Source organism: Pseudomonas sp. D2002, from assembly GCF_013385735.1.
Taxonomy (GTDB): domain Bacteria; phylum Pseudomonadota; class Gammaproteobacteria; order Pseudomonadales; family Pseudomonadaceae; genus Aquipseudomonas.
Window position 1 is genome coordinate 333,257 of sequence record NZ_JACAPL010000009.1, and the last position, 93,546, is coordinate 426,802.

General features: G+C 60.3%; 79 protein-coding genes, 1 tRNA gene and 2 pseudogenes (1 of these 82 running past the window's edge). 39 read left to right on the forward strand and 43 right to left on the reverse strand.

The features are described from left to right. Positions 1-724, reverse strand: partial view of a TOBE domain-containing protein gene (locus HX783_RS19280; RefSeq protein WP_177017930.1) — the 5' portion only. 41 nt of this gene lie to the left of the window's left edge; only the first 724 of its 765 coding nucleotides appear in the window; it begins with the start codon at positions 722-724; the stop codon falls past the left edge of the window. Between the two features lie 57 nt (positions 725-781). After that, positions 782-1,519 (reverse strand): annotated as a pseudogene (locus tag HX783_RS19285) (ComF family protein). A 92-nt stretch (positions 1,520-1,611) separates the two neighbouring features. Here HX783_RS19285 and bioB point away from each other — a divergent pair. From bioB to HX783_RS19335, 10 genes are all read left to right on the forward strand, one after another. Further along, complete coding sequence (gene bioB / locus HX783_RS19290) at positions 1,612-2,667, forward strand: biotin synthase BioB (RefSeq protein WP_145157491.1); 1,056 nt, start codon at positions 1,612-1,614, stop codon at positions 2,665-2,667. Positions 2,668-2,810: 143 nt separating this feature from the next. Continuing rightward, a complete protein-coding gene (gene bioF / locus HX783_RS19295) occupies positions 2,811-3,992 on the forward strand; it encodes an 8-amino-7-oxononanoate synthase (protein WP_177017931.1) in 1,182 nt (393 codons plus the stop codon). Beyond that, positions 3,985-4,716, forward strand: coding sequence for an alpha/beta fold hydrolase (locus tag HX783_RS19300; RefSeq protein WP_159960409.1), 732 nt, complete (start codon positions 3,985-3,987; stop codon positions 4,714-4,716). Before bioF ends, HX783_RS19300 begins: the two co-directional genes overlap by 8 nt. After that, entirely contained in the window at positions 4,709-5,521 is an 813-nt protein-coding gene (gene bioC, locus HX783_RS19305) for a malonyl-ACP O-methyltransferase BioC (RefSeq protein WP_177017932.1), read from the forward strand. The genes HX783_RS19300 and bioC overlap by 8 nt, the downstream gene beginning before the upstream one ends. Further along, entirely contained in the window at positions 5,518-6,198 is a 681-nt protein-coding gene (bioD, locus tag HX783_RS19310) for a dethiobiotin synthase (RefSeq protein WP_159960407.1), read from the forward strand. The genes bioC and bioD overlap by 4 nt, the downstream gene beginning before the upstream one ends. A 106-nt stretch (positions 6,199-6,304) precedes the next feature. Beyond that, a complete protein-coding gene (locus HX783_RS19315) occupies positions 6,305-6,586 on the forward strand; it encodes a hypothetical protein (protein WP_025857014.1) in 282 nt (93 codons plus the stop codon). Positions 6,587-6,925: 339 nt separating this feature from the next. Beyond that, entirely contained in the window at positions 6,926-8,731 is a 1,806-nt protein-coding gene (locus HX783_RS19320; protein ID WP_177017933.1) for a phenylacyl-CoA dehydrogenase, read from the forward strand. Between the two features lie 206 nt (positions 8,732-8,937). After that, positions 8,938-10,227, forward strand: a complete 1,290-nt coding sequence (locus HX783_RS19325) for a diguanylate cyclase (protein WP_177017934.1) — start codon at positions 8,938-8,940, stop codon at positions 10,225-10,227. A 90-nt stretch (positions 10,228-10,317) separates the two neighbouring features. Then, positions 10,318-12,087, forward strand: coding sequence for an acyl-CoA dehydrogenase C-terminal domain-containing protein (locus HX783_RS19330; protein WP_177017935.1), 1,770 nt, complete (start codon positions 10,318-10,320; stop codon positions 12,085-12,087). Positions 12,088-12,214: 127 nt separating this feature from the next. Continuing rightward, positions 12,215-13,993, forward strand: a complete 1,779-nt coding sequence (locus HX783_RS19335) for an acyl-CoA dehydrogenase C-terminal domain-containing protein (RefSeq protein WP_159960402.1) — start codon at positions 12,215-12,217, stop codon at positions 13,991-13,993. Between the two features lie 238 nt (positions 13,994-14,231). Here the strand turns inward: HX783_RS19335 and HX783_RS19340 are convergent, their stop codons facing one another. Continuing rightward, the gene (locus tag HX783_RS19340) at positions 14,232-15,119 is read right to left on the reverse strand and encodes a LysR family transcriptional regulator (RefSeq protein WP_159960400.1); all 888 of its coding nucleotides are present in this window, start codon (positions 15,117-15,119) and stop codon (positions 14,232-14,234) included. 209 nt (positions 15,120-15,328) lie between these two features. Between HX783_RS19340 and HX783_RS19345 the strand changes: the two genes are divergently transcribed. The 4 genes from HX783_RS19345 (at position 15,329) to HX783_RS19360 (ending at position 17,746) form a co-directional block, all read left to right on the forward strand. Further along, a complete protein-coding gene (locus HX783_RS19345; RefSeq protein WP_177017936.1) occupies positions 15,329-16,588 on the forward strand; it encodes an aminotransferase class III-fold pyridoxal phosphate-dependent enzyme in 1,260 nt (419 codons plus the stop codon). Positions 16,589-16,823: 235 nt separating this feature from the next. After that, complete coding sequence (locus HX783_RS19350; RefSeq protein WP_177017937.1) at positions 16,824-17,189, forward strand: type II toxin-antitoxin system RelE/ParE family toxin; 366 nt, start codon at positions 16,824-16,826, stop codon at positions 17,187-17,189. Then, positions 17,173-17,493: a DNA-binding transcriptional regulator gene (locus HX783_RS19355; protein ID WP_177017938.1), complete on the forward strand. Its 321-nt coding sequence runs from the start codon at positions 17,173-17,175 to the stop codon at positions 17,491-17,493. Before HX783_RS19350 ends, HX783_RS19355 begins: the two co-directional genes overlap by 17 nt. A 94-nt stretch (positions 17,494-17,587) precedes the next feature. Continuing rightward, complete coding sequence (locus HX783_RS19360; protein WP_010207008.1) at positions 17,588-17,746, forward strand: YqaE/Pmp3 family membrane protein; 159 nt, start codon at positions 17,588-17,590, stop codon at positions 17,744-17,746. Between the two features lie 5 nt (positions 17,747-17,751). Here the strand turns inward: HX783_RS19360 and pqqE are convergent, their stop codons facing one another. The 10 genes and pseudogenes from pqqE to HX783_RS19410 all read right to left on the reverse strand — a co-directional run bounded on the left by pqqE (position 17,752) and on the right by HX783_RS19410 (position 27,238). Then, positions 17,752-18,903: a pyrroloquinoline quinone biosynthesis protein PqqE gene (gene pqqE / locus HX783_RS19365; RefSeq protein ID WP_106575539.1), complete on the reverse strand. Its 1,152-nt coding sequence runs from the start codon at positions 18,901-18,903 to the stop codon at positions 17,752-17,754. Continuing rightward, the gene (gene pqqD, locus HX783_RS19370) at positions 18,875-19,150 is read right to left on the reverse strand and encodes a pyrroloquinoline quinone biosynthesis peptide chaperone PqqD (protein ID WP_177017939.1); all 276 of its coding nucleotides are present in this window, start codon (positions 19,148-19,150) and stop codon (positions 18,875-18,877) included. The genes pqqE and pqqD overlap by 29 nt, the downstream gene beginning before the upstream one ends. After that, positions 19,147-19,899 (reverse strand): pyrroloquinoline-quinone synthase PqqC, encoded by a 753-nt coding sequence (pqqC, locus tag HX783_RS19375; RefSeq protein WP_017138042.1) that lies wholly within the window; start codon positions 19,897-19,899, stop codon positions 19,147-19,149. The genes pqqD and pqqC overlap by 4 nt, the downstream gene beginning before the upstream one ends. A gap of 11 nt (positions 19,900-19,910) precedes the next feature. Then, positions 19,911-20,822: a pyrroloquinoline quinone biosynthesis protein PqqB gene (pqqB, locus tag HX783_RS19380; protein ID WP_177017940.1), complete on the reverse strand. Its 912-nt coding sequence runs from the start codon at positions 20,820-20,822 to the stop codon at positions 19,911-19,913. Between the two features lie 70 nt (positions 20,823-20,892). Beyond that, complete coding sequence (gene pqqA / locus HX783_RS19385) at positions 20,893-20,967, reverse strand: pyrroloquinoline quinone precursor peptide PqqA (protein ID WP_003194766.1); 75 nt, start codon at positions 20,965-20,967, stop codon at positions 20,893-20,895. 158 nt (positions 20,968-21,125) lie between these two features. After that, the gene (gene pqqF / locus HX783_RS19390) at positions 21,126-23,501 is read right to left on the reverse strand and encodes a pyrroloquinoline quinone biosynthesis protein PqqF (protein WP_177017975.1); all 2,376 of its coding nucleotides are present in this window, start codon (positions 23,499-23,501) and stop codon (positions 21,126-21,128) included. Positions 23,502-23,549: 48 nt separating this feature from the next. Beyond that, positions 23,550-24,344 carry a carbon-nitrogen hydrolase family protein gene (locus tag HX783_RS19395; RefSeq protein ID WP_177017941.1) on the reverse strand — a complete coding sequence of 265 codons (795 nt, stop codon included), beginning with the start codon at positions 24,342-24,344 and terminating at the stop codon, positions 23,550-23,552. A gap of 10 nt (positions 24,345-24,354) precedes the next feature. Continuing rightward, the gene (locus HX783_RS19400; RefSeq protein WP_159961651.1) at positions 24,355-26,037 is read right to left on the reverse strand and encodes an NAD(P)/FAD-dependent oxidoreductase; all 1,683 of its coding nucleotides are present in this window, start codon (positions 26,035-26,037) and stop codon (positions 24,355-24,357) included. A gap of 167 nt (positions 26,038-26,204) precedes the next feature. Then, positions 26,205-26,651, reverse strand: a complete 447-nt coding sequence (locus HX783_RS19405) for an Lrp/AsnC family transcriptional regulator (RefSeq protein WP_078734923.1) — start codon at positions 26,649-26,651, stop codon at positions 26,205-26,207. 71 nt (positions 26,652-26,722) lie between these two features. Next, positions 26,723-27,238 (reverse strand): annotated as a pseudogene (locus tag HX783_RS19410) (hypothetical protein). Positions 27,239-27,755: 517 nt separating this feature from the next. Here HX783_RS19410 and HX783_RS19415 point away from each other — a divergent pair. Beyond that, positions 27,756-33,128: an NACHT domain-containing protein gene (locus HX783_RS19415; RefSeq protein ID WP_177017942.1), complete on the forward strand. Its 5,373-nt coding sequence runs from the start codon at positions 27,756-27,758 to the stop codon at positions 33,126-33,128. Between the two features lie 349 nt (positions 33,129-33,477). Here the strand turns inward: HX783_RS19415 and HX783_RS19420 are convergent, their stop codons facing one another. The 7 genes from HX783_RS19420 to rpsU all read right to left on the reverse strand — a co-directional run bounded on the left by HX783_RS19420 (position 33,478) and on the right by rpsU (position 43,059). Further along, complete coding sequence (locus HX783_RS19420) at positions 33,478-34,068, reverse strand: GNAT family N-acetyltransferase (RefSeq protein ID WP_177017943.1); 591 nt, start codon at positions 34,066-34,068, stop codon at positions 33,478-33,480. 165 nt (positions 34,069-34,233) lie between these two features. Continuing rightward, entirely contained in the window at positions 34,234-34,365 is a 132-nt protein-coding gene (locus HX783_RS30025) for a hypothetical protein (protein ID WP_256347214.1), read from the reverse strand. Between the two features lie 175 nt (positions 34,366-34,540). Next, positions 34,541-34,617 (reverse strand) — tRNA-Ile (locus HX783_RS19425). A gap of 15 nt (positions 34,618-34,632) precedes the next feature. Further along, entirely contained in the window at positions 34,633-38,376 is a 3,744-nt protein-coding gene (locus tag HX783_RS19430) for an EAL domain-containing protein (RefSeq protein ID WP_177017944.1), read from the reverse strand. A 135-nt stretch (positions 38,377-38,511) separates the two neighbouring features. Next, on the reverse strand, positions 38,512-40,362 hold the full coding sequence (gene rpoD / locus HX783_RS19435) for an RNA polymerase sigma factor RpoD (protein ID WP_159960380.1): 1,851 nt from the start codon (positions 40,360-40,362) through the stop codon (positions 38,512-38,514). A 67-nt stretch (positions 40,363-40,429) separates the two neighbouring features. After that, positions 40,430-42,400, reverse strand: coding sequence for a DNA primase (dnaG, locus tag HX783_RS19440; RefSeq protein ID WP_159960378.1), 1,971 nt, complete (start codon positions 42,398-42,400; stop codon positions 40,430-40,432). 443 nt (positions 42,401-42,843) lie between these two features. Beyond that, positions 42,844-43,059 (reverse strand): 30S ribosomal protein S21, encoded by a 216-nt coding sequence (rpsU, locus tag HX783_RS19445; protein WP_002551877.1) that lies wholly within the window; start codon positions 43,057-43,059, stop codon positions 42,844-42,846. A gap of 203 nt (positions 43,060-43,262) precedes the next feature. Between rpsU and tsaD the strand changes: the two genes are divergently transcribed. Further along, positions 43,263-44,288: a tRNA (adenosine(37)-N6)-threonylcarbamoyltransferase complex transferase subunit TsaD gene (tsaD, locus tag HX783_RS19450; protein ID WP_159960376.1), complete on the forward strand. Its 1,026-nt coding sequence runs from the start codon at positions 43,263-43,265 to the stop codon at positions 44,286-44,288. 33 nt (positions 44,289-44,321) lie between these two features. Here tsaD and plsY read toward each other — a convergent pair whose 3' ends face one another. Further along, positions 44,322-44,891 (reverse strand): glycerol-3-phosphate 1-O-acyltransferase PlsY, encoded by a 570-nt coding sequence (plsY, locus tag HX783_RS19455; RefSeq protein ID WP_159960375.1) that lies wholly within the window; start codon positions 44,889-44,891, stop codon positions 44,322-44,324. A gap of 72 nt (positions 44,892-44,963) precedes the next feature. Between plsY and folB the strand changes: the two genes are divergently transcribed. Together folB and folK are read left to right on the forward strand one after the other, a co-directional pair. Then, positions 44,964-45,317, forward strand: a complete 354-nt coding sequence (gene folB / locus HX783_RS19460) for a dihydroneopterin aldolase (RefSeq protein WP_177017945.1) — start codon at positions 44,964-44,966, stop codon at positions 45,315-45,317. Further along, the gene (gene folK, locus HX783_RS19465) at positions 45,308-45,826 is read left to right on the forward strand and encodes a 2-amino-4-hydroxy-6-hydroxymethyldihydropteridine diphosphokinase (protein ID WP_159960371.1); all 519 of its coding nucleotides are present in this window, start codon (positions 45,308-45,310) and stop codon (positions 45,824-45,826) included. The genes folB and folK overlap by 10 nt, the downstream gene beginning before the upstream one ends. Positions 45,827-45,974: 148 nt before the next feature. On the opposite strand, the gene HX783_RS19470 is transcribed toward folK, so the two are convergent. The 11 genes from HX783_RS19470 to HX783_RS19520 form a co-directional block, all read right to left on the reverse strand. Next, positions 45,975-47,204: a multifunctional CCA addition/repair protein gene (locus tag HX783_RS19470; protein WP_177017946.1), complete on the reverse strand. Its 1,230-nt coding sequence runs from the start codon at positions 47,202-47,204 to the stop codon at positions 45,975-45,977. Between the two features lie 63 nt (positions 47,205-47,267). Further along, positions 47,268-48,833 (reverse strand): SpoVR family protein, encoded by a 1,566-nt coding sequence (locus tag HX783_RS19475; protein ID WP_159960367.1) that lies wholly within the window; start codon positions 48,831-48,833, stop codon positions 47,268-47,270. Then, positions 48,830-50,101, reverse strand: coding sequence for a YeaH/YhbH family protein (locus HX783_RS19480; RefSeq protein ID WP_003194735.1), 1,272 nt, complete (start codon positions 50,099-50,101; stop codon positions 48,830-48,832). The genes HX783_RS19475 and HX783_RS19480 overlap by 4 nt, the downstream gene beginning before the upstream one ends. Before the next feature lie 113 nt (positions 50,102-50,214). Further along, on the reverse strand, positions 50,215-52,137 hold the full coding sequence (locus tag HX783_RS19485) for a PrkA family serine protein kinase (RefSeq protein ID WP_003194732.1): 1,923 nt from the start codon (positions 52,135-52,137) through the stop codon (positions 50,215-50,217). A 285-nt stretch (positions 52,138-52,422) separates the two neighbouring features. Further along, positions 52,423-52,752 carry a thiosulfate sulfurtransferase GlpE gene (gene glpE, locus HX783_RS19490; protein WP_177017947.1) on the reverse strand — a complete coding sequence of 110 codons (330 nt, stop codon included), beginning with the start codon at positions 52,750-52,752 and terminating at the stop codon, positions 52,423-52,425. 9 nt (positions 52,753-52,761) lie between these two features. Then, complete coding sequence (locus HX783_RS19495) at positions 52,762-53,610, reverse strand: symmetrical bis(5'-nucleosyl)-tetraphosphatase (RefSeq protein WP_177017948.1); 849 nt, start codon at positions 53,608-53,610, stop codon at positions 52,762-52,764. Then, positions 53,610-53,990 (reverse strand): Co2+/Mg2+ efflux protein ApaG, encoded by a 381-nt coding sequence (apaG, locus tag HX783_RS19500; RefSeq protein WP_069551974.1) that lies wholly within the window; start codon positions 53,988-53,990, stop codon positions 53,610-53,612. Before apaG ends, HX783_RS19495 begins: the two co-directional genes overlap by 1 nt. Positions 53,991-54,252: 262 nt before the next feature. Next, positions 54,253-55,065, reverse strand: coding sequence for a 16S rRNA (adenine(1518)-N(6)/adenine(1519)-N(6))-dimethyltransferase RsmA (rsmA, locus tag HX783_RS19505; protein WP_122736002.1), 813 nt, complete (start codon positions 55,063-55,065; stop codon positions 54,253-54,255). Continuing rightward, positions 55,062-56,051, reverse strand: a complete 990-nt coding sequence (gene pdxA, locus HX783_RS19510) for a 4-hydroxythreonine-4-phosphate dehydrogenase PdxA (protein ID WP_159960359.1) — start codon at positions 56,049-56,051, stop codon at positions 55,062-55,064. Before pdxA ends, rsmA begins: the two co-directional genes overlap by 4 nt. Then, the gene (locus HX783_RS19515; RefSeq protein ID WP_177017949.1) at positions 56,048-57,382 is read right to left on the reverse strand and encodes a peptidylprolyl isomerase; all 1,335 of its coding nucleotides are present in this window, start codon (positions 57,380-57,382) and stop codon (positions 56,048-56,050) included. Before HX783_RS19515 ends, pdxA begins: the two co-directional genes overlap by 4 nt. Continuing rightward, positions 57,363-60,203, reverse strand: coding sequence for an LPS-assembly protein LptD (locus HX783_RS19520; RefSeq protein WP_177017950.1), 2,841 nt, complete (start codon positions 60,201-60,203; stop codon positions 57,363-57,365). The genes HX783_RS19515 and HX783_RS19520 overlap by 20 nt, the downstream gene beginning before the upstream one ends. Positions 60,204-60,333: 130 nt before the next feature. On the opposite strand from HX783_RS19520, the gene HX783_RS19525 reads away from it, so the two are divergent. From HX783_RS19525 to HX783_RS19535, 3 genes are read left to right on the forward strand one after another with little or no spacing between them, the layout of a single operon-like run. Next, a complete protein-coding gene (locus tag HX783_RS19525) occupies positions 60,334-61,359 on the forward strand; it encodes an aminoglycoside phosphotransferase family protein (protein WP_159960354.1) in 1,026 nt (341 codons plus the stop codon). Next, positions 61,356-62,030, forward strand: coding sequence for an N-acetylmuramate alpha-1-phosphate uridylyltransferase MurU (murU, locus tag HX783_RS19530; protein ID WP_159960353.1), 675 nt, complete (start codon positions 61,356-61,358; stop codon positions 62,028-62,030). Before HX783_RS19525 ends, murU begins: the two co-directional genes overlap by 4 nt. Before the next feature lies 1 nt (position 62,031). Further along, positions 62,032-62,799: a TerB family tellurite resistance protein gene (locus HX783_RS19535; protein ID WP_177017951.1), complete on the forward strand. Its 768-nt coding sequence runs from the start codon at positions 62,032-62,034 to the stop codon at positions 62,797-62,799. 152 nt (positions 62,800-62,951) lie between these two features. On the opposite strand, the gene HX783_RS19540 is transcribed toward HX783_RS19535, so the two are convergent. Beyond that, positions 62,952-63,926, reverse strand: a complete 975-nt coding sequence (locus HX783_RS19540) for an alpha/beta hydrolase family protein (protein ID WP_177017952.1) — start codon at positions 63,924-63,926, stop codon at positions 62,952-62,954. 77 nt (positions 63,927-64,003) lie between these two features. Between HX783_RS19540 and HX783_RS19545 the strand changes: the two genes are divergently transcribed. From HX783_RS19545 to trpE, 10 genes are all read left to right on the forward strand, one after another. Then, positions 64,004-65,998, forward strand: a complete 1,995-nt coding sequence (locus HX783_RS19545; protein WP_177017953.1) for a histidine kinase — start codon at positions 64,004-64,006, stop codon at positions 65,996-65,998. Between the two features lie 18 nt (positions 65,999-66,016). Further along, a complete protein-coding gene (locus HX783_RS19550) occupies positions 66,017-66,646 on the forward strand; it encodes a response regulator transcription factor (protein ID WP_049711271.1) in 630 nt (209 codons plus the stop codon). 332 nt (positions 66,647-66,978) lie between these two features. Further along, on the forward strand, positions 66,979-68,091 hold the full coding sequence (locus HX783_RS19555) for an ABC transporter ATP-binding protein (protein ID WP_159960346.1): 1,113 nt from the start codon (positions 66,979-66,981) through the stop codon (positions 68,089-68,091). A 43-nt stretch (positions 68,092-68,134) separates the two neighbouring features. Then, positions 68,135-69,175, forward strand: a complete 1,041-nt coding sequence (locus HX783_RS19560) for an ABC transporter substrate-binding protein (protein ID WP_159960344.1) — start codon at positions 68,135-68,137, stop codon at positions 69,173-69,175. A 197-nt stretch (positions 69,176-69,372) separates the two neighbouring features. Beyond that, positions 69,373-70,605 carry an ABC transporter permease gene (locus HX783_RS19565; RefSeq protein ID WP_159960342.1) on the forward strand — a complete coding sequence of 411 codons (1,233 nt, stop codon included), beginning with the start codon at positions 69,373-69,375 and terminating at the stop codon, positions 70,603-70,605. 12 nt (positions 70,606-70,617) lie between these two features. Next, positions 70,618-71,442 carry an ABC transporter permease gene (locus tag HX783_RS19570; RefSeq protein ID WP_028618151.1) on the forward strand — a complete coding sequence of 275 codons (825 nt, stop codon included), beginning with the start codon at positions 70,618-70,620 and terminating at the stop codon, positions 71,440-71,442. Between the two features lie 215 nt (positions 71,443-71,657). Then, positions 71,658-72,806, forward strand: coding sequence for an iron-containing alcohol dehydrogenase (locus HX783_RS19575; protein ID WP_177017954.1), 1,149 nt, complete (start codon positions 71,658-71,660; stop codon positions 72,804-72,806). An 84-nt stretch (positions 72,807-72,890) separates the two neighbouring features. Then, a complete protein-coding gene (gene rpe, locus HX783_RS19580) occupies positions 72,891-73,565 on the forward strand; it encodes a ribulose-phosphate 3-epimerase (RefSeq protein WP_003194703.1) in 675 nt (224 codons plus the stop codon). Beyond that, positions 73,562-74,380: a phosphoglycolate phosphatase gene (locus HX783_RS19585; RefSeq protein WP_177017955.1), complete on the forward strand. Its 819-nt coding sequence runs from the start codon at positions 73,562-73,564 to the stop codon at positions 74,378-74,380. The genes rpe and HX783_RS19585 overlap by 4 nt, the downstream gene beginning before the upstream one ends. A gap of 68 nt (positions 74,381-74,448) precedes the next feature. Continuing rightward, the gene (gene trpE, locus HX783_RS19590; protein ID WP_177017956.1) at positions 74,449-75,930 is read left to right on the forward strand and encodes an anthranilate synthase component I; all 1,482 of its coding nucleotides are present in this window, start codon (positions 74,449-74,451) and stop codon (positions 75,928-75,930) included. Positions 75,931-76,067: 137 nt separating this feature from the next. Here trpE and estP read toward each other — a convergent pair whose 3' ends face one another. After that, the gene (estP, locus tag HX783_RS19595; RefSeq protein ID WP_177017957.1) at positions 76,068-77,990 is read right to left on the reverse strand and encodes an esterase EstP; all 1,923 of its coding nucleotides are present in this window, start codon (positions 77,988-77,990) and stop codon (positions 76,068-76,070) included. Positions 77,991-78,411: 421 nt separating this feature from the next. Here estP and HX783_RS19600 point away from each other — a divergent pair, with 421 nt between their 5' ends. The 4 genes from HX783_RS19600 to HX783_RS19615 all read left to right on the forward strand — a co-directional run bounded on the left by HX783_RS19600 (position 78,412) and on the right by HX783_RS19615 (position 81,736). Continuing rightward, positions 78,412-79,005 (forward strand): aminodeoxychorismate/anthranilate synthase component II, encoded by a 594-nt coding sequence (locus HX783_RS19600; RefSeq protein ID WP_094951420.1) that lies wholly within the window; start codon positions 78,412-78,414, stop codon positions 79,003-79,005. 9 nt (positions 79,006-79,014) lie between these two features. Beyond that, positions 79,015-80,064 (forward strand): anthranilate phosphoribosyltransferase, encoded by a 1,050-nt coding sequence (trpD, locus tag HX783_RS19605; RefSeq protein WP_177017958.1) that lies wholly within the window; start codon positions 79,015-79,017, stop codon positions 80,062-80,064. Then, complete coding sequence (gene trpC / locus HX783_RS19610; protein WP_159960330.1) at positions 80,061-80,897, forward strand: indole-3-glycerol phosphate synthase TrpC; 837 nt, start codon at positions 80,061-80,063, stop codon at positions 80,895-80,897. Before trpD ends, trpC begins: the two co-directional genes overlap by 4 nt. Positions 80,898-81,040: 143 nt before the next feature. Continuing rightward, positions 81,041-81,736 (forward strand): lipoate--protein ligase family protein, encoded by a 696-nt coding sequence (locus HX783_RS19615; RefSeq protein WP_177017959.1) that lies wholly within the window; start codon positions 81,041-81,043, stop codon positions 81,734-81,736. Here the strand turns inward: HX783_RS19615 and crp are convergent. Beyond that, positions 81,733-82,377 (reverse strand): cAMP-activated global transcriptional regulator CRP, encoded by a 645-nt coding sequence (crp, locus tag HX783_RS19620; protein WP_059396577.1) that lies wholly within the window; start codon positions 82,375-82,377, stop codon positions 81,733-81,735. The two genes, HX783_RS19615 and crp, sit on opposite strands and share 4 nt — an antisense overlap. A 250-nt stretch (positions 82,378-82,627) precedes the next feature. Here crp and HX783_RS19625 point away from each other — a divergent pair, with 250 nt between their 5' ends. Further along, complete coding sequence (locus HX783_RS19625) at positions 82,628-83,050, forward strand: OsmC family protein (protein ID WP_005792019.1); 423 nt, start codon at positions 82,628-82,630, stop codon at positions 83,048-83,050. Between the two features lie 66 nt (positions 83,051-83,116). Here the strand turns inward: HX783_RS19625 and coq7 are convergent, their stop codons facing one another. The 6 genes from coq7 to hemJ all read right to left on the reverse strand — a co-directional run bounded on the left by coq7 (position 83,117) and on the right by hemJ (position 87,588). Continuing rightward, entirely contained in the window at positions 83,117-83,764 is a 648-nt protein-coding gene (coq7, locus tag HX783_RS19630; protein WP_159960326.1) for a 2-polyprenyl-3-methyl-6-methoxy-1,4-benzoquinone monooxygenase, read from the reverse strand. A gap of 137 nt (positions 83,765-83,901) precedes the next feature. Further along, positions 83,902-84,240, reverse strand: coding sequence for a histidine triad nucleotide-binding protein (locus HX783_RS19635; RefSeq protein ID WP_177017960.1), 339 nt, complete (start codon positions 84,238-84,240; stop codon positions 83,902-83,904). A gap of 45 nt (positions 84,241-84,285) precedes the next feature. Beyond that, positions 84,286-85,074, reverse strand: a complete 789-nt coding sequence (locus tag HX783_RS19640; protein ID WP_159960322.1) for an SDR family oxidoreductase — start codon at positions 85,072-85,074, stop codon at positions 84,286-84,288. A gap of 63 nt (positions 85,075-85,137) precedes the next feature. Continuing rightward, complete coding sequence (locus tag HX783_RS19645; protein WP_177017961.1) at positions 85,138-86,103, reverse strand: DUF805 domain-containing protein; 966 nt, start codon at positions 86,101-86,103, stop codon at positions 85,138-85,140. A gap of 69 nt (positions 86,104-86,172) precedes the next feature. After that, the gene (locus HX783_RS19650; RefSeq protein ID WP_177017962.1) at positions 86,173-87,135 is read right to left on the reverse strand and encodes a nitronate monooxygenase family protein; all 963 of its coding nucleotides are present in this window, start codon (positions 87,133-87,135) and stop codon (positions 86,173-86,175) included. A gap of 24 nt (positions 87,136-87,159) precedes the next feature. Further along, entirely contained in the window at positions 87,160-87,588 is a 429-nt protein-coding gene (hemJ, locus tag HX783_RS19655) for a protoporphyrinogen oxidase HemJ (RefSeq protein WP_159960316.1), read from the reverse strand. A 136-nt stretch (positions 87,589-87,724) separates the two neighbouring features. Between hemJ and argC the strand changes: the two genes are divergently transcribed. Next, positions 87,725-88,759 (forward strand): N-acetyl-gamma-glutamyl-phosphate reductase, encoded by a 1,035-nt coding sequence (gene argC, locus HX783_RS19660; RefSeq protein ID WP_177017963.1) that lies wholly within the window; start codon positions 87,725-87,727, stop codon positions 88,757-88,759. Positions 88,760-88,924: 165 nt separating this feature from the next. Further along, on the forward strand, positions 88,925-89,275 hold the full coding sequence (erpA, locus tag HX783_RS19665) for an iron-sulfur cluster insertion protein ErpA (protein ID WP_003176443.1): 351 nt from the start codon (positions 88,925-88,927) through the stop codon (positions 89,273-89,275). A 76-nt stretch (positions 89,276-89,351) separates the two neighbouring features. On the opposite strand, the gene HX783_RS19670 is transcribed toward erpA, so the two are convergent. Together HX783_RS19670 and HX783_RS19675 are read right to left on the reverse strand one after the other, a co-directional pair. After that, positions 89,352-90,443: an anhydro-N-acetylmuramic acid kinase gene (locus tag HX783_RS19670; RefSeq protein ID WP_177017964.1), complete on the reverse strand. Its 1,092-nt coding sequence runs from the start codon at positions 90,441-90,443 to the stop codon at positions 89,352-89,354. A gap of 3 nt (positions 90,444-90,446) precedes the next feature. Beyond that, the gene (locus HX783_RS19675) at positions 90,447-91,859 is read right to left on the reverse strand and encodes a peptidoglycan DD-metalloendopeptidase family protein (RefSeq protein ID WP_159960312.1); all 1,413 of its coding nucleotides are present in this window, start codon (positions 91,857-91,859) and stop codon (positions 90,447-90,449) included. Between the two features lie 209 nt (positions 91,860-92,068). On the opposite strand from HX783_RS19675, the gene tyrS reads away from it, so the two are divergent. Beyond that, the gene (gene tyrS, locus HX783_RS19680; protein WP_005791998.1) at positions 92,069-93,268 is read left to right on the forward strand and encodes a tyrosine--tRNA ligase; all 1,200 of its coding nucleotides are present in this window, start codon (positions 92,069-92,071) and stop codon (positions 93,266-93,268) included. Positions 93,269-93,546: the final 278 nt, after the last annotated feature.

Consider the following 93,546-nt stretch of genomic DNA (forward strand, 5'->3'; position numbering starts at 1 on the left):
GCACCTGGATCGGCTGGCCCTCGGTGGCCTTCAACGCCTTGAGCGCGGCGGGCTGCGCCAGGGCGCATAAAACCTGGCCGTTGGGCAGGGTGATGCGCACCTCGCTGGGGCCGTCTTCGGCGTCGAAAATCGTCTCGATAACGCCGCTCATGCAATTGTGTCCAGGTGTTGCGGCTTGCCCGATAGCCAGCAATTCCAGCCAGCCGGCCTTGATCAAGGCCACCACTTCCACGCCGGTCTCGAGTTCGAGGCGCTGGGTGCTGTCATGGGTAATTTGCGCACTCAGGCTCAAGGCGCCCGACAACTGCAGGCGGATCAGGTCATTGCGGCCATGGCTTTCAATCGCGATGACCCGGCCGTGCAACTGGTTGCGCGCACTGGTGCGCAGCATTAAGCGGCCGAGCAGGTTGAAGTCACTGGCATCTTCATCCGAACCGAGTATTTCGGCCTGCAACACTTGCAGGCGCTGATAGAGGCGCAACACGCGCTCACCTTCGGCCGTCAGCTTGGCACCGCCGCCGCCCTTGCCGCCGACACTGCGCTCGACCAGCGGTTTTTGTGCCAGGTTGTTCAGTTCATCGATGGCGTCCCAGGCCGCCTTGTAACTCAAACCGGCGCTTTTGGCCGCGCGGGTGATCGAGCCCTGCTCGGCGATGTGCGCGAGCAACGCAATACGCTGGGGGCGGCGGATGATGTGTTGGCTGAGGGAGGTCGGCAGAGACATGTGGATACGCTTCTATAAGGTCAGCGGACGTTGCAGGCGTGGCGCACGGGAGTCAAGTCATGTGCCGGGTTTTGGCGTGCGGGCCAGGCAGTAGACGTCGACCTGGCGCGCCCCGGCCTCCATCAACAGGCGGGCCAGGCTGTGGGCGGTGGCGCCGGTGGTGAGTACATCGTCCACCAGCGCCAGGTGACGGCCTTGCACCTGGGCGTCGGGTGCCAGCGCGAATGCGCTGAGCAGGTTGCGTTTGCGGGTCTTGGCGTCGAGGGCTTGTTGCGCGACGGTTTCATGCGGGCGTAACAACAGGTGTTCATCGTGCGGGATACCCAGGCGTGCACTGAGCCAGCGAGCCAGCATCAGCGCCTGGTTGAAGCCACGTTCACGCAAGCGTTTAGCTGCCATGGGCACCGGCAGCAGGCAGTCGGGGCGCGTAAGGTCGGTGTTGTCGAAGCGGTGTTGCAGGTGCTGCCCCTACAGGCGCGCGAGCAGGTGGCCGAGGGGCCAGCGCGATTGATGCTTGAAGCGGCTGATCAAGGTGTCGACCGGAAAGCTGTAGGACCACGGCGCAATCACCTGTTTAAACGCGGGTGGGTGTTTCTGACATTGGCCGCAGATCAGTCCGTCCATGGGCAACGGCAGGGCGCATACCTCGCATTGCGCCATTAGCCACGGCAGCTCGATTTCGCAGACGTTGCACACACAATCGACCGATTCGGTGGCTTCATCGCACACCAGGCAGGTCTGGTTGTTTTTTAGCCAGATGTAAACTTCGTGTTTGTATCCAGGTTGACAGTGCATGAATCTTCCTTAAATATGCCGAGCATCCGTGTCGTGACTGTGGGTATTGCCCTTCCCACAGCGAAAGCCAAAGCATAATCAAGGAATCGCCCATGAGCGCCAGCACCACTGCCACCCTGCGTCACGATTGGTCTTTGGCCGAAGTCAAAGCGCTGTTTGTACAGCCCTTCAATGACCTGTTGTTCCAGGCGCAGACCGTGCACCGCGCGCATTTCGACGCCAACCGTGTGCAGGTGTCGACCTTGCTGTCGATCAAAACCGGCGCTTGCCCGGAAGATTGCAAATATTGTCCGCAGTCGGGCCACTACAACACGGGCCTGGAAAAAGAAAAGCTGATGGAAGTGCAGAAGGTCCTCGAAGAGGCCGCCCGCGCCAAGGCCATCGGCTCGACGCGTTTCTGCATGGGCGCGGCGTGGAAACACCCGTCGGCCAAAGACATGCCGTATGTGCTTGAAATGGTCAAAGGCGTGAAGGCCATGGGCCTGGAAACCTGCATGACCCTTGGCCGCCTTGACCAGGACCAGACCGAAGCGCTGGCCCAGGCCGGCCTCGACTACTACAACCACAACCTCGACACCTCGCCGGAGTTCTACGGTTCGATCATCACCACCCGCACCTACAGCGAGCGCCTGCAAACCCTGGCCTATGTGCGTGATTCGGGCATGAAGATCTGCTCGGGCGGCATCCTCGGCATGGGCGAGTCCCTGGACGACCGCGCCAACCTGCTGATCCAGCTGGCCAACCTGCCGGAGCATCCGGAGTCGGTGCCGATCAACATGCTGGTAAAGGTGGCCGGTACGCCGCTGGAGAACGCCGATGACATCGACCCGTTCGACTTCATCCGCATGCTCGCCGTGGCGCGCATCCTGATGCCGCAATCCCATGTGCGCCTGTCGGCCGGCCGTGAAGCGATGAACGAGCAGATGCAAGCCCTGGCGTTCTTCGCCGGCGCCAACTCGATTTTCTACGGCGACAAACTGCTGACCACCGCCAACCCGCAGGCAGACAAGGACATGCAACTGTTCGCACGCCTGGGCATCCTGCCGGAAGCCCGCGAAGAGCACGCCGATGAAGTGCATCAGGCGGCGATCGAGCAGGCGTTGGTGGAGCAAAAGAGCAGCGAGCAGTTCTATAACGCTGTTGTTTGATTGAAATGCAATCCAAATGTGGGAGCGGGCTTGCTCGCGAATGCGGTGTATCAGCACCAGATGTACTGGCTGACCCACCGCATTCGCGAGCAAGCCCGCTCCCACATTTTTAATCGAGTTCAGCCTGTTTAACCGAGGCCTGCATGTCTTTCGATCTCGCCGCGCGCCTCGCTGCCCGCCGTGCCGAACACCTTTATCGCCAACGCCCGCTGCTGGACAGCCCCCAAGGCCCGCAAGTGGTGGTGGACGGCCAGGCGCTGTTGGCATTTTGCAACAATGATTACCTCGGCCTGGCCAATCACCCGCACGTCATCGAAGCCTGGCGCGCCGGTGCGTCGCGCTGGGGCGTGGGCGGCGGCGCTTCGCACTTGGTGGTCGGGCATGCCACGCCGCACCATGAACTGGAAGAAGCCCTGGCCGACCTGACCGGTCGCCCGCGCGCGCTGTTGTTCACCACCGGTTATATGGCCAACCTCGGCGCCGTCACCGCATTGGTGGGGCAGGGCGACACCGTGCTGGAAGACCGCCTCAACCATGCCTCGCTGCTGGATGCCGGGTTGCTCTCCGGCGCACGTTTCAGCCGCTACTTGCATAACGACGCCAGCAGCCTGGCCAAGCGCTTGGAGAAGGCCACCGGCAATACGCTGGTGGTCACCGATGGCGTGTTCAGCATGGACGGCGATCTGGCCGACCTGCCCGCGCTGGCCCGCGAAGCCAAGGCCAAAGGCGCGTGGCTGATGGTGGATGATGCCCATGGCTTCGGCCCGCTGGGCGCCAATGGCGGCGGAATTGTCGAGCATTTCGGCATGAGCCAGGAGGAGGTGCCGGTGCTGGTCGGCACCCTGGGCAAAGCGTTCGGCACCGCCGGGGCATTTGTGGCGGGCAGTGAAGAACTGATCGAAAGCCTGATCCAGTTCGCCCGGCCCTACATCTACACCACCAGCCAACCACCGGCCCTGGCCTGCGCGACGTTGAAGAGCCTGGAACTGCTGCGCACCGAGCATTGGCGGCGCGAGCACCTCAACGGCCTGATCCGCCAGTTCCGCCAGGGCGCCGAGCAGCTTGGCCTGGACTTGATGCACAGCTTTACGCCGATCCAGCCGATCCTGATTGGTGACAGTGCCAAGGCCGTGCGCCTGTCGCAGATGCTGCGCGAGCGCGGCCTGATGGTCACCGCGATCCGCCCGCCCACCGTGCCTGCCGGCAGCGCGCGTTTGCGCGTGACATTGACGGCGGCGCACAGCGAGGCGCAGGTGCAGCTATTGTTAAACGGATTGGAAGCGTGTTTCCGCTTGTTAGGCGCCACGGAGCCCGACCATGCGTGATCGACTGATATTGCTGCCCGGCTGGGGCCTCGGTGTGTCGCCGCTGGAACCGTTGGCGGCCGCTTTGCGTGGCCTCGACGAGCACCTGCAGGTGCACATCGAACCATTGCCGGCGTTGGATTCCAGTGATGTGAATGAATGGCTCGACGAACTCGACGCCACACTGCCGGACAATGCCTGGCTGGGCGGTTGGTCCCTGGGCGGCATGCTCGCCTCGGAGCTGGCGGCGCGGCGCGGCGAGCGGTGTTGTGGGCTGCTGACGCTGGCGAGTAACCCGTGCTTTGTCGCGCATGCCGGCTGGCCCAGCGCGATGCCGGCCGAAACCTTTGATGCGTTTCTTGCCGGTTGCCATGCCGATTCCCAAGTCACCCTCAAGCGCTTTGGCCTGCTGTGTGCCAAAGGTGCGCAAGACCCGCGCGGGCTATCGCGTTTGCTGGTCAGCGGTGCGCCGACTGCGCCGTCCAGCGTGTTGATGCCAGGGCTCGAATTGCTTGCCCAGCTCGATACGCGTGCGGCGCTGCAGGCCTATCGCGGTCCCCAGCTGCACCTGTTCGCCGGTCTGGATGAACTGGTGCCTGCCGAAGCCGCCAGTGATTTGCTGGCGTTGCTGCCCGATGTAGAAATCGGCCTGATTGAACAGGCCGGTCACGCTTTTCTTCTGGAGGACCCTCACGGCGTTGCGGGGGCCATCCAGGCTTTTTTGCATGAGTGCGTTGATGACTGATTTATCCCACCCATCGCTGCCCGGCGCCTTGCCGGACAAACGCCAGGTAGCGGCATCGTTTTCCCGCGCGGCCGCCAGCTACGACAGCGTGGCCGAGTTGCAGCGCGCGGTGGGCGCTGAACTGTTGGCGCGGCTGCCCGCTGACACGGCGCCCCAGCGCTGGCTGGACCTGGGCTGTGGCACTGGGTTTTTCAGCCGCGTGCTGGGCGAGCGGTTGCCGGCCAGCCACGGCGTGGCGCTGGATATTGCCGAGGGCATGCTTAACCACGCGCGGCCTTTGGGCGGCGCCGAGCATTTCATCGCCGGTGACGCTGAACGCTTGCCGTTGCAGGGCGATAGTTGCGGGCTGATCTTCTCCAGCCTGGCGGTGCAATGGTGCGCGAATTTCGAGGCAGTGCTCAGCGAGGCCTACCGCGTACTGCAGCCCGGTGGCGTGCTGGCGTTCGCCAGCCTGTGCGTGGGCACCTTGGCTGAGCTGCGCGAAAGCTGGCGCGCGGCGGATGGCCTGGTGCACGTCAACCGCTTCCGCACCTTCGAGGCTTATCAACAGCTGTGCGCGGCCAGCGGCTTGCGCGTGGTCAGCCTGGCGCGCCAGCCCCATGTGCTGCATTACCCGGATGTGCGCAGCCTGACCCACGAACTCAAAGCATTGGGCGCGCATAACCTCAACCCGGGTCGCCCGGGAGGGTTGACGGGACGCGCGCGGATTGTTGCACTGGTGGACGCTTACGAGCAGTTCCGTCAGGCCCAGGGCCTGCCCGCCACGTATCAAGTGGTGTATGCCGTACTGGAGAAACCTCTATGAGCGCCGCTTATTTCATCACCGGCACCGACACTGATGTCGGCAAGACCACCATCGCCGCCGGCCTGCTGCACGCCGCACGGCTCGCGGGCAGAAGTACCGCCGCGGGAAAACCGGTGGCCTCGGGTTGCCAGGTCACACCAAAAGGTTTGCGCAATAGCGACGCGCTGGCATTGCTGGCCGAGTGTTCGTTGCCGTTGACGTATGCCGAGGTCAACCCGGTGGCGTTCGAGCCTGCCATCGCGCCACACCTGGCGGCGCGGGAGGCGGGCGTGGCGTTGACGGTGCAATCGCTGCTCAAACCGATGCAGCAGATTCTGGCGCGGCAGGCGGATTTCACCTTGATCGAAGGCGCGGGCGGCTGGCGGGTGCCGTTGGCCGATCAGGACAACCTCTCCGATTTGGCTATGGCGCTCCAACTGCCGGTGATCCTGGTGGTGGGTGTGCGCCTGGGCTGTATCAGTCACGCCTTGCTCACCGCTGAAGCCATCGCGCGGGACGGTTTGCCGTTGGCGGGCTGGGTGGCGAACATCATCGACCCCAAGACCTCCCGTCTGGAAGAAAACCTCGCCACCCTGGCTGAGCGGCTGCCGGCGCCCTGCCTGGGCCGCGTGCCGAAACTCAAGCAGGCCAGCGCTGAAGCGGTGGCCGAGTACCTGGAATTGGACTTGCTTGACTGATTTTGGCTATCGCTAAGGCATTATGCCATTAGTGTTTTTGACGGGCGTTTTGTCTGGATCTCTGCTTCAATTCAGGTTCACGATTCTCTAAAGGCAGGTTTACGCCATGGAAATCTCTGGAAGCAGCGCGTTTTATTCGGGGCTGAGCACGATTCAGGCCGGGCAAAACCGTGTCGACCAGGCCGCCGGCAAGATTGCCAGCGCCGCGACGACCCAGCCATCGGACGCACAAAGCGATCGTCTGCAAGCCAACGACCGGGCTCAGCCGTCCAACTCGGCGAGCAATATGGTCGAAATGGCCCAAGGCAAGTTTCAAGTGGAGCTGGGCGCCAAAGTCGCCAAGGCTTCGGATGAAATGCTTGGCACCTTGATCGACACCTACGCTTAATCTCGTTCTCTGTCTGCACCGGCCCTCCTGTGGGAGCGGGCTTGCTCGCGAAGGCGATTCTTCAGCCAACACTTCAGTTGGCTGATCCACCGCCTTCGCGAGCAAGCCCGCTCCCACATTTGTTTTGCGCCATTCTGTCGGACTTCTACTCTCCATTAATCATGTGGCAACCCGCCGCAGGCCTTGCCGTGCGCGCCGTTGATCCGCGTCATGACAAATGGCGTCTGGACGATGCTTGACAACCCCAGGTCGTAAACGTATGTTTCAAACACCTGTTTGACCGCCAGCACACATCCACGCGGTTGTTCATCCCAGATACATCAGCAGAGGTTTATCGCTATGCCTGACTACAAGGCCCCCTTGCGTGATATTCGCTTCGTTCGTGACGAACTGCTCGGTTATGAAGCGCACTATCAGAGCCTGCCGGCTTGCCAGGACGCTACCCCGGACATGGTTGACGCCATCCTTGAGGAAGGCGCCAAGTTCTGTGAGCAAGTGCTGGCACCGTTGAACCGCGTGGGTGACATCGAAGGGTGCACCTGGAGTGAGTCAGGCGTTAAGACCCCAACTGGTTTCAAAGAAGCCTACAAACAGTTCGTCGAAGGCGGCTGGCCAAGCCTGGCCCACGACGTGGAGCACGGCGGCCAAGGCCTGCCGGAATCCCTGGGCCTGGCGGTAAGCGAAATGGTCGGCGAAGCCAACTGGTCGTGGGGCATGTACCCAGGCCTGTCCCACGGTGCGATGAACACCATCTCCGAGCACGGCACCCCTGAGCAGCAAGACGCCTACCTGACCAAGCTGGTCTCGGGCGAATGGACTGGCACCATGTGCCTGACCGAGCCGCACTGCGGCACTGACCTGGGCATGCTGCGCACCAAGGCCGAGCCTCAGGCTGATGGCTCCTACAAGGTTTCCGGCACCAAGATCTTCATCTCGGCCGGTGAACACGACATGGCCGACAACATCGTCCACATCGTACTGGCCCGCCTGCCGGACGCACCGGCCGGCACCAAAGGTATCTCGCTGTTTATCGTGCCTAAATTCCTGCCGAACGCCGACGGCTCGATCGGTGCGCGCAACGCAGTGACCTGTGGTTCCCTGGAACACAAGATGGGCATTCACGGTAACGCCACCTGCGTGATGAACTTCGACGCGGCCACCGGTTTCCTGATCGGCCCGGCGAACAAAGGCCTGAACTGCATGTTCACCTTTATGAACACCGCTCGCCTGGGTACCGCGCTGCAAGGCCTGGCCCACGCTGAAATCGGCTTCCAGGGCGGCCTGAAATACGCCCGCGATCGCCTGCAAATGCGCTCGTTGACCGGCCCGAAAGCACCGGACAAAGCCGCTGACCCGATCATCGTGCACCCTGACGTGCGCCGCATGCTGCTGACCATGAAAGCCTTCGCCGAAGGTAACCGTGCGATGGTGTACTTCACCGCCAAGCAAGTGGACATCGTCAAATACGGCACCGACGACGAAGCGAAGAAGCAGGCCGATGCCCTGCTGGCCTTCATGACCCCAATCGCCAAGGCGTTCATGACCGAAGTTGGTTTTGAGTCCGCCAACCACGGCGTGCAGATCTACGGCGGCCACGGCTTTATCGCCGAGTGGGGCATGGAGCAGAACGTTCGCGACAGCCGCATTTCGATGCTGTACGAAGGCACCACCGGCATTCAGGCACTCGACCTGCTCGGCCGTAAAGTGCTGATGACGCAAGGCGAAGCGCTCAAGGGCTTCACCAAGATCGTGCACAAGTTCTGCCAGGCCAACGAAGGCAACGAAGCGGTCAAAGAGTTCGTTGCACCACTGGCGGCACTGAACAAAGAGTGGGGCGAGTTGACCATGAAGGTTGGCATGGCCGCGATGAAAGACCGCGAAGAAGTCGGTGCCGCGTCGGTGGATTACCTGATGTACTCCGGTTACGCCTGCCTGGCTTACTTCTGGGCCGACATGGCACGCCTGGCTGCCGAGAAACTGGCTGCCGGCACCAGCGAAGAGGCGTTCTACACCGCCAAGCTGCAGACCGCGCGCTTCTACTTCCAGCGCATCCTGCCGCGTACTCGTACGCACGTTGCGACCATGCTGTCGGGTGCCAGCAACCTGATGGACATGAAAGAAGAAGACTTCGGCCTGGCTTACTAAGCCTTACCGGGTTCTCTTGAAAACCGCCGCTGCCTTTGGGAGCGGCGGTTTTTTATTGGCTTATAAAAAACACAGTACAGCACTCAGGGATTGCGCTTGGCTGCCGTTAAAGTGATGGCAATGTGATACAGGTCACATTGAATGTGCTTAACTGTGCGCAGTGAAGGCACTGTGCCATCTTTCTTGAGTGGGTCGGAGCTTTACCCTTGTCGCGCGCGTCCGCTGTACGTTTCAGTCATTTTCTTCCCTCTCTGCTGCTATTGCTGGCCGGGCTCTCGGCTGCGTATGTCAAAGATCTCAACGTCTTCTTCACCTCGCTGTTCAACGTACTGCCGACCTTGGTGTTGCTGCTCGGCGGTTCTTACTGCGCGGTGTATCGGCGCCAGCGTGAACTGTTTTTGATGGTCACGGTGTATGTCGTTTACTTCCTGTTGGACACCCAGACCGATTACTACCGTGACAACGGGCGCGTGCGCGAAGATGCGGCGGTGGTGTTTCATCTGTGTTGCCTGTTGTTGCCGCTGCTGTTCAGCATTTATGCGCTGTGGCAGGAAAAAACCCACCTGTTCCGCGACTTCGTGGCGCGCTGCGCCGTGCTGTTCGCCGTCGGCAGCGTGGCACTGGCGCTTGAGCAGAGTTTTCCGCAGGCCTTGTTGAGCTGGTTGGCGGAGATCCGCTGGCCGGCCTTGCATGGCCGATGGATGAGCTTGATCCAGCTGTCGTACCCGATGTTCCTGATTGGTTTTGTCACCCTGGCGGCGCAGTACTGGTATCAGCCGCGCCCTTTGCACGCCGCGCAATTGGTGGGGCTGTTGGGGCTGTTCTGGATGTTGCCGCAAACCTTCATCCTGCCGTTTACGCTGAACATCATGTGCAGCCAGGTCATGCTGATGATCGCCGCCGGCGTGGCGCATGAGGCGTATCAAATGGCCTTCCGCGATGAGCTGACCGGCTTGCCCGGCCGCCGCGCCCTCAACGAGCGCATGCAGCGGCTGGGGCGCAACTATGTGCTGGCGATGAGTGACGTCGACCACTTCAAACGCTTTAACGACACCCACGGCCATGACGTCGGCGACCAGGTATTGCGCCTGGTGGCCAGCAAGCTGTCCAAGGTCAATGGCGGCGGGCGCGCCTACCGTTATGGCGGTGAGGAGTTTGCCGTGGTGTTCGCCGGCAAGACCTTGGACGAATGCATGCCGCACCTGGAAGAGATTCGCGAGATCATCGCCAACTACGACATCAAGCTGCGCAACCCGGACCGCCCACACGACGATCAGCAGGGCCGCCAACGCCGCGCAGGCAGCGGCGCGTCGAGTGTGTCGGTGACCGTCAGCATCGGCGTGGCCGAGCGTCAGGCCGAGCAACGCACGCCGGAAGAAGTACTCAAATCCGCCGACCAGGCGCTGTACGCCGCCAAAGGCGCGGGGCGTAACTGTGTGGTTGCGGCCGGGCAAACCCGGCGTGGCGCGGTGCGCATGGAGACGGCTGCCGGTTGAGTGATGGCGGTGTATTCAGCGGTTCTACAGTGATTGTTTGCGGCGGTGGCCGGCAGTAGGTTGAAACCATCTGCTGCCGGAGACATCGCCATGCCTGAGTACAAAGCTCCCTTGCGCGACATGCGCTTTCTGATCGACCACGTGTTTGATTTCCACGGCCACTACGCCGCGCTGGGCGCAACGGACGCCAGCCCGGACATGGTCAGCGCGATCCTCGAAGAAGGCGCCAAATTCTGCGAAAACGTGCTGTCGCCGCTTAATCGCAGCGGCGATGAAGAAGGCTGCCATTTCGACAACGGCGTCGTCACCACGCCCAAGGGCTTCAATGAAGCCTTCGCCCAGTACGTGGAAGGCGGCTGGCACGGCGTGGCGGCGGACCCGGCCTTCGGTGGCCAGGGCTTGCCGCACTCTTTGGGCCTGGTGCTGAGCGAAATGATCGGCTCCAGCAACACGTCCTGGGGCATGTACCCTGGGCTGACCCACGGCGCCATGTCGGCGATCCACGCCCACGGCACCGATGAGCAGAAAGCCACTTACCTGACCAAACTCACCGCCGGCGAGTGGACCGGCACCATGTGCCTGACCGAAGCCCATTGCGGTACCGACCTGGGGCTGATCAAAACCCGCGCCGTGCCCCAGGCGGACGGCAGCTATGCGCTCACTGGCAGCAAGATCTTCATCTCCGCCGGCGAGCACGACCTGAGTGCCAACATCATCCACCTGGTGCTGGCCAAGTTGCCGGATGCACCGGCGGGCACCAAAGGGATCTCATTGTTTATCGTGCCCAAGTTCCATGCCGATTCGGGTGAGCGCAACGCGGTGCACTGCGGCTCCATCGAGCACAAGATGGGCATCAAGGCGTCGGCCACGTGCGTGCTGAATTTCGACGGTGCCAAGGGCTTCCTGATTGGCGAGGCGAACAAGGGCCTCAACTGCATGTTCACCATGATGAACCACGCGCGTTTGGGCACCGGCATGCAGGGCCTGTGCAACGGCGAAGCGAGTTTCCAGGGCGCGATCAAATACGCCAACGACCGCCTGCAGATGCGCTCGCTGACCGGCGCCAAGGCCCCGGAAAAGGCCGCCGACCCGATCATCGTGCACGCCGATGTGCGGCGCATGTTGCTGACCATGAAAGCCTTCAACGAGGGCAACCGCGCGCTGACTTACTTCACCGCGCAATTGCTCGACACCGCGCACCTGAGCAGCGACGCCGGCCAACGCCAGGAAGCCGAAGACCTGTTGGCGTTCCTTACGCCCATCTGCAAAGCCTTCATGACCGATACGGGGCTTGAGGTGACCAACCACGGCATGCAGGTGTTCGGCGGCCACGGCTATATTCGCGAATGGGGCATGGAGCAATTGGCGCGCGATGCCCGTATTGCGCCGATCTATGAAGGCACCAACGGCATCCAGGCGCTCGACCTGCTGGGCCGCAAGGTGCTCGGTAGCCAAGGCAAGCTCTTGCGCGGTTTCACCAAGATTGTGCATAAGTTTTGCGCGGCGAATACCGAGCATCCGCAACTCAAGGCCCATGTGGCGCAGCTCAATCAACTGAATCAGCAATGGGGCGAGTTGACGATGCAAGTCGGCATGGCCGCCATGAAAAACCCCGATGAAGTCGGTGCAGCGGCGGTGGATTACTTGATGTACAGCGGTTACATCATCCTCGCCTACCTGTGGTTGCGCATGGCGATAGCGGCTCAGGCACACGACGACACCGAGTTTGCCCAGGCTAAGTTGGCGACCTGCGACTTCTACTTCAAGCGTTTGCTGCCGCGTACAGCGACGCACCGGGCGGCCGTGGAGGCGGGCAGCGAATGCCTGATGAGCCTGCCTGCTCAGTTGTTTGCACTGTAGGCGCGTGACTTATAAATACTTAATAGTCACGAAAGGACCCTATGTGTCTGAAAAGTTGTTCGGGTACACTCGGAGCTTGTAAAACCGATCCTATCGAATCACTTTTTACGTTCTCACGAGGTTTGCCATGGCTGATTACAAAGCGCCGCTGCGTGATATGCGCTTCGTCCTCAACGAAGTTTTTGAGGTCGCCAAGACTTGGGCCCAATTGCCGGCATTGGCAGACACCGTGGATGCCGAAACTGTCGAGGCGATCCTTGAGGAAGCCGGCAAAGTCACGGCCAAATCCATCGCCCCGCTCAGCCGTAACGGCGATGAGCAAGGCTGCCGTTGGGCGGACACCGTGGTCAGCACGCCGGATGGTTTTCCACAGGCCTATAAAACCTACGCCGAAGGCGGCTGGGTGGGCGTAGGCGGCGATCCGATCTTCGGCGGCATGGGCATGCCCAAGGCCGTTTCGGCCCAGGTCGAAGAGATGATCAACTCGTCGAGCCTGGCATTCGGCCTGTACCCGATGCTGACATCCGGCGCCTGCGTGTCGATCAACACCCACGCCAGCGAAGCACTCAAAGCCACCTATTTGCCGAAGATGTACTCCGGCGAGTGGGCCGGTTCCATGTGCCTGACTGAAGCGCATGCCGGGACCGACCTGGGGATTATCCGCACCAAGGCCGAGCCTCAGGCGGACGGTTCCTACACGATCAGCGGCACCAAGATTTTTATCACCGGCGGCGAACACGACCTCACCGAAAACATTATCCACCTGGTGCTGGCCAAGCTGCCTGACGCGCCCGCCGGACCAAAAGGCATCTCGTTGTTCCTGGTGCCGAAGTTCATGGTCAATGCCGACGGCAGCCTGGGCGCGCGTAACCCGGTGAGCTGTGGCTCCATCGAGCACAAGATGGGCATCCAGGCGTCCGCGACCTGCGTGATGAACTTCGACGCAGCCGTGGGTTACCTGGTGGGTGAGCCGAACCGTGGGCTGGCGGCGATGTTCACCATGATGAACTACGAGCGCCTGGGGGTTGGTATCCAGGGCTTGGCGTCGGGTGAGCGCTCGTATCAGAACGCGATTGAATATGCGCGTGATCGTCTGCAAAGCCGTTCGCCGACCGGCGCCCAGGCCAAGGACAAAGTCGCCGACCCGATCATCGTGCACCCTGACGTGCGCCGCATGTTGCTGACCATGAAGGCCTCGAACGAAGGTGGCCGCGCGTTCTCCACCTACGTGGCTACGCAGTTGGATATCGCCAAGTTCAGTGAAGACGCCGCCGCCCGCGAGCGTGCCGACAATCTGGTGGCGTTGCTGACACCGGTCGCCAAAGCATTTCTCAGCGACCTGGGCCTGGAAACCACCGTGCTCGGCCAGCAAGTGTTCGGTGGCCATGGCTACATTCGCGAGTGGGGCCAGGAGCAGCTTGTTCGGGATGTGCGCATCACGCAGATCTACGAAGGCACCAATGGCATTCAGGCGCTGGACTTGATGGGGCGCAAGATCGTCGGCAGCGGCGGTGCGTTCTACACCTTGTTTGCCGACGAGATCCGCCAGTTCATCGCCACGGCGGGTGCCGAACTGGGTGAGTTCACCCGTCCGCTGAGTGCGGCGGTGGATAATCTGGATGAGTTGACCGCCTGGGTGCTGGACCGCGCCAAGACCAACCCGAATGAAATCGGCGCGGCCTCGGTGGAGTACCTGCACGCCTTTGGCTATATGGCCTATGCCTATATGTGGGCGCGCATGGCCAAGGCGGCGTTGGGCAAAGAAGCTGAGGAAGACTTCTATGCCAGCAAACTGGGCACCGCGCGCTTCTACTTTGCTCGCCTGCTGCCGCGTATTCATTCGCTGAGTGCGTCGGTAAAAGCCGGTAGCGAATCGCTGTTTTTGCTGGATGAAGCACAGTTTTAAAGGCTTGGAGGGCGTGTAAGCATTCTCTTACATCACGTGCTGCTATTCGTCCTCTATCGCCAAATTGGATCCACGGATAATCTACTTCACATGGACGTCGCGCAGGAAGCGCAAAGCAACAACACGGACACGTAGGATTCTGCCAGGACGGCGGAGTGAAATGGATGTCAGGGAAACAGTCTGCAAAGCCCCGCTTCGGCGGGGTTTTCTTTTGCCTGCGAAAAAGTCAGACAGGCGCCTACGGGGCATTCATCACGTCCTCCAGCAAGGTGCGCAGCAGCGCCACCGTGGCTTGCTGGCGTTGTACGTCGCGACACACCAAACCCACTTTCAGCGCCACCCTCGGTTCACTCAAGGGTTTCCACAGTAGCGCCTTGCTGTTGTGTTCGTCCTGGGAGCGCCCCGGCAATACGGTGGCGAGCTTGGTGTGGGGCAGGCTGTCGAGAATACCCACCATCGTGTTGAGCTCCGCCTGCACTTGCGGCCTGCGGCCCAGGTTGGACAACTGGCCTTGCCAGATCTGCCGCACTTGAAACTCCTCGCCCAATAGCAACATCGGCAACTCGGCCGCCTGTTTCAGCGAGACTTTCTTGAATTCGCGCAGGGGATGGTCCTCGGGGATGACCACCTTCAATTCATCTTCATACAACAGCACGCCGTGCAGCCCCGGCTGGCGCGGCGGCAGGTAGCTGATGCCGATGTCCAGCGAGCCGTTCAGCAGCCGGCGTTCAATCTCCATGCCCGTCAATTCGTAGATCTGCACCACCAAATGCGGCTGGGCTTTGCGCACGCGCTCAAGCATTTGCGGGACCAGGCTGGTGTGCACGGTTTGCAGCACGCCGATGGCCAAGGTGCGCATCGCCTGGCCCTTGAAGTTGCGCAAGGCTTCAACCGCCTGCTGCATGCCGTCGATCAGCGGCAAAGCGTGGTTGTACAAGGTATGCGCAGCGAGCGTCGGCAACAGGCGCTTGCTGCTGCGCTCGAACAGGCTCACATCCAGGTTCTGCTCCAATTGGCGAATCTGTTGCGAGAGGGCCGGTTGAGAGATCGATAAACGCTCCGCCGCCCGGCCCACGTGGCCTTCCTCATACACCGCGACGAAATAACGCAGTTGCTTGAAATCCATAAGAGTTACTTATCGAAAAAGCTGGAAAATCGAAATGGCCGTTGGCCGCTTGGAGGCCTAGTCTAGCGCCTATTCGCAGGGCTTACAGGGCCGGATCGGGCAATGAACAGCGTATTTGTTGATAGCGTTTACATAGGCAAGGCAAAACACCTCAAGGCTCGGTTTGCACGGGGCATCGACCAAGGTCCGGTTGCCATCGGGGGTAAGCTGTGAATCTGTTTCGCCGCCCTGCGCCGAGCCTGGACGATTTGATCCTCGACGCGCCACGTGACCTCTCCAGTGACAGGTTGATGCACACCGCGGCAAGGCCTGCGCAGGTGTTTGTGCGTGGCCAGGGCTCCTGGCTCTGGGACAGCGACGAGCGCGCCTACCTGGATTTCAATCAAGGCAGCGCCGCCAACAGTCTTGGCCATAGCCCGCAAATATTGATCAAGGCCCTGGCCGACCAGACTCAAGCGCTGATTAACCCAGGCAATGGCCTGCACAACCGCGCCCAGCTGAACCTTGTCGATCGGCTGTGCCAGCACACCGGCAGCGATCAGGGTTACCTGCTCAATAGCGGCGCCGAAGCCTGCGAAGCCGCGATCAAGCTGGCGCGCAAATGGGGCCAACTGCATCGCGGCGGGGCTTATCGCATCATCAGCGCCAGCAACGCTTGCCACGGCCGCAGTTTCGCAGCCATGGCGGCCTCGGCCAATGGCGGCGCAAACCGCTTTGAGCCGCAATTGCCGGGTTTCAGCCATGTGCCCTTCAACGACCTGCCAGCCCTGCACGCGGCGGTGGATGCACAGACCGTCGCCATCATGCTGGAGCCGATCCAGAGTGAAGCTGGCGTAATTCCCGCCACTGAACATTATCTGAAAGGCGTTGAACGCCTTTGCCGCGAGCTGGGAATCCTGCTGATCCTCGATGAAGTGCAAACCGGCATGGGCCGCTGCGGCAGCCTGCTCGCCGAACAACAGTATGGCGTGCGGGCCGACATCATCACCCTCGGCAAGGGCCTGGGCGGCGGCGTGCCATTGGCGGCGTTACTGGCGCGCGGCACAGCGTGCTGCCTGGAGGTGGGCGAATTGGACGGCACCCATCATGGCAATGCATTGATGGCCTCGGCTGGCGGGGCGGTGCTCGAAACGCTGCTGGAACACGGCTTTCTCGAACATGTCCGTGAGTCAGGCCTTTACCTGGGCGAAGGCCTCGCCCGTTTGGCTTATCGCTACGACCACGGCCAACTACGTGGACATGGCCTGATGTGGGGCCTGACGTTGTCGGATGATTCTGCGGATGCCGTCGTAAAAGCAGCCCTGCATGAAGGCCTGATCCTCAACGCCCCGCAACCCAACTGCCTGCGCTTCACACCGGCCCTGACGGTGAGCAAAAGTAACATCGACGAAATGCTGCTGCGCCTGGCCCGCGCCTTCTCCCGCGTGCGCACCGCACAACTGCAATGCCGCAAGGGCATCGCCGTTTAAACCCTACATTCCAGAACCGTCTCGCGGCATACGCGGCGCCTCCAGCCTGATTCTTTTGGCTGGGGGCGTTTTTTTGTCGGTGAAATTTTTGGATTGAAAGCGTTGATTGAGCCTTATTGAGAACAGTGGTTTTTTACAGGCATCGGCAAGGACTGCCGCTGGGGCATGAAAATTTCAAGCGTGCCTCGTTTCTAATCTGTACCACTGAGTGGTATGTTTGCGGGAAGGGATATCCATGAGGCTTAGGTTGTTCAAGACGCGGCATTTTGCTGATTCGGCCAGCAAGGCCTGGGTCTGTGATTCGGAGTTGAGAGAGGCATTTGGCCAGATGCTGAAGGGCCAAGCCGATAATTTAGGCGGCGGTGTTTGGAAGAAACGTCTGAATCAGAACCGGCATCGCTCCATTGTCTTGGCCAGGGGCAGGCATTACTGGGTTTATCAATTGCTGTTCGCCAAGCAGAATCAAAGCAATATATGTCAGAGCGAATTGGTTTGGTTTCGCGCGCTGGCTAAGACTTATGAAGGTTTCAACGAAGCACAGATCCAGCAGATGTTGGATCTCGGGGAATTTGTGGAGATACACCATGACCAAAACATATAAAAGTGAGGCGTTTGAGTCTATTCACCAGTCAGCCGAAGCGCTTTATAAGATAGGCGCCATCAGCAAAACGACTCTTCGTGAGTTCGACGAGGCATGCCTTGCTCCCGCGCCGGCGCAAATCCCGGCCGAACAAATCAAGCAACTACGCGAAAACAGCCACGTAAGCCAACCTGTATTCGCCCGTTACCTGAACACCAGCGCCTCCACGGTGAAGAAATGGGAGTCCGGCGAGAAGCAACCCAGCGGCATGGCACTGAAGTTACTGAGTATCGTGCAGAAGCATGGGTTGGAGATTCTGGCCTGAGGATGGCCCGGTGCCAGATCCCACTGAACCCTCACGAACGGCCAAGGTCGATTAGCTACACGGCTCACACGAGCCGATTTTCTGGAGCTGACCCATGGACATCATTCGTATCATCATCGCCATCCTGCTGCCGCCACTGGGTGTGTTCCTGCAAGTGGGCTTCGCCGGCGCGTTCTGGCTAAATATCCTGCTGACCTTGTGCGGTTACTTCCCCGGCATCATTCACGCCGTGTACATCATCGCCAAACGCTAAAAGCCTCAGCCTTTTGCAATGAGCCGTGAGTTGCGCTCGTTGCGAAAGGCCAGCTGTTCAATGGTCTGAGTGGCATGTTCGGCTTCTTCCCGCGCTTGCAGGATGATGCCGTGCTGCTCGGACTTGCTGCACACCGGGTCGGCGTTGCTTGCGTCCCCCGTGAGCATGAATGCCTGGCAGCGGCAGCCGCCGAAGTCCTTTTCCTTCTCGTCGCATGAACGGCACGGCTCGGGCATCCAGTCGTAGCCGCGAAAGCGGTTGAAGCCAAACGAGTCGTACCAGATGTGCTGCATGCTGTGGTCGCGCACATTGGGAAATTGCACCGGCATCTGTCGGGCGCCGTGGCAAGGCAGGGCGGTGCCGTCCGGCGTAACCGTCAGGAAGATGCTGCCCCAGCCGTTCATGCAGGCTTTCGGGCGTTCCTCGTAGTAATCCGGCGTGACGAAAATCAGCTTGCACGGGTGGCCTTCGGCTTCGAGCTTGGCACGGTATTCGTTGGTGATGCGTTCGGCGCGTACCAGCTGTTCCTTGGTCGGTAACAACCCTACGCGATTGAGCTGCGCCCAGCCGTAGAACTGGCACGTGGCGAGTTCGACAAAGTCCGCCTCCAAAGCGATACACAGCTCAATGATGCGGTCGATCTTGTCGATGTTGTGCCGATGGGTTACGAAATTCAACACCATCGGGTAGCCATGCGCCTTTACTGCACGGGCCATTTCCAACTTTTGCGCGAAGGCCTTTTTTGAGCCGGCCAGCAGGTTGTTCACCTGTTCGTCGCTGGCCTGGAAACTGATCTGGATATGGTCCAGCCCGGCCTTCTTGAAGTCACTGATCTTCTGCTCGGTGAGGCCGATGCCGGAGGTGATCAGGTTGGTGTAGAAGCCCAGCTTACGGGCTTCGGCGATCAATTCGGCAAGGTCCTGGCGCACCAGCGGTTCACCGCCGGAAAAGCCCAATTGCGCGGCACCCATTTCCCGCGCTTCACGAAACACCTTGATCCACTGTTCGGTGCTCAGCTCCTTGCCCTGTTCGGCAAAATCCAGCGGGTTGGAGCAATACGGGCACTGCAACGGGCAGCGATACGTCAGCTCCGCGAGCAGCCACAGCGGCAGGCCGACCGGTGGCTTCTCAGGCAAGTTCGATCCAGTGCTGAGCACGGGCGACCTCCATGAAATCCTCGATGTCTTTACCCAGTTCAGGCACGCCGGGGAATTGCTTACTCAGCTCGGCGATGATGGCGGCCACATTGTGCTCGCCATCGATCAGGCCGCCGATCAACGCGGCGCTGTCGTTGAGCTTGATCATGCCTTCAGGGTAGAGCAACACGTGGCCTTTTTGCGCCGGCTCGTATTGGTAGCGGTAGCCCTGGCGCCAGGTTGGTGTTCTGCTGCGATCAAAGCTCATAGGGTGATCCCTTTATGCCACACCCGCTGCTCGGTCACGCTGTGATAGGGCGGGCGTTTCAGTTCGTAGGCCATGCTCATGGCATCCAGCATGCTCCACAGGATGTCCAGTTTGAACTGGAGAATTTCCAGCATGCGCTCCTGGCCCTCGCGGGTGGTGTAATGCTGCAGCGTGATCGCCAAGCCGTGTTCCACATCGCGACGGGCCTGGCCCAGGCGGGTACGGAAATACTCGTAACCGGCCGGGTCGATCCATGGGTAGTGCTGCGGCCAGCTGTCGAGGCGCGACTGGTGGATCTGCGGGGCGAACAGCTCGGTCAGCGAGCTGCTGGCGGCTTCCTGCCAGCTGGCACGGCGCGCAAAGTTGACGTAGGCATCCACCGCAAACCGCACGCCGGGCAGCACCAGTTCCTGGGAGCGCAGCTGGTCAGGGTCGAGGCCGACTGCCTGGCCCAAGCGCAACCAGGCTTCGATGCCACCGTCTTCGCCAGGGGCGCCATCGTGGTCGAGCAGGCGCTGTATCCACTCGCGGCGGATCTCGCGGTCCGGGCAGTTGGCCAGGATCGCGGCGTCTTTCAGCGGGATGTTCACCTGATAGTAGAAACGATTGGCGACCCAGCCCTGGATCTGCTCGCGCGTGGCGCGGCCTTCATACATCGCCACGTGGTACGGGTGATGGATATGGTAGAAGGCGCCCTTGGCCCGCAGGGCTGCTTCGAATTCGGCAGTGGTCAACGGTGTATCAGTCATCTCGATTGCTCCTACAATTCAAGGCTCATGCCGTCGTAAGCCACTTCGACATTGCGCCGCACCAGTTCCGCTCGCTCGGGGGAATCTTCATTGAGGATCGGATTGGTGTTGTTGATGTGGATAAGCACCTTGCGCTGCTCGGGCAACTGCTCCAGCACTTCCAGCATGCCGCCGGGGCCGTTCTGCGCCAAGTGGCCCATCTCGCGCCCGGTGCGGGTGCCGACGCCACGGCGCTGCATTTCATCGTCGTCCCACATCGTGCCGTCCACCAGCAGGCAATCGCTGCCGGCCATGATCTCCAGCAACGGCGCGTCAACCTTGCCCAGGCCTGGGGCGTAGAACAGTTTGCCGCCAGTGCGCAGGTCTTCGACGATCAGGCCGATGTTGTCGCCGGGGTGCGGGTCGAAGCGGTGTGGCGAGTAGGGCGGTGCGGCGCTGCGCAGTGGCAGCGGAGTGAAACGCAGGTTGGGGCAGGCCGGGATAGTGAAGCGGGTATCCAGCTCGATGCGGTTCCAGGCCAGGCCGCCGTTCCAGTGCGTGAGCATGGTAAACAACGGAAAGCCGGTGCTCAGGTCTTCATGGACCATGTCGGTGCACCACACTTGGTGCGGGCAGCCTTCGCGCAAGCTCAACAGGCCGGTGGTGTGGTCGATCTGGCTGTCCATCAGGATGATCGCGCTGATCCCGGTATCACGCAGCGCGCGGCCGGGTTGCATCGGGGCGAAACCTTGCAGTTGCGCGCGGATATCCGGCGACGCATTGCACAGTACCCAATTCACGCCATCGTCGGAGATTGCGATAGACGACTGAGTGCGCGCCTGCGCCCGCAGGCTGCCGTCGCGAAAGCCTGCGCAGTTCACGCAGTTGCAGTTCCACTGCGGGAAACCACCGCCGGCGGCGGAACCTAGAATCTGGACAAACATGATCGCTCCATCAGCAAAGCTCAAAACAAAAACGCCCCGGGCGAACCGAGGCGTTGTATTACTCAGCCAATCAACGGCTGGCGAAGTACATGGTGACTTCGAAACCAATACGCAGATCAGTGTAAGCAGGTTTGGACCAGGTCATATTCATACTCCTACGAGGGATGGGACGTTCACTACTCAGCAATACATATAGTCCACCTCCAACCGGAGATGTTCAGAGGTGTGCGTATGAATGTTACGCAATTCTTTTCAAGTTAGCGCTGTCTTGATGGCAAAAGCCTTTTGCAGGGCCAGCAATGATCAGGCTCCTGTCTGCCAGGAATCACTCACTCGGGTGCCGTTGGCCACACAGCGCCAGCCGCCTGCAGCGTCGTTGAGTTGTTGGGTGGCGTGCTGCAAGTCCGCGTGCGTGAGGGTTTGGATCAGCTGTTGAAGCTGTTGCAGATAACCCGACGAATGGCCAGCCAGCTGTGCGTGCCAGAGCAGGTCGGCGGCTTGGGCGATGGGCAATGCCTGGGCGCTGAATTGCTGCGTCAGGGCCTGGTTGCCCAAGTCGGCATAATTGTCGATCAGCGCCGGCAGTTGGGTCAGGAAGGTTTGCAGGTGTTCGACGATCCCCGCCAGGGAGATACTTGGCGATTGCACGCCGAACAGCAGGCCGGTTTGCCCATTAATCTGTCGGATGCCGCTGAATACTGCGTAGCCGACTTGCAGTTCGACGCGCAGGCATTGGTAGAACGGGCGCTGGATCAGATGGCCGAGCAGCCGCCACGCGGCTTCATCGGCCAGGGATTGGGTTGGCGTCGGGCAAAACAGCAGCAATGCGGCTTCGCTGGAGTCGGTCTTCACCTCGTGCCATAGCCGCTGGCCGTCGAGGCTTTGGGGCGTGTGTTCGAGGCTTGCCGGCTGGCCGGGCAGTCGCGCCGCAGCGGTCTTTATCGCCGCCTCACACGCTGCGGGCAAGGCTGTGCCCAGCCCCTGCCAGCGTGCAGTGTTCCATGACGCTGATGTCTTGCTCGTCCCGGAACCCGTACCGACACAGTAAGCCGGTAACGCCTTGAGCAGTTCCCGGATGGCAATCATCGGCGTTTGGGCTGTGGGTGACGGCGCCTCATCGGTCCGGCTCAGGTTGAGCGCCAGCGCTTCGACTACGGCCGGCATCGGTTCGTGAAGCCCGACCATTTTCACCAACCAATCATTGCCGAAGGTTTCGAAAGACAAATCCACTCCCGCCTGACGCGCATTTTCGCGCAACGGCTGCAGCGCACTTTCCAGCCCGGCTGGGGCGGCGGATTCAAATCGCCATTGCAGGTACAAAGCGCCCTCGTCAGTGTCATCCGCCAGGGCCTGGCTGAAGGTGAGCGCCGACACGTCTCGCCGCCCGCGCGAGCGATCCTGGGCAAAGGTGCGTAAACCACGATGGGCGCTGGTTTGGCCGCGAATCAGGCCCGCACGTTCTTCCTTGATCGGCGGGCGCAGGAATGGATTGCCGGGCGGCAACTGCCAGGCGTGCTCGGCGGGCGGCAGGTGCAGTGAGTCGAGCATGGCTTTGAGGGCTGCAACATCCTGTTCCGACAAGTCTTCGCTGGCGTTTCGAGCCAGTGCCAGGGCGCCCTGGACCTGTTGCTGGCGAGCGCTCAGCAAGGCGAACTCTTCGCGCAACGGCGTCCAATTGCTCTGTGCGAAAAAACTCAGCCAGTCGTGCAACAACGCTTCGATCTGAGTAGCCGCGTCGCCTTGAGTACCGAGCGTGATATCGACATCCAGCAGCGCTTGCCCGGCAAAGTGATACAGCACGGATGCCTGCAGTTCGGTCGCCAGCTTTTGTGCTTTCAGCGTCGCCAGCAAGCCGCCGGGTGCGCAGGCGTTGAGCCAGGTGCAGAGAAAATCCAGTGCTTGGCGCGGCACGTCGCAGGCAATGACCTGGTGCAGGTGGTTGTTCGCGGTGTGTTGATAGCCCTGCGCTGCGCCTTGCATCAGCGCGGGCGGTTCGGCCTGTGGGTGGAACGGCCCCGAGGCCAATGCCTCGCTGAATCGCTGCGCCAATATTTCCAACTCTTCCAATGCTTGCGGCCCGGCAAGGCTCAAGGTCATCTGCCCGCTTCGGTAAAAATGCGCGTGGAATTCCCGCAAGGCTTGCTGAAATGCCTCACGCTCCACCGGCAAACTGTCCCGATTACCTGCATGAAAACCGCGCAAGGGATGATCGGCTGCCAAGCTCTCCAGCAGCGCGACCTCCTGCTGTGCCTTGGCATCCTGGGACCAGGCGACAAACTCGGCGTGCAGCACTTCGCGCTCCCGCAGTTGGTCCTCAACCGCCAGGCGCGGATGGGTCAGCATATCCGCCAGCCGTTCCAGTCCATCCGCAAAGGTCTGCACGGGCAGTTCGAAAAAGTAGTCCGTGGTGCGCTCACGGGTACTCGCATTGACCTGTCCGCCATGCCGCTGCACGTGGGCCATCAGCCCTTCGTCGGAGGGAAAACGCTGCGTCCCGAGAAACAACAAATGCTCAAGAAAATGCGCCAGCCCCGGCCAGGCCAATGGCACGTCATGGCTACCGGCGGCCACCCGTAAAACGGCAGCGCAACGCTTTAAACGTGGCGCATGGCGCAGGGACACCCGCAGGCCATTCGCGAGGGTCAGGTGAAGGTGATGAGGCTGGGCCGGCGCAGGCATGGGCACTTCCGAAACGTAGGAGGTGGCCATGTTAACAAACCGGCCGGGTCAGGGCTTGTGCAGCGCGGCGTACAGCTCGGGGCGACGGTCTTGCAGGTAGTGATTGGCGGCGCGGGCGTCGATGATGGATTGGCGATCCAGCTCCCCGACAATCAGCGCTTCATCCAGTCCGGCCTGGGCGACGCGCTGGCCATTCGGCGCGGCAATACTGCTCTGGCCGCAATACTGAATTTCGCCTTCCTGCCCGCAATAGTTGGCGTAGGCCACATAACACTGGTTTTCATAGGCCCGTGCCCGCACGGTGACGTCGGCGACGAAGTCGAACGGCACCATATTGGCGGTGGGCACCAAAATCAGTTCAGCACCGGCCAGGGCCAGGCGCCGGGTGTTTTCCGGGAACTCCAGGTCGTAGCAGATCAGGAAACCAAGCTTCCAACCGTTCAGTTCCACCAACGGGAAATCATCTTCCCCGGCACTGAACATCGAGTGGTCCAGGTCGCCAAACAGGTGAGTCTTGCGGTAGTTGCACAGGCGCTGGCCGTGGGCGTCGATCAACTGCACGGCGTTGTAGATCTGCCCGTCCTCGGCCCGCTCCGGGTAGCCATACGCAATCGCCAGCCCCGCGCTCCTGGCAAGCTCGGCAATCGCCTGAGCCGACGCGCCATCCTGTGCCTCGGCCAGCGCGCCAACCGCTTCGGCGCCGATGTTGTAGCCGCTGAGAAACATCTCCGGCAACACCAGCACATCCGCGCCCGACGCCTCATGGGCGAGCTGGTGCAGGCGCTTGAGGTTGCCGGCCACATCCAGCGGCAGCGGTGGGCATTGGTACAGGGCGACGCGCATGCTCAACTCCTTAATCGGCCAGGGCGATTGGGCCGATTTCGTCGAATACATCACCCGGCCCCGGGTTCTCTGGATGGGTGCTGCCGCCGAAGTGGGTCATGATGCCCCACACCGCGTTCAGCGAAGTTTGTACCGCGCCTTCGACCCAGGCGGGCGTCCAGGAAACGTCGTCACCGGCGATAAAAATCCCACGTTGTTCGGCGGGCATGTCCTTCTGCATAAAGTGCGCATACATCCGCTGGTTGTAGCGATAGTGACCGGGCAAAGCACCTTTGAAAGCCCCGAGGAAATGCGGGTCGGCTTCCCAGGACACGGTGATCGGGTCGCCGATGATGCGCGCCTTGATGTCGACTTTCGGGTAGATCTTTTTCAGTGCGTCCAGCGCCAGTTTCACGCGCTTGTCGATGGGCTGCGGGAGCATTTTCAGTGCGTCGCTCATCCACGAGTACGACAGGCAAATCACGCCCGGCTTGTCGTCGCCGTTGTCGAACAGGTAGGTGCCACGGGTCAGGCGATCGGTGAGGGTCATGCTCATCAGATCGCGGCCGGTTTCCGGGTCTTTGTCTTTCCAGAATGGGCGATCGACCATCACAAAGGTTTTCGACGACTGCATGTAACGTGTGCGGTCCAGGGCCATCCACATCTTTTGCGAGAACAGGGTTTCATCGCATTCGATCTGGGTGGTCAGCAGCCAGCTTTGGCAGGTGGTCAGCACGGCGGCGTACTCGCGGGTGTCGCCGTAGTTGTCGGTCACGGCAAAGCGCCCGCCGTCAGCGTGCGCGATGCGCTTCACGCCGGCCCGTGGCGCGCCGCGATGCAACGAGCTGAGGCTGGTGCCTGCCGGCCAATGGGCGCAACGTTCCGGCACATGGCGCCAGATGCCCATGGGCACTTGTGCCACGCCGCCGACAACCAGGTGCTGGTGGTCGTCGCAGTTGGTCATCACCACGCGGAAGATTTCCAGCATCGAGTTGGGGAAGTCCGAGTCCCAGCCGCCGGTGCCGAAACCCACTTGACCGAAGACTTCGCGGTGCGCGAACGACAGTTTGGCGAAGGCCTTGGAGGTGGCGACGAAGTCATAGAAGGTGCGGTCATCCCACAACGGCACCAGCTTGTTCCACAGCGCTTTGAGGCGCGGCACGTCGCGATCGCGGATGGCCTGCTGGATATCACCGAACTGCGAACCAGCTTCCAGCGCATCCGCCCAGGCGTCGGCGACTTCCTGGAACAGCACCGGCAAGTCCGAGAGTTTTTGTGCGTAGTGGGTCTGGCCTTCGAGGTCGACCACCGTGCTGCCGGAGGCTGGCGTCAGCGGGTTGGGGAAGGGCTTGGTCTCCAGGCCCAGCTTGTCCACATAGTGGTAGAACGCGGTGGACGACACCGGAAAACGCATGCCGCCCAGCTCGGCGATGATGCCTTCGGCGCCTTCAAACGCCTGGGAACGCAAGCGGCCGCCCATCTTCGACGCTTCGTACACCACCGGCTTGAGGCCCAGCTTCATCAGCTCATAAGCGGCCACCAGACCCGCGATCCCGGCACCCACAATCGCCACTTCGGCGCCATGGTTGGCGGCCGGAATGCTGCCCAGGCCGGCTGGATGCTCGATCCAGTCATCAAAGGCAAACGGAAAATCCGGGCCAAAGATGGTGATGGGTTTTTTACCGTCGGCGGGGTGGCGATTGGTCTTGCTGATGGTGCTGGACGGAATGCTCATGGCTGACCTTACTGACGACTCGGCGGGTTGTGGCCCGTTGAGTATAGGAAAAGATGGCAGCCAGTTTAGGGAGCGTAGCGTTCGTTATTAAGACGCAATGTGTCGTCGGATTGAACTTTTTTTAGTCAAAGTGACGAAATAGGCGGTCAGATTGGTTGGCCGCGGTCCAATTTGTTACTGAGGATGATCGACGTGGTGGTTTTCTCCACGCCGTCGACACTGCCAATCTGGTCCAGCAACTGATCCAGCTGCTCCGGCGAATCGGTGCGCAGCCACGCCACGTAATCAAACTCGCCACTCACCGCACACAACTGCTGCACCTGCGCCATGGCACTCAGCCTGCGCAGCACTTCCTTGCCCGAGCGTGCTTGCACGGTAATCCCGACATACGCCTGCAAACCCCCATCGACCACACGCTGGCCGAGGCGCACGCCGTAGCCGGTAATCACCTGGGTTTTCTCCAGCCGCGCCAGGCGCGACGTCACCGTGGTGCGCGCGATACCCAGTTGCCGGGCAAGCATGGCCACGCTTTCGCGAGCGTTGATCTGCAAGGCGGCGATCAGTTGGCGATCGATTTCATCGAGGACGGGCAAGGGCAGGGCTCCAGTGCGGGCGGCAATGGGGCGGTATGTTACAGGCTTGTGCCCGCGCTGGATGGGCGTGACTAGGGCAACTTGCACACTTTTGCGGCGGCGGGATCGTTCGGGATAAACGAGTCCGGCGCGCCAGGCTTGAGTACCGCGTAGCCACGGCGCCATGGCTGGTCATCAATCAGGTTCCAACGATGCCCTGAGCCGGTGTTGTCTTCAGCGACCAGCACTTAACCGGGATGCAGGGTGAACGTTTCGCCGCCACGAGTAGCGAATGCCAGCGTGCCGGAGAGTGTCATCACGTACTGAGGTTCCGGGTCGTTGTGCCAGCCGTAAGCCGCATGCGCATGCGCCGGCGTTGTCTTGAAATGAATGGCGGTCACGTCGTTGCGCTGAGTCTGGTCGATGGTGCCTTCCAGCACGTGCGAGGCGTTGTCTGCGCCGGTGCAGAGTTTGTACGCCTTGATGGTGGCCGGTGCAGGCGTTGCTGCGTGTGCGCAGTTCAGCGTTGCAAGGGTGATTGCGAGAGCGCCTGCGGTGCGCAGGCTGAGGGCAAAAAAGGCGTGGGGTGATCGGTTGGATTGAGGCATGGAGCCGGGTTTCCTCGTACTGGTGCGGGTGGCCGAGCATGGTCTGTGCCGTAGCAGTTGAGGACAATTAACAAATCTTTCATTGCAGGCAAAGGTGCGGGAGCCAGCAACTCCTTGTCCATACGTCAGACACAAAAAAGCCGTGCAATGCGCGGCTTTTTTGTTTGGTGGGCCCACACGGACTTGAACCGTGGACCAAAGGATTATGAGTTGTTGGGCAAGCAGATATGCCTAGAGAAACCGTCCATAGGTGAACGTAGGTTGGCATAGCTGGAGGCCCCGTCGTTACTGGTGTTGAGCGTAATTTTGAGAAGGTTGCTCAAGCTTGGTACTGTACCGTGATTGTACCGATCATTAAGAGGGAAGGCTAAGGCTTCGATCTAGCTCACATTGATCGTATAAGATTGTTCGCAGCTCATTCAAATTTACTCCTTTGGCCCTAGCAAGTTGAGAGCTTCCAAAGGCGGTCATGCTTGAGAGCGCTTTTAGGACGAGACTATAAGAGGCACGGACAAGCATGACTTCGCCTGAACTTACTGGTGGTGCTGGATTCACCTACGAGGACGCTGTCACGGCGCAGTACCTGGCGGCGATGGTCGGTGATACGACTGCAGCCGCCCTTGATGGCAGGGTTGTGAAGCGGGTTGCACAGCAGCAGGCTGACTTTGGCGAGCCACTCGATGACGTGATCGTCGATGCGGCGTCCTTGGCGGATGGAACAGTCATGCGCTTGTCACTCCAGGTTAAGCGTTCGCTCACTATTTCGGGGGCGGAGACCAACACCGACTTCCGAGATGTTATTCAGCACAGTTGGCAAACGTTACAAAAGCCCGACTTTCGCGAGCACATAGATCGCGTTGGGGTGGTAACAGGGGCTGTGGCGGAAGAGACATCCCGGGCTTTCGCGACCGTCTGTGAGTGGGCACGTGGTTCTGATACAACCGCGTCCTTCATGCCTCGGTTTGAAGAGGGCGGGAGTGCCTCGGCCGCTCACCGTAATGTAGTCACGGCGGTTCGAATGATTGCTGTGAGCACAGGCAAACCTCTGTCTGACGATCAGTTGCATCGCCTTTTTTCGCACTTAGTACTGATCCGATTTGACTTCCTTCACGTCGGATCGACGCACGAAGCGGAGGCAATTGCCAGCCTGCAGCGTGCGCTTGCCCCTGGGCAAGTGGCGCGTGCTAAAGATTTGTGGGATCTGCTGCGCCAGATTGCTCGCGATGGCGCAGGTAGCAGCACCGTGCATACCCGCGCATCGCTGATGCTCGCGTTGGCAGGCTGGCGTTTCGCAGGAGCTCCCGCTTTTGTCGGCGACATGCAGATTTTGCGCGAGAGTACCCGCCACTGGCTTGATCAACAGGCCAATGATATCGGAGGGACGCACCTAACTCGTCAGGTGTTACGCGACAAGCTCAGTAATCAAATTGCGGCCCACCGCCTGACGTTGATCAAAGGGCTTCCCGGTACCGGAAAGACAGTTCTGTTGCGCGATCTTGTGCATGATCTGGCCGCCGAGGGAACCACCTTGTTCCTCACGGCTAACCGGATTCCTAGCCGCAGTTGGTCGGAGCATGCTCGCGCGATAGGCTTAACGACAACCTCGATTGAGCCGTTGCTCATAGAGGTTGCGGCCACCGGTCATGCCTTGCTGCTCATCGATGGTCTAGACCGTATTGCGCCGGAACAGAGGTCTATTGTGACCGACTTGTTTGGCCAGCTTCTGACGAATCCGGCGCTTTCTAATTGGCGCGTTGTCGCTACCGCGCGCGATGCTGGTATCGAGCCTCTGCGAAACTGGGTTCCTCCTGTGCTGCTCGCGAGTGGTGTGGGTTATGTGGATGTGGAGAACCTGACGGACGAAGAGGCTCGCTCGCTCGCGGATTCGCTACCGGCGTTGCAGCCCCTCCTCATCGGTGGAAACGAGCGTGTACGCATACTGGCACGACGCCCGTTCTTTGCAGCGGTTCTGGCACGAGGATTTTCCCAGGCGGCCTATCCATCAGGATTCGCGCCTCAGTCGGAGGTGGATCTCGTAGACGCTTGGTGGACTCGCGGTGGCTACGACGCGCATGTGCCCCAGGCGCTAGCGAGGCAACGGGGTCTGATTGAGCTAGCACAGCGCAGCGCGCCGGATTTGGGGCGCAATATCCGCATACGTGACCTTTCGCCCGCGACACAGGAGGTACTTCCGGCGTTAGAAGAGGACGGCTTGGTGCAGCAGGTGCGTAAGGGGCATACAGCGCAATTCAGTCACGACATATTCTTCGAATGGTCGTTTCTCCACCTGTTGTTGGATCAGGGAGATGACTGGATTGATGCCCTGACTGCGGCTGGTGAACCGCCGGCATTGGCGCGGGTGGCAGAACTGCTGTCGCAGGCCACTTATCTGATACCTGACCAATGGTCGCGCGAACTCCGCGTGCTCGAGCAGGCTCAGGTGAGGCCGCAGTGGTTGCGTGCTTGGCTCGTATCGCCTGTGTTTAGTCCACGCTTCGCCGAGCACGTCGACATGTTTGCTGCGGCATTGGCAGCCAACACCCATCAGCTCTTCGGGAAACTCTTGGTGTGGATGCAGGCCGAGAAGACAACGCCTAATCCAATGGTGTTGTCCGGAGTCCTTGGGGGCGATCTTGATGCTGCAGCACGCATTCGTATTGCGGATTCGCTAGGGTGGCCGTCGGACTTCGGGGCATGGCGTCGCTTGTTGATATGGGTTATCCAAGAGATCGACTCGATCCCGGATGCATACTTAAGCGATCTCATCACACTGTTCGAAACTTGGCAGACCGCTTGCGCGGACTACCCCAACGCAGTGTCGCAGCGCATCGTCACGCAGTGTGCTGCTTGGTTGAATGCGATTGAGGATGACGAGGTGGAACGCCGGGGCAGGTACAGCAAGCCGACGAGCAATTCTGCGCCGCGCGCTCCCCGAGAACTACAGACTGAGCTGCGGGCGTTGATCTTACGCGCGGCACGGGCCTACCCGGATGTAGTGGCCGATTATCTTGCTAGGGTTGAGACAGTTGAACGCTGGTCCGACAGTGCTTTCCGCGAGCTCATGACCTACGCGCCGGTGTTGGCAGAAACACACCCGGCACAGCTAGCGAGAGTTGCCTGCCAATGGTTTTTGGAGGAGCTGCCCGATGCCACGTTGGAGAGGTGGCGCCGCGAAGCGATCCAGCAGAGCCACCGGCGCAAAGAAATCGAAGCGATTCCACCAGAGAAACGGACTCGATTCGACGAGCTAGAGATCTCGAGCCCCTTCCTAGGGCACTCTTTCTCCCATCACGACTGGGATCGGTTATCGATCGGCGCTGATCATCACGGCTACTTCCCTGCGTCGCCTCTGCGCGAACCGTTTCATTCATTGCTGATGTGCGATCCAGAAGTGGCGCTCACGCTGATCCGCGATCTGGTTAACCACGCCACCATGGCGTGGAGTCAGTTGCATAGGCACTGGCATCGCAGTAATACACCTTTACCGCTCGTACTGGAGTTTCCTTGGGGAAGGCACGAGTTTTGGGGCAGTGACCAGCATTACGCTTGGTTCCGTGGGCATGGTGGACCGCAGGTCGTGGAGTGTGCGCTTATGGCGCTGGAGCGTTGGGCCATTGCTCAGCTCGATGCCGGTCGCCCGCTGGAAGATGTGTTGCGACAGATCCTGTATGGGCACAACAGTATTGGCGTTCTGGGCATTGCAGTGCACCTCGCTCTGCGAGCCAAGGAAGCTTCGCCTACTACGCTGGCGCTGATAAGGAGCCTCCGGCTGTGTCGGCTCGACTTGCAGCGCAAGGTTCAAGAGCACCAATTGCAGAGTGCCGGACTGATCGGCTTTGAGAAGGGAAGCGTTGATGCAACGCATCGACAAGCTGTTGCTGACAACATGCAGATGCCATCGCGCTCTTTGGAGCTGCGTGACTTAGTGCCGCTCTTCGTTCTTGGTGGTGATGTGACGCTGCGAGATGCATGTCGTGAGGCACTAGACGATTTTCCGAAGAAGTTGGGGTTCGCCTCTCAGGAAGAAGCGCAGGACCCCGAGCATGTGGCTGAGCTTCAGCGTACGGCGGAGCTTTGGTCTGAACTAGGCCATAGCGAAAACTACAAAGCTGAGCCGATTCCTGGCCGCAGTGATGCGGTCCAGATTTCTATGAGTAGTCCCCGGCATGAAGCTCCTGAAGTCCAAGCGGCTCTACAGCGTCATGCGCAGGTGGGGCGCGAGATGGAGTTGTGGCTGTGGGTGGAGAAGTGCTTCAGCTCGCGTCAATGGGCGCCTGGATTTTCGGCGGATGAAGCGGTCGAGCGTGCAGTGGAGCTGATTGAAGCGGCTGCGGCAGGACGATCAATTTCGCTGATGCCCGGCAGCGGGCTCACCGAAGGAGCAATTGCAGGAACCGCTGCGGCCGTAATTTGCTTTTCCGATGCGGGCGAGCATAGGGCCTGGGCTGACTCCACAGTAGAGAGTTTCTGCCTCATGCGTGAGGAGGACGCCGATGACATATTTGCCAGATCCGTGATTCCTTGGCACCCGAAGATCTTTGTGGTGCGTGCATTGGCCGCGCGTATTAAGTCGGGCAGCGAATATCCTGATGACCGCGAGGAGCTCTATCTTCTCATCACCCATCCCCTCGACTCGATTTCCTTAGTTGCGCTCGAAGAAGTTGCTAGCTGTTGGGAGTGCGATGCACGCTTTGCCTGGTGCGGTCTAAACCTCGGGCTGCGGTTGGCACAACTCGTAAGGAGGCGAGACATGTACCGGCTCGACACCGATGCGAGGCGGCAAATAGAAATAGATCGCCGAGTCACTGCACTAGCAGCTGTGCTCGATGAGTACAGGGGGCAAGAGCCATTGCCTGTTTGGGTACGCCCCCTGCCTTCTTGGCGGCAGATCGCCTCGGATGCCGAGAGTTCGTCGGTTTTTGATGAGGACGAGGAAGACGGTTGGGCAAGCACCGATGATCTTTGGGACGGCCAATACGCCGCGAATGTCCTAAAGAGCGTCCCGGTGGGGGCGGTCATGGCGAGTTCGTATCGACTGCATTATGAGGATACCCTTGAGGCGCTTGTAAGCTGGACGCTAGACACGATTAACCCGGCATGGCGGACCGAAAGGCGCCGGGGGCGCGAGCGTGGCGACGGAAACCTCTATGGGTGGCAAGATCAGTTAGGAAGGATGCTGGCAAGCGTTGCCCCTCATCTGTCTGGCAACGAAACCTTGCGGAGGCTTTTACGGCCAATCCTTGAGCAGCCCGATGAGATTGCAATGCGGCTGCTCGCCCCGTTCACTGTATCGCTGGTTTGCAGTGAAGTTCTTGATGCGCAGGAGATCCGGGATGACACGCTACATTTGCTGCAGGCTGTGCTCGAACGAACGCTAGAGACTGATGACCTCCGCCGCTCGCGATATAGCGATGGGCGCATTGGTGGATTCGACCTGCCGGAGCTGATCAAATCACTTCTCTTCGTGATCGTTGAGCGTGCGCCCGGGGCAACTCGATTCGCTAACGGTAATTGGCATGATCTTTTGAAAGTCATGCCGTTGATCGACCGTATGGTGCGTGCCGCTGGCTGGCACCCCCATGTAGCGCGCCAGTTCGTCACGCTATGTGAGCGTTCCGGTGCTGCCTACCCAGCTGACACGTTCGCTGACCAAATTCTGTCGCAGATCGTTGGCGGACGCCTGCCAGCGGGTTGGAAGGGTAGCTCGATACCGGCCGCGATTGCGGCTCTGGTGCAGGCGCATGCTGATCGCTTGCATCCGCTGCCCGCCCCCCTGGCTCGTAAGCTGCTGCAGGTGCTTGATGCACTGGTCGACCTTGGTGATCGCCGCAGTGCCGCCTTGCAGCAAAGCGAGTCGTTTCGCGGAGTGTGTCTTGCTGGGGCAGTTTGAGTCGATCCATGTGGGGCGGTCATAGCCGAGAGCCGTACTGCGATGTAGGGATGTCAACCTATGCACGCAGCATAGGTCACTGGAGCACATCGACTGACGCCATGTCGCGCCTTCCTTGACGCCCCACAGCGCGGACGTCTCAAGAGCTTCACGTGTTATGGGCTCTAATCGGACCTGCAAGCCAGAGCCCGAAACGTATGGTGCGGTTGAAAATGAGGCGAGAGCTTGCGACATAGCGGTCGAACGAAAGGCCTGGTATTTCAGCTGTTAAATTGGTCCACAGACTGTCCTTGGCAGATTGTCAGGTATCCCAGCTGGAGCTGGGATAAGTAGGGCACTCAACCAGGTGTCAGATCACCATGAGGGCATGAATGTCGTTGTCATTCAGCATGAAGACTGGGCATGAAGAGCTGGCGTCTGCAGTACCCATTAGCACCAGGTCTCTGTACATATCTCGCGTGAACGCAAAGCCTTGTTGTGCGGTCGGCGCCGTGTAGCTCCCCAAGAACTCCATTCCGGCCTTTTCGTAAAATTCCACCAACTCATTGGCGCAGAGCAGACAAGTCGTGTGGCTTTCTTCGAGTAGCTCTTGCAGCATCTGGCTACCGATACCATGGCCGCGATACTGCTCATATACAAATATCTTGTGGCAGTAACGTGCAATCGAAGGGTCTGGATGGACGAAAAGCAGGGCGTAGCCGTACAGCATTCCATGCTCGTGACTAATCATCACTTTGAGGTGTCCGGCGCGATAGCATTCTTCAAGGATGCCCCTCACATGGGCGATCGCTCTGTGGGTTCTCGTCTCGGTGAACCCCATGAAGTGGAGCGCAAGAGCAGGCTGCGCGAGCAGATCAGAAAGGATGCCCTTGGCATCATTCTCCAAGATCGTTGGCACATATTTGTCGAAAAGTTCTTGCTCGGATACTGACTGTGACATTGACGATCGCCCTATGTTTGGCCCGATACAACGCGCCAAGGGTAGGTGTCTCTACCTAGCGCGAGTTCCTAGTGTGACCCCCATGCGCGATCTAGGGAAATTTGGCTAGCGCCTATGAATGCCCAATATATCTGCGGCCAGTGCGCCCGCTGGATTTTCTAGGGTTTATGCCAGATAACTAAAATACAGAAAGAGGCCCGAAAACATCAGGAGCGGGTGACGAATCCAACCCCAGAGCCAGCCCAGCATTGCGATGGAGTGCAGCAGAGCATTTAAAAGCGTGGGATCGATCAGCATAAGAGAACACTCAATAGGCGAGGCGATGTTGCCTCACTCTAATAGTGCGGAGGCAGTGCCCCCTTTTTCGGCCTTTCTTCCTTAGAGCCAAAAAAATATTTTGGCCACCCCTGCCTAGCTCGTACCAAGGTTCCTCCAGACACACAAAAGCCGCGCATTGCGCGGCTTTCTTGTTTGGTGGGCCCAGCAGGACTCGAACCTGCGACCAAGGGATTATGAGTCCCCTGCTCTAACCAACTGAGCTATAGGCCCTCAGTAGGACGCGGATTATAACGACGGTTTCCCCGCTGTGCCATCCGAAAAGTCTGAAACCCTCATATGAAGAAATGTCGCGGCAAAAAGCTCGGGCGGCAGGGGCAGGCTGACGATGTAGCCTTGCATCTGTTCGCAGCCTTCGGCGGCGAGGAAGGCCTGTTGCGCGGGGTTTTCCACGCCTTCGGCGATGATGGTGAATTGCATGCTGTGGCCCAGGGCGATGATGGCGCGCACGATGGCGGCGTCGTGAGGGTCGTCGGGCAGGCCGCGTACGAATGACTGGTCGATCTTGAGGAAGTCCAGCGGCAGGCGTTTGAGGTAGCTGAGGGATGAATAGCCGGTGCCGAAATCGTCAATCGCCAGCTGCACGCCGAGGCGTTTGAGCTGGTGCAGCACTTCCAGGGCTTCTTCGGCCTGGCTCATGATGAAGTTTTCGGTGATCTCCAGTTGCAGGCAGCCGGGCTCCAGGCGGTAGTCGCGCAGGAGCTGCTCAATGCGCCCGAGCAGGTTGGGGTGACGCAGTTGCGCGCCGGCGAGGTTCACCGACAGTGGGCCGAAATCATCGAAGACGGTTTGCCAGGCGTGCAGTTGCCGGCAGGCCTGTTCAAGCACCCAGTCGCCAATCTGCAGGATCATGCCGTTCTCTTCGGCGAGGGCGATGAAATGTTCAGGCGGCACGTCGCCGAAGGTGGGGTGGTGCCAGCGGATCAGGGCTTCGGCGCCGATCAGTTCCTGGGTCGCCAGGCTCAGTTTGGGTTGGTAATACAGGCTCAATTCTTCACGTTCGATGGCGCGGCGCAGTTCGTGTTCCAGGGCCACGCGTTCGTTGGCTTGGGCGGTGAGGTCGCGGGTGTAGCTTTCGACGCGGTTGCGGCCCTTGGCCTTGGAGCGGTACATCGCGGCATCGGCATTTTTGACCAGCGTGGCGACGTCAGTGCCGTCCTGCGGGTACAGGCTGGTGCCGATACTCGCGCTGATAAAGAACTCGTGCTCACCGGCCTGGAAGGGCGGGGTGAAACAGGCGAGCAGCTTATTGGCCAGGTGTTCGGCGTCGCTGGCGTGTTGCAGGCCGGGCAGCAGGATGATGAATTCGTCGCCGCCCAGGCGCGCCACGGTGTCGACGTCACGCAGTTGGTCCTTGAGGCGCACGGCGATGTCCTTGAGCAGCAGGTCGCCGATGGGATGGCCGAGACTGTCATTGATATGCTTGAAGCGGTCCAGGTCGAGGAACAGCACGGCGCCTTGGTTGCCGCTTTCCTGTTGGCCATTCAGTGCCGCCTGCAAACGGCTCTCAAACAAGGTGCGGTTGGGCAGGCCGGTCAGTGGATCATGATGCGCCTGGTAGTCCAGCCGCGCCTGGGCGTGCTTGAGGCTGGAAATGTCGGCAAACACGGCGACAAAGTGGGTGATCAATTGCTCGCGGTTGCGCACGGCACTGATGGTCAGCCAACTGGGGTACAGCTCGCCGTTTTTGCGGCGGTTGGATATCTCACCCTGCCAGTGCCCCTGGGCGGTTAACTGGTGCCACATGGCCGCATAGAACGCGCTGTCATGCAGGCCGGAGGCGAGCAGGCGCGGCGTGCTGCCCAGCGCTTCGGCTTCGCTGTAGCCGGTGATTTCAGTGAAGGCGCGGTTGACGGCGCTGATGTTCTGCCGAGTGTCGGTGATCAACACGCCTTCGGCCGTGCTTTCAAACACCGTCGCGGCCTGTTGCAGTTTTTCCTGCATGAACTGGCGTTCGGTGATGTCCCGAGCAATGGTCAGCATGCAATCTTCATCGCCGATGGGCAGCGGGCGGCTGGAGACTTCGCAGAGGCGAATCTGGCCGTCGTTGCGGCGTATATGGCAGACGAAATCGCGCACAAACCCGTCGCGCTGCATCAGCTCAAGCATGTGTTTGCGTTCGTTGAGGTCGACCCAGATGCCCAAGTCCAGGGTGGATTGGTCGAGCGAGGTGGCGCTGGTAAACCCGGTAATCCGGCTGAAACCGTCGTTCACTTCAATCAGCAGCCCATCGCGTTGGCGGCTGAGCAGCAAGCCATCGGGTGAGGCATGGAAGGCCTTGGCGAATTTCTCTTCGGAGGTTTGCAGCTGTTGCTGGGTTTCCTTGAGCTGGGTGATATCACGCACTACCACCACCAAGGCCTCGGTGGTGTCGAGTTGGAACGGCTCCGCCGAAATCAGGCCGGTAAAGGCTTGGCCGTTGCTGCGCCGAAACGGCATTTCGAGGTTGCGGATGCTGGTGGTTTGCACGCGTTGCAGCAGGTCGGGGCCGACGCCTTGAATGCCCCAGATATTCAGTTCGGTGGCGGTTTTGCCCACGACTTGTTCGGCGCTCAAGCCAATTTGGTCTTCAAAAGCCTTGTTGACCTCCAGCAGGCAGCCATCGGACAGCCGCGCAATCACCAGGATGTCCGGGCATTGCTGGAACACCGAGGCAAATTTCTGCTCGGAAAGCTGCAGGGCCTCTTCGGTGCGCTTGGCTTCGCTGATATCGATCATCAGGCCGCGCAGCACCGGCTCATGCCCGTGCTCGATAAGGCTGACAATGTCGCGCACCCACAGGCAGCGGCCATCGGCGGTGATCACCCGATAATCGAGGCTGTGATCGCGGTTGGCGCGGGTCTCGCGGTAGCAATAGGCTTCGGCGCGCGTCAGGTCGGCGGGGTGGATGATGTTGCGCCAGAAACCGGGGATCAGCCAATGCGCGCGGGGGTAGCCGAGCAGGTCTTCGGCATGGGGCGACACGTAGCTGTAGGTGAAGTCAGTGATGCTGGCTTCCCAGGCGATGGCGGACAGGCTCTCCACCAGGCCGCGATAGTGGTATTCACTGCTGCGCAGTTCCTGCTCAAGGGCGACCCGTCGGGAAATTTCCGAGCTGAGCCGACGATTGATCCGAATCACGATGGCCAGCACGGTGCTCAACAGCAGCACGGCGGGCAGGCCGTACATCAGCAGGTCGGCCCAGAACGTGCGGTGATCGGTAAAGCTGCCGACCCAATGTTGCTGGATCGCGTCGGTTTCGTCTGAGCTGAGGTCGGCGAGCACCTTGTCCAGGATGCCCACCAGCATTTTCTCATCGCGCGGTACGCCCATCGCCAACTGATAGCGGTAGGGCGTTTCGCCGCTGACGTATAAACCATCAAGCTTGAGTTGGCGCAGGCTCCAGACGCTGGAGGCAAGATCGCCGACCACGGCATCCACTTCATCGGTGGCCAGGGCTTGCAGGGTCGAGCTGACGTTGGGCATGGCCACCAAGTTGAGATCCGGGTGGTGGGTGCGCAGTAATTCATGCGGTGCGTAGTTTTCCACCACAGCAATCTTGAGGCCGTACAAATCCTTCAGGTTGCGCGGTTTCGCGCCGCCTTCATGGGCAAGGATGACAATTGGGAAATCCAGGTACGGGCGTGTGAAGGCCAGGAAACCCTGGCGCTCCGGGGTGGACATGATGCCGGGCAGCAGGTCGAGCTGGTTGTTTTTGGCCTGCTCGAGCACGGCGGTCCAGTTTACGGGCTCGATCAGTTTGATCCTGACGCCCAGGCGGTCCTGGATCAGGCGCACGTAGTCGGCGGCCAGGCCTTGATAACGGCCATTTTCGTCACGGTATTCGAAGGGTGGCCAGGAGGCGTCCACCCCAAGGCGCAGCTCCTGATGGTCCGCCAGCCAGCCACGCTCTTCATCGGTGAGAGTCAACGCGCCAGCCGTTGCGGTCCAGGTCAGCAGCGACAGCAGTATCACGGTCGGCAGTCTGGGCATAACGGTCTCGTTATGGCACGGGGAATGTTTCGAGTGTAGACGGGCATTGCGGGGGAGGGGGGTTGCGCGGCAGTTAATCTATAGAAAGTAATCTGCAGAATGCAAAACCCCCGGCCTGGGCCGGGGGTTCTGGTATCACTCGTCGAGGAAGGAGCGCAGATGCTCGCTTCGCGTCGGGTGGCGCAACTTGCGCAGCGCCTTGGCTTCGATCTGACGGATCCGCTCACGCGTTACGTCAAACTGCTTACCGACTTCCTCAAGGGTGTGGTCGGTATTCATGTCGATGCCGAAACGCATGCGCAGTACCTTGGCTTCACGGGCAGTGAGGCCGGACAGTACGTCGCGAGTCGCTTCTTTAAGGCTCTCAACAGTAGCGACATCGATTGGCGACTGCATGGTCGAGTCTTCGATGAAGTCACCCAGATGGGAGTCTTCGTCATCACCAATCGGCGTTTCCATGGAGATCGGCTCTTTAGCGATCTTCAATACCTTGCGGATTTTATCCTCAGGCATTTCCATGCGTTCGCCCAACTCTTCCGGGGTCGGTTCGCGACCCATTTCCTGCAACATCTGCCGGGAAATACGGTTGAGCTTGTTGATCGTCTCGATCATGTGCACCGGAATACGGATGGTGCGGGCCTGGTCGGCGATCGAGCGAGTGATCGCCTGACGGATCCACCAGGTGGCATAAGTCGAGAACTTGTAGCCGCGACGGTATTCGAACTTATCCACCGCTTTCATCAAGCCGATGTTGCCTTCCTGGATCAGATCGAGGAATTGCAGGCCACGGTTGGTGTACTTCTTGGCGATGGAGATCACCAGACGCAAGTTCGCTTCAACCATCTCTTTCTTCGCGCGGCGGGCTTTGGCCTCACCGATCGACATGCGACGGTTGATGTCCTTGATTTCAGCAATCGTCAGACCGGTTTCGGTCTCAAGCGCAGTCAGCTTCTGCTGGCAACGGATGATATCGGGCTGCAGACGACCAATGGCTTCGGCGTATTTCGCCTTGCCTTTGGCCAGCGCGTCGGTCCAGCTTTCGTCAACTTCGTTGCCCGGGAACTGGCGCAGGAAGTCGGCGCGCGGCATACGTGCATCACGTACACACAGCTGCATGATTGCGCGCTCTTGGGCACGCAGACGCTCAAGGGCACTGCGAACACGCTCAACCAGGCCTTCGAATTGCTTCGGCACCAGTTTGATTGGCATGAACAGCTCAGCCAGGGCGATCAGCTCGGCGATTGCCTGCTTGTTGCCACGACCGTGCTTTTTCAGGGCCTTGCGGGTGATTTCCATTTGATCGGAAACCGCACCGAAGCGCTGGGCAGCGATGATCGGGTCCGGGCCGCTTTCGACTTCTTCTTCGTCGTCGGTGCTGGCTTCAGCCTCGTCGTCATCAGTGTCGTCGTCAGCTTTCGCGGTTTTCGCACCGACAGGCGGCGGTACTTCGGCGGCGGGCGGCGCAATGCCGTCATCCGGGTCGATGTAACCGCTCAAGACGTCGGACAGGCGACCGCCTTCGGTGGTAACGCGAGTGTACTCGGACAGAATATGGTCAACCGTGCCAGGGAAGTGCGCAATTGCGCCCATCACTTCACGGATGCCTTCTTCGATACGCTTGGCGATTTCAATTTCGCCTTCGCGTGTCAGCAACTCGACCGTACCCATTTCACGCATATACATGCGCACAGGGTCCGTCGTGCGACCGATATCGGTCTCCACTGCTGCCAACGCTGCTGCTGCCTCTTCGGCCGCAGCCTCGTCAGTATCGGCGTCGGCCAGCATAAGGGAATCCTTATCTGGCGCAGTTTCGAATACGTTGATCCCCATGTCGTTAATCATGCGGATGATGTCTTCCACCTGCTCTGGATCTGAAATATCCTCAGGCAGGTGGTCGTTGACCTCCGCGTAAGTCAGGTAACCCTGCTCACGACCAAGTGTGATCAACTCTTTGATACGAGACTGCTGTTGCGCTTTTCCGGACATAACACCCTATCCACTGAAGGTCTTGGCGGGCAAAAAACAAGCCGAGGATTATACCCGAGCTATGACCTCACACGCCAGCTGAGGTCGGGTTTGATGCGGAAACATTCTGTTTTAAGAGGTCGCGCATCTGTTTTGCTATCTGAATTTGCTCTTCAGCCGACAATCCCGGCTGTCTTGCTCTCTTGATGAGCTCGTCGAGGGTCTGCGTGTGCTGACCCGCGGATAACCTAGTAATGGTGTCTAAAAACTGTTGTTCAAGGTTATCGCCGTCAATTAGCCACTCCTTTTCTGCGAGTGCTTTCAACAAGCGGCCTTGTTCGGTGCCATGCCAACGAGCCATCAACTGAATTGAGTTTAGCTTAGGATTTTTCTGTACCGCCTCGATCAAGGCGATCAGTACCTGAGCATAGGTGTTGCTTTCGTTGGCAAAATGATCGGCGCTCTCAACTTTCTTGGCCAATTGCGGGTGGTGGATCAGCGTGCGCAACGCAATCAGCGTCGGGGCTTCCACCGCCACTGGCGTGCGTGGCGCATAGGCTTCATCGCGATCGCCGCGCTTGCCGTTCTTGCTCCAGGGCTTCTTGTCCCATTTCTTGCCGCCGGCGCCGGGCTTCTTCGGTGTCCACTCCTGCTGGGGCGTGTAGGCCTCCTGCGGTTGGTGGAAGTCGGAATAGTCCGGCATGGCGTCGTAATCCATGCCCGGGTCGTACGCCGGTGGCGCTTCTTGCGGCGCGTTGTGCACCAGCTGGCTGACGGCTTCGCCGCTCAAGCCGGTAATTTCCAGCAAACGCATGCGCATCAGTGATTTCAGATTGGCGCCCGGCACTTTGTCGATCAACGGTGCCGCGAGGGTGGCCATGTGGGCCTTGCCTTCGAGGGAGCGCGGGTCGGCTTCTTCGGTCAGTTGCTGGAAGAAATAGTCCGCCAGCGGCTGCGCGTGTTGATTGATGCGCGCGCGGAATGCGTCGGTGCCTTCGGAGCGCACCAAGGTGTCCGGGTCTTCGCCTTCCGGCAGGAACAGGAAACGCGCGCGACGCCCGTCCTGCAGGCTCGAGAGCGTCGCTTCGAGCGCCCGCCAGGCGGCGTTGCGGCCAGCCTGGTCACCGTCGAAACAGAACAACACGCTGGGCACCACGCGAAACAGGCGCTTCATATGTTCTTCGCTGGTCGCGGTGCCCAAGGTGGCCACAGCGTTACGCAGGCCTTGCTGGGCGAGGGCGATCACGTCCATATAGCCTTCAACCACAATGATTTCATCGAGGTTGCGATTGTTTTTGCGCGCCTCGAACAGGCCGTAGAGTTCCTGACCCTTGTGGAACACCGGGGTTTCCGGGGAGTTCAGGTACTTGGGTTTGTCGTCCCCCAGCACTCGGCCACCGAACGCGATGATCCGGCCGCGGCTGTCGCGGATCGGGAACATCACGCGGTCGCGGAAACGGTCGTAGCGCTTGCCGGTCTCGGCGTTTTCCACCAGCAGGCCGGCGTCGATCATGGCTTTCTGCTGCAGGGTGTCGCTGCTCAGGTGCTTATAGAGGTTGTCCCAGCCCGGCGGCGCGAAACCGAGGCCGAAGTCTCGGGCGATTTCACCGGTAAGGCCGCGGCCCTTGAGGTAATCGACGGCGGCCTTGCGCTGCGGATGGCTTTTAAGCGCCTGGCGATAGAAGTCGGCAGCGGCCGTCAGCAGCGGGTACAGCGGCGAGTCGGTGGGTTGCCGCGGTTTGTGCGGGCGGCCACTTTCTTCGCGAGGGATTTCCATGCCGGCGGCTTTGGCCAGGTCCTCGATAGCCTGGGGGAAGTCCAGGTTGTCGTGGTCCATGAGGAAGCCGAGGGCATTACCGCCTGCGCCGCAGCCGAAGCAGTAATAGAACTGCTTGTCGGGGCTGACGCTGAACGACGGGGTTTTCTCTTTATGAAACGGGCAGCAGGCGGTGTAGTTTTTGCCGGCTTTTTTCAATTGCACGCGCGAGCTGACAACATCGACGATGTCGGTGCGGTTCAGAAGGTCGTCAATAAAGCTCTGGGGAATTAGCCCGGCCATGGCGTTCTCGTCATCACTGCGTGTCAATGAGGCCCGCGAAGTGCTCGGGCGCGCAAATTATGCGGCTCGATCAACTGTCGTCTGCTTGGGCTGTCAGGGAGTGTATCTGCCGAACATTCACTGACGTTAATTTCTATCAGTGTTCGGCGTGGAAATGTTGCCCGGGCGTCCGGTGTTGGCCAATGGCGGGCCTCGGAAACGCATCGTTGGGCACAGCCGACACAGTTGATCGTCTGCTTGAAGAATGAGTGTGCTCGTCAGTAGCCTTGTTAGGCTCGTCAGAAGAGACGTGCACCGCTGGCAAAAGAGCCAGTCCTGACGTGTGAAGCAGTGTCTCGGTCGCGTGTGCGGCGTCGACGGTGAAGCATCAAGCGATATCCGCAAATGCCAATAGCCCGGCTGAGGGCCGGGCTTGGCAGAAGCTTGCTACGTAAGTCTGTGTATTAGTACAGACGAACGGCGCGGCGCTGCTCGCGCTGAACTTTCTTAGCGTGACGCTTAACAGCGGCTGCTGCTTTGCGCTTACGCTCAGAAGTTGGCTTCTCATAAAATTCGCGGCTACGAACTTCAGCCAGAACACCGGCTTTTTCGCAGGAGCGCTTGAAACGACGCAGAGCTACGTCGAAGGGTTCGTTCTCTTTTACTTTGACGGCTGGCATCCAGAGCTACCTTCTTTCATTACCGGGAATCAACGTTCTCGTCGCAAAAAATTCGCGGCTGAGGTCGTCGGTTTTTAAGGGTTGCGGATGTTAACCCCTCATTGCCCGGAATGCAAAGCCTCTGATCGAAAACCGCTAGTCGGGAGGGGGAGTGGCGACTATTATGCGCGCCTTCGAATTCAGCCTCTACAAGGCGCAAACCCATGCTAGTACTGGGACTTGAAACCTCCTGCGACGAAACCGGTGTCGCACTTTACGACAGTGAACGCGGGCTTTTGGCCGATGCACTGTTCAGTCAGATCGACCTGCACCGTGCCTATGGCGGCGTGGTGCCGGAGCTCGCCAGCCGCGATCACGTCAAGCGCATGCTGCCGTTGATTCGCCAGGTGCTGGACGAGGCCGGCTGCGTGCCGACCGAGATCGACGCGATTGCCTATACCGCCGGCCCCGGATTGGTCGGAGCCCTGCTGGTTGGGGCTTCTTGCGCCCAGGCGCTGGCATTCGCCTGGGGCATTCCAGCCCTCGGCGTGCATCACATGGAAGGCCATTTACTGGCGCCGATGCTGGAAAAAACACCGCCACAGTTCCCGTTCGTCGCTTTGTTGGTTTCGGGTGGGCATACGCAGCTGGTTCAGGTCGACGCGATCGGCCAATACACGCTGTTGGGCGAGTCCCTGGACGATGCTGCCGGTGAAGCGTTCGACAAGACCGCGAAGATGATGGGCCTCAATTATCCTGGTGGTCCGGAAATCGCCCGCCTCGCCGAAAAGGGCGTGCCGGGCCGCTATACCTTCCCGCGCCCGATGTGCGATCGCCCAGGTCTGATGTTCAGCTTCAGTGGTTTGAAAACCTCCGCGCTGAACACCTGGCAGCAGAGCGTCAGCGCCGGGGACGACAGTGAGCAAGCCCGTTGCGACATCGCGCTGGCGTTCCAGCAGGCCGTGGTGGAGACTTTGACCATCAAGTGCAAGCGCGCCCTGAAACAGGCGGGCATGAAGCGTCTGGTGATCGCCGGCGGCGTCAGCGCCAACAAGGCCTTGCGCGCCTCGCTGGAAAAAATGCTCGGCGACATGCACGGCGATGTGTTCTACGCGCGGCCTGAGTTCTGCACCGATAACGGTGCGATGATCGCCTATGCCGGTTGCCAGCGCCTGCAGGCCGGGCAGCATGAAAGCCTGGCGATCAGCGTGCAGGCACGCTGGCCGATGGAGCAGCTGTCACCGTTGTAAGTGCTCTGCGTGGGCCGGGCGCACCCGACGTATTTAAAAATGCCGTTCGCGCCCAGCAAACAGGTCGCGTAAATTGCCGCGGTGGCGCCAGACGATCAGCAGTGTCAGCACGCTCATCGGCAACAGCGCCGCTGGCGCCTGCCAGGCCAGCAGCGGCAGGGTGAGCGGTGTGGCGATCAATGCAGCCAAGGAGCTGGTGCGAGTCAGGTAGAACGTCAGCAGCCAGGCCAGCACGGCCAGTAACGCGGCGGGAGGGTAAATCCCCAGCAGCATGCCGGCAGCCGTGGCGACACCCTTGCCCCCGCGAAAGCGGAAGTACAGCGGGAACAGATGGCCGAGGACGGCACACACGCCCACCCAGGCCTGCTGCTGCAGGGCAAGACCGGCCAGATTGGCGATCAGTACGGGCAGAAGGCCTTTGCAGATGTCGCCGAGCAGTGTCAGTACGGCGAGTTTCTTGCCGGCCAGGCGCAACATATTGGTGGCGCCGGCATTGCCTGAGCCACTCATTCGCGGGTCGGGGTTTCCCGTCAGGCGGCTGAGCAAAATGGCGAAGGACAGCGAGCCGAGCAGGTAGGCGAGAATCGCCAGTGACCAAAACATGCTAACTATTCCGGGCGAGGACGCCCTGATTCTAACGGGGCATCGCGCCCTTGTCGTGCTGCGGAGAAGAGCTTGGACAGAGTGTTTATCGAAGGCCTGGAAGTCGACACCGTGATCGGGGCCTACGACTGGGAGCGCGGCATCAAGCAATGCCTGCGCCTGGACCTGAGCTTCGCCTGGGACAATCGCCCGGCTGCGGCCGGTGACGACCTGACGTTGGCGCTCGATTACGCCAGCGTATCCGCGCGTATTCAGGCCTTTGCCGAGCTGTCCCAGTACCAGTTGGTGGAAACCTTCGCCGAACGCCTGGCCGAAGTGTTGATGAGCGAATTCCAGATTCCCTGGCTGCACCTCAAGTTGACCAAGCCAGGCGCCGTGCCGGCAGCCAAAGGCGTGGGCGTGGAGATCGAGCGCGGATGCCGCTAACTCAGATTTACCTTGGCCTTGGCAGCAATATCGAACGCGAGCCGCATTTACGCGCTGGCCTGGATGCGTTGGCGAGCTTCTTGACCGATGTACGCTGCTCGCCGGTGTTTGAAAGCCAGCCGGTGGGCATCAAGAGCGGGCCGTTCTTCAACCTGGTGGTGTCGGCCTATACCGAGCTGCCGTTGATGGAGCTGGATCGCCGGTTGAAATTCATCGAGGCCGAGAATGGCCGTTATGCGCCGGACCGCAAAGGGCTGCCGTTGGATATCGATGTGCTGCTGTATGGCGACTTGGTGGGCAACTTCGACGGATTGATCCTGCCGCGTGCCGAAATCCTGAAAAACGCGTTTGTACTGTGGCCGTTATCGCTGATGGCACCGGACCGTGTGCATCCTGAAGCGGGGAAGACGCTGGCTGAGCTGTGGCGCAATTCGCAGATCGATCAGGTATTGGCGCCTGTTGCTTTTGAGTGGCAGGGCCAGCAACTGACGCCGACGATTCCCCTATAGCCGCCGATTCTCTTGGCTCGACCGAATTCAAATGTGGGAACGGGCTTGCCCGCGAAAGCGGTGCGTCAGTCACCATCAATGCTTGTTGGGCCGACGTCTTCGCGGGCAAGCCCGCTCCCACAGGTTTTGCATTGGAAAAGCTCGCCTGCTAGGCGTTACGCTGTTCCTTGTAGGCCTTCAGCGCCTTGAGCCTTTCGCGTTTGAGCGCTTCGCCCAGTTCCGGGCCTTTAAAACCTTTCTCCATCAGTGGCGCCACTGCCACTTCACGCGCAACCTTGGCCGCGCCGCGCAAATAATCCGCCTGTGGATAACTTCGCTGCTCAAAGCCTTTGCGGCCGCGCGCATCCATCTCACACGCCACCACAAATTCCTCAAAGCGCTGCGGCCGGCGATACACGTCAAAACTCTGCAGCAACTCCAGCAGTGTCGAGGCTTTCAGCTCCAATGCACGATGGCCATGGGTGTGATATTGGCCCACCAATAGCGCCAGTTCCTGGCAATCCCTCGGCACTTTGAAGCGCTCGTTGACCGCCTTGATCAGTACCAAGCCCGTATGTTCATGAGCAATGTGTTGCGGCAACTTATCCACAGGCGTCAGGCCTTTGCCCAGGTCATGCAGCAAGCAAGCCCAGCGCACGGTGAGCGGCTGTTGATGCAGGGCGGCCTGTTCCAGCACGCTCAGGGTGTGTATGCCGGTGTCGATTTCCGGGTGATGAGCCTCGGGCTGCGGCACGCCGAACAGTGCGTTCACTTCCGGCATCAGGGTTTTCAGTGCATCGCAGTCACGCAGCACTTGGATAAACACCTGAGGCTGATCTTCCATCAGCGCACGGGAGATTTCTTTCCAACTGCGCTCCGGGGTCAAGGCTTCCAGCTCGCCGGATTCACTGAGCTGACGCATCAGCTCCAGCGTCTCAGGTGCTACGGTGAAGCCCAGGTGTGCGTAGCGCGCCGCAAAGCGGGCAACGCGCAGCACACGCAAAGGATCTTCGGCGAACGCCGGCGAAACGTGGCGTAGAACGCGGGCTTCCAGATCACGCTGGCCATGGTACGGATCCGTCAGGTTGCCGTCATCGTCCTCCGCCATGGCGTTGATGGTCAGGTCGCGGCGAATCAGGTCTTCTTCCAGCGTGACCTCGGGGCTGGCGTGAAACACAAAGCCGCCATAACCTCGGCCACTCTTGCGCTCGGTGCGGGCGAGGGCATATTCATCGCCGTTTTTCGGGTCGAGGAATACCGGGAAGTCAGCGCCCACCGGCTTGTAGCCCTTGGCGAGCATTTCTTCAGTGGTCGCGCCAACGACAACGCGGTCGACGTCGGTGACCTTGATGCCAAGCAGGCGATCACGCACCGCGCCGCCGACTTTATAGATTTTCATGAAAAAGCCTCCATTAGCGGCACAGGATACCGCCTGTACCTGACCAATGGAGGCTTTGCTGTTTCAGAGATGAACGACGGCCAAGTCCAGGCGGCCGTAGTCGTTGTCGTTGTGATCGCTGCGCGGTGGCACATGGTGAGTCTTCATCACCTGGTCGCCCTGCAGGGTTTCCAGATGAATGTCGAAGCCCCACAACCGATGCAGGTGCTTGAGCACTTCCTCAGTGGACTCGCCCAAGGGCTTACGGTCGTGCTGCTGGTGACGCAGGGTCAGCGAGCGGTCGCCGCGCACATCGATGCTGTAGATCTGCACGTTGGGTTCGCGGTTGCCCAGGTTGTACTGCGCCGCCAGGGTCTCGCGGATGGCGCGGTAGCCGGGCTCGTCATGGATGGCCGGCACCACCAGGTCATCCTTGAGGTCGTCGTCCATGATGCTGAACAGCTTGAGGTCGCGAATCACCTGGGGTGAGAGGTACTGCAGGATGAAACTCTCGTCCTTGAAGCTGCTCATGGCGAACTTGATGGTCGACAACCAATCACTGCCGGCGATTTCCGGGAACCAGCGGCGGTCCTCGTCGGTGGGGTGTTCGCACATGCGCCGAATGTCGCGGTACATCGCAAAGCCCAGCGCATAAGGGTTGATGCCGCTGTAGTACGGGCTGTCGAAGCCCGGCTGGAACACCACGCTGGTGTGGGAAGTGAGGAACTCCATCATGAAGCCGTCGGTGACCAGGCCTTCGTCGTACAGGTCGTTCATCAAGGTGTAGTGCCAGAACGTGGCCCAGCCTTCGTTCATCACCTGGGTCTGGCGCTGTGGATAAAAGTACTGGGCGATCTTGCGCACAATACGCACGATTTCGCGCTGCCATGGCTCCAGCAGCGGTGCGTGTTTTTCCAGGAAGTACAGGATGTTTTCCTGAGGTTCGGCCGGGAAGCGTGCATTGTCCTTGTCGCTGTTTTTCCCGGTTTTCTTGGGGATAGTGCGCCACAGGTCGTTGATCTGTTTCTGCAGGTGTTCCTCGCGTTCCTTTTGGCGCAGGCGCTCTTCCTCGGCAGAAATCGGGTACGGGCGTTTGTAGCGGTCCACACCGTAGTTCATCAGCGCATGGCAGGAATCGAGCAGGTCTTCCACCGCATCGATACCGTGGCGTTCCTCGCATTGCATGATGTACTGCTTGGCGAACACCAGGTAATCGATGATCGAGCTGGCATCCGTCCAGGTGCGGAACAGGTAATTGCCCTTGAAGAAGCTGTTGTGCCCGTAGCAGGCATGCGCCACCACCAGCGCCTGCATGCAGATGGTGTTTTCCTCCATCAAGTAGGCAATGCACGGGTCGGAATTGATGACGATCTCGTAGGCCAGGCCCATCTGGCCACGGGTGTAGGACTTCTCAGTACTGAGGAAGTGTTTGCCGTAGGACCAATGGTGATAGCCCAGAGGCATGCCGACCGAGGCGTAGGCATCCATCATCTGTTCGGCGGTGATCACTTCGATCTGGTTGGGGTAGGTGTCCAGGGCATAGCCCGCCGCGATGCGGCTGATTTCCCGGTCATAGGCCTGGATCAGTTCAAAGGTCCACTCGGAGCCGGTGGAAATGGGTTGGCGCTTATGCTCTTTTTTGGCGGTCATGTCACTAACCTGCGCTGGAAGAGTTCACGGAAGACCGGATAGATATCGCCGGCCGAGACCAGTTGCTGCTGGGCGAAGGTGTCGGCAAACGCTTCGCCGATACGCTCATATTCGAACCACAGGGCCTGGTGCTCACGGGGGGTAATTTCGACGTAGGTGTAGTACTGCACGAACGGCATGATCTGGTTGATCAGGATGTCGCGGCAGATGGGCGAGTCGTCGTTCCAGTTGTCGCCGTCGGAAGCCTGAGCTGCGTAAATGTTCCACTCATTGGCCGGGTAGCGCTCGGCCATGATCTCCTGCATTAGCTTCAACGCGCTGGAGACGATGGTGCCGCCGGTTTCCCGCGAATAGAAAAACTCCTCTTCGTCCACTTCCCGGGCGCTGGTGTGATGGCGGATGAACACTACGTCGATCTTGTCGTAATTCCGCTTTAGAAACAGGTACAGCAAGATGAAGAAGCGCTTGGCGATGTCCTTGGTCGCCTGGGTCATCGAGCCGGACACGTCCATCAGGCAGAACATCACCGCCTTCGAGCTTGGGTTGGGTTGCTTGACCAGCAGGTTGTATTTCAAGTCGAAGGTGTCGAGGAACGGCACGCGGTGAATGCGTGCGCTGAGTTTCTCGATTTCCGCCTCGATTTCCTGGATATCGCCGAAGTTGTCCGGCTCTTCGCGTTTTAAACGCGCCAACTCTTCCTTGGCTTGCTTCAGTTTGGCGCGGCTGCTGCCCGACAGGGCGATACGCCGGGCATGGGCCGAGCGCAGGGTACGGATGATATTGATCCGCGACGGGTTGCCCTCGTTGCTGATCCCTGCGCGTACGGTCTTGAAGGTGTCGGTGCCGGTCAGGTTGCGTTTGACCAGGTTGGGCAGTTCCAGGTCTTCGAACATGAATTCGAGGAATTCCTCCTGGGTGATCTGGAACACGAACTCATCCATGCCCTCGCCGGAATTGCCCGCCTTGCCTGGGCCTTTACCGCCGCCACCGCCTTGGGGGCGCTGGATATGTTCGCCGGTGGTGAATTCCTTGTTGCCGGGGTGCACGACGGTTTGCTTGCCACCACGCCCGTGGTGCAGCACCGGTTCGTCGATGTCACGTCCGGGAATGCTGATTTGCTCGCCATGTTCCATGTCAGTGATGGAACGGCGGCTGACGGCCTCTTCAACGGCCTTTTTGATGTGGTCACGGTAACGCCGCAGGAAACGCTGACGGTTTACCGTGCTCTTGTTCTTGCCATTGAGGCGTCGGTCAATCACATAGCTCATGGGGAGCCCTCCGGGCAGCTTCACATTACAAGCTTCAAGCTGCGAGCTGGAAGCCTAGAGACAAGCGGTCAGCTGCCAGGCCCAGGGCCCGGCAGCAAACGCCCGTCGCTGCCTTACTGTGATTTACGAACCCGCAGGTACCACTCGGAGAGCAGGCGTACCTGTTTGTCGGTGTAGCCACGCTCGACCATTCGAGTAACGAAGTCGTTGTGTTTTTGCTGATCCTCCTTGCTGGCCTTGGCGTTGAAGCTGATGACCGGCAGCAGATCCTCGGTGTTGGAGAACATTTTCTTCTCGATGACCACCCGCAGCTTCTCGTAGCTGAGCCAGGTGGGGTTCTTGCCGTTGTTGTTGGCGCGGGCGCGCAGCACGAAGTTGACGATTTCGTTGCGGAAATCCTTCGGATTGCTGATGCCGGCCGGTTTTTCGATTTTCTCCAGCTCCTCGTTGAGGGCCACGCGGTTGAGGATTTCGCCGGTTTCCGGGTCGCGGTATTCCTGGTCCTGAATCCAGAAGTCGGCATACAGCACGTAGCGGTCGAAAATGTTCTGGCCGTACTCGCTGTAGGACTCCAGGTACGCGGTCTGGATTTCCTTGCCGATAAACTCGATGTAGCGCGGTGCCAGGTATTCCTTGAGGAAGCGCAGGTAGCGCTCGCGGGTTTCAGCCTGGAACTGTTCCTGCTCGATCTGCTGTTCCAGTACATACAGCAGGTGCACCGGGTTGGCGGCGATTTCGTGCGGGTCGAAGTTGAACACCTTGGAGAGGATCTTGAACGCGAACCGGGTGGACAGGCCGTTCATGCCCTCGTCCACGCCTGCCGTGTCGCGGTATTCCTGGATCGACTTGGCCTTGGGGTCGGTGTCCTTGAGGTTTTCGCCGTCGTAGACGCGCATCTTCGAATAGATATTCGAGTTCTCCGGCTCCTTGAGGCGCGACAGCACGGTGAACTGGGCGAGCATCTTCAAGGTGTCAGGCGCGCAGTGGGCCTTGGCCAGGGAGCTGTTGAACAGCAGCTTGTCGTAGATCTTGATCTCATCGCTGACCCGCAGGCAGTACGGCACCTTGACGATGTAGATCCGGTCGATGAAGGCTTCGTTGTTCTTGTTGTTGCGGAAGGTGTGCCACTCCGATTCGTTGGAGTGGGCCAGCAGGATCCCGGTGAACGGAATCGCGCCCAGGCCTTCGGTACTGTTGTAGTTGCCTTCCTGGGTGGCGGTGAGCAGTGGGTGCAGCACCTTGATCGGTGCCTTGAACATCTCCACAAACTCCATCAGGCCCTGGTTGGCCCGGCACAGCGCGCCCGAGTAGCTGTAGGCGTCGGCGTCGTTCTGTGGGAATTCCTCGAGTTTGCGGATATCGACCTTACCTACCAGTGCCGAGATGTCCTGGTTGTTCTCATCACCTGGTTCGGTTTTGGCCACGCCGATCTGGTTGAGAATCGACGGGTAGAGTTTCACCACCCGGAACTGGCTGATATCGCCGCCAAACTCGGCCAGGCGCTTGGTGGCCCATGGCGACATGATGGTGTTGAGGTAGCGCCGTGGGATGCCGAAGTCTTCTTCGAGGATCGCGCCATCTTCCGTGGCGTTGAACAGGCCCAATGGCGACTCGAAGACCGGTGAGCCCTTGATCGCGTAGAAGGGCACCTTCTCGATCAGTTGTTTGAGCTTTTCGGCCAGGGACGATTTACCACCGCCGACGGGGCCGAGCAGGTAAAGGATTTGTTTCTTCTCTTCCAGACCTTGGGCGGCATGGCGGAAGTAGGAGACGATCTGGTCAATGCATTCTTCCATGCCGTGGAAGTCTTCAAAGGCCGGGTAGCGGCGGATCACCTTGTTGGAGAATATTCGCGACAGGCGCGAATTATTGGCGGTTTCCACCAGCTCCGGCTCACCAATCGCCAATAGCAGACGTTCGGCGGCAGACGCGTAGGTACTGCGGTCCTGTTTGCACAGCTCGAGATACTCTTGCAGCGTGAGTTCTTCCTGCTGTGTGGACGCGAAGCGTTGTTGGAAGTGGCTAAAGATACTCATGACGTCGTCACCTCGCTCGATACGTGGAGCCGACGCCGGGTCAATCAGTCGATGCTGGCAGTCATTGGTGATCAACCAATGGCTGTTTTCCCCCCAAACACCCTGAAACGCTACCGATGACCCGCACGCCGGTGTACCGGCTCTCCCCTGATTCGGATGGCCTGCGCTTAAGGATAGTTCGGAATCCGGGAGGTCAAGGCGGGATACGTAATTAGTTTGGCTGCGCCGTTCGTCAGAAACGGCGCGAGCCCAAGCGTCACGCGGGGTAGCGGGGTGTGAAAAAAATTATTGCGAATCGCTAGAGGCAATTTCTGACGGATAGATCGAACGCCACAGCTCAAAGCCGCCGTCCAGGCTATAGACGTCGGAGAAACCCTGGCTGATCAGATAGGCGGCCGCGCTCTGGCTGGAGTTGCCGTGATAGCAGGCCACGATCACCGGCGCATCGAGGTCGGCGGCGCGGATGAAGTCGGCAATGTTGTGGTTGTCCAAATGCTGCGCGCCTTTGATGTGAGCGTTTGCATAGGTCGGCTGATCGCGGATGTCGACGACCACGGCACCTTGCTTGCGCAGGGCCAGGGCTTCTTCAGGGGGGATACGTTTGAATTCGCTCATGGCGGGCTCCTATGGCTTGGCGGCCGGCAGTGTAACGGGAAGGGTAGGTTCGCACTGGCAGCTCAGGCGCGCGCCGGTGTCTATGTTCATCAGGGTCATGGCGCCGCCCCACACGCAACCGGTGTCGAGGGCAAACACGCCGGGTTCTTCGCACTTGCCTTCAAGGGCTGCCCAGTGGCCAAAGATGATCTTTGTGTCACGGGTCTTGCGTTCCTTGTGCGCGAACCAGGGCTTGTAGCCGGGCAGCGCGGTGTCGGCGCCTTCCTTGCTCTTGAGGTCGAGCTTGCCTTCGGCGGTGCAGAAACGCATGCGGGTGAAGTAGTTGGTGATCACGCGCAGGCGGGCGACACCGGTAAGGTCGTTATCCCACTTGACCGGCTCGTTGCCGTACATGCCGTCGAGGAAGGCGGTGTACAGGTTGTCATCGGCCAGGGCGCTCTCGACTTCGGCGGCACACTTGAGGGCTTTCTTCAGCGTCCACTGCGGCGGGATGCCAGCATGCACCAGGGCCATATTGCGGCCTTCGTCGTAATGCATGAGTTTCTGCCGACGCAACCACTCCAGCAGCTCGGCGCGATCTGGCGCTTCGAGAATTTCGCGCAGGGTGTCGCCCTTTTTCAGGCGCTCAATGTTGTTGCTGGCGGCCAGCAGGTGCAGGTCATGGTTGCCCAGCACACACACCAACGAGTCGCGCATCTTATAAAGAAAGCGCAGGGTTTCCAGGGACTCGGGGCCACGATTGACCAGATCACCCACCAACCACAGGCGGTCGCTGGCCGGGTTGAAAGCCACGCGATCGAGCAAACACTTGAGGGGCGCCAGGCAGCCTTGCAGGTCGCCGACCGCGTACGTCGCCATCAGTGCAGGGCTCCCGGCACTGCGAGACGGAAGGGCGCGATGATGGCGTCGAACAGTTTGCCGTCAGTGGCTTTCATCTGATACGAGCCCTGCATGGTGCCGACCTTGGAGGTCATCACTGTGCCGCTGCTGTAGGTATGGCTGGCGCCAATGTCGATCAACGGTTGCTGGCCGACCACACCGGCACCACGGACTTCCTCGACCTGGCCGTCGCCATCGGTGATTACCCAGTGGCGCGACAACAGTTTGGCCGGCACCTGCCCGTTGTTCTTCACCGTAATGGTGTAAGCGAAGGCGAAACGGTTGTGTTCGGGTTGCGATTGGTCCGCGAGGAAGCGGGTGACGACGCTGACGTCGATCTGGTAGCGAGGATCGGACATGCAAGAGGCCTTAAAAGCAAAAGCGGAGGACAGCAGATGCGGGTCAGTCTAGGCCATCAACAGGGCACTAGGCCAGACATGCTGTCTGTGCATTGGGCGATGGCGTCCTGGCAGATGATAAAGCGCTATCGGCATAACGCGGAGCAAATGTGGGAGCGGGCTTGCTCGCGAATACGGTGTGTCAGCCGCTACATGCATAGCTGGCCCACCGCATTCGCGAGCAAGCCCGCTCCCACATTGTATCGCGTTGAGCTCCTAAGCTTTATTCCGCGGTCGGCGCAGGCTGGATGGCGAGCTGGTCAGCCAGGCGCACGAACGCAGCCAGGTCCAGTTGCTCGGGGCGCAGGCTGCCATCGACGCCGGCGGCCTCGATCTCGGCGTTGCTCAGCAAGGCCTTGAGCGTGTTGCGCAGGGTCTTGCGGCGCTGGTTGAACGCTTCACGCACCACACGCTCCAGCAGTTTGTGATCCTTGGCCGGGTGCGGCAGCACGGCGTGAGGCACCAGGCGCACGATGGCCGAGTCGACTTTCGGCGGCGGGTTGAAAGCCCCAGGGCCGACGTTGAACAGGTGCTCTACGCGGCAATGGTACTGAACCATGATCGACAGACGGCCCCAATCACCTCCGCCAGGGCCCGCCGCCAAACGCTCAACCACCTCTTTTTGGAGCATGAAGTGCATGTCGCGGATGATCCCGGCGTTGTTCAGCAGGTGAAAAATCAGCGGCGTGGAGATGTTGTAAGGCAGGTTGCCCACTACCCGCAGGCTGTTGGGCGCGGCATTGAGGCTGTTGAAGTCGAACTTCAGCGCATCGCCCTGGTGCAGGTTGAAATTGGGTTTACCGGCGAACTGCTGGTTGAGGATCGGGATCAGGTCCTTGTCCAGCTCCACTACGTCGAGTTGCCCGCCACTGGCCAACAGGCCTTGGGTCAAGGCGCCCTGGCCCGGGCCGATTTCCAGCAGGCGGTCTTCGGGCTTGGCGTGGATGGAGCGCAGGATACGGTCGATGACGCCAGCGTCGTGCAGGAAGTTTTGCCCGAAGCGCTTGCGCGCCCGGTGTTGGTAATGCTCAGTCATATACGGGTCTCGGCCATCTGATAGGCGGTTTCCAGGGCCACGTGCAGGCTGCCGGTATCGATCTTGCCGCTGCCCGCCAGGTCCAGGGCTGTGCCATGGTCGACGGAGGTACGGATGATCGGCAGGCCCAGTGTCACGTTGACTGCGGCGCCAAAGCCTTTGTATTTCAGCACGGGCAGCCCCTGGTCATGGTACATCGCCAGCACTGCGTCGCAGTGCTCCAGATACTTGGGGGTAAACAGAGTGTCCGCAGGCAGTGGGCCACGCAGGTCCATGCCTTCTTGGCGCAGGCGCTCTAATGTCGGTTCAATAATGTCGATTTCTTCATGGCCCAAATGACCGCCTTCACCGGCGTGCGGGTTAAGCCCGCAGACCAGGATGCGCGGCTGGGCAATGCCGAATTTCTGTTGCAGGTCGCTGTGCAGGATCCGTGTAACGCGCTCCACGCGCTCGGCGGTGATGGCGTCGGCGATATCGCGCAACGGCAGGTGCGTGGTCACCAGGGCCACGCGCAGGCCGCGTGTGGCCAGCATCATCACAACTTGGGCGGTGTGGGTCAGCTCGGCGAGGAATTCGGTGTGGCCGGAAAAGGCGATACCGGATTCGTTGATCACGCCTTTGTGCACCGGGGCGGTGATCATGCCGGCGAAGTCGCCGTCGATGCAGCCTTGACCGGCGCGCGTCAGGGTTTCCAGCACAAATGCCGCATTGGCCTTGTTCAGTTGCCCGGCAACCACCTTGGCTGCAAGCGGGGTGTCCCAAACGTACAGGCTGCCCGCAGGTGCTGGCAGGTCGGGCCAGTTGCCCGGCGCCACGTCCAGCAAAGTGACAGCCACACCCAGCTGCGCGGCCCGCTCAAGGAGCAGGTCGCGGCTGGTAATGGCAATCAGGGGGTGTGGCTGAGGGTGCGAGGCGAGCAGCAGGCACAGGTCTGGACCAATGCCGGCCGGCTCGCCGGGTGTTACCGCGAAACGCTGGGGTTTCACTGTGCTGCCTGGTCGGTGCCTGTTTGCTCGGCGCCTGGCAGCTTGATTTCTACGTAGGCTTCGTCACGGATCTGACGCAACCAGGTCTGCAGCTCTTCATCGTATTTGCGGTTACGCAACACGGTCAGTGCTTGTTGCTCGCGGGCCTGAGTGGTGTTGTCGGTGGCGCGACGGCCAAGGACTTCCAGTACATGCCAGCCATATTGGGTCTTGAACGGCTTGGACAGAACGCCTTGCGGCGTATCGGCCATCACTTGCTGGAACTCAGGCACCAAGGCTTTCGGGTCGATCCAGTTCAGGTCGCCACCGTTGAGGGCCGAACCTGGGTCTTCCGAGAAGCTCTTGGCCAGGGTGGCGAAGTCTTCACCGCCTTCGATGCGGTCGTAGATCTTCTGGGCCAGTTCCTTGGTTTGCGCCTCGGTACGGATTTCGCTTGGTTTGACCAGGATGTGACGAACATGCACTTCGTCTTTCAGCGAGGTCTCGCCGCCGCGTTTACCCAGCAACTTGAGAATGATGAAACCGCCTGGCGTGCGTGCTGGCTGGGTGATTTCACCTGGCTGCATGGCGCTCAGTTCGCGGTCAAACGGAGGTGGCAATTGCGCGGCTTTACGCCAGCCCATGTCACCGCCGTCCAGGGCGTTGTCGCTACCCGATACGGCAATCGCCGTTTGGGCAAAGTCTGCACCGGCTTTCAGGCGGTCATACACGGCCTGGGTTTTTGCGGCGGCTGCATTGAGCTGCTCGGCGTTGGCGCTGTCCGGTGTCGGGATCAGGATGTTGGCCAGGTGCAGTTCTTCAGAAAGCTGCATCTTGCCCAGGTCCGATGCCAGGAAGTTCTTCACTTCCTGCTCGGACACCTGAACTCGCTCGGCCACACGGCGCTGACGCACACGGCTGATGATCATTTCGCGGCGGATCTGGTCACGTGCGTCCTCATAGGACAAACCGTCGTGAGCCAGAGCGGCGCGGAACTGGTCAATGCTCATGTTGTTGCGCTGAGCGATGGTGCCAACAGCCTGGTTCAGCTCTTCGTCCGAGATACGGATGCCGGAACGATCGCCGATCTGCAGTTGCAGGTTTTCAACGATCAGGCGTTCCAGCACCTGTGGGTCCAGCACGCTGGTGGGCGGCACGCCGCCACCACGTTTGGCGATGGTTTGCTGAACTTCCTTGACCCGTTGGTCCAGTTGGCTCTGCATGATCACGTCGTTATCGACGATGGCCACTACCTTGTCCAGCTGTTGAACCGCAGCGTGTGCCGATACGGTTCCCAGGAACAGCGCGCCCAGCACTAGCGGGCGCAAGCAATCAGAAAGCTTGGTCTTCACGTTCACGATAACCTTCAATGCCTTTGTCGAGGAAGCTCTCTACCTTGGCGCCGGTCAGGCCGCCGAGTCCTTTGAGGACGATCTGGAAGAAGAGCCCGTGGTCACCCTTTTCGTTAAGCGGGGCGATCTGGCTGTATTCGTCGTTGGAAACCCAGTAACGGTTGATGACGCGCAGTTTCCAGCAGCAGTTGTCGTACTCGAAACCACCGAAGGCTTCCAGGGTACGGTTGCGGGCATAGTCATACTGCCAGCGGGTGATCAGGTTCCACTGAGGAATGATCGGCCACATCATCGAGAAGTCGTGTTGCTGGATTTTGTAGTAATCCTTCACGAAGTTCGCTTGGCCCGGAGTGCCGTAGTCGCCACCGAACTGCCATTTGCCGGTCAGCTGGTTGTACACAACCTGGTCGTTGCGATAGCGGTAACCGAGGTTGACAACCTTGTTGGGGTTATCTTCCGGCTGGTAGTGGAACATCGCGCTGCCGGAGCGAGGGCTGTGGCTTTCGGTGTCCCAGTTGTAATCGGCAGTGGCGCGCCAATCACGGTTGAAGCGGAACTCGTAGTCCAGCGCGATCGGCGACACATCGGTATTTGCGTCGGCGCGGTCGGAAGCCAGGATACCTGGCAGTTGAACCTGGCGATCCTTGAAGTACAGCGCCTGGCCCACGGACACGCGTTGACGCTCGAAGCCGTTCTCTTCGATCCAGCGGCTGGTCACGCCCAGGGACAGCTTGTTCTCGTCGCCGATCCGGTCGTTGCCGCTGAAGCGGTTGTCGCGGAACAGCGAGGCATAGCTGAACGAGTATTCGCTGGAGTCGAATACCGGGATATCGCTCTGGTCCTTGTTCGGGACATAGAGGTAGTAGGCACGCGGTTCCAGGGTCTGGCGATAGTCTTTGCCGAACCAGTTGGTGTTGCGGTCGAAGTACAGGCCGCTGTCTACGCTGGCGATCGGAATGGCGCGGTCTTGGGAGCTTTTGAAGGTACCGCCGGCGTATTGAGTGCCCGCTGCAACTGCTGCCGCCTGTTGCGCGACGATCTGGTCCTTACCGGTGCTGTCCAAGTCAAGATCGTACTTGGTGTAGACATACTTGAGCTTCGGCGTAATAAAACCGTAGGTCCAGTTCATCGGGTATTCGACGGCTGGAGCAACGTTCAGGCGAGTGCCGTTTGCACGGGTCAGGCCGGTTACGTATTCGTCCAGGCGTTTATCACCGATAGCAACACCGTTCGCATCGAACGGACCACCGTCCTTGTCGAAAATGGTGCCGCTTCTGAGGTCCCGGTCAAACCGGACGGCTTCAGTCTCGTAGGTAAAGTTCACGCCAGCCGGGTGGTACGGCAACATCCCGTTGAAGGTGATCTGCGGTAGCCGGTCATACGGAGTGATCTGGGAAATCGTCGCCAGTTGGTACGCCTGCAGGTTCAAACGAGCCTGGTAGCTGTCGCCGCGATAGGTCACGGAGCCCTGCTGGTTGACGAAGTCCTGGGTCTGGATGCCTTCCTGGTAGGACTTCAGGTCCTGGTAGTAGAAAGGATCGCTGATCTTGGTGTAATCGACCTGGGTCGACAGACGCGAATCCAGCCCGCCCTTATGCTGCCAGTTGAGCATGTAGCGAGTTTTTTCGTAGTCGGTCTGTTTTTTCCGCTCGTCGCTGTCGTCGTTCAGGTACGCGCCGCCGAACTGGCCTTCGCTGGATTTGGTGAGGTAGCGGAATTCGCCTTCCATCAACAAGCCGCGCTTGGTCATGTACTGCGGGTACAACGTGGCGTCGTAGTTCGGTGCCAGGTTGAAGTAGTACGGCGTAACGAGCGTGAAGCCGGTTTCGCTGCCGGTGCTGAAGCTCGGCGGCAGGAAGCCGGATTGACGACGGTCGTCGATCGGGAAATAGATATACGGGGTGTACAGGATCGGAATATTCTTGATCCGCAACGTCGCGTTGGTCGCCGTACCGAAACCGGTGGCCGGGTTCAACGTGATGTTGTTGCCTTTGAGCTGCCAGGCGTTGCTGTCCGGCTCGCAGGTGGTGTACGTACCGTCCTTGAGACGGATGATCGCGTTTTCGGCACGCTTGGCGTACAGCGCGTTACCGCGGATACGCGACTTGTGCAGCACGTATTCGGCGTTGTCGATCTGTGCGGCGCCGGTGTCGAGCTGGACCTGGGCATGGTCGCCCACGATCAGGGCGCCGTTGTCGCGCAGACGGACGTTGCCGTTCAGCTCGCCACGGTTCTCGGCCTGATACAGGCTGGCTTCCTGAGCCTCCAGCTGCATGCTGCCCTGGCGCATGACGACGTCACCGGCCAGGGTTGCCACTTGCTGTTCCTGCTCGTAACGAGAGGCCTTGGCACCGATAAAGGTCGGCGCATCGCTCTTGTTCGTCTTGTCGTTCATGCCAGGACGCATCGGCTCGATGTACGCGCCGGAGCAATAAGGACCGGTTTCGGCCAACTGGGCTGCGGTCAGCTTCTCGCGAGGCACCCAGTCCAGGTGGCTGTAGTCGGCGCTGCGCGCACGCAGGCCGCGGCCCTTGGCTTCGGTGACCAGCGCGGTCTTCGGTTCGGCCTCGGCGCTGCCGCCAGCCTCGGCTTGCGCCGTGCTGTTGGCCGAGCTGACGGCTGCGCCGTCATGCACCGGGCGTGGTGGCAACGGGGCTGCGGCCGTTTTTGGCGCGCAATCCCAGGCACCCGAAGCAGAGACTGAGCAGTCATACTGTTCCGCGGCGACCACGAATGAGGTGGCGAAAGGTTGCATGGCCAGCAGACTGCCGGTTACCAGCAACGGAAATTTTCTACGAAACGCGGGGGATTTCAATGCCATCTTATTAGTCCGGGCTTCCTGCGTGCCATCTGCCCGCGGTTTGGGCCGCACGCCTCTCGATGGTCTGAAAAAGATGCGTGATAATAAAGCATGACCCGCTTGACGGCTAGCGCCGTCGGAGACCCTTGTAATGCCCGAGCAAGATCTACGTTTACAACAGCTGAAAGTCTGGCTGGATGAGCAGTTGCCGATCCTTTTCAACGCTCAGGACTGGGGTGCCGTACCACCGGCCACATTGACCGCAGCCAGCAGCGACGCGAGTTTCAGGCGTTATTTCCGCTGGGAGGGCGGCGGTCGAACCTTCGTCGTAATGGACGCGCCACCCCCCCAGGAAAACTGCAAACCTTTCGTCGATATCGCTGATTTACTCGCGAAATCAGGAATAAATGTGCCAAAAATTTATGCAGAAGATTTGCCGCGCGGCTTTCTTTTGCTTAATGACCTGGGCAGAAAAACCTATCTGGACGTGATTGACGAGCAAAACGCCGACCCATTGTTCGCCGATGCCATCGATGCGCTACTGGCTTTTCAGCAATTGCCGATGGACACGCCGCTGCCCAGCTATGACGTCGCGTTGCTGCGCCGTGAGCTGGAACTGTTTCCGGAATGGTACGTTCGCCGGCATTTGGGTATCGAGTTTGATGCACAGCAGCAGGCTTTGTGGCAGCGCGCCAGCGATCACTTGATCGACAGCGCCCTGGCCCAGCCTAAAGTGCTGGTGCATCGCGACTATATGCCGCGCAACCTGATGATCAGCGAACCGAACCCTGGCGTGCTGGATTTCCAGGACGCGGTCTACGGCCCAGTCACCTACGACATCACCTGCCTGTTCAAGGACGCGTTCCTCAGCTGGCCGAAAGCGCGCGTACGCGAGTGGCAACGTGGCTATTGGGAACGTGCCGGGCAACTGGGCATTCCCGTGCAGGCCGATTTCGAAGAGTTCCAGCGCGCCAGTGACCTGATGGGCGTGCAGCGTCACCTCAAGGTCATCGGCATCTTCGCGCGCATCTGCCATCGCGACGGCAAGCCACGCTACCTGGCCGACGTACCGCGCTTCTTTGCTTATATAGAAGCAGTGCTGGCAGACCGCCCTGAGTTGGCCGAGCTGGGCGAACTGTTTGCCAGCCTGAGCGAACCCGTCGAGGCGGGCGTATGAAGGCCATGATCCTGGCGGCGGGCAAGGGCGAGCGGATGCGTCCGCTCACGCTGCACACGCCCAAGCCGCTGGTGCAGGCGGGTGGCAAGCGGCTGATCGAGTATCACCTTGAAGCGCTGGCCAAGGCCGGTTTCAGCGAAATCGTGATCAACCATGCCTGGCTCGGCCAGCAGATCGAAAGCTACCTGGGCGACGGTGCGCAGTTTGGCCTGCGTATTCAGTATTCGGCCGAAGGCGAACCGTTGGAAACCGGCGGCGGGATTTTCCAGGCCTTGCCGTTGCTGGGCGACGAACCGTTCCTGGTGGTCAATGGCGATATCTGGACCGACTACGACTTCACCCAGCTGCGCCGGCCGCTTCAAGGCCTGGCCCATCTGGTGATGGTCGATAACCCGGCGCATCACCCTTCAGGCGGCGATTTCTACCTGGACCAAGGGTTGCTTCATGATGCAGCGCCCGGTGCCGATAACCTGACCTTCAGTGGCATTTCAGTGCTCGACCCGCAGTTGTTCGCGGGTTGCAGTGCCGGTGCCTTCAAGCTGGCGCCGCTGTTGCGGGCGGCGATGGCCAAAGGTCTGGTAACGGGGGAACACATGGCGGGACGCTGGATTGATGTCGGCACGCTGGAGCGCCTGGCGCAGGTCGAAACCTTGCTGACTGCGGAGCAATAAGATGTTGTGGCCAGGGACACTGATTGGTGCCGGGGCTGGCTTTGCCATTGCCAGTATTCCGGGGGCCTTGTTGGGGGCATTGCTGGGGCAGGCGTTGGATCGTCGCCTGCAACTGCAAAGCTGGGCGCAGCTGCGCGAGCGCCTGGGCGGGCGCCCGGCGCTGCGCAACGATGAATTGTTGTTCGTGTTGTTGGGGCGCCTGGCCAAGAGTAATGGCCGAGTGGTGGACGGGCATATCCAACAGGCGCGCCAGGAAATGCGTTCGCTGGACATGACGGAGTCCGCCCAGCGCCGGGCAATTACTGCATTCAATCGGGGTAAATCCGGTTCCGACCGAGTGCGCACTTATCTGCGTGTGCTCAAGGCTCAGCCCCATGCCGCGGAAGGTGTGTTGCGTGCGTGTTGGCGCATGGCCTGGGCGGATGGCAAAGCGGATCACGCCGAACGCGACTTGATCGACCTGTGGGGCAAGTGGCTCGGCTGGACGCCACAACAGTTGCAGGCGCTGGCGGCCGATTACGTGCAGGAACGCAAGCCATTGGCCACTCGCGGCGGAGCCTATCAGGACGCGATGCGGATTCTGGGGGTAACGTCGACTACCGAGCCGACCGTGATCAAGCGTGCCTATCGCCGCCTGCTCAGCCGCCATCACCCGGACAAAATAGCCGGCACAGGTGCCAGCCCCGCTCAAGTGCGCGAGGCGACCGAGCGAACCCGCGAGCTGCATAACGCCTACGCGTTGATTCGCGAGCGCCGGGACTTTCGCTAGCCATCACAATCTTGAATTGATAACCCACTCCATTGTGGGCGCGGGCTTGCTCGCGAATGCGGTTTTTCAGTCTACAAATCATTGGCTGACCCACCGCATTCGCGAGCAAGCCCGCTCCCACATGGGTTCTGCGGCGTTCTGCAAGTGTGCGATTACTCAGCAGCAGCCTGCGGGCTCAACCACCCGCGAACCCGCCGGTACAACTGCTCCTGCTCAGCCGAACTGTTGCCGGGCAAGGTCTTGAGTGACACCTGCTTATAACCCTCATTCTTGCCACGCTTGGCAGCCTGGACCCGCGCCAGTGCGTTTTTGCGCTCCAGGGCACCGTCTTGGTAAAAGACATCCGCCGTCGGCACTTTCAGCGCCGGGGCCAGTTGTTGCAGGTCCGGTTGCCGGGCAGCAGGCGTCTTACCGGCCACCATTACAAACTTCTGCACCTGGGACGGTTGTTTCTCACTCAGGTAACGCGCCGCCCACCAGGCGCCCGTGCCATGGCCGAGCAGCACCACGCTGCGTGCGCTTTGGGTTTGGGCGAAGGCCACGGCGGCGTCGATGCGGTCGAAAATGCGCTTGGCGTCGGTCTTGTCCTGCTCATCGGCGCCCGGCACCACCGCCGGGTCGGTGCCTTCGGCTTCGGCGCTGGCGGCTTGCTCAATCGGTTTGGCGGCGGTGCTGCCGTCCTTGCTGCTGGTGTCGACGGCGGCTTTAGGCGATTCCATAACGCGCGGTGGCAAGGTGTCGACGTTCACGTCCGGCAGCGACAGGCTCAGCGTGCCCCAGTTGGCGTCAGGCAATTTTCGCCGCAGCGGTGCGATTGCTTGCGGCCAGTCAGCACTTTCGCCGGCGCCCGGCACAATAATCACCACGCCTTCGGGCTCGGCGCTGTTGGCCGGTTTCCACAAGGCCAGGAAGGAGTCGCTGCCGGCCTGCAGTTGTTGCTGCTCATGCTGCGGAATTTGCCGCTCAAGGGCGCTGGCTTCTTCCTGGCTGCGCTCGGGCAGCGGTTGGCGTTCAACCGGTTTTTCGGCGGCGGGCGCGGGGGCGTCGGCGGCCTGAACAGAAAAGGCGCTGGTAAATAGCAGCGACAGGCACAATGCTGGCAGTGCCGAACGGTGGATAAAGGGCATCGTTAATTCCCGGCCAGAAGTGATTCCAGCAGCCTAATGGGTTGGTCAGTATTTGTCAGTGATGTGAGACGTGGATCATGGGTTTTCGCTGTCTGCTGGTTATCGGCTGTCTGTGCTTTGCCTTGATGGCGAATGCCGCGCCTGCGCCTGCCGCACCGCAAGCGCAGCTCAATGCGCAACAGCGTGAGTGGCTGGCGCAGCACTCGCAATTGCGTGTGGGCCTGGTATTGCAGGCCCCGTACGCACAATACGATCGTCGCCTGCAGCGCTTGTCCGGGGCCAATGTGGAGTTGATGCAGTGGCTGGCCAAAGCGCTGAATATCGAGCTGACCTGGCGCAACTTCCCCAGCCAGGAGCAGTTGGAAGCCGCCGTGCGCGACGGCGAGGTGGATATCGCCCCGGGCCTGCAACAAACCCCGGCCGGCTTGCGTCTGTGGCTGTTCACCGACCCTTATATGCGCGTGCCCCAGCATATCGTCGGGATCCGCGAGGGCGGCGGTGCGGTGGAACTGGAAAAACTCGATGAGTTGTCCCGCGTGGCCGTGCGCATGCCCAGCGCGGTGGCCGATTACCTGCGCAGCACCTATCCCAACCTCAACCTGCAAGGCGTGCCCATGGAGCGCCAGGCCCTGCAATTGTTGGTGAGCCAGCAAGCGCGTTATGCCGTGGTGGATGAGGCACAGTTGAGCCGCTTGTCCGGTGAGGCCGAGTTTGCCGGGCTGGCGGTGGTCGGTGATATCGGCTTGCCGCAGTTGCTGCGCGTGGCCACCCGTCGTGAGTGGCCGGAACTGGCGAGCATCATGCAAAGCGCCTTGCGCGCGATACCCGCCCGCGACCTCGATCAACTGCACAGTCGCTGGCTGCAACCCAAATACCCACGGCTGAGCGAATCTCCGGGCTTGTGGCAAAACCTCAGCCTGCTCTTGGCGATGTTCTTGCTCGCCAGCCTGGCGGTGGTGTTTTGGCAGCGCCGTCAGCAACGCAGTCTGGAACACGGCTTGCTGGCGGCCCGCGAAGAAAGTGCCGCCCGCGCCGCCGGTGCCGAAGCATTGCGGCTGACGCAGTTCTCTATCGACCAGAGTACGGTCGGCATCCTGTGGGTCAATTGGGACAGCCATGTGCGTTACGCCAACCGTGCTGCCGAAACCATGTTGGGCTATGCCCCTGGCGCATTGATCGAGCGACCGCTGATCGAGGTCGACCCGACCTTGAACATGGACCGCTGGCTCAATGTGTGGAAACGCGCGCGTGCCAGCGAGGACGGCCCGCAAACCTTCGCCACCGATTGCGTGCGCGCCGACGGCAGCATCCTGCCGGCTGATGTGTCATTGAGTTTTCTGCGTTTTGCCGACGGCGAATACCTGGTGGTCTACCTCAACGACGTCACCGAGCGCCGCCGTTACGTGGCGGCGTTGCTGCAAAGCGAAGCACAGTTGCGCGAGCTGTCGGCTCACCTGGAAACCGTGCGCGAAGAAGAAAAGGCGCGCATCGCCCGTGAAGTGCACGATGAGCTTGGGCAGATGCTCACAGTGCTCAAGCTGGAAACCTCAATGTGCGAGTTGGCCTATGCGCAGCTGGACCCAGGCCTGAACGAGCGCCTGCACAGCATGAAGCGCCTGATCGCCCAGCTGTTCCAACTGGTCCGGGATGTGGCCACCGCACTGCGCCCGCCGATTCTCGACGCCGGCATTGGCTCGGCCATCGAGTGGCAGGCCCGTCGCTTTGAAGCCCGCACGCAAATCCCTTGCCTGGTGCAAGTCCCGGATAACCTGCCGGCCCTCAGTGATGCCAAGGCCATCGGCCTGTTCCGTATCCTGCAGGAGGCGCTGACCAATGTGATGCGCCATGCCCAGGCGCATACTGTCGAGCTGACGTTGAGCGTTGAAGGCACCGAACTGCGGTTGACCATCAGCGATGACGGCGTCGGCTTCATCGAAACCCAGGGCCGCCCGGTATCTTTTGGCGTGGTGGGTATGCGCGAGCGCGTGCTGATGATGGGCGGCCGATTAAGCCTGCACAGCGAATTGGGCGAGGGCACCACCTTGAGTGTCACGGTGCCGTTGGATGCATAACGATAAGAGGAAGCCCCTGTGATTCGCGTATTGGTAGCCGAAGACCACACCATTGTCCGTGAAGGCATCAAGCAATTGATCGGCCTGGCCAAAGACCTGTTGGTGGTCGGCGAGGCCAGCAATGGCGAACAGTTGCTGGAAACCTTGCGCCATGTGCCGTGCGAGGTGGTGTTGCTGGATATCTCGATGCCCGGCGTGAATGGCCTGGAAGCGATTGCGCGGATCCGGGCACTGAATAACCCACCGGCGATTCTGGTGCTGTCGATGCACGATGAAGCGCAAATGGCCGCCCGCGCGCTGAAGGTCGGCGCGGCGGGGTATGCGACCAAGGACAGTGACCCGGCGCTGTTGCTCACGGCGATTCGCAAGGTCGCGGCGGGCGGGCGTTATATCGACCCGGACCTGGCCGACCGCATGGTCTTTGAAGTTGGCCTTACCGATACGCGGCCCCTGCATTCGTTGTTGTCGGAGCGCGAGTTCTCGGTGTTCGAGCGTTTGGCCCAGGGCGCCAACGTCAACGATATCGCCCAGCAGTTGGCGCTGAGCAGCAAGACCATCAGCACCCACAAGGCGCGGTTGATGCAAAAACTCCATATCACCTCCCTGGCCGAGCTGGTGAAATACGCCATGGAGCACAAACTCTTATAACCCCATTGATCGTTCCCACGCTCCGCGTGGTAACGCCTCTTGTGACGCTTTGCGTCACGCTTTGGGACGCAGAGCGTCCTGGGCTGCATTCCCACGCGGAGCGTGGGAACGATCATCCTTCTGACGCTGCGCGTATCTGTTTACGACATAGGCTTTGCCGGCAGACGCTGACGATTGCCGCCGCACTGTTCTGTGCCCGCCATCGGTGTAGGGCGATCCCTACCCCAAACCTTCCATCCGGCTGATGTGATTCTCTCCTGGCCCCCGATTTTCGGGGGCTCGCGCCTGGACTACGCTTGTTCCACAGCAGTCCAAAACAAAAAGGTGCGGGTATGAGCGAGGTGGATTCAAATGATGTGCTGGTCAGCTTTCGTGGCGTGCAGAAGAGCTACGACGGCGAGAACCTGATCGTCAAAGACCTCAACCTGGAGATTCGCAAGGGCGAGTTCCTCACCCTGCTCGGGCCGTCCGGTTCGGGCAAGACCACCAGCCTGATGATGCTCGCCGGTTTCGAGACGCCGACCGCCGGGGAAATCCTGCTGGCCGGGCGCTCTATCAACAACGTGCCGCCGCACAAGCGCGACATCGGCATGGTGTTCCAGAACTACGCGTTGTTCCCGCACATGACCGTCGCCGAGAACCTGGCCTTCCCGCTGTCGGTACGCGGCTTGAGCAAGACCGACGTCAGCGAGCGGGTCAAACGTGTATTGAGCATGGTCCAGCTCGATGCCTTCGCCCAGCGTTACCCGGCGCAACTCTCCGGCGGCCAGCAGCAGCGTGTTGCGCTGGCGCGGGCGCTGGTGTTCGAACCGCAACTGGTGCTGATGGACGAACCCCTCGGCGCCCTCGACAAGCAACTGCGCGAACACATGCAGATGGAGATCAAGCACCTGCACCAGCGTCTCGGCGTGACCGTGGTGTACGTGACCCACGACCAGGGCGAAGCGCTGACCATGTCCGACCGCGTGGCCGTGTTCCACCAGGGCGAGATCCAGCAGATCGCCGCGCCACGCACCTTGTACGAAGAGCCGAAAAACACCTTTGTCGCCAACTTTATCGGCGAGAACAACCGCCTCAATGGTCGGCTGCACAGCCACACCGGCGAGCGTTGCGTGGTGGAGCTGGCGCGGGGTGAAAAGGTCGAGGCACTGGCGGTGAATGTCGGCCAGATCGGCGGCCCGGTGACTCTGTCGGTGCGCCCGGAGCGCGTCAGCCTCAATGGCTCCAGCGAATCCTGCGTCAACCGCTTCTCTGGACGGGTGGCGGAATTTATCTACCTGGGCGACCACGTGCGTGTGCGCCTGGAAGTCTGCGGCAAGGCCGATTTTTTTGTGAAACAACCGATTGCCGAGCTGGACCCGGCCCTGGCGGTCGGCGACGTGGTACCGATTGGCTGGCAAGTCGAGCACGTTCGCGCACTCGACCCACTTCTAGAGGCGAATTAATCGCCCCATGGCTTCACCAACCCTGCACGTGGAGAGAACAACAATGTTGAGATCCCTTAAATATTCCGCCCTGGTCATCGGCTTGATGGGCGCGACACAGGCCATGGCAGGCCCGGACCTGACGGTCGTGTCCTTTGGCGGCGCGAACAAGGCGGCCCAGGTCAAGGCCTTCTATGCACCATGGGAAAGCGCGGGCAACGGCAAGATCGTCGCCGGTGAGTACAACGGTGAAATGGCCAAGGTCAAAGCCATGGTCGACACCAAGAGCGTGTCCTGGGACCTGGTGGAGGTGGAGTCGCCGGAACTGTCCCGTGGCTGCGACGAAGACATGTTCGAGCCGCTTGACCCGAAACTGTTCGGCAATGGCGCCGACTACGTCAAGGGCGCGATTCAGCCCTGCGGCGTGGGCTTTTTTGTGTGGTCCACCGTGCTGGCGTACAACGCCGACAAGCTGACCACTGCACCGACCAGTTGGGCGGATTTCTGGGACACCAAGAAATTCCCGGGCAAGCGTGGCCTGCGCAAGGGCGCCAAGTACACCCTGGAATTCGCCTTGATGGCTGACGGCGTGGCGCCGAAGGACGTGTACAAAGTGCTGGCCGGTAAAGACGGCCAGGACCGTGCGTTCAAGAAGCTGGATGAACTCAAACCGTCGATCCAATGGTGGGAAGCCGGTGCACAACCGCCGCAATACCTGGCCTCGGGTGACGTGGTGATGAGCTCGGCCTACAACGGCCGCATCGCCGCCGTGCAAAAAGAAAGCAACCTGAAAGTGGTGTGGAACGGCGGCATCTACGACTTCGATGCCTGGGCCATTCCTAAAGGCCTGGCCAAGGACCGCGCCGAAGCGGCGAAGAAGTTCATCGCCTTCTCGGTGCAGCCGCAGCAGCAAAAGACCTATTCGGAAAACATCGCCTACGGCCCGGCGAATACCCAGGCCGTGCCGTTGCTGGCCAAGGATGTGCTCAAAGACATGCCGACCACGCCGGAGAACATCGCCAACCAGGTGCAGATCGACGTGAGCTTCTGGGCGGATAACGGCGAGCAGTTGGAGCAGCGCTTCAATTCCTGGGCGGCCAAGTAACCAGCAACACCGCTAATTCCCTGTGGGAACCGGTAAGTGTGGGAGCGGGCTTGCTCGCGAATGCAGTGTGACAGTCAACACATGAGGGGGCTGATCCACCGCATTCGCGAGCAAGCCCGCTCCCACACAAGCCCGTTCCCATGTGAGATCCGCGTTGTTGGGCAGAGTGCTTTCATTTTCAAGTTCCGGAGTTTGCCATGGTTATCGCCATTCCCAGCCCCACCCTCAAGCAGCGCCTGGCGCGTGCCGAGCGGCTCAATCGCTGGAAGGCCCAGGCCTTGATTGCGCCGCTGGTGCTGTTTTTGCTGCTGGTGTTCCTGGTGCCGATTGTTGCGCTGCTCTACAAAAGCGTCGGCAACCCGGAAGTGGTGGGCGGCTTGCCGCGCACCGTGGTGGCGGTCAAGACCTGGGACGGCCGTGGCTTGCCGGGCGAGCCGGTGTACCAGGCACTCAGCGAAGACCTGGGCGAAGCGCGCAAAAACCAGACCCTGGGCGACCTGTCCAAACGCTTGAACATGGAACTGGCCGGCTACCGTAGCCTGCTGACCAAAACCGCGCGGGCGCTGCCGTTTACCGACGCGCCGGCCTCTTATAAAGCAGCGCTGGAAAGCCTCGACGAACGCTGGGGCGACCCGGCGTACTGGCAAGCGATCCGGCGCAACACCAGCAGCCTCACGCCGTATTACCTGTTGGCGGCCGTCGATCACCGCATTGATGACCTCGGCGAAGTGGCTCCGGCCACGCCGGACCAGGCGATCTACCTGGACATCTTCGCCCGCACATTCTGGATGGGCCTGGTGATCACCTTCGTGTGCCTGCTGCTGGCGTATCCATTGGCCTACCTGCTGGCCAACCTGCCGGCGCGCAAAAGCAACCTGCTGATGATTCTGGTGTTGCTGCCGTTCTGGACCTCGATCCTGGTGCGGGTGGCGGCCTGGATTGTGCTGCTGCAATCCGGCGGCCTGATCAACAGCGCGTTGATGGGCATGGGCCTGATCGATAAACCCCTGGAGCTAGTGTTTAACCGTACCGGGGTCTACATCTCGATGGTGCACATCCTGTTGCCGTTCATGATTCTGCCGATCTACAGCGTGATGAAAGGCATCTCGCCCACTTACATGCGCGCGGCGATTTCCCTGGGCTGCCATCCGTTCGCGAGTTTCTGGCGTGTGTATTTCCCGCAAACCTATGCCGGTGTCGGCGCCGGTTGCCTGCTGGTGTTCATCCTGGCGATTGGTTACTACATCACCCCGGCGCTGCTCGGCAGCCCGAACGACCAGATGGTCAGCTACTTCGTGGCGTTCTACACCAACACCAGCATCAACTGGGGCATGGCCACGGCGTTGGGCGGCTTGTTGCTGCTGGCGACGGTGGTGCTGTACCTAATCTACAACCGGCTGGTAGGCGCCAGTCGCCTGCGCCTGAGCTGAGGAGAATTGGCAATGCTGAGCCCTTATATGTCACCGGTGGAACGGGTGTGGTTCTACAGCTTGCGGATCCTGTGCGGCTTGATCCTGCTGTTCCTGATCCTGCCGGTGCTGGTGATTATCCCGCTGTCGTTCAACAGCGGCAGTTTCCTCGTGTACCCGCTGCAAGGCTTTTCGCTGCACTGGTATCAGGACTTCTTCGCCTCGGCCGAATGGATGCGTGCGCTGAAGAACAGCATCATCGTCGCCCCGGCGGCCACGGTGCTGGCCATGGTGTTCGGTACCCTGGCGGCGATTGGCCTGACCCGTGGCAATTTCCCCGGCAAGGCGCTGGTGATGGCGCTGGTGATTTCGCCGATGGTGGTGCCGGTGGTGATTATTGGCGTGGCCAGTTACCTGTTCTTTGCGCCGCTGGGGTTGGGCAACAGCTTCTTCTCGCTGATCGTGGTGCACGCGGTGCTGGGCGTGCCGTTTGTGATCATCACGGTGTCGGCGACGTTGCAAGGGTTCAACCATAACCTGGTGCGCGCGGCGGCCAGCCTGGGTGCGTCGCCGCTGACGGCGTTTCGCCGGGTGACCTTGCCGTTGATCGCGCCGGGGGTAATTTCCGGGGCGCTGTTTGCCTTCTCGACCTCTTTCGATGAAGTGGTCGTGACGCTGTTTCTCGCCGGCCCTGAGCAAGCGACCCTGCCTCGGCAGATGTTCAGCGGCATCCGCGAAAACCTCAGCCCGACGATTGCCGCGGCGGCGACGTTGTTGATTGCCTTCTCGGTGCTGTTGTTGCTGACCCTTGAATGGCTGCGCGGGCGCAGCGAAAAGTTGCGCACCGCCCAGGTCTAAAGCCAAGCGGAGATCCAAATGTGGGAGCGGGCTTGCTCGCGAAGGCGGTGTGTCAGTCAATGCATTTTTATCTGACCCACTGCATTCGCGAGCAAGCCCGCTCCCACATTGGTTATGCATTGAGGCGGGAATAACCATTCAGACCCTGAATGCTAGGCAACCCAAAATACCCAGCTACTCTTGTGCCAGCCCATCATTAATAAGAGGCCGCGCACATGAGTACCTCCTCATTCAAGATCGCCCACAAACTGCTGACCGGCGCTGGCGCCATCGAACAGCTGGCCTTTGAACTCACGCGCCTGGATGTGGATAACCCGCTGATCGTCACCGACGCCGCGCTGGTCAAATCCGGCACCGTGGCGCTGGCGCTGGAACATCTGGGCGAGCGCCCCTATGAAATTTTCGACCGCGTGCTGCCCGACCCGGAAATCGCCATCGTCGAAGACTGCATGCGCGCCTACCGCGAAGGCGGGCATGACGGCCTGATTGGCCTCGGTGGCGGCAGCGCCATCGACATTGCCAAGAGCGTCGCCGCTTATGCCGGTTACCACGGCGAACTGGCGGACTTGTTCGGCGTCGACCAGGTGCCACGCAAAGGCCCGCCGTTGATCGCCATCCCGACCACGGCCGGCACCGGCTCGGAGGTGACCAATGTGGCGATCCTCTCAGACAAGGTCGCCCAACTGAAGAAGGGCATCGTCAGCGATTACTTGCTGCCGGACGTCGCGCTGATCAGCCCGCAAATGACCCTCACATGCCCGCGCAGCGTTACCGCCGCCAGTGGCGTTGACGCGTTGGTGCATGCCATCGAATCCTACCTGTCGCTGAATGCCTCGCCGATCACCGACGCCCTGGCGATTGGCGCGATCAAGCTGATCGCCAGGGCGCTGCCCAAGGCCTACGCCAACCCGGCCAACCTGCAGGCCCGCGACGACATGGCCACCGCCAGCCTGATGGCCGGCATGGCCTTCGGCAATGCCGGGGTGGGCGCGGTGCACGCCTTGGCGTACCCGCTGGGCGGGCGTTTCAATATCGCCCATGGCGTGAGCAATGCGCTGTTGCTGCCCTACGTGATGCACTGGAACAAGCTGGCCTGCGTCGAACGCATGCAGGACATTGCCCAGGCCATGGGCGTGAATGTCACGGGGTTGAGTGTCAACGACGCCGCCGACCAGGCCGTTGAGGCGATGACGCGACTGTGTGCCGCAGTCGAGATCCCGGCAGGCCTGCGCAGCTTCGGGGTGCCCGAGGACGCAATCCCGGCCATGGCCACGGAAGCGGCGGGCATTGAGCGCCTGATGCGCAACAATCCGCGCAAGCTCAGTGCGGCGGATATCGAGAAAATCTACCGGGCTGCGTATTAACCGTTGAGTTAGGTCACGGTGCGCGCAGCAAAGCATGAGGTATACAATGCGCGCCATCGTGATTTAGCTCAAAAAAGGTGCGTCATGCAGCCCTTCGTTATCGCTCCATCGATTCTCTCCGCCGACTTCGCCCGCCTGGGTGAGGAAGTGGACAAGGTATTGGCCGCCGGTGCCGACTTCGTGCACTTCGATGTCATGGACAACCACTACGTGCCCAACCTGACCATCGGCCCGATGGTCTGCGCGGCGCTGCGCAAGTACGGCATCACGGCGCCGATCGATGCGCACCTGATGGTCAGCCCGGTGGACCGTATTGTCGGTGACTTCATTGAGGCCGGCGCGACCTACATCACCTTCCACCCGGAAGCCACGCTGCACGTCGACCGCACCCTGCAACTGATCCGCGAAGGCGGCTGCAAGGCGGGCCTGGTGTTCAACCCGGCCACGCCGTTGAGCGTACTCGAGTACGTGATGGACAAGGTCGACATGGTCTTGCTGATGAGCGTCAACCCAGGCTTCGGCGGGCAGAAGTTCATCCCCGGCACCCTGAACAAGCTGCGTGAAGCCCGTGCACTGATCGATGCGTCCGGGCGGGATATCCGTCTGGAAATCGACGGTGGCGTCAACGTCAACAATATCCGTGAAATCGCTGCCGCTGGCGCTGACACCTTCGTGGCCGGTTCGGCGATCTTCAACGCCCCGGACTACCAGGCAGTCATCGACAAGATGCGTGCCGAACTGGCGCTGGCGCGTCCATGAGCGGCTTTGAGCAGCTGTTCCCCGGCAAACTGCCACGGCTGGTGATGTTCGATCTGGACGGTACGTTGATCGATTCGGTGCCCGACCTGGCAGCAGCGGTGGACCAGATGCTGCTCAAGCTGGGGCGCAAGCCGGCGGGGATCGAGTCGGTGCGCATGTGGGTCGGCAACGGTGTGCAGATGCTGGTGCGCCGTGCCTTGGCCAACAATATTGATGCCGAAGGTGTCGATGAAGTGGAAGCCGAACACGCCCTGGAACTGTTCAACGCCGCCTATGAAGACGGCCACGAACTGACCGTGGTTTACCCCGGTGTGCGTGACACGCTCAAGTGGCTGCACAAGCAGGGCGTGGAAATGGCCCTGATCACCAACAAGCCGGAGCGCTTCGTCGCGCCGCTGCTGGATCAGATGAAGATCGGCCGTTATTTCCGCTGGATCATCGGCGGCGATACCTTGCCGCAGAAAAAGCCCGACCCGGCAGCGCTGTTCTTTGTGATGAAGATGGCCAATATCCCGGCCTCGCAGTCGTTGTTTGTCGGTGATTCGCGCAGTGATGTGCTGGCCGCCAAAGCCGCCGGTGTGCAGTGCGTGGCCTTGAGCTACGGCTATAACCATGGCCGGCCGATTGCCGAAGAGTCGCCGGCGCTGGTGATTGATGACCTGCGCTTGCTAATCCCCGGTTGCTTGGGAGCGGGCGCTGAGATAACGTTGCCCGACATCGAACCAACCCCTTCTGGAAACGCCATCGTGGTGGTCACTCGCAAACTCTGGATGAAAGTCATCAAGGCCCTGGCCCGCTGGCGTTGGCGCGCCTGACTGAACCTGGCCGCGCTGCGGCACGTTTGCACACCTGACCGTTTGACCCTCAAGCCACGAGGCACCTCATGATCCGCGAAGAATTCCTGCGTTTGGCCGCTGCCGGCTATAACCGTATCCCCTTGGCCTGCGAAACCCTGGCCGACTTCGATACGCCGCTGTCGATCTACCTGAAACTGGCTGACGAGCCCAACTCCTACCTGCTGGAATCGGTGCAGGGCGGCGAGAAGTGGGGCCGTTACTCGATCATCGGCCTGCCGTGCCGCACCGTGCTGCGCGTGCACGACCATCACGTGAGCATCACGCTGGATGGCGTCGAGATCGAAAGCCATGACGTTGAAGACCCGCTGGCCTTCGTCGAAGCCTTCAAGGCGCGCTACAACGTGCCGACCATCGCTGGCTTGCCGCGCTTCAACGGCGGCCTGGTGGGCTACTTCGGCTACGACTGCGTGCGCTACGTGGAAAAGCGCCTGGGCAAATGCCCGAACCCGGACCCGCTGGGCGTGCCGGACATTCTGCTGATGGTCTCCGACGCGGTGGTGGTGTTCGACAACCTCGCCGGCAAAATGCACGCGATTGTGCTGGCGGACCCTTCCCAGGCCGACGCCTTCGAGCAAGGCCAGGCCAGCCTGGAAGCGCTGCTGGAAAAACTGCGCCAGCCGATCACCCCGCGCCGTGGCCTGGACCTCAGCCGGCCGCCGGCCGCCGACCCGGTGTTCCGCTCCAGCTTTACCCAGGATGACTACGAGCGCGCGGTCGATACGATCAAGGAATACATCCTCGCCGGTGACTGCATGCAGGTGGTGCCGTCGCAACGCATGTCCATCGACTTCAAGGCTGCGCCGATTGACCTGTACCGCGCGCTGCGTTGCTTCAACCCGACGCCGTACATGTACTTCTTCAACTTCGGCGACTTCCACGTGGTGGGCAGCTCGCCGGAAGTGCTGGTGCGCGTTGAAGATAACCTGATCACCGTGCGCCCGATCGCCGGGACGCGCCCACGCGGTGCGACTGAAGAGGCCGACCTGGCGCTGGAAGAAGACCTGCTGAGCGACGACAAGGAAATCGCCGAGCACTTGATGCTCATCGACCTGGGCCGCAACGACACCGGGCGCGTCTCGGAGATCGGTTCGGTGAAGCTCACCGAGAAGATGGTCATCGAGCGGTATTCCAACGTGATGCACATTGTGTCCAACGTCACTGGTGAGCTGAAAGAAGGGCTGACCGCGATGGACGCGCTGCGCGCAATTCTGCCGGCAGGCACCTTGTCGGGCGCGCCGAAGATTCGCGCGATGGAAATCATCGACGAACTGGAGCCGGTCAAGCGTGGTGTGTACGGCGGCGCCGTGGGCTATTTTGCCTGGAACGGCAACATGGACACCGCGATTGCGATCCGCACGGCGGTGATCAAGGACGGCGAGCTGCATGTGCAGGCGGGCGGCGGGATTGTGGCTGACTCGGTGCCGGCGCTTGAGTGGGAAGAAACCCTGAACAAGCGCCGTGCGATGTTCCGGGCGGTGGCGTTGGCGGAGCAGACCCCGCAAGTCTGAGATCAGATGTAGATCAAAAATGTGGGAGCGGGCTTGCTCGCGAATGCAGTGGATCAGTCAAAACATCTGTGACTGACACTCCGCATTCGCGAGCAAGCCCGCTCCCACATTTGTTTTGTGTAGGTTTCAAGACTCCATCAGAAATCCAGGCTCACCCCGACACTCACCCCTTGCTGGGTCAAATTGTCATCCTTCCTCACGTTATACGCCGCCCGTAACGCCAGCTCCTGAGTCAGCTTATGGCTGACACCCACACTCAAACGGTCCGAATTGCTGCGTGGCGTGTAGCCGTCCAGCTTGAAGTCGATGCCTTGCACGCTGTTGAGTGACATCTTCACCTTTTGAGTGTCGTTTTCGAACTCATGCTCGTGGGCCACTTCGCCAAACACCTGGGTTTGCGGCGTGACCCGGTAGCTGCCCTGCAGGCCGACGCCGAGGCGCTTGGAGTCGCGTTGTTGATCGTCAAAGGTCAGTGCGGTAGAGCGGTTGTCTTTTTCCGAATAGCCGTCCACTTCGACCCGCGCATAGTCGGCGCTGATGAACGGCGACAGGTGCCAGTCGCTGCCGGCTCCGGCGATGTCATAGCCCAACCGGCCGCTCAAGGCCCAGAGCCAGCCGTCGGTGTCGCCTTTTTCCGAGCCTTCGCTCACGCCCAGGGCGAACTTGCGCTTGAGGCTGTCGAAGTCCAGCTTGCCGCCGGTCAGCGCGGCATCGGCCCACCAGTGATTTTGCTGATACTGCGCGAACGCGGTGCCCATGTAGCTGTTGAGCTTGTAGTCCGAATCGCTGGCGCCGGCTTCAAGCGTCTGCCGATACAGGCCGGCTGCTACGCCGACGCGCCAGTTTTCGTCGAGCCGGTAACTGCCGCCGATATTCAGGTTGTAGCCACTGCCGTCACCGCTGGCTGAGCTGCTTTGGTCATCGAAATCCAGGTGCTGGCCGCCACCCGCGACAATTGCGCGCCATTGACCAACCGCTTGCCAGTTACCGTTGTCCGCCTGCCATTGGTTGCGCAGCTCATCCTGGTGGGCGCGCAACGTGCCTTGGGCCATTTCCGGCAGCAGCGTCAGTTCCCAGGGCGCCGCGAGCAGTGAATAGGCGTAGTCGGCGATCAAGCGTTGCCCGGCGATGGTGGGGTGGACCGAGTCGTTGTAGATCAGCTTGGTCGGGTCCGGGTTGGTGCCGCCAATGCCGTAGACCGGGTTGGCGGTGCAGCTGTTACCGCTGAAACAGGTGCCGGTGAGGTTCTGTCCGGTTGCCAGGCCAAAGCGCGCAGGGTCGGCGAAGGTTTCCTTCAAGAGCAGCGGAATATTCAGCGGGATGATCTGCGCGTCGATCTGCGACAGGCGCTGCACCAGTGACTGGTTGAAAATGTTGCTCAGGGCCGAACTCGACGCCTGCAGCGGTGTGCCGTTAATGGCGGGCGTCAGGCCGAGGTCGGGCAGCATCCACACCATGATGTAGCGCGCGCCGGCTTGTTGCAGGGCTTGGGCGCTGTCCGCCAGGCGCCCACCGGCCGCAACCGCTTGGCCTGGGCTGAGGACGCGGCCCTGCAGGAAGTCATTGCCGCCACCCGAAAGGAAGTACAGCGCATTGGGGTCGGCCCGCCCGCCGTTGGCCGGGAGATAACCCTGGCGACTGCGCAGCACCGTGCCGCCACCCGGGTTGCCGGGCGGAATCGCCGCGTCGGAGACCGAGGTGATGGAGTCGAGGATGTTGTCGGTGCGGTAACCGCCGACCGCCCAGTTGTTGCCGTCGGGCAAACCCTGGGCCGCACGCACCGGCGAGGTGGAGGCATTCAGGTCGTTGGGCGCGACGCCCAGCTTGGCGCCCAGCAGGGTTGATGAAACCAGGCCATAGTCGCCCTGGAACGTCGGCCCGGTGCGGTTGGTAAAGCGCAGCGTCGCCCCGGACGAGCCATCGGGAAACGTGCCGGCGTCGGCCAGGCTGTCGCCAAACACGATCATGGTTGAGTAAGGCGACGGCGCCGCCAGTGCCTGAGCACAGGCCAATGACAGGAGGCAGCCGGCCAGGGGCGCGAAAAACGGTGGTCTGAGCATGCAAAAGTCCATTTAGTTGTTTTTGTGTCGGAAGCGAAACATTAGCAATGTAGTGAGGGTTTTCTGCGAAGAAAACAGTTTTTTCCCACAAAGGCTCTGTCGTGGCCCCCGTATTTGCTGCTCCATATTGCACCGCTGGCGAGGCTACGTTACTGTGCCTGAACGTATGAACGAGACCCTCCCCGTGTTGATCATCAGCAAACTCTTGATGCGAGTAGTCAAGGCACACGCCCGTTGGCGTTGGCGCGCCTGACATTTTTCTCTGCCGGCCCGGCCGGACCTGTACCGATTTGCCTTCTTCACCCGTTGTTTGACGCCCCTTGCCGGCTAACCCTGGCAACCGGAACGTGCGTCTGGCAGCGGGTCACTCTCTTGGAAGGCAGTCATTTGAAATCAGTGAATTCAAGAGGTTTGAACCCACATGTTGCTGATGATTGATAACTACGACTCCTTTACCTACAACGTTGTGCAGTACCTGGGCGAGCTTGGTGCCGAGGTCAAGGTGGTGCGCAACGATGAACTGACAGTCGCCGAAATCGCCGCCCTGAACCCGGAGCGCATCGTGGTTTCGCCGGGCCCTTGCACGCCAACTGAAGCCGGTGTGTCCCTGGAAGCGATCAAGTATTTCGCCGGCAAGCTGCCGATCCTGGGCGTTTGCCTGGGCCACCAGTCCATTGGCCAGGCCTTCGGCGGTGATGTGGTGCGTGCGCGCCAAGTGATGCATGGCAAGACCAGCCCGGTGTTCCATAAAGACCTCGGGGTGTTCCACGGCCTGAACCTGCCGGTGACGGTCACCCGCTACCACTCGCTGGTGGTCAAGCGTGAAACCCTGCCCGAGTGCCTGGAACTGACCGCCTGGACCCAGCTTGAAGACGGCTCGGTCGATGAGATCATGGGCCTTCGCCACAAGACACTGAATATCGAAGGGGTGCAATTTCACCCTGAGTCGATCCTGACCGAGCAGGGCTACGAGCTGTTCGCTAACTTTCTCAAGCAGAGCGGCGGCACGCGCTAAGGACTTTCCATGGATATCAAGACTGCCCTGAGCCGTATCGTCGGCCACCTGGACCTGAGCACCGCTGAAATGAGCGATGTGATGCGCGAGATCATGACCGGCCAATGCAGCGACGCGCAGATCGGCGCGTTCATGATGGCCATGCGCATGAAGAGCGAAAGCATCGACGAAATCGTCGGCGCCGTGTCGGTGATGCGTGAGCTGGCCGATAAAGTCGAACTCAAGACCCTCGACGGCGTGGTCGACGTGGTCGGCACCGGCGGTGACGGTGCAAATATTTTCAACGTGTCGACGGCTTCCTCCTTCGTGGTCGCGGCGGCTGGCTGCACCGTGGCCAAGCACGGTAACCGTGCGGTTTCCGGCAAAAGCGGCAGCGCCGACTTGCTGGAGGCGGCCGGTATCTACCTGAACCTGACGCCGGTACAAGTGGCGCGCTGCATCGACAGCGTCGGCATTGGTTTCATGTTTGCCCAATCCCACCACGGCGCGATGAAACACGCTGCCGGCCCGCGCAAGGACCTGGGCCTGCGCACCCTGTTCAACATGCTCGGCCCGCTTACGAATCCGGCCGGCGTGAAACATCAGGTAGTCGGCGTGTTCAGCCAGGCGCTGTGCCGCCCGTTGGCCGAAGTGTTGCAACGCCTGGGCAGCAAACACGTGCTGGTGGTGCATTCCAAAGACGGCCTGGACGAATTCAGCCTGGCGGCGCCGACCTTTGTGGCGGAGCTGAAGAATGACCAGGTCACTGAGTATTGGGTCGAACCCGAAGACCTCGGCATGAAAAGCCAGAGTTTGCACGGGCTGTCGGTGGAAAGCCCGGCAGCCTCACTGGAACTGATCCGTGATGCCTTGGGGCGTCGCAAAACGGAAAACGGCCAGAAAGCGGCAGAAATGATTGTTCTGAATGCTGGCGCTGCACTTTACGCGGCGGACCACGCCTATAGTCTTAAAGAAGGTGTCGCCTTGGCCCACGATGCATTGCACACCGGTCTGGCTCGCGAAAAGCTCGAAGAGCTGGGAGCATTCACCGCTGTATTCAAGATGGAGAATGAAGCATGAGTGTGCCGACCGTTCTGGAAAAGATCCTGGCCCGCAAGGCTGAAGAAGTTGCTGAGCGCCGCGCGCGCGTCAGCCTGGCCGAGCTGGAAGCCCAAGCGAAGGCCGCCGATGCGCCGCGTGGTTTTGCCAAGGCCCTGATCGCTCAGGCCAAGCTCAAGCACCCGGCCGTGATCGCCGAGGTCAAGAAAGCCTCGCCGAGCAAAGGCGTGATCCGCGAGCACTTTGTGCCCGCCGAGATTGCAGCCAGCTATGAGAAGGGCGGCGCAACCTGCCTGTCGGTGCTGACTGATATCGACTACTTCCAGGGATCCGACCTGTTCCTGCAACAGGCCCGCGCCGCGTGCAAGTTGCCGGTGATCCGCAAGGATTTCATGGTCGACCCGTATCAAATCGTTGAAGCCCGTGCCCTGGGCGCTGACTGTGTGCTGCTGATCGTCTCCGCACTGGATGACGTGAAGATGGCTGAGCTGGCGGCCGTGGCCAAAAGCGTCGGCCTGGATGTGTTGGTGGAAGTCCACGACGGCGACGAGCTGGAGCGTGCACTGAAAACCCTCGACACACCGCTGGTGGGCGTCAATAACCGTAACCTGCACACCTTCGAAGTCAGCCTGGAAAACACCCTCGACCTGTTGCCGCGTATTCCGCGCGACCGTCTGGTGATTACCGAGAGTGGCATCGTCAACCGCGCCGACGTGGAGCTGATGGAAATCAGCGGGGTGTACTCGTTCCTGGTTGGCGAGACCTTTATGCGCGCCGAGAACCCAGGGGCGGAACTGCAGCGCTTGTTCTTCCCAGAGCGTGGTGTGGCGGTCAGCGGCTCCACATTAGACTGATTTGGAATATGGTCAAAAAATGTGGGAGCGGGCTTGCTCGCGAATGCGGAGTGTCAGTCGATACATGTGCTCGCTGATCCACCGCATTCGCGAGCAAGCCCGCTCCCACATTTAGAATGGGTTTTTGCAGTGAGGATGGCGCAATGATCAAGCCAGTCGCGATGACCGTCGAAGCAGGCCTCGCTGCCGAGCAAGACCTGCTGGCCGCCGTTTGCGCGGGTGAGCAGGAATTCGGGCTACTGTTCTGGCAGCCCAGCGATCAAGCACTGGTCATGCCGCGCCGATTAAGCCGCTTACCCGCCTTTGACGCCGCCAGCCAGGTATCAGCCGATGCCGGTTGGCCGGTGTTGCTGCGCGAAACCGGCGGAGAGCCGGTGCCGCAGTCTGCCGCGACCGTCAATATCGCCCTGGTGTACGCGCCGCCGCGCAGCGAAGGCGATCAAGGCCGCATCGAAACCGGTTACCAGCGTTTGTGCCAGCCAATCTGCGACTTGCTGATCGAGTTGGGCGGCGATGCGTCCGTCGGTGAAATCGACGGTGCGTTCTGCGACGGTCGCTACAACGTCAACCTCAATGGCCGCAAGATGGTCGGCACCGCCCAGCGTTGGCGGCAGAGCGGTGGCCGTCCGGTGGGGTTGGTGCACGGTGCGTTGTTGCTGGATAACGATCGCGAGGCATTGATTGCAGCGGTCAACCGTTTTAATGAAGCCTGTGGCCTCGACCAGCGAGTACGTGCCGATAGCCATATCGCGCTGCACGAAGCGTTTCCCGCGCCGGATGCGATCAGCCGGCTGGATGTCTTGTACCGTCAAATGCTGGCCGGCTTCCTGCCGGGTTAACGCGTACCGAACACCACCATTGTTTTGCCTTTGACGTGCACCAGGTTGCGTTCTTCCAGGTCCTTCAGCACGCGTCCGACCATTTCCCGTGAGCAGCCGACAATGCGCCCGATTTCCTGGCGCGTGACTTTGATCTGCATGCCATCCGGGTGAGTCATGGCGTCAGGCTGTTTGCACAGCTCCAGCAGGCAACGGGCCACGCGGCCGGTGACGTCGAAGAACGCCAGGTCGCCGACTTTGCGTGTGGTGTCGCGCAGGCGCTGGGCAATCTGACCGCTCAGGGCGTAGAGGATGTCGGGATCGTGCTGGGCCAGTTCGCGAAACTTCGCGTAACTGATTTCGGCAACTTCACACTCGACCTTGGCGCGCACCCAGGCGCTGCGCTCCTGCTCTTTGCCCGCTTGTTCGAACAGCCCCAATTCGCCGAAGAAATCGCCAGTATTGAGGTAGGCGATGATCATCTCGCGGCCGTCTTCGTCCTCAATCAGGATGGTGACCGAGCCCTTGATAATGAAAAACAGTGTTTCGGAACGTTCGCCCGCGCAGATGATGTTGTGCTTGGCCGGGTGACGTCGGCGCTGGCAGTGCATCAACAGCTTGTCGAGATTCTTGATCTTGGGTGTGGGAGTAAGAGCAACCATGGTTGTATCCCGGAAAGACTGCACGGTGTGGTTGGATTTATTTTTTTATCCAGCGGTGTCGGCATTGATACACGCTGTACAAAGGATGGCAATGCGCCATTGAATTGGCGCCAGCTTACCAGACACATTCTGCCTCGATTGGGGAATTTTCCGACCAGACGCGGTCATTGATCGATTTCATGCGGGGGCGCTGCTGTTTCAGGGGCCTGTGCTAAGCTGGCGACCCTTTTTTAGCAGTGGAGTCTGGGCGATGAAGGCACGCATCCAATGGGCGGGCGAGGCCATGTTCCTCGGTGAGTCGGGCAGCGGCCATGTTGTGGTCATGGATGGCCCGCCGGAAGCCGGTGGCCGAAACCTGGGCGTACGCCCGATGGAAATGCTCCTGCTGGGTGTCGGCGGTTGCAGCAATTTCGACGTGGTCAGCATCCTGAAGAAATCCCGTCAGGCCGTGGAAAGCTGCGAAGCCTTCCTGGAAGCCGAGCGCGCCACTGAAGACCCCAAGGTGTTCACCAAGATCCATATGCATTTCGTGGTGAAGGGCCGGGCGCTGAAGGAAGCCCAGGTCAAGCGGGCCATCGAGCTGTCGGCTGAGAAGTATTGCTCGGCGTCGATCATGCTCGGCGCGGCCGGCGTGGCCATCACCCATGATTACGAAATCATCGAGTTGGGTTGATCGCCAATCGGCAAAAAAGAAGGGCGCCTTGATGGCGCCCTTTTTTGTGGCTCAGATTTGATGCACTTATATTCGATAGGTGCTTTTGGTCATGACCTTGGCCAACAGGCTCATGCCAAACCTGACCGGCGCCGGGAAGCGGAAGCCGCCGGCGTCCAGCGCGCTGTCTGCGTGATGTTCTTCATCAATGCGCATCTGCTCGAGAATGGCGCGAGACTTTTCGTCTTCGGCCGGCAGTTGCTCGAGGTGCTCATCCAGATGCTTGCACACCTGATGTTCCGTCGCTGCGACAAACCCGAGGCTGACCTTGTCGCTGATCAAGCCGGCAGCGGCGCCGATGCCAAACGACAAACCGTAAAACAATGGGTTCAGCACGCTGGGGTGGCTGCCCAACTGACGAATGCGTTGCTCGCACCAGGCCAGGTGGTCGATTTCTTCTTCGGCCGCATGTTCCATCGCCGCGCGCACTTGCGGCAGCTTGGCGGTCAGCGCCTGGCCCTGGTACAGCGCCTGGGCACAGACTTCACCGGTATGGTTGATGCGCATCAGGCCGGCGACGTGGCGGGTGTCGGTCTCGCTCATTTGCGCATCCGGCTGCACGATGGCAGGCGATGGGCGGTACGGTTGGCCGCTGAACGGCAACAGTGTGCGCATGGCCATGTCGGCTTGCAGCAACAGACGGTCAATCGGCGAGTAGTGACGTTGGGTAGTCATGCTGACCTCCGGGAGGAATCTCGGCGGCCAGTTTACCGCAAGAGAGGGTGATGCGTTTGCGCTGAGTCAATTTGCCCTTGTGGCGAGGGAGCTTGCTCATGTCCGACGGCGAAGCCGTCGCAAGCTCCCACGAAGACTCAGCCCGGTGGCCAGTTCATCTGGCGTTGACCCAGCACATGCATATGGATGTGGTAGACGGTCTGTCCACCTTCTTCATTGCAGTTCATCACCACGCGGAAACCCTTCTCGCAGCCGAGCTCCACTGCCAGCCGCTGGGCGGTGAACAGAATATGGCCAGCCAGGGTTTTGTCTTCTTCGGCGAGGTCATTGAGGGTGCGAATGGGCTTTTTCGGGATAACCAGAAAATGCACCGGCGCCTGCGGGGCGATATCGTGGAAGGCGAGGACTTGGTCATCTTCATAGATGATCTTCGCCGGTATTTCCCGGTTGATGATCTTGGTGAACAGAGTATCCACAGCTGTTTCTCCATGGTGAAAGTGCAGGGGAGTGTAGCCGGGCGGTCAGCGTGGGCAATAGGCCTTGTTGATCGCGCCGGCAATCTTGCGCGTCAGCCAGCGTGGGCTGAAACGTGGGCTGAATGCCAGCCAGCGGTTACGTCGCCCTGGAATGATGATGGCTTTGTTTTTTTCCAGCGCCCGAACGGTGTAGAGCGCGACTTCTTCCGGGCTCATCAGTTGCTGGCTTCGGTCGAGTTTGGCCGTGTCCATTTGCGCAGTGCCAAAGAACGCCGTGCGCGTAGGGCCAGGGCAAAGCACCGAGACCTTGATGCCGCAAGTCTTCAGCTCTTCACGCAGGCCTTCGGAGAAGTGCAGCACATACGCCTTGCTGGCGTAGTAGCTGCTCATCCACGGGCCCGGTTGAAAGGCTGCGACCGAGGCAACGTTGAGAATCTGGCCTCCGCCGTGCAGCGCCATGGCATTGCCGAGGGCGTGACACATGCGGGTCAGGGCCAGGATGTTGACCTCAATCAGGTCTTGTTCGGTCATCCAGTCCTGGGCCAGGAACGGCCCGCTGGTGCCGATGCCGGCGCAGTTGACCAGCAGATCGATCTGCCGCTCGCCTTCTTCAAGCTCCAGCAGGAACCCGGACAAACGCAAGGGTTCGCCCAGGTCGCAGGCCCGAAACAGCACCTCGACGCCGAAGCGTTGAGTCAATTCGAGTGCAATGCTTTCCAACTGATCACGCTGGCGGGCCACCAGAATCAAGCTGCGGCCGCGACGGGCCAGTGCTTCGGCCAAGGCCAGGCCAATGCCGCTGGAGGCACCGGTGATCAGAGCGTAACGGGTCATGCCTTTCTCCATCGCAACGCCGCCGGGCCTGTGACAGAGGCATCACAGGCGGCGGGCGTTTCTTCACTGTTCTGGAGAGTCTACAGGTTCGGCCGTGTCGTCAGCACTTTGCGCGCCTTCTTCTTCATCAACGATCACGCTTTGATCGGCGTCGTCATCGGCGTTGATGGAGCTGCTTTCGTAGCTGCTGTCCATGTTGGCTTCGAGCTGATTCAGGTAGCCGTTCATGCCCAGCGTGACCAGGATGGCGAGCATCACCGGAATGAATGCCAGCCACAACGTAGCCAGTACTTTTACCGCCGTGGAGTTACGCGGTGGCGGAGGGCCGTACTGGTTGGCGCCGGTATTGCCCGGCAATACCATCAGCAAGAGTGGGAAAATACTGTTTACGAACGGCACCAGGTTCAGGAAGTACAGCCAGCCGGACCACCCGAGGTCGTGCAGACGCTGCACACCGATTTGCACGCTGACCCAGACGATCGCCACAAACAACGCAAAACCCAGCAGCGAACCGAGAATGATGCCTGCCGTCGGCGAAGCGGTTGCCACGGCGAAGCCAGCGGTGGAAATGATGCCCCCGGCCACGAGCATGGCGATGGTCAACACCAGCGTCCAGGCGAGGTAACGCAGACGGCCGATGCGCCCGTGGATGGTGAAAACCTTGAGCGTCGAGAATTCGCCAGTGTGGTCACCCACAGCCGCACGCGGCGGCGCATAGGGCGAAGCGGCGGGGCGCGAGAAGTCGGCGCTGCCTGAATCCGTCTCGTGCGCTTCAGCCAGGCTGAATGCCACAGGCTGCTCAGGCTCAATGCGTGCGTCGAGCCCGGCGTTTTTCAGTGCGGTGAGGTAAGTGTCGGCATCGGAGCGCGACAGGTCACGCTTGAGCGCAACCGGGCGGCCGGTGAAGAGTTTTTCGATAGCCTCTACGTCGCTCTTGAACAGCTCGGCGAGGTTCAGTTTGGCGGTGGTGCTTTCGACACCCGGGAGCAAGGCTCCGTCAAACACAATCTTGAAACGGTTGTCGCTCATGCGGGCATCCTTGTCACTTGATCAGGAAGGGGAGTGCAGGTCGGCTTTTATCAGCAGACCCGGCGATTGTCAGCGTGGCCATTGTAACTGGGTGGCCTGCTCGCGCGCCTTGCGATATTCGGCATCCAGGCGTGCAATCAGTTCATCGACGCCTGGCAAGTCATCAATCTCACCGACGCCTTGACCGGCTGACCATACAGTCTTCCAGGCCTTGGCCTCGTCGCTCAACGGTTTGAGCTTGGAGCCGAAGTTCACCTCACCTTTGCCCTGCAGGGCAGCGAGGTCGAAACCGGCGTTTTCCAGGCTCTGGCGCATAAAGCTGGCGGGTACGCCGGAGACTGCGGGAGTGTGCACGATGTCGGCGGCGCGCGATGTGAGCAGCATCTCTTTATAGGCATCCGGGGCGTGGCTTTCGGTGGTGCCGATAAAGCGCGTCCCGAAATAGGCGAGGTCTGCGCCCAGCAACTGGGCGGCGAGGACTTCGTGCCCATGGTTGAGGCAGCCGGCCAACAGCAGGGTTTTGTCGAAGAACTGGCGAATCTCGGCGATCAGCGCGAACGGGCTCCAGGTGCCGGCATGGCCACCGGCGCCTGCAGCCACGGCGATCAGGCCATCGACGCCGGCTTCTGCCGCTTTTTCGGCATGGCGCCGCGTGGTGACATCGTGAAACACCAGGCCGCCGTAACTGTGCACGGCATCCACCAGTTCCTTCACCGCGCCCAGGCTGGTAATGACGATCGGCACTTTGTGTTCCACGCAGATCGCCAGGTCAGCTTCCAGGCGCGGGTTGCTGTTATGCACGATCAGGTTCACGGCATACGGCGCGGGGTTGTCCAGTTGCGCCAGGCCCACTTCGATTTCTTCCAGCCAGGCCTTGAAACCACTGCTTTCGCGCTGGTTGAGGGCCGGGAAACTCCCGACTACGCCATTGCGGCAGCAGGCCAGGACCAGTTGCGGATTGGAAATCAGGAACATCGGCGCCACCACGACGGGCAGGCGCAGACGTTGTTCAAGAGAAGCGGGCAGCGACATTGGAGGTACCCCGTGTAATTGAAGTTAGAACGGTTTGACCACGACCAAAATTACGATAGCCAGCAATATCAGAACCGGCACTTCATTGAACCAGCGATAAAAGACATGGCTGCGGGTGTTTTCGCCACGGGCAAAGCGTTTTACCTGTGCGCCGCACATATGGTGGTAGCCGATCAGCAGCACGACCAGGGTCAGCTTGGCATGGATCCATGCGCCGGATTGAAAGATGGCAGGGTTGAGGTAGATCAGCCAGCCGCCGAAGATCAGGCTGGCGATCATCGCCGGGCCCATGATGCCGCGGTAGAGCTTGCGTTCCATGACGCTGAAGCGTTCTTTGCTGACGGTGTCCTCGCTTTGCGCATGGTAGACGAACAGGCGTGGCAGGTAGAACAGCCCGGCAAACCAGCAGACGATGCTGACAATGTGGAAGGCTTTGATCCATAGATAGAGCATTTCTAGTTATTCCCAGGTTCACGGTAACTGAAGATAGTAGTGGCTCATGCGCCCGTACGTCACGTTGACGGTTGTCGCAGGACGATACGGCCCCTATTATCGACGGCTTTCCAGTGGGTTCGTTGAGGGCAGGTTTATGGTCAAGGTCGGTATCGTCGGCGGCACGGGTTACACCGGTGTCGAATTGCTGCGTCTGTTGGCTCAGCATCCGCAAGCTGAGGTGGTGGTTATTACCTCCCGATCCGAGGCCGGGATGGCCGTGGCCGATATGTACCCGAACCTGCGAGGCCACTACGATGGCCTGGCGTTCAGCGTGCCGGACATCAAGACCCTGGGCGCCTGTGATGTGGTGTTCTTTGCCACGCCTCACGGCGTAGCTCATGCACTGGCTGGCGAACTGCTGGCCGCCGGCACCAAGGTCATCGACCTGTCGGCCGACTTCCGTCTGCAGGACGCTGATGAGTGGGCCAAGTGGTACGGCCAGCCACACGGCGCACCCGAATTGTTGGAAGAGGCGGTGTACGGCCTACCGGAAGTCAATCGTGAACAGATCAAGCAAGCGCGCCTGATCGCCGTGCCGGGTTGCTATCCAACCGCGACGCAGCTGGGTTTCCTGCCGTTGCTGGAAGCGGGTCTTGCGGATACTTCGCGCTTGATCGCCGACTGCAAGTCGGGCGTCAGCGGTGCTGGTCGTGGTGCTGCTGTAGGTTCGCTGTACTCCGAGACATCGGAAAGCATGAAGGCCTACGCGGTAAAAGGGCATCGCCACTTGCCGGAAATCCGCCAGGGGCTGCGTCGTGCTGCCGGCAAAGACGTGGGCCTGACCTTCGTGCCGCACCTGACGCCGATGATCCGTGGTATTCACTCAACCTTGTACGCCACCGTGGTCGATCGCTCGGTAGACCTGCAAGCCTTGTTTGAAAAACGCTATGCCAATGAACCGTTCGTCGATGTCATGCCGGCCGGTAGTCACCCCGAAACCCGCAGCGTGCGCGGTGCCAATGTGTGCCGTATTGCCGTGCACCGTCCACAGGATGGCGACTTGGTAGTGGTGCTGTCGGTGATCGATAACCTGGTCAAGGGCGCGTCGGGCCAGGCGGTGCAGAACTTGAACATCCTGTTCGGCCTGGATGAGAAGCTGGGCTTGTCCCACGCAGGCATGCTGCCGTAAGGCTTGGCTGGCGCTGTGCAAAAGGCCCGTTGATCGGGCCTTTTGTGTTTTTAATGGCGGCAGCGCAGATTGATATACCGTAACAATAGTTGACCGCTTTTCTAGGAGAAGCGGATAATGCCCGGCATTACGCATATGGCGGCGGTACGCCGGGAGATTATCAGCATGAGCGTTGAGTCCTTCACCCCCACGGCTTTGCAATTTACCCACGGTGCTGCGCACAAGGTGAAGAGCCTGGTCGATGAAGAGGGTAATGATCGCTTGAAGCTGCGCGTATTTGTTACGGGCGGCGGTTGTTCAGGGTTTCAGTACGGTTTTACCTTCGATGAAGATGTAGCCGATGACGACACCATTGTTGAGCGCGAGGGCGTCAGCCTGGTCGTGGACCCGATGAGCTTCCAATACCTGGCAGGTGCCGAGGTGGATTACCAGGAAGGTCTGGAAGGTTCGCGTTTCGTGATCAAGAACCCTAATGCCACCACGACTTGTGGTTGCGGGTCTTCGTTCTCGATCTGATCGACACCGGATGCAAAAACGCCGCTTGGCTTTGATAGGCCAAGCGGCGTTTTGCTGTCTGCGGATTATGAAGGCGTCAGGCCGGGTAGATCGCGCCTAATACCCGCAGCCCCTGGGCGCCGGTGACGCTGGGGCGGTTGGCGGCAATGCCTTCGAGGCAGCAATGCGCCAGCCAGGCGAAGGCCATGGCTTCAACCCAGTCTGGATCGACGCCGTGGGTGGCCGTGCTGCTGACCTGGGTGGAAGGCAGAAGCTCCGCCAGACGGCTCATCAGCGTGGCGTTGTGCGCGCCGCCGCCACAGATCAGTAACGTTTCAGTCGCCGACTGTGCGGTTTGCAGGGACTCAACGATAGTCAATGCCGTCAGCTCAAGCAGGGTTGCTTGTACATCCTGGGGTTGAAACGCTGGCAATCTGCCGAGGTGGTTTTGCAGCCATCCCAGGTTGAAGACTTCACGCCCGGTGCTTTTCGGGCCTTTGGTCAGGAAGAAGGGGTCGCTGAGCAGGGCATTGAGTAGTTGAGACTCGACCTTGCCACTGGCGGCCCACTGGCCGTCGCGATCAAAGTGTTCGCCGCGCTGCTGGTGAATCCACGCATCCAGCAAGACGTTGCCCGGGCCGCAGTCGAAGCCGGCTACCGGTTTGCCGGTCTCGATCAGGCTGAGGTTGCTGAACCCGCCAATGTTCAACACAGCACGGTTGCCGCTGCGCTCACCGAACAAGGCTTCGTGAAAGGCTGGCACTAAAGGCGCGCCTTGGCCGCCGGCGGCTACATCGCGGCTACGGAAGTCGCTGACTACGGTGATGTTTGTCAGTTCGGTGAGCAACGCCGGGTTGCCGATCTGTACGGTAAAGCCCCTGGCAGGCTCGTGGCGGATGGTCTGCCCGTGGCTGCCAATCGCGCGAATGTCCTGGGGCTTAAGGTTCTGTTGTTGCAGTAAGGCATGAATACCTTGAGCGGCGAGCGTCACCCACTGTTGCTGGGCAATTGCAGAGCGGGCGATTTCGTCCGGGCCGCTGGCGCACAGGCTTAGCAGCTCGGTGCGCAAGCTGTCGGGCATCGGGATGTAGTGTGTGGCGATCAAGTTGATCGCCGGGCCTTGTTCGATCAGGGCGATATCCAGGCCATCGAGGCTGGTCCCGGACATCACACCTATATAGAGCGGCATGCCTTAGCGCTTCGCCGAAGCCAGAAGGGTGGAGCGCTCTTGGTCCATGCGCGCCATCAACGGCTGGCTTTGTTGCAGGAAGCGCGCGCGCTCGGCCTTGGCGATTGGGTCGGCCATCGGCAACTTCTGGCCCAATGGATCGACGTGTACGCCGTTCACCTGGAATTCATAGTGCAGGTGCGGGCCGGTGGACAGGCCCGTGGTGCCGATATAGCCAATAACCTGGCCTTGCTTCACGTTGCTGCCGGTCGACACGCCCTTGGCGAACCCTTGCATGTGGCCATACAGCGTACGGTAAGTGTTGCCGTGCTGGATGATCACGGTATTGCCGTATCCGCCGCGGCGCCCTGCGAGCAGAACCTTGCCGTCACCGGCGGCTTTGATCGGCGTGCCGCGTGGCGCTGCATAGTCGACGCCTTTGTGGGCGCGGATCTTGTTCAGGATCGGGTGCTTGCGGCCCATCGAGAAGCGCGAGCTGATGCGGGCGAAATCCACCGGGGTACGGATGAACGCCTTGCGCATGCTGTTGCCGTCAGCCGTGTAATAGCTGCTGTTGCCTTGTTTGTTGGTGTAGCGAACGGCGGTATAGGTCTTGCCACGGTTGGTGAAGCGTGCGGACAGGATATTGCCGGTGCCGACGACTTTGCCGTTGGCGACTTTCTGCTCATAGATCACGTCGAATTCGTCGCCCTGGCGAATGTCCTGAGCGAAGTCGATGTCGTAGCCAAACACACTGGCCATGTCCATGGTCATGCTGTGGGACAAGCCAGCGCGTGCGGCCGATTGTGACAGCGAGCTATTGATCACGCCGTGTACGTAGGCGGAGCGCATCACCGGTTTGGTAGTGACGCGGTTGAACGCGAAGCCTTTGGCGCCCTTGGTCAGGGTGATGGTTTCGAGGTCGCTGACGCTGCTGTGCAGGTTGTTGAGTTGGCCGTTGGGCGCCAATTCGAACTCAAGCTTCTGGCCGTGTTTGAGCTGGGTGAACTGCTTGGCTTGTTTATCGCTGGCCAGCACCTCATTAACAGTAGCAGCAGGCAATCCGACCTTTTCGAACAGCGTTGACAGCGTGTCGCCTTTGGCCACGATCACTTCGCGATGCAGCGGGTTCTTGGCTGCGACTGCAGCTGGCTGCTCTTGAGTCGCTTGCTTGGTGTCTTCGGGCGTGCTTTCTATCTGTGCGAACGGCGATTCAACCGGTGCATTTGTGGCTTGTTGCGCGTCGGCAGCGTCTTGATCTTGTGTCAGTTGTTCAACTGGACTTTCCAGGTCAAGGCTCAGGGATGTTCGTTTGGCTTCTACGTCACTGGAAGGGAATACCAGGAGTGCCAGGCTGAGAAGGGCGGCGATACCACTTGCGGCGAGCAGGTGGGTCTTCGGGTAAAGCGGCGGCGCTTTAGACGGTTCTGTGGTCATAAGTAATTTTGACTTTGAAGATGAAATGGAAAAGATGAATGACATGATGAAGATGAAATAACTGTATAAAATATAACCAAATCATCTGTGGCGCAAGCTCGCGAACGCTGGGCTTGCTGAACGGTGTCCGTGCGCAGGGCAAAACTTGTAATTAGTCCCTGATCTTGTATGGTTGGTTCCCTTTTGAATCTGAGCCTTGCGGGTCTGTTATGAAGTCGGTTGAAGAGCAGCTAGCGCTGATAAAACGTGGTGCGGAAGAACTGTTGGTCGAGGCCGAGCTGATCGAAAAGCTCAAGCGTGGCCAACCCCTGCGTATTAAGGCTGGCTTCGATCCGACGGCGCCGGATCTGCACCTGGGTCATACCGTGCTTATTAATAAGCTGCGCCAGTTCCAGGAGCTGGGGCATCAGGTCATCTTCCTTATAGGTGACTTCACCGGGATGATCGGTGATCCGAGCGGCAAAAGCGCAACGCGCCCGCCGCTCACTCGTGAGCAGGTTCTCGATAATGCCGAGACCTACAAGACCCAGGTGTTCAAGATTCTCGACCCGGCCAAGACCGAGGTGGCGTTCAACTCCACCTGGATGGACAAGATGGGGCCGGCGGACTTCATTCGCCTGACATCGCAGTACACCGTGGCGCGCATGCTTGAGCGCGATGACTTTGACAAGCGCTACTCCACCAATCAGCCGATTGCGATTCACGAGTTCCTGTACCCGCTGGTGCAGGGCTATGACTCGGTGGCGCTGCGCGCGGACGTTGAGCTGGGCGGTACTGATCAGAAGTTCAACCTGCTGATGGGGCGCGAGTTGCAGCGAGCGTACGGGCAAGAGGCGCAGTGCATTCTGACTATGCCGTTGCTGGAGGGTTTGGATGGCGTCAAGAAGATGTCCAAGTCCTTGGGTAACTATGTGGGTATCCAGGAAGCACCTGGTGTTATGTACGGCAAGCTGGTTTCGATTCCTGATGCGTTGATGTGGCGTTACTTCGAGCTATTGAGCTTCCGCTCGATGGACGAGATCAATGCGCTGCGTGCTGATGTAGAGGCGGGTGCCAATCCGCGTGACGTGAAGATCAAGCTGGCGGAAGAGATCGTTGCGCGCTTCCACGGTGAGGAGGCTGCGGCCAGTGCTCATCGTGCGGCCGGTAACCGTATGAAGGATGGCGAGCTGCCGGACGATCTTCCTGAGATTGAGCTGACTGCTGCTGAGGCAATGCCGATTGCCGCTGTTCTTAATAAGGCAGGCTTGGTGAAGAACTCGGCGGTTGCTCGGGACCTTCTAGGTTCCGGTGGTGTGCGTATAGATGGTGAAGTGGTTGATCGCACCTTTATATACGAGCTGGGCGCAACCCATGTCTGCCAGGCCGGTAAGAAGGCATTTGCGCGTATTACGCTCAAATCCGAATAAACCTGAAATTAAGTGTTGACGGCGAATTATATCTGTCTATAATTCGCCCCACTTCCGGCGCAGTCGAAACGGAAAACTCCTTGGTAAACAAAGAGTTACGCAGAATTCGACAGCGAGTTGCTTCAGTTCATCGAAGCCCAGAAGGAGTTGGTAGAGCGGTGTTGTTTGGCTCTATTAACGTTTCGATCTTCTCGGTCGAAAGCGGAGAAAAAGAGGTGTTGACAGCAGCGTGTAACGCTGTAGAATTCGCCTCCCGCTAACGAGAGATCGGAAGCGCA

Coding starts and splice junctions, on each gene's coding strand:
- tyrS (WP_005791998.1), top strand. CDS start 92,069: ATGAAGTCGGTTGAAGAGCAGCTAGCGCTGATAAAACGTGGTGCGGAA.
- HX783_RS19315 (WP_025857014.1), top strand. CDS start 6,305: ATGGAAATCTCTGGAAGCAGCGCGTTTTATTCGGGGCTGAGCACGATT.
- HX783_RS19320 (WP_177017933.1), top strand. CDS start 6,926: ATGCCTGACTACAAGGCCCCCTTGCGTGATATTCGCTTCGTTCGTGAC.
- HX783_RS19540 (WP_177017952.1), bottom strand. CDS start 63,926: ATGCCCTTTATCCACCGTTCGGCACTGCCAGCATTGTGCCTGTCGCTG.
- HX783_RS19470 (WP_177017946.1), bottom strand. CDS start 47,204: ATGAAAATCTATAAAGTCGGCGGCGCGGTGCGTGATCGCCTGCTTGGC.
- HX783_RS19335 (WP_159960402.1), top strand. CDS start 12,215: ATGGCTGATTACAAAGCGCCGCTGCGTGATATGCGCTTCGTCCTCAAC.
- coq7 (WP_159960326.1), bottom strand. CDS start 83,764: ATGACTACCCAACGTCACTACTCGCCGATTGACCGTCTGTTGCTGCAA.
- apaG (WP_069551974.1), bottom strand. CDS start 53,990: ATGTCCGATCCTCGCTACCAGATCGACGTCAGCGTCGTCACCCGCTTC.
- HX783_RS19535 (WP_177017951.1), top strand. CDS start 62,032: ATGTTGTGGCCAGGGACACTGATTGGTGCCGGGGCTGGCTTTGCCATT.
- dnaG (WP_159960378.1), bottom strand. CDS start 42,400: ATGGCCGGGCTAATTCCCCAGAGCTTTATTGACGACCTTCTGAACCGC.
- pqqB (WP_177017940.1), bottom strand. CDS start 20,822: ATGTTTGTCCAGATTCTAGGTTCCGCCGCCGGCGGTGGTTTCCCGCAG.
- HX783_RS19415 (WP_177017942.1), top strand. CDS start 27,756: ATGACTTCGCCTGAACTTACTGGTGGTGCTGGATTCACCTACGAGGAC.
- argC (WP_177017963.1), top strand. CDS start 87,725: ATGGTCAAGGTCGGTATCGTCGGCGGCACGGGTTACACCGGTGTCGAA.
- HX783_RS19330 (WP_177017935.1), top strand. CDS start 10,318: ATGCCTGAGTACAAAGCTCCCTTGCGCGACATGCGCTTTCTGATCGAC.
- rpsU (WP_002551877.1), bottom strand. CDS start 43,059: ATGCCAGCCGTCAAAGTAAAAGAGAACGAACCCTTCGACGTAGCTCTG.
- HX783_RS19475 (WP_159960367.1), bottom strand. CDS start 48,833: ATGACCGCCAAAAAAGAGCATAAGCGCCAACCCATTTCCACCGGCTCC.
- bioF (WP_177017931.1), top strand. CDS start 2,811: ATGTCTTTCGATCTCGCCGCGCGCCTCGCTGCCCGCCGTGCCGAACAC.
- HX783_RS19560 (WP_159960344.1), top strand. CDS start 68,135: ATGTTGAGATCCCTTAAATATTCCGCCCTGGTCATCGGCTTGATGGGC.
- folK (WP_159960371.1), top strand. CDS start 45,308: ATGCCGCTAACTCAGATTTACCTTGGCCTTGGCAGCAATATCGAACGC.
- HX783_RS19485 (WP_003194732.1), bottom strand. CDS start 52,137: ATGAGTATCTTTAGCCACTTCCAACAACGCTTCGCGTCCACACAGCAG.
- trpD (WP_177017958.1), top strand. CDS start 79,015: ATGGATATCAAGACTGCCCTGAGCCGTATCGTCGGCCACCTGGACCTG.
- crp (WP_059396577.1), bottom strand. CDS start 82,377: ATGGTTGCTCTTACTCCCACACCCAAGATCAAGAATCTCGACAAGCTG.
- hemJ (WP_159960316.1), bottom strand. CDS start 87,588: ATGCTCTATCTATGGATCAAAGCCTTCCACATTGTCAGCATCGTCTGC.
- HX783_RS19350 (WP_177017937.1), top strand. CDS start 16,824: ATGAGGCTTAGGTTGTTCAAGACGCGGCATTTTGCTGATTCGGCCAGC.
- HX783_RS19585 (WP_177017955.1), top strand. CDS start 73,562: ATGAGCGGCTTTGAGCAGCTGTTCCCCGGCAAACTGCCACGGCTGGTG.
- erpA (WP_003176443.1), top strand. CDS start 88,925: ATGAGCGTTGAGTCCTTCACCCCCACGGCTTTGCAATTTACCCACGGT.
- glpE (WP_177017947.1), bottom strand. CDS start 52,752: ATGAGCGAATTCAAACGTATCCCCCCTGAAGAAGCCCTGGCCCTGCGC.
- HX783_RS19565 (WP_159960342.1), top strand. CDS start 69,373: ATGGTTATCGCCATTCCCAGCCCCACCCTCAAGCAGCGCCTGGCGCGT.
- HX783_RS19525 (WP_159960354.1), top strand. CDS start 60,334: ATGCCCGAGCAAGATCTACGTTTACAACAGCTGAAAGTCTGGCTGGAT.
- HX783_RS19420 (WP_177017943.1), bottom strand. CDS start 34,068: ATGTCACAGTCAGTATCCGAGCAAGAACTTTTCGACAAATATGTGCCA.
- trpC (WP_159960330.1), top strand. CDS start 80,061: ATGAGTGTGCCGACCGTTCTGGAAAAGATCCTGGCCCGCAAGGCTGAA.
- HX783_RS19625 (WP_005792019.1), top strand. CDS start 82,628: ATGAAGGCACGCATCCAATGGGCGGGCGAGGCCATGTTCCTCGGTGAG.
- HX783_RS30025 (WP_256347214.1), bottom strand. CDS start 34,365: ATGCTGATCGATCCCACGCTTTTAAATGCTCTGCTGCACTCCATCGCA.
- HX783_RS19355 (WP_177017938.1), top strand. CDS start 17,173: ATGACCAAAACATATAAAAGTGAGGCGTTTGAGTCTATTCACCAGTCA.
- estP (WP_177017957.1), bottom strand. CDS start 77,990: ATGCTCAGACCACCGTTTTTCGCGCCCCTGGCCGGCTGCCTCCTGTCA.
- HX783_RS19395 (WP_177017941.1), bottom strand. CDS start 24,344: ATGCGCGTCGCCCTGTACCAATGCCCACCGCTGCCGCTGGATGTGGCC.
- murU (WP_159960353.1), top strand. CDS start 61,356: ATGAAGGCCATGATCCTGGCGGCGGGCAAGGGCGAGCGGATGCGTCCG.
- HX783_RS19340 (WP_159960400.1), bottom strand. CDS start 15,119: ATGGATTTCAAGCAACTGCGTTATTTCGTCGCGGTGTATGAGGAAGGC.
- HX783_RS19555 (WP_159960346.1), top strand. CDS start 66,979: ATGAGCGAGGTGGATTCAAATGATGTGCTGGTCAGCTTTCGTGGCGTG.
- trpE (WP_177017956.1), top strand. CDS start 74,449: ATGATCCGCGAAGAATTCCTGCGTTTGGCCGCTGCCGGCTATAACCGT.
- HX783_RS19650 (WP_177017962.1), bottom strand. CDS start 87,135: ATGTCGCTGCCCGCTTCTCTTGAACAACGTCTGCGCCTGCCCGTCGTG.
- HX783_RS19545 (WP_177017953.1), top strand. CDS start 64,004: ATGGGTTTTCGCTGTCTGCTGGTTATCGGCTGTCTGTGCTTTGCCTTG.
- HX783_RS19360 (WP_010207008.1), top strand. CDS start 17,588: ATGGACATCATTCGTATCATCATCGCCATCCTGCTGCCGCCACTGGGT.
- pqqC (WP_017138042.1), bottom strand. CDS start 19,899: ATGACTGATACACCGTTGACCACTGCCGAATTCGAAGCAGCCCTGCGG.
- plsY (WP_159960375.1), bottom strand. CDS start 44,891: ATGTTTTGGTCACTGGCGATTCTCGCCTACCTGCTCGGCTCGCTGTCC.
- HX783_RS19520 (WP_177017950.1), bottom strand. CDS start 60,203: ATGGCATTGAAATCCCCCGCGTTTCGTAGAAAATTTCCGTTGCTGGTA.
- bioB (WP_145157491.1), top strand. CDS start 1,612: ATGAGCGCCAGCACCACTGCCACCCTGCGTCACGATTGGTCTTTGGCC.
- HX783_RS19615 (WP_177017959.1), top strand. CDS start 81,041: ATGATCAAGCCAGTCGCGATGACCGTCGAAGCAGGCCTCGCTGCCGAG.
- HX783_RS19570 (WP_028618151.1), top strand. CDS start 70,618: ATGCTGAGCCCTTATATGTCACCGGTGGAACGGGTGTGGTTCTACAGC.
- rsmA (WP_122736002.1), bottom strand. CDS start 55,065: ATGACTGAGCATTACCAACACCGGGCGCGCAAGCGCTTCGGGCAAAAC.
- bioC (WP_177017932.1), top strand. CDS start 4,709: ATGACTGATTTATCCCACCCATCGCTGCCCGGCGCCTTGCCGGACAAA.
- HX783_RS19480 (WP_003194735.1), bottom strand. CDS start 50,101: ATGAGCTATGTGATTGACCGACGCCTCAATGGCAAGAACAAGAGCACG.
- HX783_RS19670 (WP_177017964.1), bottom strand. CDS start 90,443: ATGCCGCTCTATATAGGTGTGATGTCCGGGACCAGCCTCGATGGCCTG.
- HX783_RS19495 (WP_177017948.1), bottom strand. CDS start 53,610: ATGGCGACGTACGCGGTCGGCGACCTGCAAGGCTGCCTGGCGCCCCTC.
- HX783_RS19640 (WP_159960322.1), bottom strand. CDS start 85,074: ATGACCCGTTACGCTCTGATCACCGGTGCCTCCAGCGGCATTGGCCTG.
- bioD (WP_159960407.1), top strand. CDS start 5,518: ATGAGCGCCGCTTATTTCATCACCGGCACCGACACTGATGTCGGCAAG.
- HX783_RS19430 (WP_177017944.1), bottom strand. CDS start 38,376: ATGCCCAGACTGCCGACCGTGATACTGCTGTCGCTGCTGACCTGGACC.
- HX783_RS19575 (WP_177017954.1), top strand. CDS start 71,658: ATGAGTACCTCCTCATTCAAGATCGCCCACAAACTGCTGACCGGCGCT.
- HX783_RS19300 (WP_159960409.1), top strand. CDS start 3,985: ATGCGTGATCGACTGATATTGCTGCCCGGCTGGGGCCTCGGTGTGTCG.
- HX783_RS19600 (WP_094951420.1), top strand. CDS start 78,412: ATGTTGCTGATGATTGATAACTACGACTCCTTTACCTACAACGTTGTG.
- HX783_RS19645 (WP_177017961.1), bottom strand. CDS start 86,103: ATGAGCGACAACCGTTTCAAGATTGTGTTTGACGGAGCCTTGCTCCCG.
- rpe (WP_003194703.1), top strand. CDS start 72,891: ATGCAGCCCTTCGTTATCGCTCCATCGATTCTCTCCGCCGACTTCGCC.
- HX783_RS19675 (WP_159960312.1), bottom strand. CDS start 91,859: ATGACCACAGAACCGTCTAAAGCGCCGCCGCTTTACCCGAAGACCCAC.
- tsaD (WP_159960376.1), top strand. CDS start 43,263: ATGCTAGTACTGGGACTTGAAACCTCCTGCGACGAAACCGGTGTCGCA.
- pqqF (WP_177017975.1), bottom strand. CDS start 23,501: ATGCCTGCGCCGGCCCAGCCTCATCACCTTCACCTGACCCTCGCGAAT.
- rpoD (WP_159960380.1), bottom strand. CDS start 40,362: ATGTCCGGAAAAGCGCAACAGCAGTCTCGTATCAAAGAGTTGATCACA.
- pqqD (WP_177017939.1), bottom strand. CDS start 19,150: ATGAGCTTTGATCGCAGCAGAACACCAACCTGGCGCCAGGGCTACCGC.